Annotated in this window: 85 protein-coding genes and 1 pseudogene (1 of these 86 only partly in view); 27 read left to right on the forward strand and 59 right to left on the reverse strand. The window is 50.4% G+C overall.

Annotated features, from left to right (window positions below; translation table 11 throughout):
* Positions 1-958, reverse strand: the 5' portion of a protein-coding gene (locus P304_RS16040) for a cache domain-containing protein (protein WP_051321428.1). It extends 551 nt beyond the left edge of the window; only the first 958 of its 1,509 coding nucleotides appear in the window; the start codon lies at positions 956-958; its stop codon lies beyond the left edge, outside the window.
* A 554-nt stretch (positions 959-1,512) separates the two neighbouring features.
* On the opposite strand from P304_RS16040, the gene P304_RS0105060 reads away from it, so the two are divergent.
* Positions 1,513-1,941: a helix-turn-helix domain-containing protein gene (locus P304_RS0105060; RefSeq protein ID WP_027389646.1), complete on the forward strand. Its 429-nt coding sequence runs from the start codon at positions 1,513-1,515 to the stop codon at positions 1,939-1,941.
* 30 nt (positions 1,942-1,971) lie between these two features.
* Here the strand turns inward: P304_RS0105060 and P304_RS0105065 are convergent, their stop codons facing one another.
* The 22 genes from P304_RS0105065 to dctP all read right to left on the reverse strand — a co-directional run bounded on the left by P304_RS0105065 (position 1,972) and on the right by dctP (position 25,554).
* Positions 1,972-2,409 (reverse strand): MarR family winged helix-turn-helix transcriptional regulator, encoded by a 438-nt coding sequence (locus tag P304_RS0105065; RefSeq protein WP_027389647.1) that lies wholly within the window; start codon positions 2,407-2,409, stop codon positions 1,972-1,974.
* Positions 2,410-2,533: 124 nt separating this feature from the next.
* Positions 2,534-3,355, reverse strand: a complete 822-nt coding sequence (locus tag P304_RS0105070) for a CoA-transferase subunit beta (protein ID WP_027389648.1) — start codon at positions 3,353-3,355, stop codon at positions 2,534-2,536.
* Position 3,356: 1 nt separating this feature from the next.
* The gene (locus P304_RS0105075) at positions 3,357-4,319 is read right to left on the reverse strand and encodes a CoA transferase subunit A (protein WP_027389649.1); all 963 of its coding nucleotides are present in this window, start codon (positions 4,317-4,319) and stop codon (positions 3,357-3,359) included.
* A 15-nt stretch (positions 4,320-4,334) separates the two neighbouring features.
* Complete coding sequence (locus P304_RS0105080) at positions 4,335-5,492, reverse strand: acyl-CoA dehydrogenase family protein (RefSeq protein ID WP_027389650.1); 1,158 nt, start codon at positions 5,490-5,492, stop codon at positions 4,335-4,337.
* 46 nt (positions 5,493-5,538) lie between these two features.
* The gene (locus tag P304_RS0105085) at positions 5,539-6,408 is read right to left on the reverse strand and encodes a CoA transferase (RefSeq protein WP_051321429.1); all 870 of its coding nucleotides are present in this window, start codon (positions 6,406-6,408) and stop codon (positions 5,539-5,541) included.
* Positions 6,409-6,436: 28 nt separating this feature from the next.
* Positions 6,437-6,967, reverse strand: coding sequence for a cob(I)yrinic acid a,c-diamide adenosyltransferase (gene cobO / locus P304_RS0105090; protein WP_027389652.1), 531 nt, complete (start codon positions 6,965-6,967; stop codon positions 6,437-6,439).
* Positions 6,964-7,881, reverse strand: coding sequence for an electron transfer flavoprotein subunit alpha/FixB family protein (locus P304_RS0105095; RefSeq protein WP_027389653.1), 918 nt, complete (start codon positions 7,879-7,881; stop codon positions 6,964-6,966). The genes cobO and P304_RS0105095 overlap by 4 nt, the downstream gene beginning before the upstream one ends.
* Positions 7,882-7,890: 9 nt before the next feature.
* Entirely contained in the window at positions 7,891-8,667 is a 777-nt protein-coding gene (locus P304_RS0105100) for an electron transfer flavoprotein subunit beta/FixA family protein (RefSeq protein ID WP_027389654.1), read from the reverse strand.
* A gap of 19 nt (positions 8,668-8,686) precedes the next feature.
* Complete coding sequence (locus P304_RS0105105; RefSeq protein ID WP_027389655.1) at positions 8,687-10,687, reverse strand: heterodisulfide reductase-related iron-sulfur binding cluster; 2,001 nt, start codon at positions 10,685-10,687, stop codon at positions 8,687-8,689.
* 39 nt (positions 10,688-10,726) lie between these two features.
* A complete protein-coding gene (locus P304_RS0105110; RefSeq protein WP_027389656.1) occupies positions 10,727-11,866 on the reverse strand; it encodes an acyl-CoA dehydrogenase in 1,140 nt (379 codons plus the stop codon).
* Between the two features lie 18 nt (positions 11,867-11,884).
* Positions 11,885-12,667 carry an enoyl-CoA hydratase/isomerase family protein gene (locus P304_RS0105115; protein WP_027389657.1) on the reverse strand — a complete coding sequence of 261 codons (783 nt, stop codon included), beginning with the start codon at positions 12,665-12,667 and terminating at the stop codon, positions 11,885-11,887.
* A 15-nt stretch (positions 12,668-12,682) separates the two neighbouring features.
* On the reverse strand, positions 12,683-13,528 hold the full coding sequence (locus tag P304_RS0105120; RefSeq protein WP_027389658.1) for a 3-hydroxybutyryl-CoA dehydrogenase: 846 nt from the start codon (positions 13,526-13,528) through the stop codon (positions 12,683-12,685).
* Positions 13,529-13,539: 11 nt separating this feature from the next.
* Positions 13,540-14,718: a thiolase family protein gene (locus P304_RS0105125; protein WP_034764193.1), complete on the reverse strand. Its 1,179-nt coding sequence runs from the start codon at positions 14,716-14,718 to the stop codon at positions 13,540-13,542.
* 235 nt (positions 14,719-14,953) lie between these two features.
* Complete coding sequence (locus tag P304_RS0105130) at positions 14,954-16,123, reverse strand: M24 family metallopeptidase (protein ID WP_027389660.1); 1,170 nt, start codon at positions 16,121-16,123, stop codon at positions 14,954-14,956.
* Positions 16,120-16,671: a nitroreductase family protein gene (locus P304_RS0105135; protein ID WP_027389661.1), complete on the reverse strand. Its 552-nt coding sequence runs from the start codon at positions 16,669-16,671 to the stop codon at positions 16,120-16,122. The genes P304_RS0105130 and P304_RS0105135 overlap by 4 nt, the downstream gene beginning before the upstream one ends.
* 21 nt (positions 16,672-16,692) lie before the next feature.
* On the reverse strand, positions 16,693-19,941 hold the full coding sequence (icmF, locus tag P304_RS0105140; protein WP_027389662.1) for a fused isobutyryl-CoA mutase/GTPase IcmF: 3,249 nt from the start codon (positions 19,939-19,941) through the stop codon (positions 16,693-16,695).
* An 18-nt stretch (positions 19,942-19,959) separates the two neighbouring features.
* Positions 19,960-20,505, reverse strand: a complete 546-nt coding sequence (locus P304_RS0105145) for a DUF6125 family protein (RefSeq protein WP_027389663.1) — start codon at positions 20,503-20,505, stop codon at positions 19,960-19,962.
* Between the two features lie 59 nt (positions 20,506-20,564).
* Positions 20,565-22,124, reverse strand: coding sequence for a succinyl-CoA:acetate CoA-transferase ScpC (gene scpC / locus P304_RS0105150; RefSeq protein WP_027389664.1), 1,560 nt, complete (start codon positions 22,122-22,124; stop codon positions 20,565-20,567).
* 83 nt (positions 22,125-22,207) lie between these two features.
* Positions 22,208-22,681, reverse strand: a complete 474-nt coding sequence (locus tag P304_RS0105155) for a universal stress protein (protein ID WP_027389665.1) — start codon at positions 22,679-22,681, stop codon at positions 22,208-22,210.
* A 33-nt stretch (positions 22,682-22,714) separates the two neighbouring features.
* Positions 22,715-24,025, reverse strand: a complete 1,311-nt coding sequence (locus P304_RS0105160; protein WP_027389666.1) for a TRAP transporter large permease — start codon at positions 24,023-24,025, stop codon at positions 22,715-22,717.
* Between the two features lie 21 nt (positions 24,026-24,046).
* Complete coding sequence (locus P304_RS0105165; RefSeq protein WP_027389667.1) at positions 24,047-24,568, reverse strand: TRAP transporter small permease; 522 nt, start codon at positions 24,566-24,568, stop codon at positions 24,047-24,049.
* Positions 24,565-25,554 carry a TRAP transporter substrate-binding protein DctP gene (gene dctP / locus P304_RS0105170; protein WP_027389668.1) on the reverse strand — a complete coding sequence of 330 codons (990 nt, stop codon included), beginning with the start codon at positions 25,552-25,554 and terminating at the stop codon, positions 24,565-24,567. Before dctP ends, P304_RS0105165 begins: the two co-directional genes overlap by 4 nt.
* Before the next feature lie 569 nt (positions 25,555-26,123).
* Between dctP and P304_RS0105180 the strand changes: the two genes are divergently transcribed.
* Positions 26,124-27,311: a YbfB/YjiJ family MFS transporter gene (locus P304_RS0105180; RefSeq protein WP_027389669.1), complete on the forward strand. Its 1,188-nt coding sequence runs from the start codon at positions 26,124-26,126 to the stop codon at positions 27,309-27,311.
* 35 nt (positions 27,312-27,346) lie between these two features.
* On the opposite strand, the gene lysS is transcribed toward P304_RS0105180, so the two are convergent.
* The 13 genes from lysS to P304_RS0105245 all read right to left on the reverse strand — a co-directional run bounded on the left by lysS (position 27,347) and on the right by P304_RS0105245 (position 41,028).
* The gene (gene lysS, locus P304_RS0105185) at positions 27,347-28,834 is read right to left on the reverse strand and encodes a lysine--tRNA ligase (RefSeq protein WP_027389670.1); all 1,488 of its coding nucleotides are present in this window, start codon (positions 28,832-28,834) and stop codon (positions 27,347-27,349) included.
* Positions 28,835-28,843: 9 nt separating this feature from the next.
* Entirely contained in the window at positions 28,844-29,194 is a 351-nt protein-coding gene (locus P304_RS0105190; protein ID WP_027389671.1) for a hypothetical protein, read from the reverse strand.
* Between the two features lie 8 nt (positions 29,195-29,202).
* Positions 29,203-30,234 (reverse strand): LOG family protein, encoded by a 1,032-nt coding sequence (locus P304_RS0105195; protein ID WP_027389672.1) that lies wholly within the window; start codon positions 30,232-30,234, stop codon positions 29,203-29,205.
* A gap of 10 nt (positions 30,235-30,244) precedes the next feature.
* Complete coding sequence (locus tag P304_RS0105200) at positions 30,245-31,414, reverse strand: class I SAM-dependent rRNA methyltransferase (RefSeq protein WP_051321430.1); 1,170 nt, start codon at positions 31,412-31,414, stop codon at positions 30,245-30,247.
* Positions 31,415-31,693, reverse strand: a complete 279-nt coding sequence (locus tag P304_RS0105205; RefSeq protein WP_051321431.1) for a YciI family protein — start codon at positions 31,691-31,693, stop codon at positions 31,415-31,417.
* Positions 31,694-31,824: 131 nt separating this feature from the next.
* Positions 31,825-32,076: a helix-turn-helix domain-containing protein gene (locus tag P304_RS14180; protein WP_034764197.1), complete on the reverse strand. Its 252-nt coding sequence runs from the start codon at positions 32,074-32,076 to the stop codon at positions 31,825-31,827.
* 3 nt (positions 32,077-32,079) lie between these two features.
* Positions 32,080-33,255, reverse strand: a complete 1,176-nt coding sequence (locus tag P304_RS0105215; RefSeq protein ID WP_051321432.1) for a type II toxin-antitoxin system HipA family toxin — start codon at positions 33,253-33,255, stop codon at positions 32,080-32,082.
* 274 nt (positions 33,256-33,529) lie between these two features.
* Entirely contained in the window at positions 33,530-35,431 is a 1,902-nt protein-coding gene (locus tag P304_RS16045; RefSeq protein WP_051321433.1) for a diguanylate cyclase, read from the reverse strand.
* 59 nt (positions 35,432-35,490) lie between these two features.
* Positions 35,491-36,684 (reverse strand): M24 family metallopeptidase, encoded by a 1,194-nt coding sequence (locus P304_RS0105225; protein WP_027389676.1) that lies wholly within the window; start codon positions 36,682-36,684, stop codon positions 35,491-35,493.
* Between the two features lie 56 nt (positions 36,685-36,740).
* Entirely contained in the window at positions 36,741-37,706 is a 966-nt protein-coding gene (locus P304_RS17575) for an iron-sulfur cluster assembly scaffold protein NifU (RefSeq protein WP_027389677.1), read from the reverse strand.
* 11 nt (positions 37,707-37,717) lie between these two features.
* Positions 37,718-38,905 (reverse strand): NifS family cysteine desulfurase, encoded by a 1,188-nt coding sequence (locus tag P304_RS0105235; protein WP_027389678.1) that lies wholly within the window; start codon positions 38,903-38,905, stop codon positions 37,718-37,720.
* A gap of 172 nt (positions 38,906-39,077) precedes the next feature.
* Complete coding sequence (locus P304_RS0105240) at positions 39,078-40,331, reverse strand: inorganic phosphate transporter (protein WP_027389679.1); 1,254 nt, start codon at positions 40,329-40,331, stop codon at positions 39,078-39,080.
* 25 nt (positions 40,332-40,356) lie between these two features.
* Complete coding sequence (locus tag P304_RS0105245; RefSeq protein ID WP_027389680.1) at positions 40,357-41,028, reverse strand: DUF47 domain-containing protein; 672 nt, start codon at positions 41,026-41,028, stop codon at positions 40,357-40,359.
* Positions 41,029-41,242: 214 nt separating this feature from the next.
* Between P304_RS0105245 and P304_RS14190 the strand changes: the two genes are divergently transcribed.
* The 9 genes from P304_RS14190 (at position 41,243) to P304_RS16050 (ending at position 55,135) form a co-directional block, all read left to right on the forward strand.
* On the forward strand, positions 41,243-42,319 hold the full coding sequence (locus P304_RS14190) for a 3'-5' exoribonuclease YhaM family protein (RefSeq protein WP_051321434.1): 1,077 nt from the start codon (positions 41,243-41,245) through the stop codon (positions 42,317-42,319).
* Positions 42,312-42,458: a hypothetical protein gene (locus P304_RS17015; RefSeq protein ID WP_160165013.1), complete on the forward strand. Its 147-nt coding sequence runs from the start codon at positions 42,312-42,314 to the stop codon at positions 42,456-42,458. The genes P304_RS14190 and P304_RS17015 overlap by 8 nt, the downstream gene beginning before the upstream one ends.
* On the forward strand, positions 42,455-43,792 hold the full coding sequence (locus P304_RS0105260) for a deoxyribodipyrimidine photo-lyase (protein WP_027389681.1): 1,338 nt from the start codon (positions 42,455-42,457) through the stop codon (positions 43,790-43,792). The genes P304_RS17015 and P304_RS0105260 overlap by 4 nt, the downstream gene beginning before the upstream one ends.
* 168 nt (positions 43,793-43,960) lie before the next feature.
* A complete protein-coding gene (locus P304_RS0105265; protein ID WP_027389682.1) occupies positions 43,961-44,323 on the forward strand; it encodes a hypothetical protein in 363 nt (120 codons plus the stop codon).
* Entirely contained in the window at positions 44,310-45,131 is an 822-nt protein-coding gene (locus P304_RS0105270) for an ROK family protein (protein ID WP_027389683.1), read from the forward strand. The genes P304_RS0105265 and P304_RS0105270 overlap by 14 nt, the downstream gene beginning before the upstream one ends.
* Positions 45,128-47,158 carry an ATP-dependent DNA helicase RecG gene (gene recG / locus P304_RS14195; RefSeq protein WP_034764202.1) on the forward strand — a complete coding sequence of 677 codons (2,031 nt, stop codon included), beginning with the start codon at positions 45,128-45,130 and terminating at the stop codon, positions 47,156-47,158. The genes P304_RS0105270 and recG overlap by 4 nt, the downstream gene beginning before the upstream one ends.
* Before the next feature lie 115 nt (positions 47,159-47,273).
* Complete coding sequence (locus P304_RS0105280; protein WP_027389684.1) at positions 47,274-50,315, forward strand: ATP-binding protein; 3,042 nt, start codon at positions 47,274-47,276, stop codon at positions 50,313-50,315.
* 3 nt (positions 50,316-50,318) lie between these two features.
* A complete protein-coding gene (locus P304_RS0105285) occupies positions 50,319-52,361 on the forward strand; it encodes a methyl-accepting chemotaxis protein (RefSeq protein ID WP_027389685.1) in 2,043 nt (680 codons plus the stop codon).
* Between the two features lie 5 nt (positions 52,362-52,366).
* Positions 52,367-55,135 carry a bifunctional diguanylate cyclase/phosphodiesterase gene (locus P304_RS16050; protein WP_051321435.1) on the forward strand — a complete coding sequence of 923 codons (2,769 nt, stop codon included), beginning with the start codon at positions 52,367-52,369 and terminating at the stop codon, positions 55,133-55,135.
* A gap of 85 nt (positions 55,136-55,220) precedes the next feature.
* Here the strand turns inward: P304_RS16050 and P304_RS14205 are convergent, their stop codons facing one another.
* The 3 genes from P304_RS14205 to P304_RS0105305 all read right to left on the reverse strand — a co-directional run bounded on the left by P304_RS14205 (position 55,221) and on the right by P304_RS0105305 (position 58,948).
* Positions 55,221-56,456, reverse strand: a complete 1,236-nt coding sequence (locus tag P304_RS14205) for a GGDEF domain-containing protein (protein ID WP_051321436.1) — start codon at positions 56,454-56,456, stop codon at positions 55,221-55,223.
* Between the two features lie 200 nt (positions 56,457-56,656).
* On the reverse strand, positions 56,657-58,579 hold the full coding sequence (locus tag P304_RS0105300; protein ID WP_027389686.1) for a DUF3373 family protein: 1,923 nt from the start codon (positions 58,577-58,579) through the stop codon (positions 56,657-56,659).
* A gap of 33 nt (positions 58,580-58,612) precedes the next feature.
* The gene (locus P304_RS0105305; RefSeq protein ID WP_027389687.1) at positions 58,613-58,948 is read right to left on the reverse strand and encodes a c-type cytochrome; all 336 of its coding nucleotides are present in this window, start codon (positions 58,946-58,948) and stop codon (positions 58,613-58,615) included.
* A 618-nt stretch (positions 58,949-59,566) separates the two neighbouring features.
* Between P304_RS0105305 and P304_RS0105315 the strand changes: the two genes are divergently transcribed.
* Positions 59,567-60,205, forward strand: a complete 639-nt coding sequence (locus P304_RS0105315) for a DUF4405 domain-containing protein (RefSeq protein WP_027389688.1) — start codon at positions 59,567-59,569, stop codon at positions 60,203-60,205.
* A 24-nt stretch (positions 60,206-60,229) separates the two neighbouring features.
* A complete protein-coding gene (locus tag P304_RS0105320; RefSeq protein ID WP_027389689.1) occupies positions 60,230-61,030 on the forward strand; it encodes an alkaline phosphatase family protein in 801 nt (266 codons plus the stop codon).
* A gap of 32 nt (positions 61,031-61,062) precedes the next feature.
* Here the strand turns inward: P304_RS0105320 and cbiM are convergent, their stop codons facing one another.
* From cbiM to P304_RS17020, 3 genes are read right to left on the reverse strand one after another with little or no spacing between them, the layout of a single operon-like run.
* Positions 61,063-61,701, reverse strand: coding sequence for a cobalt transporter CbiM (gene cbiM, locus P304_RS0105325; protein ID WP_027389690.1), 639 nt, complete (start codon positions 61,699-61,701; stop codon positions 61,063-61,065).
* Positions 61,701-62,132, reverse strand: coding sequence for a hypothetical protein (locus tag P304_RS0105330; protein ID WP_027389691.1), 432 nt, complete (start codon positions 62,130-62,132; stop codon positions 61,701-61,703). The genes cbiM and P304_RS0105330 overlap by 1 nt, the downstream gene beginning before the upstream one ends.
* A complete protein-coding gene (locus tag P304_RS17020; protein ID WP_160165014.1) occupies positions 62,129-62,275 on the reverse strand; it encodes a hypothetical protein in 147 nt (48 codons plus the stop codon). The genes P304_RS0105330 and P304_RS17020 overlap by 4 nt, the downstream gene beginning before the upstream one ends.
* A 21-nt stretch (positions 62,276-62,296) precedes the next feature.
* Between P304_RS17020 and lpxK the strand changes: the two genes are divergently transcribed.
* The 7 genes from lpxK (at position 62,297) to thiD (ending at position 68,195) form a co-directional block, all read left to right on the forward strand.
* Positions 62,297-63,475 (forward strand): tetraacyldisaccharide 4'-kinase, encoded by a 1,179-nt coding sequence (gene lpxK / locus P304_RS16055; protein WP_051321437.1) that lies wholly within the window; start codon positions 62,297-62,299, stop codon positions 63,473-63,475.
* Positions 63,369-64,223 (forward strand): lysophospholipid acyltransferase family protein, encoded by an 855-nt coding sequence (locus tag P304_RS0105345; RefSeq protein WP_160165016.1) that lies wholly within the window; start codon positions 63,369-63,371, stop codon positions 64,221-64,223. Before lpxK ends, P304_RS0105345 begins: the two co-directional genes overlap by 107 nt.
* An 83-nt stretch (positions 64,224-64,306) precedes the next feature.
* The gene (locus tag P304_RS14215; protein WP_034764205.1) at positions 64,307-65,113 is read left to right on the forward strand and encodes an FRG domain-containing protein; all 807 of its coding nucleotides are present in this window, start codon (positions 64,307-64,309) and stop codon (positions 65,111-65,113) included.
* Complete coding sequence (locus P304_RS0105355) at positions 65,110-65,463, forward strand: PilZ domain-containing protein (RefSeq protein WP_027389693.1); 354 nt, start codon at positions 65,110-65,112, stop codon at positions 65,461-65,463. Before P304_RS14215 ends, P304_RS0105355 begins: the two co-directional genes overlap by 4 nt.
* 75 nt (positions 65,464-65,538) lie before the next feature.
* Entirely contained in the window at positions 65,539-66,837 is a 1,299-nt protein-coding gene (locus P304_RS0105360; RefSeq protein WP_027389694.1) for a 3-isopropylmalate dehydratase large subunit, read from the forward strand.
* A complete protein-coding gene (locus P304_RS0105365; RefSeq protein ID WP_027389695.1) occupies positions 66,837-67,364 on the forward strand; it encodes a 3-isopropylmalate dehydratase small subunit in 528 nt (175 codons plus the stop codon). The genes P304_RS0105360 and P304_RS0105365 overlap by 1 nt, the downstream gene beginning before the upstream one ends.
* Positions 67,365-67,385: 21 nt before the next feature.
* A complete protein-coding gene (gene thiD, locus P304_RS0105370; protein WP_027389696.1) occupies positions 67,386-68,195 on the forward strand; it encodes a bifunctional hydroxymethylpyrimidine kinase/phosphomethylpyrimidine kinase in 810 nt (269 codons plus the stop codon).
* Positions 68,196-68,286: 91 nt separating this feature from the next.
* On the opposite strand, the gene nifV is transcribed toward thiD, so the two are convergent.
* The gene (gene nifV / locus P304_RS0105375) at positions 68,287-69,402 is read right to left on the reverse strand and encodes a homocitrate synthase (protein ID WP_027389697.1); all 1,116 of its coding nucleotides are present in this window, start codon (positions 69,400-69,402) and stop codon (positions 68,287-68,289) included.
* A gap of 285 nt (positions 69,403-69,687) precedes the next feature.
* Between nifV and nifB the strand changes: the two genes are divergently transcribed.
* The 7 genes from nifB (at position 69,688) to P304_RS0105410 (ending at position 77,647) form a co-directional block, all read left to right on the forward strand.
* Positions 69,688-70,644, forward strand: coding sequence for a nitrogenase cofactor biosynthesis protein NifB (gene nifB / locus P304_RS14220; protein ID WP_051321438.1), 957 nt, complete (start codon positions 69,688-69,690; stop codon positions 70,642-70,644).
* 20 nt (positions 70,645-70,664) lie between these two features.
* Entirely contained in the window at positions 70,665-70,952 is a 288-nt protein-coding gene (locus P304_RS0105385) for a hypothetical protein (RefSeq protein WP_027389698.1), read from the forward strand.
* Positions 70,953-71,092: 140 nt separating this feature from the next.
* A complete protein-coding gene (gene nifA / locus P304_RS0105390; RefSeq protein ID WP_027389699.1) occupies positions 71,093-72,712 on the forward strand; it encodes a nif-specific transcriptional activator NifA in 1,620 nt (539 codons plus the stop codon).
* Positions 72,713-72,779: 67 nt separating this feature from the next.
* Positions 72,780-73,352 carry a flavodoxin family protein gene (locus P304_RS0105395; protein WP_027389700.1) on the forward strand — a complete coding sequence of 191 codons (573 nt, stop codon included), beginning with the start codon at positions 72,780-72,782 and terminating at the stop codon, positions 73,350-73,352.
* A gap of 158 nt (positions 73,353-73,510) precedes the next feature.
* The gene (locus P304_RS14225; protein ID WP_051321447.1) at positions 73,511-74,578 is read left to right on the forward strand and encodes a PDDEXK nuclease domain-containing protein; all 1,068 of its coding nucleotides are present in this window, start codon (positions 73,511-73,513) and stop codon (positions 74,576-74,578) included.
* Positions 74,579-74,668: 90 nt separating this feature from the next.
* Complete coding sequence (gene dut, locus P304_RS0105405; protein ID WP_051321439.1) at positions 74,669-75,223, forward strand: dUTP diphosphatase; 555 nt, start codon at positions 74,669-74,671, stop codon at positions 75,221-75,223.
* On the forward strand, positions 75,224-77,647 hold the full coding sequence (locus P304_RS0105410) for a heavy metal translocating P-type ATPase (RefSeq protein WP_027389702.1): 2,424 nt from the start codon (positions 75,224-75,226) through the stop codon (positions 77,645-77,647).
* 16 nt (positions 77,648-77,663) lie between these two features.
* Here the strand turns inward: P304_RS0105410 and P304_RS0105415 are convergent, their stop codons facing one another.
* The 16 genes and pseudogenes from P304_RS0105415 to P304_RS14240 form a co-directional block, all read right to left on the reverse strand.
* On the reverse strand, positions 77,664-78,110 hold the full coding sequence (locus P304_RS0105415) for a hypothetical protein (RefSeq protein WP_027389703.1): 447 nt from the start codon (positions 78,108-78,110) through the stop codon (positions 77,664-77,666).
* The gene (locus P304_RS0105420; protein ID WP_027389704.1) at positions 78,107-79,081 is read right to left on the reverse strand and encodes a hypothetical protein; all 975 of its coding nucleotides are present in this window, start codon (positions 79,079-79,081) and stop codon (positions 78,107-78,109) included. Before P304_RS0105420 ends, P304_RS0105415 begins: the two co-directional genes overlap by 4 nt.
* A 48-nt stretch (positions 79,082-79,129) precedes the next feature.
* On the reverse strand, positions 79,130-80,032 hold the full coding sequence (locus P304_RS0105425) for a type II secretion system protein GspK (protein ID WP_084417548.1): 903 nt from the start codon (positions 80,030-80,032) through the stop codon (positions 79,130-79,132).
* A complete protein-coding gene (locus P304_RS0105430; RefSeq protein ID WP_027389706.1) occupies positions 80,001-80,585 on the reverse strand; it encodes a PulJ/GspJ family protein in 585 nt (194 codons plus the stop codon). Before P304_RS0105430 ends, P304_RS0105425 begins: the two co-directional genes overlap by 32 nt.
* Positions 80,582-80,917, reverse strand: coding sequence for a type IV pilus modification PilV family protein (locus P304_RS17025; protein WP_027389707.1), 336 nt, complete (start codon positions 80,915-80,917; stop codon positions 80,582-80,584). Before P304_RS17025 ends, P304_RS0105430 begins: the two co-directional genes overlap by 4 nt.
* Positions 80,904-81,332 (reverse strand): prepilin-type N-terminal cleavage/methylation domain-containing protein, encoded by a 429-nt coding sequence (locus P304_RS0105440; protein WP_034764209.1) that lies wholly within the window; start codon positions 81,330-81,332, stop codon positions 80,904-80,906. Before P304_RS0105440 ends, P304_RS17025 begins: the two co-directional genes overlap by 14 nt.
* Before the next feature lies 1 nt (position 81,333).
* Positions 81,334-82,542, reverse strand: a complete 1,209-nt coding sequence (locus tag P304_RS0105445; protein ID WP_027389709.1) for a type II secretion system F family protein — start codon at positions 82,540-82,542, stop codon at positions 81,334-81,336.
* A 15-nt stretch (positions 82,543-82,557) separates the two neighbouring features.
* The gene (locus P304_RS14230; RefSeq protein ID WP_051321440.1) at positions 82,558-84,030 is read right to left on the reverse strand and encodes a GspE/PulE family protein; all 1,473 of its coding nucleotides are present in this window, start codon (positions 84,028-84,030) and stop codon (positions 82,558-82,560) included.
* Positions 84,027-85,919, reverse strand: a complete 1,893-nt coding sequence (locus P304_RS0105455) for a secretin N-terminal domain-containing protein (protein WP_027389710.1) — start codon at positions 85,917-85,919, stop codon at positions 84,027-84,029. Before P304_RS0105455 ends, P304_RS14230 begins: the two co-directional genes overlap by 4 nt.
* A gap of 9 nt (positions 85,920-85,928) precedes the next feature.
* Positions 85,929-86,420 (reverse strand): hypothetical protein, encoded by a 492-nt coding sequence (locus P304_RS0105460; protein WP_027389711.1) that lies wholly within the window; start codon positions 86,418-86,420, stop codon positions 85,929-85,931.
* A complete protein-coding gene (locus tag P304_RS0105465; RefSeq protein ID WP_027389712.1) occupies positions 86,417-86,704 on the reverse strand; it encodes a hypothetical protein in 288 nt (95 codons plus the stop codon). The genes P304_RS0105460 and P304_RS0105465 overlap by 4 nt, the downstream gene beginning before the upstream one ends.
* A 10-nt stretch (positions 86,705-86,714) precedes the next feature.
* Positions 86,715-87,419, reverse strand: a complete 705-nt coding sequence (locus P304_RS0105470) for a hypothetical protein (protein WP_027389713.1) — start codon at positions 87,417-87,419, stop codon at positions 86,715-86,717.
* A gap of 177 nt (positions 87,420-87,596) precedes the next feature.
* Positions 87,597-88,550 (reverse strand): Rpn family recombination-promoting nuclease/putative transposase, encoded by a 954-nt coding sequence (locus P304_RS14235; RefSeq protein WP_051321441.1) that lies wholly within the window; start codon positions 88,548-88,550, stop codon positions 87,597-87,599.
* Between the two features lie 23 nt (positions 88,551-88,573).
* Positions 88,574-88,831: a Txe/YoeB family addiction module toxin gene (locus P304_RS16580; protein ID WP_084417549.1), complete on the reverse strand. Its 258-nt coding sequence runs from the start codon at positions 88,829-88,831 to the stop codon at positions 88,574-88,576.
* Complete coding sequence (locus P304_RS17580; protein ID WP_027389714.1) at positions 88,812-89,078, reverse strand: type II toxin-antitoxin system prevent-host-death family antitoxin; 267 nt, start codon at positions 89,076-89,078, stop codon at positions 88,812-88,814. The genes P304_RS16580 and P304_RS17580 overlap by 20 nt, the downstream gene beginning before the upstream one ends.
* Before the next feature lie 234 nt (positions 89,079-89,312).
* Positions 89,313-89,598: pseudogene (locus tag P304_RS14240) on the reverse strand (type II toxin-antitoxin system RelE family toxin).
* Between the last annotated feature and the right edge of the window lie 85 nt (positions 89,599-89,683).

Genomic DNA, 89,683 nt, shown 5'->3' on the forward strand with positions numbered 1-89,683 from the left:
ACTCCAGCTCCTCTTTTGTCAGCTCACCGGAACGGTAGAGTTCTGCCAGATCAGCCGCCAGTAAATTGATGTTGTTGAGCGGCTGTTTCCACTGGTGCGCTATTGCCCCCACCATACCGCCAATTTCGGCCAGCTTGGCCTGCTGAATCATCGCCTGCTGTTCTCGATGTGCTTTTTCGATGTACTGATTCATATATTTGGCAACCTGTGCCAGTTCGTCTTCGCCACTGAGGGAAATCCGTTTCGATAAATCGGCATCACCAGCCGCTAGCTTGCGTGCTTTATCCGTAATTGCCGCCGTAGACAGGACGATCATACGCACAATCGCAATCATAGGTACTGCCGTAACGAACAGCATGATGGCAATAATTATGGCCATGCGTTGCACTTCAACCCAGAGCATCGCGTTAATGTCGTCGATATAAACGCCCGTGCCAATTACCCAACCCCACGGCTGAAAACCCATGATGTACGAAGACTTAGGCACCGGATCACCAAAGCCGGGCTTCGGCCAGTAATAATCGACATGCCCTTTTCCGTCGCGCTGCACAACAGCTAGCATTTCCATAAACAACCGTTTACCATGGGGATCAGCGTAATGTGTTAAGTCTGCGCCATCAAGTTCTGGAGTAGTCGGGTGCATGACCATTCGCGGGTGCATATCATTGACCCAAATATATTCGCCATCGCCATATCGCATTGAGTGCAGTGTACGCAAGGCACGTTGCTGTGCAACTTCGGTCGTTATTTCACCAGATTGCACCATCTGCCAATAGCTCTCAACAATGCTATACGCCGCCTGGGTCATCTCTTCCACTGCACGATTTTTAATGCTGTACATGTTGTGGTTTAACGTGAAAAGAGAAATAGCAATCAGCGCGACAGTGCCGCAAATGGCCACACCAAAAAAAGCGAGGAGTCGACCCTTAATAGTTTTTGGGGAAAACGGCAATCGCACGATTTGGCTCCTTGTATGCCACTTTAGAAAATTGGCAATTGAATAAAGATACCGAATATGCAAAGCGCACAAACGTACATCCAGCGAACATGCGTTACATAGCTGCGGAATATAATGCATTGATACTGACGACGCAAAGTAATTGTGAAAAAATATAGCGGTTGCGCTGCAAGTGACTCCGTTCGCCTACTCTTCACCTGACAAGATACTACATGGTAACATTGAGATACCACATCATCTCTGGCTCGCCATCACTCACGATATCCGTTGACCTGATAATACAAGCAAGAGATAAGAACCCATTTCAAGCGCAATAGTTTTGCCACTGTACAACATCACTATTTACATTATAATCTGTTGCAATAAAAGACTATAACCTTTCACTACACTCATTCATCTTCTCTTCACGAACCCGTGTATACATGATAAAAGCAAAAAATAAATTGACTTTAACGTCAACGAATAGCATATAGAGGGGAGTTGTTTTTCGCTATTCAACGAATAGTAAAAAGGATATAAGCAACCATATTCATAATTTTGCTCGAGGTTGGCTCATGAATAACACCCCAGAAAATCACGTTGATACGGATGAATTAACCCCCATTGGAGAACTTGCCAAACAACTGCGACTGACCACGCGAACACTACGCTATTGGGAAGAAGTAGGAATTATTGAGTCTGCCGAACGCGACAATGGCACCATTCGCGGCTATACGCCGTATATGGTGCGGAGAATTCGACTCATAATGAAACTCAAAGAGTTGGGATTAACGATCAAGGAGATGCAGGATCTTTATCGCGTCTATGGAAACGCGAAAAGAACTGACAAGCTTATTCCTGAGCTTATTAAAACCATTGATCAACATATTCGACTTGTTGACGCAAAAATGGCACGAATTGCCTCGCTGAGAGTCGACCTTGTCGAATATCGCGACCGTTTATTTGAAAAATTCGCTCGGGTGAGCGAACAGCACACCGACTGACCTCTTTTGAACGCTGATGCGCAACACTCCTCAAGAGGCCGCCGTATCTTCCTCCATAGCTTCCAATATCACTTTCAGTTGACCGATAAGTTCAGGGCTAAGTTGTTTACCGATGTAGGAATTTATCTCTTGCTGTTGCAATGGTGCAAGCTTGCGAAGGTGTCGGCTCCCTTCGCGAGTAAGCCGAACAACTATTTCTCGCTTGCTTATCGGGGATGGCGACCGATCTACCCACCCTTTTTGGGATAATTTTTCCACCAAACGGCTGGCATTGCCTGGTGTCACGTCTATCATACGCGATATTTCTTTCAGATTAAGCCCTTGCGGATGATCGCTTATTGTGTGGAGAATTCTCATTTGCGCCGGACCAACATCAAACGTTTTTAGCAGCTTTTCGTCAATGGCGCGCAAATCGCGCAACACCAGTCCCATACTCCAATACAGATCAAGCGGGGTGGAAATTTTCACAGTGCACCTCACATCGTTTTCGAATCAATGAAAAACGTGGACATGACATCCTTCGCAATGAGTCATCATGTCCACCGGAATACAAGTAAAAAACACCCGAAGAAAGAACAGCTTCTGGCGGTTGTTAGCGCTTTGTTTTTGGAATAAATATTTCGTCAGGATCAAGGACGTCATGAATCAAATGAAGCTCTTCACGCGTTGGTGGTGCCGTCAGCCCATTGACCCGAGAAATATCAAGTGGGAAATTACACAACTCCTGAATTTCCTCTGGTGTCATTCCTGGATGGCACGTATCAAGGTATATTTTCCCCGTTTCCTCATCAAAACGAAACACACCAGCGGTACTGATAATCGCAGAAGGGCCACCACGGTAGGCAGTACCATATAATTCCCGGCGGTGAACGAATTCACCTCCAGGCCATTTCTTCACTCGCCAGCCCGGGCTTGTGATGTAGCTTACATTCTTCGTGAACCTCCGCTTTTCGTGCACCATAATAAATACGGTGCGCTTGGCGAACGAATTGATATCGGGATTTCCGCCGCTGCCAGTGAGTCGCAATTCAGGTGCTAAGTAATCGCCAATAACCGTGGTATTGACGTTACCGTACTCATCCACTTCGGCTCCCCCCAAAAAACCAAGATCAACGTATCCACGCTGCGCAATACTAAAGGCATCGTAGAGCCCTGACGAGCGCGAAGCGCCCATTTCACAGCGGGCATCACCAACCGATGTGGGAATTTCCGGTGGACGTCCATCGAGTGTTCCTGCTTCAAAAATGAGTTTCAGATTTGGGGCGTGCGTTTTTTGCGCCAACATAATGGCAACCATCGGCAATCCGGTGCCAGCAAATACTATTTCATTATCTTGCACCTCGCGCGAGGCCGCGCAACAAAGTAGATCGGCCAATCCGTACTCTTCTGGCTTTGCGTAATCGTGAGTATTCATATCACGCCCCCTTCTTAGGCCGAACACTGTAGTTCAGCGCGGTATTCGCTTTTAACCCTAACATGCGCGACCAACCAAGTTTCTCGAGATAACTCATGTGGTCGTGCCCAAAAATCCACTCATCGGCAAACGCATCAAATCCTTCTTGTGTCCGCGTTTTTCCATAAAAATCTTTAAGAAAAGCGCCATCAACATCGTAACGCCCAAACATCCCTGTAGGATGAGCCCCAAACGGGCACTCCAGAATGTGATTTACTTCAAAGGTTGCTATCGTATTCTGATCGGCATTCCGACGCAGGTATTCTTCCGGGACAATTTCTTCGGCCATAACAATCGTAATATCGGCCGCACGTGCCGCTTCCGGGTCAGAGTAATACTGACCATTCACCCGTACCGTCCCCTCTTCGCCAACCTGTTGTACGCAGAGAATCGCAATATCGATTTTGGGAGCCGGCACAAGAACTTGCGACCCGGCACCAAAAAAGGGGTCTTCAACGAATTTATATTTATGTTTTGCAATCCGCTTACCGTCCCGCAATCCAGCCTTGCCAAGCATATCGTATTCAGGGTTATGGATATCGGTTCCCAGCGAGGTCTGCGTCACGCCATACGGCGCTCCTGAAGCGGCGGCGGCCATGCGGAACATCATTTCGGCATGGCTATAGTCCTCAACGATTATCTCTTTCCGCCCAACTCTGCGCGACAGATTCGCACCATACTTTCCATACAACTCATGCCCAACCCAGCAAGACTCCCAAATATCAACACACCCCGCACCAACCAAAAACTCGGTGTGCGGGCCGCCATTCACCTCGATTAAGTGCAAATGCCGTCTGTGCTGACGAATGAGTTCAAAAACAATCGCCATGGGACGACGCCAGATGGTAAACCCGGAAAAAGTTAGACTACTGCCATCCTGAATAATCTCTGCTGCTTGTTGTATGGTAATCCGTTTGCTGTTCATACGTATGCCCCCTTATTACGCAAAATTCTTCAGAATTTCGCGTGCAATAATCAGCCGTTGAATTTCGTTTGTCCCCTCATATATCGTCGTGATTCGAGCATCACGCGCATATCGCTCAACAGGAAAATCTTGCGTATATCCATATCCGCCAAGCATTTGTATCGACTTATAGCACGCCTTATTGGCCGCTTCGGTCGCAAACATTTTTGCCATCGAAGCTTCTTTCGCAAATGAACGGCCAGTTTCTTTGCGGAATGCGGCCTGCATTAACAGCAAACGTGCCGCCTCAAGCTCAGTGTATCCGTCCGCAATCATCCACTGTACGGCTTGGAATCCGGTAATTTTCTGCCCAAATTGGCTACGATCAGCCGCGTACCGCGTTGCGGCATCCATTGCCGCGAGACCAATCCCAAGACCTAATGAACCAATACCGATGCGACCACCGGCTAACTCGGCAACGGCAACCCGGAATCCATCGTTTGGCTTTCCCATAATGGCGCTTTTCGGAATGCGACAATCAGAAAAAATGACTTCATTGGTGGCCGATGCGTGTTGCCCCATTTTCTTTTCTTCTTTGCCAACAATAAGACCTGGTGTCCCTGCTTCGACCAAAAAACAACTGATCCCTTTTCCTTTTGCCGCAGCTTTATCGGTTACCGCCCATACAACAAACACGCCCGCATACGGAGCGCTCGTAATAAATATCTTTGATCCATTCAGCACCCATGAATCGCCATCATCGAACGCGGTTGAAGTCATCCCCGCGGGGTCAGATCCCGCCCCGGTTTCGGTAAGCGCAAAACTTCCTGCTGCAAATTCACCAGAACATATTTTGGGAATATAGGCTTGCTTTTGCTCAGCCGAGCCTATGGCCTGAATAACTTCGGCCACCATGTTATTGACCGAAACGGTAACTGCCGTCGAAGCACAGGCTCGTGCAATTTCGGTCATAGCAACACTAAATGAAATAACTCCTGCTTCCGATCCACCATACTCAGACGAAACATTCAGCCCCATAAAGCCAAGTTCCGCTAGCTTATTGAGATTAGCCAGCATCGGACTTCGATCATCACTTTGATCAAGCTTGGCTGCTATCGGCTCAAGCTCGGCTTTGGCAAAATCACGTGCCGTACTTTGAATCAGTTTTTGCTCTTCGCTTAACTCCAGATACATAGGGATCTCCTCATGGTACTGATGTTCGGGTTATGGTTGTCGTCAGTCAACGCCACTCTTTCACTATTTCAATCGGCACATCGTGTTCATGTGCCCACTCCTGCCAGAAAAGCGAACTCTCTGTCGCAAATATTGCCCGATAGCTCTCAGCACCGCTCAAGGAAAACGCGCCCTCAAGGCGCTCTTTAAAGTGTGGTTCAAGAGCGGCTACCGCAATCCAACCATCCTGTGTCTGGTACAGGTTATACTCAGGAATAGCTCCACCGAGACCACCATTCGGCAAGGTACTTCCGTACTTCAAAGGATCGACAAAGGGTAAAGCACATTCAACAAGCGACACTTGGCGATACGCTCCGGTACCGCTTTTTTCGCGTTGGAAAAGCAATCCAAGTACCGTCGTAACCACCTCGGCCGCACCGGAAATATCGGTCAGCAAACTCACTGGCATGTGTGGCGGAAATATCAAACCGAGCGCGGCCTGATAGGTGAGATCGTGACCCGCCACATGATCATTGGGCGCGGGGTAGCCTACGATAGAAACAACACAAAGGCGCGGATAACGGGCGCGTAACGATTCCCAGTCAAGTCCCAGCCGTTGCAGCGCTGCCGGGCGCGAAGCGGTAAGCAGCACATCGGCATTGCGTAGCAACGCATCGAGATCTGATTTCCCCGCCTCGCTTTTTAGATCAGCAGTAACAACCGTTTGCCCTGCTGCCATGTGCTGATACCAGTAGGGACAGTAGTGCTGCATCGGATCACCCGTTGGAGGCTCAACCTTAGTGACATGCGCTCCCATGTTGGCAAGTTTTTCCGCAGCGGCAGGTCCCGGCAAATTAAGCGAAACATTCACCACCTTGCACCCGTGAAGTATCGTATGGAAATTCGCATCACTCTCTGAGAGTCGCGTATGTGTCATTGATTCGCCTCCATTGCGTTATGTACTGCTATTTTTCAATGCCGACACGGGCATCGACGCCCACTTGATAGTAATGTTTGATTTCTCTCATCTCCGTGACCAAGTCAGCTTTTTCTATAACTTTTTCGTCAGCATACCGTCCCGTTAAAACAAGTTCTGTGCAGGGCGGTTTTTTCGCAATCAGGTCGACAACATCGTCCACCGGAATCAACCCAAACCAGACGGCACAATTTATTTCATCGAGTATGACAACATCGTATCCTTCAAGAAATATGGCATGTTGAGCGGTTTTGAAAGCCTGTTGAGCGATAGTAATATCTTCCGTCTCAAGGTTTCCTTTCGTAATCCAAACGTCTCTTCCAGTTTGATGAACCGTAAGCAATGGCGCAAATCTGTCCGCCGCAAAGTGCTCCCCGTAGGCTCCACCACCTTTGAGAAATTGCACCACACAGACACGCAGTCCGCGACCGACCGAGCGCAGAGCAAGACCAAAAGCCGCTGTTGTCTTCCCTTTGCCATTGCCGGTGTACACTTGCGTATATCCTTGCCGAAGCATTATGACGAAACTTTCGCTGTCAGCGCGGGGACAAATTGCATCACATCGGCAACGACCAACACGTCCGCAACCTCACCAATTGGCGCGTCGCGATCTTTATTGATCGCCACGATGAAATCAGATTTTTTCATCCCTGCCAGATGCTGAATGGCACCACTAACGCCACACGCGATATAGAGTTTAGGGCTTACCGTTTGCCCCGTAGTACCGACTTGGTGGTCATGCGGAACCCAGCCCGCATCAACGACGGGACGACTTGCGCCTAACTCCCCTTTCAGGGCTTTGGCAAGGTCGGCAATTATCGCCACATTATCTTTCTTACCAATGCCGCGACCTGCGGTGACAATAACTTCCGCACGCGACAAATCTACCCCTTTCGCTTCAGCTGCTTCGTACCCCACAAAAGTGAATGTCCCTTTTGATTCCGTCGCAACTTCAAGTGAAACAACCTTGGCGTCTTCGCTGGCTTTATGCGCCGTAAAAGCACCAGGTTGCAACGTTAACACCACTTGGGACTTCGCACTGCTCACCTTCCTTCGCATTTTTGCATTGCAGCAGGGAACCTCGTACTCGCTGCCGTCAACACCGATAACTTCGGAAATTTGTGCCACACCAAGTGCCGCCGCCACACGCGGAGCCAAATCCCATCCATACGACGAGTGCAAGAACACGATCAGGTCGGGGTTTTCTTCGGCCGCTGCTTGCAGAACAAGTCGCGTATGCAGCTCTGGGTTGTACTCATGATAGACGTTAACGTCGGCCAGATAGAGCGTTCCCGACAGTGCGACACCCTGCCCGCGACGTCCCACCAGCACCATTGAAACGTCAGCGCCAAGATGCTTTGCAAAGCCAAGTAGTTCGTACGTGCTTTCTAATAATGTATTTTCGCGATATTCACCGACTGCCAATACTTTCATGGGAACCTCCTAGCGCAACACTGATGTTTTTTCTTTAAGTAGTGACACAACACGATCGACCATGGTTGCCACATCACCTTCCAGCACAAGGCCACCCGATTTTTTCTCTGGTGGATACACTTTTCTGGTGAGTGCCAGCGGTTCAATACACGTAAGTTCAGCAACCGGAATTTCACGAATTTCCTTCTTTTTGGCCTTCATAATGTTCGGCAATGTTGGGTAGCGCGGCGAATTCAACCCCAACTGGCATGTGAAGACTGCCGGAAGCGAGAGCGTAACGACACCTTTTGTCCCACCTTCTAGCTCACGCTTAACCTCTACATTGTCACCAACAAGGGAGAAATCTACGATGGTCGTGGCGCAGGAATACCCAAGTGCGCTGGCAAGGAGTACGCCCACTTGCGCCGAGCCGCGGTCTTGTGATTGCATGCCGGTAAAAATCAGTTTAAAGTCTTTGTCTTTGCAGAATTGAGCAATAGTTGCGGCTATTTGCGCGGGATCTTTCGTGTGTACCGCCGCATCAAGAATGTGCACCGCCTTATCGCATCCCATCGCAAGAGCTTTCTTCAGTGCCTCCACCACACGAGCCGGCCCTACGGAAAGAACCGTCAGTTCAGCTTCCGCGCCAAGTTTTTCCCGAACTTGTACCGCTTGCTCAACCGCGTATTCGTCATACTCGTTCATTCTGAATGCTAAATCACTTTCATCAAACCATGTACCGTCAGCGTTCACACGAAAGCGCGACTCAAGGTCAGGCACCTGTTTCATACAAACCAGAATTTTCATTGTTTCCTCCTGAGATGAGTTATTTCGAAAGTGAGAGTTTATTAACAACAACCTCGGCGAGATCCATAACTTTCAGGTTTTCTTCAAACCCGCCCGTTTTAATGCCATCTTCAAACATCGTCAGGCAAAACGGACAGTTCGCCACCAACAGTGGCACATTCGTTTCCGCTGCCATGCGTACTCGTTCGACATTGATTCTTTTGCCAAGCGTTTCTTCAGCAAGAATTCTCCCGCCGCCAGCGCCACAGCAAAACCCATCAATGCCATGCTTTTCCATTTCCTGAATGGTACCGCCAACCTGTGCCAGAGTTTTGCGCGGTTCCTGCGTAATATCCTTATAACGACTGAGATAGCAGGAGTCGTGATAGGTCGCAGAAAACGCCTCCAGACCGCCAGCAATATCCAGTTTCCCTTCATCAATCAACGTTTGTATAAATATTGAGTGGTGTTCGACAGGAATATCGAGCCCGAAATCTTTATAGTCGCGCGATAAGGTATTAAAGCAATGCGGACAGGTCGTCACAATACGCGAAACACCATATCCTTTGATGGTTTCGACGTTTTCTGTGGCCTGCATCTGGAAAAGATATTCATTACCAAGCTTTCGCACCGGTTCGCCGCAACATTTTTCTTCTTTGCCTAGTATCCCAACACGGAGTCCAGCAGCGTTGCAGATCGCAATAAAGCTTCTGGCCACGTCGCGATTGCGCTTATCAAATGAAGCGTAACAACCTGCAAAATAAAGAATGTCGGCGGTTTCACCTTCACTCAGACGGGCAACATCAAGACCATCCGCCCAATCACCACGACTCGCATAGGCCAGCCCAAATGGGTTGCCATTGACTTCAATGTTGCCTATTGCAGTGCGAACTTCATCGCCAGGAAACTCACCTTCCATGAGTGAAAGACTCTGACGCATGCCGATGATTTTATTGACATGCTCCACATTCGCGGGACAAATATCCTGACAGGCGCGGCAGGTTGTGCATGACCAGAGTACGTCGTGCGTCACACATTCCGCGAGGCTCGTTTGCGGATTTTCGCCAACAGCCACTTCGCCAATCTGCTGAATAAGTTTCATCGGAGAGAGCGGTTTATCGGTCACATACGCGGGACAACGATCCTGACACCGCTGACAGCTAATGCAGGCATCGGTGTCAAAAATATCCTTCCAAGTGAGATCATGAATGGTAGAAACCCCGTACTGCTCGATAGTTTCATCTTCAAGCGGTATAGGAGCGAGCGTCCCTTTCGCGCGTAAATCGCCGAGAAAGTAGTTTGCCGGAATGGTAAAAATATGCCGCAGCTTCGTGAAAGGGATGGCGACAATAAAGGCCAGCACAATCAGAAAGTGGAGCCACCAAAGAGCGCTGTGCAAAGCCAGTACGGTATCGGCATGCAAAGAGGTAAACAGTTGGCCGAAGACAAGCCCTACCGGTGAATACCACATAAGCGTTGAAGCTTGTGGGATCTCTGTTGCCGCCATGCGTGCCCCTTCGACCAAAAATCCTGTGACGAGAATAGCAAAAAGCATACCGTGAATCGCGTAGTCGTCGCGAATCGATTCAATTTCCTTGGGTTGCGTAAAAAAGCGCCGAGCCATGAGAAACGCCAACATAACGATACCCACGGCTCCGGCAATATCAAGTACCAGTGAAAAAAGGAGGTAGAAGGTGCCTTTTAAAAAGACATATCCGAAAACCGGATCGGTGAGATCAGCCTGAAGCATAATCAACAGCGTTCCGATAAACAGCAACAGAAACGACCAGAAGAAAAATGCATGAAAACCGCCTCGCTTTTTCACCCGCAATACTTTTGTCTGCTGCAGCGCTAAACGGAGCATCGCGTGGATCCGCACCGCCGGTTGGTCAAAACGCTCAACATCCTTCCCTTGGCGGTAGAGTGCGATCCGGCGGTAAAAACCCCAAATACACAAAGCGATGGCAACAAAGCTCAGCAGATACATCGGCAGGATGACGCCCGAACCTATGTTCCAGTATATTTCACGAGTGAATTCCATGACGGCCTCCATATACGAAGCAATATTTATATTGACCCTTTACGAGAGAAGCATTTTTGAAATAACGATCCGTTGAACCTCGCTGGTTCCTTCGTAGATCTCCGTGATCTTCGCATCGCGGTACATCCGCTCAACTTCATAGTCACAGATAAAGCCATACCCACCGTGAATCTGAATAGCTTCCTTGGTGACATAGGTGGCTGTTTCTGACGCAAGCATTTTGCACATCGCCGATTCCATGGAATAATTCTTCTGATTATCTTTCATCCAAGCTGCCTTATAGGTCATCAGCTTGCTGGTTTCGATTCGTGCCCACATGTCGGCCAACTTAAATTGAATGGCTTGCAGGTTGCAGATGGGGGCGCCGAATTGCTTGCGTTCTTTCGAATAGTTCAGCGCTAGCGTAAAAGCTCCTTCGGCAATCCCAAGTGCTTGCGACGCAATCCCGATACGACCACCGTTAAGGGTTTCCATCGCAATTTTAAAACCTTGCCCTTCTTGTCCGAGCAAATTTTCGGCAGGCACGCGTACATCGTCGAGCCCAAAGGCCGTGGTGTAACTTCCACGAATCCCCATCTTGTTTTCATTTTTAAGGATTTCAACGCCAGGCGATTCCAAATCAACAATAAAAGCAGATACTCCTTTGTGCTTCAGCCCTTTATCGAATGTGGCAAGCACAACACCCGTGCCACGGTAGGCACCATTGGTAATGAATATCTTTGATCCGTTTATGACAAATTCATCACCTTCACGGCGATAGGTTGTCGTAATGGCTCCCGCATCGCTCCCCGCATCCGGTTCCGTCAGCAGAAAACATCCGATTTTTTCCCCTGAAGTCAGATCGGGCAACCACTGCATTTTCTGCTCTTCCGTACCAAAGCGGTAAATCGGGTCGCATGCCAACGACGTATGGGCAGAAATCAGTACTCCCGTCGAAGCGCACGCTTTGGAAACTTCTTCAACAACAATAGCGTACGAAAGCATGTCCATGCCGGCTCCGCCGTACTCTTCTGGGATATAACTCCCCAAGAAACCCATTTCCGCAATGGCGTGCACCAACTCATTCGGAATTTCATGGTTTTCATCAATTGATACCGCCAGAGGTTTAATCTCTTTAAGAACAAAATCACGAACGGCATCTTGTAAAACTTTATGATCCTGGCTCAGGTCAAAATTCATTGCATCACCTCAGAAATGTTATTTCCCGACAAAGGTTGCCGGGCGCTTTTCAATAAAAGCATTCATCCCCTCACGTTGATCGTCCGTAGCGAACAACGTTCCGAAAAGTGCCGCTTCCAAGCGATAGGCGTCATCGAGCGCCATATTTGCCCCGCTCTGCACCGCCTCTTTCGCACGCGAAACGGCCAATGGCCCTTTCGTGGCAATTTCACGTGCCACATCAAGAACCGTCGCCAGCAATGCCTCGGGTGGGCACACTTCATTCACGATTCCCCACGCCAAGGCTTTTTCTGCGCTAATAACGCGGCCAGTAAAAATAAGCTCCTTGGCACGCCCAGCTCCGATACGACGCGTAAGGTTTTGTGTACCTCCAAAGCCGGGAATTACCCCTAAACCCACTTCAGGCAGCCCAAATTTGGCTTTTGCTGAGGCATAGATAAAGTCACACGCGAGCGCCAACTCAAGCCCACCACCAAGCGCAAAGCCGTTGGCGGCGGCAATGATCGGCTTGGCTCCCTGTTGCATAAGGCTGACGGTGCGCTGACCCGCGTGGGCAAAGGCACGACTCTCAGATGCGCTCATCTGCGCCATCGCTTTAATATCAGCGCCAGCAACGAATGACTTTTCTCCCGCACCAGTCAGTATAATGACGCGCACCGCTTCATCGTTCTGCAAGGCACTGATGGCCATTTCTAACTCTGAAATCACTTCGGCATTGAGGGCATTGAGAGCCTGCGGCCGATTGATGGTAACGGTAGCAATCGAATCATCAGTCACTACCAAGAGATTCTGAAATGTCATATCGCACGCTCCTCGTTAGTATTGGTAGAAACCACGACCAGATTTGCGACCGTAGTAACCCGCATTCACCATTTTTACGAGTAAAGGGCATGGGCGATATTTGGGATCTTTAAACCCGTCATAGAGGACATTGGCAATCGCCAAAACCGTGTCGAGTCCAATAAAGTCGGCCAACGTCAACGGCCCCATTGGCTGATTGGTGCCAAGTTTCATCCCCTTGTCGATATCTTCAGCCGTCGCAATCCCTTCGTAGAGGGCAAAGGCCGCTTCGTTGATCATAGGGATCAAGATGCGGTTCACAATAAAGCCCGGATAATCCTGTGAAACCGCCATTTCTTTCCCAAGTGTGGTAATGGCCTCTGCAATGGTGGCAAAGGTTTCATCGCTGGTGGCATGGCCACGAATAACTTCAACCAACGCCATAACCGGCACTGGATTCATAAAATGCATCCCGATAACACGATCAGGACGGCTGGTAGCGGAAGCAATTTTCGTAATCGGAATGGAAGAGGTGTTGGATGCGAGGATGGCGTTTTTGTTGGTTACGGTTTCATCAAGTTGCTTGAAGATAGAAAGCTTGAGCGATTCGTTTTCCGTAACGGCTTCAATCGCCAGATCAACCCCAGCTAAATCTGCCATACTGGTAGTCGAAGATATACGACCCATAATTTCCGGAATAACAGAAGACTCAATTGCCCCTTTTTTGGCCTGACGCTCCAGATTGGCCTGAATGGTTTTCAACGCCTTGGCGAGTTGTTCTTGTGAAATATCGAAAAGAATGACGCGAAAACCTTTTTGTGCAAAAACGTGAGCAATGCCATTGCCCATTTGTCCGGCTCCGAGTACGCCAATATGTGTCATAACATCCTCCCTTATATTTTTTCTACAATGACCGCGACGGCTTCTCCGCCACCAATACACAACGTTGCCAATCCATAACGCACATTGCGCCGGTGCAGTTCACGAACAACGGTGATGGCCAGACGGGTCCCGCTCACGCCTATCGGATGACCAATGGCGCACGCGCCACCATTGACGTTCACTTTATCGATAGGTATTTTGAGCTGCTTCACCGCGAGGAGTGCTACGGAGGCAAACGCTTCGTTAATTTCGAAAAGATCAATGTCGTTGATACTGATACCTGCTTTGGCGCATACCTTTTGAATAGCGCCGACTGGCGCTTCAGGGAAGTAATTTGGCTGCATACTATTGGTGGCCATGGCGACGATCCGCGCTTTTGGCACTAGGCCGAATTGACGCACTGCCTCCGCGCTGGCAAGCAGTACGGCCGCCGCGCCATCATTGATAGTAGAAGCATTCCCCGCTGTAATCGTGCCATCTTTTTTAAAGACTGTTTTCAGCGTAGGAAGTTTTGCGATATCTCCTTTAAATGGCTCTTCATCTTCGCTAATAATGATTTCTTTCCCTTTAGCCAGTTTGACAAACGGGACAATTTCATCCTGAAAAATCCCTTCTTTGACCGCAGTTTGTGCCAACTGATACGAGCGCGCGGCAAACTCATCTTGCTCCGCACGGGTCAGCCCATTGCGCTCAGCACTCTCCTCGCCTATTTCTCCCATGTGACGACCGGAATATGGATCCTGCAGCCCATCATAAATCATCAGATCAAATATCTCGGAGTGCCCCATACGATACCCAGTGCGCCCTTTTTTGAGAATGTATGGTGCAGTAGACATACTCTCCATCCCGCCAGCAACCACCACATTGGCATCACCCAAGATGATGGAATTCGCCCCTAACATGATAGATTTCAAGCCACTACCACAGACTTTATTGATAGTTAGCGCCCCTGCGGAGTCTGGAATGCCCGCGCCGCGCATAGCTTGACGTGCCGTCGCTTGGCCACAACCACCAGCCAATACATGCCCCATAATAACTTCACCAATCGCTTCTGGGCTGATTTTGGTGGCATCGAGCACCCCTTTGATAGCGCAAGCGCCCAAGGTTGGTGCATCTTGGTCAGAAAGAGCCCCATTAAACGATCCAAACGGCGTTCTTTTCCCTTCAACAATGAATACTTCTGCGCCCATACCTTTCACTCCTTTCGACAACCCACCGCGACTGTCAGGCGATTGCCGGTTCTTGTGTTGATCAAAGAGATATACTCTGCCCTCTTATAAATACCGTTGACGTTAATGTCAACCGAAAACATAACGCATTTATATATTCATCGTGGAGCACTATTTTTTCCGCGATGTTTAGAGATACGAAATACGCTACCATGGAAAAATAAAAGCTAAAAACTACTCTTGCAACTCGCACTAATTAGGCAAGATAGACTATCTCATCAGGAATGGCGGTAATTTTCACACCACCTTTTTCGGTCACAATAAACGTGTTTTCAATGCCGATTGCGCCCCGTCCGGGTAAAACAAATTTTGGCTCAACGGCCACCACCTGATTTGCCCGCAGTGGAACTTTAAACCCTTGTGCCAAAACAGGTAACTCATCAAGTTCAAGTCCAACGCCATGCGCAACAAATTTCGCTTGCTCGCCGGGCATTCCCATAAAACTCTCACCGAGCCCCTCTTGATTTGCCATAGCGAGTGCTTCACTAAAGAGATCCTCGCAAATATTCCCCGGTATCAGCAGTTCTTGAATCCGTTTTTGTATTGCCAATGAGACGTCAAAAGCGCGCTTCAGCTCGGCATCAAGCGTGCCGATAACAAACATGCGTGTCATATCCGTAATGTAGCCGTTGAAAACACCCGTGTAGTCGATGAAAATCGGCTCATTAGCTTGAATCAAAGCAACTCCCGACCCATGCGGTGCGGCACTGGTTAAACCGCGCCCGGTAACCGCACCATCAAAAAAACCTTCGCACGCCGCTCCCGCCGAGAGTGCTAATCCCATGAATAATTCCTGATTAAAAGCACGCATGCGGATATACCCTTCATTACCCGCCTTTCTCAGGCGATACTCAAATTCTGCGGCGACATCAACTTCGCGCATACCCGCCTTCAGAAACTGCGGAACCTGCTCAAATACGGAACAAAGCGACTTCGCACTCTGTGTTAGTAATTGCAGCTCGAACGGTGTCTTTTCGGAGCGAATATCTCGATAGGGGAGGGAGATATCGCAGAACTCTTTTCCCGGAAGCAATTTGGAATAATACGCTTGTTGCTGCACTGGCAAGATGTCGTAGGAAAGTCCTATACGCATCACGCTTTCAGGAAAAGTTGCGGCAAATTCCTTACTCGGCGGAAACGGGCGGATATCCTCCAGTGGACTCTCTTGACAAGCACGCGTGTAACTTTTTTTGACGAGCAGGATCGGAACGCCTTCGGCAGGAACCCACAACACTCCATTTTGCCGTGTGCCAGAGAAATAATAGATATCAATAGGAAGCTGAAAAAGCGCCCCGTCAATCTTTTGACCCTGTAGCGCAGACTGCAATTTTGCCACGCGCACCATCGCTTCAGTACGTGTAATCATGCATCACCTCCAGTAGGCATTTCTTGGTTCCATGAATTGAGCATTGCAATCTCTTTCATCGCCTTACGCCCACGAGGCTTTGGATCTTGATCGGGATATCCCAGCGGCGTGATCCCCACCACGCGAATAGAAGGTGGGATTTGCAATACTTCGCGAATGCGTGCTTCGTCAAACCAGCCGATCCAACACGTTCCCAGCCCAAGTGCTGTTGCAGCAAGGCACAATTGCTGGAATGAAACGGCAACGTCTGCAACATAATATTCGATCCCGTTTTCAATGCCAGACTCCTGCGTATTCGCACAAACCACAATCACCACAGGCGCTTGCACAATCGCTTTGCGCCCGGGATTGTCTTCGGGAAATGCCGAGAGGATCTGCTCCTTGAGCGTTGGCATATCGATCACAATATAACGCCAGCATTGTAAGTTCTTCCAAGAAGGGGCAAGCCTCGCCGCTTCTAACACCTGCAGAATTGTTTCCTGTTGCACCGGTTGATTCGTATATTTGCGTATACTTCTCCGGTTTTTGATTACCTCGAAAATATCCATGATCTCCTCCACACAAACACGTTACATGTTTCTCCGGTAGCGTCCGCCAACTTCAAAAAGCGCGCGAGTAATCTGGCCTAAAGAGGCATACCGTACCGTTTCCATCAGTTCGGCAAAGATATTCCCACCTGACGTAGCCACTTCTTGCAAACGTCGAATAGCTATAGCGGACTGTTCCTTGTTTGCTTCTTGGAATGCGCGCAGATTATTCACTTGTTGCTCTTTCTCTTCCGGAGTAGCGCGAGCAAGTTCTCCGACAGCGCCGTATCCTTCTTCACCAGCTCGTGGATTCAAGAACGTGTTCACGCCAATAATGGGTAGCTCACCACTGTGTTTTTTGTGTTCGTAGAGCATCGACTCTTCCTGAATCTTACTCCGCTGATATTGCGTCTCCATCGCACCTAACACGCCACCACGCTGATCCAGCCTATCAAACTCACACAAAACCGCCTCTTCGACGAGGTCAGTCAATTCTTCGATAATAAAAGAACCTTGCTGCGGGTTTTCATTTTTGGCGAGACCAAACTCTTTTGTGATAATCATCTGAATGGCCATGGCACGACGAACAGATTCTTCGGTCGGTGTCGTCACCGCTTCATCGTAAGCGTTGGTATGCAAAGAGTTGCAGTTATCATAGATCGCCATCAACGCTTGAAGCGTGGTACGAATGTCATTGAAATCCATCTCTTGCGCATGGAGCGAGCGCCCAGAGGTCTGAATGTGATATTTCAGCTTTTGGCTCCGCTCATTGGCACCATATTTTTCGCGCATAGCAACCGCCCAGATTCTCCTAGCAACCCGTCCAATCACGGAGTATTCAGGGTCAAGGCCATTACTGAAAAAGAAAGAGAGACTCGGCGCAAAGTCGTCAATATGCATACCGCGCGAAAGATAATATTCAACGTACGTAAATCCATTGGCCATCGTAAAGGCGAGTTGGGTGATCGGATTCGCCCCTGCTTCCGCAATATGGTAGCCACTGATAGACACGGAATAATAGTTGCGCACTTTTTGGTCGATAAAATATTGCTGAATATCTCCCATCATCTTTAACGCAAAGTCGATAGAAAACAGGCAGGTATTCTGCCCCTGGTCTTCTTTGAGGATATCCGCCTGCACGGTTCCACGAACTGTTTGCAACGTGCAGGTACGAATAGATTCGTACTCCTTTTTATCAGGCTCACGCCCTTTTTCCTGACGAAATGCATCGACCTGCTGATCTATCGCGGCATTAAAAAACATGGCCAACATCATGGGCGCAGGGCCATTGATGGTAATGGAAACGCTGGTCGATGGGGCGCACAGGTCAAAACCGGCGTACAACTTTTTGATGTCGTTCAGGGTACAAATCGATACTCCGCTTTCGCCAACCTTGCCGTAAATATCTGGTGGATAGTCCGGATCTTCGCCATAGAGTGTTACGCTGTCAAAAGCGGTTGACAAACGTTTCGCGCCATCATCCTGGCACAGATAATGGAAACGGCGATTGGTTCGCTCTGGGCTCCCTTCGCCCGCAAATTGCCGCTTCGGGTCTTCTTCCGTCCGCTTAAAAGGGAACACGCCGGCCGTATAGGGGAAAGAGCCAGGAATATTTTCCAACATACTCCAGCGGACGATCTCGCCCCAGTCCTCATACTTCGGCACGCAGACTTTCGGGATGCGCGTGCCCGATAGGCTGGTAGTGGTGAGTTCAGTCCGGATTTCTTTGTCGCGAATTTTTGTAATTTGCACTTCCTGACGATAGGCCTCAATGAGCTTCGGCCACCCAGCAACAATTTGGCGCACTTCGGTGAGGAGGTGCCCTTCATGACTTTCAATTAACCCCTGAATATCGTCGCCCGCCACACTGCCGCTCGCTTCAAGCAAGGAACGGACACCTTGCAACTGATACAGCGCACGTGCCACTTTTACCTGCTGCGCCACCATTTTACGATAGCCACGAACGGATTGCGTAATTTCGCCCATATAGTGGATTCTATCTGGGGGAATAATCACCTTTTTCAGGCTGTCCTTCTCAATAATTTCGAGGGATGAATTCCATGCAAGGTTCTGCTTGCGATTCAATGTGTCGATGACCGCTCTATAGAGTACCGTGGTTCCCGGATCGTTAAATTGCGACGCAATCGTGCCATAGACTGGCAAGGCTTCATCTGGTGCGTCAAACAACTCTTTATTTCTACGGTACTGTTTGCGCACATTGCGCAATGCATCTTCCGCGCCTTTACGATCAAACTTATTGATAGCGACCAAATCAGCGAAATCAAGCATATCTATTTTTTCAAGCTGTGTCGGCGCGCCAAATTCGCATGTCATAACGTAAAGCGAAACGTCACACACGTTGACAATTGAGGCATCGCCCTGCCCAATCCCAGACGTTTCAACGATAATCAGGTCAAAACCTGCGGCACGTACAACATCGATAGCGTCATGTATCGCAGCAGAAAGCTCGGTATGCGAGTCGCGTGTTGCCAGCGAACGCATGTAGACGCGATTGCCAACGTTTGCAATGGAGTTCATACGGATACGGTCGCCCAGCAAAGCGCCACCTGTGCGTTGACGCGAAGGATCAACCGCGAGGATCGCCACGCTTTTATCAGGAAAATCTCGCAGAAAACGGAGCACCAGCTCATCAGTTAGTGAACTTTTTCCGGCACCACCGGTACCGGTTATACCCAGCACAGGAACATGAACCGCCATGCTATGGATTTGTTTTTGCAAATCGGTATGTTCGGCAAATTGTGCATTTTCTGCGAGCGTGATGATGGTGTTAATCGCGCGAATATCACGATCTTTGAGTTTTCCTATTTCGGCAGCCGGATCTCTTTCAATGGGAAAATCACACTGCTGTAGTTTGAAATTTACCATCCCCTGAAGTCCCATCATGCGACCATCTTCCGGCGAAAATATCTTACAAACTCCGTATGACTCTATGAGCTTAATTTCATCGGGGATAATAACGCCGCCACCGCCGCCAAACACACGTATATGCATCGCATCGCGTTCGCGGAGCAAATCCATGGTGTATTTAAAAAATTCAACATGTCCGCCTTGGTAACTGCTGATACAAATTCCGTGGACATCCTCCTGAATGGCGGCAGTAACGATTTCATCAACCGAACGATTATGCCCAAGGTGAATAACTTCGGCACCGGATGCCTGCAACAGCCGACGGATAATGTTAATGGAAACATCATGCCCGTCAAAAAGCGCTGTCGCGGTGACAAAACGCAGCTTATGTTTCGTTTTATATGGTTCTATCTTTTCATGCATAGAGTATCTCCTTTGTCTTTACTGTGGGGCATCCTGGGGGATAGTGAATTCCCATGCGCACCAATACTCGTCGGGATGTTGATCAGGAGGACATGCCACACAGGTGGTTACAATGCGAGGATCGATGGTTTTGGCAAATTCACGATATTCGACGATACCAACTGATTTACAGGGAAAATCGGCAAGCCCTTTGCGCTTTCTTGCCGACTGCACGCGGCAATCACGCATACGGAAAACAACTCGATTTTCGGTCTGCTCTATGGCATCTTGCAGGTTCAGTCTCGCGTAAAGCCGATGATATAAACAGGTCACTAACGCCGGTATTCCCCCACCGGGTTGCAAGTTCAATCGCTCCATAATTCGCTTTGCTTCGACAACCGTAAAGAGGCTCCATGCTTCGCGATCAATGTCGATTGCTCTATCAAGCCCGTAGCGCTTTTCGACTGCCTGAAACCATAGCCCGTCATGTGCTAGCCAGTTTTTGGCATCATCAATAATTATTTGGATAAGCTGCTCTTTGCTCATGTCAGCAAGAATTCTTATCCCTTCATCTCCGTGTTTCATAGCAAACTCCTTTTCTCAAACACTTTGGCCGAAGGAGATTCCCTTCGGCCAAAGTGAGATCAATCCCAGTTTGGAATTTTCATAGTGCCGTGGTTCTCCAAATACTCCTGCATCTTGAATGCTTTAAATAGCATATGCGGCTCATGACCAACCCCACGCGCAAAACACTCACGCTCCGAACGTTCATAATATTCGGTCAAGATTGGTTTGAAATCGGGATGGACACACTGCTTGATGATTTCGCGCGCTCTTTCCCGTGGGCACAACCCACGCAAATCTGCCAACCCTTGTTCGGTGACGAGAATGTCAAGATCGTGCTCCGTGTGGTCAACATGAGTGGCAAATGGCACCACACAGGTAATTCCTGTCGGATCGGTTTTCGATGGACGGGTCGATGGGGTGTGCATGATCGAAAGTTGAGCATTGCGTAAGAAGTCGCCCGAGCCTCCTATGCCGTTAATCATCCGCGTACCACCAACCAACGTCGAATTGGCATGTCCGTAAATATCGAACTCGACTGGCGTGTTCATGGCAATAACGCCAAGGCGCCGTATCGGCTCAGGATGATTGCTGATCTGCATTGGCCGGAGAACAACTTTATTGATATACGCATCCCAATTATCGTAAAACCGCTTAAATCCGGATTCTGACAGCGAAAGCGAGGTGGACGATGCAAAATTCAATTTGCCCGAATCGAAGAAGTCAAGCATGGTGTCTTGAATAACTTCCGTCCACACATTGACATTGGAGAAGGGACCTTTCACCATGCCACCAACGACAGCGTTTGCAATATTGCCAACGCCCGATTGCAGTGGCAGGAGATTTTTGGGTAAACGGCCAGCACGCACTTCGTGTCCGAAGAAATCGAGAATATACTGCGCAATCTGCTCCGAAAGCTCATCAGGAGCTGCGAGGGAGCGTCCTCTATCAGGGTTTTTCGATTCGACAATCGCGATAATCTTTTCGTGATCGCACGGAACGGTAAGGGTTCCTATCCGATCATCGACACGACTGATCAGAAATGGCTTGCGGTGCGGCGGATTCACCTGCATCACGATGTCATGAATCCCTTCAAACGAAGGAATTGCCGTGTTGATTTCAATAATCAGCTTGTCTGAATAGCGGATCGCTTCTGTGGCCGAGCCAATCGAACCAGCGAGAATAATTGAGCCATCTTCCGCAATGCCGGACGCTTCAATCAAACCTAAATCAAAGCCACCACCACGGTTTTTCGTATAAAATCCGTAGCCCAAATCTTGAGCGTACAGCGAAAGGTGCTTGTCACCCATCCGTACCTGTCCAGTGTTGACTTGCTTTTGAATAACCTTACCGGTTTGGTACGGCCAACGCTTATCAGTCATCCCAAGCGATGCCCAACGATCTTCTACTTCCGCCCCTATCGAAGCGCCAATAAAGAGATTAAAGCGCATTTTTCCTTGAAGGTTATTTTGCTCCACATAATCGGCCAACGCCAGTGGAACCACTTTCGGGTAACCGACCGGAGTAAAACCAGACCACGCCAGATCCATCCCGTTTTTGAAAAAGGGAATGGTATCTTCCGGTTGCATAATTTTGGAGTGGAGACTTTTCTTTCTAATCCGTGTTAGAAGTTCAGACATAGCAATGCTCCTTCGACATGATGACTTTAATTTTCACGTCTCGTATATGGATTATTTTGTTACATAAACATTCAGCTAGATTACTATTGCCTTTTGTCCGGTATCCTCACAACAAGTACAGGTATTTCACTTTGCTGAACAATTTTTTTAGCGGTACTACCCATCAACGTGCTGTACAGAAATCCATGCCCATGCGTTCCAGCCACAATCAGGTCAAACGCTCCAGCTTTTGCTTGCTTTACGACCTCGTCGACCGGGGAACCAGCTGCAACGTAAATATTTTCAATCAATTTTTCGTAGAGGCATTCTTCAATATTTTCTTTTTCACGGTAGATCTGCAATCGCTCTTTAATTTTATCCGTCAACAACGTTTTCGCCGTCTGAAAATCAACCGAACGCATTTCGATATTGCGATTACTGGTTAATTTTTCATACACATTGATAATAGATATCTTCGCATTGTGTGCGAGAGCCATACTCAGTGCATACCCGAATGCATAATGCGCATTGGCCGAAAGATCCGTCGCATACAGTATTTTTTCAATTTTTGGTATCATTAGTGAGCCTCCAATTATCTCTTCATCCTGTGCTCATCCAATTAAAGCCGGCAGCCATGTTATTATCCCAGGGAATACATACATAATTGCCATTCCCAGAATAAACAGTCCCACCATTGGCCACGCTCCCGCATAAACATCATCAAGTGACAAGCTCGGCATGGCACCTTTCAGCGCGAATATCGTATAGCCAAATGGAGGTGTCAGGCTTCCAAGGGTTAAGTTGATCAAAAAGAGCATCCAGAACCACACCGGATCGAAACCGTACACTTGCAGCAACGGGTCATAAATCGGAATTGCCACAAGCATGACAGCAAAGAGATCGACAAACATGCAGAGAAGAAACGGTATCAACATGAGAATAATAAATGTTCCTACCGTAGGGAGATCCATTTCCGAAGCCATCCGCACCAGCCCGCTTGAGGCTCCTGTAAAGGAGAGAAGTTGGCCGAAGAGCATGGAACTTGCCATAATAATGAGGATCATCGCACTGACGGAACACGTCCCCAAAAGTGCCTGATACATCATTTTCAGAGAGAGTTTTCTGAAAACCGCTGCAGCGACAAGTGCTCCCAGCACACCGGTTGCGGCCGATTCAGTCGGAGTGACAACGCCAAGAAGAATCAATCCCATGACCGAAAAGATGACAATCAGGAATGGAAGCGTACGGACAAAGGCCATCACAAACTCTTTCAGGTTAAACTCAGCTTTTGCCTCTTTCTGTGGAGGCTCAAGAGAAGGGTCACGCAAGATTCTGATATAGGTGTAAATAACCATCACAAAAGCCATCATTACACCAGGGATAATGCCGGCAATTAACAGCTTGGCGATAGAAACATCAACCATCGACCCTACCATGACGACCAGAAGGCTTGGTGGAATGATCGGTGCCAAACTTGCTCCGCCCAGAACGGCGCTGGTAGCAAGGCGCACGTCATAGCCACGCTGTTCCATACTCGGCAGCACGGTACGGCCAAGCATAGCGGCAACAGCCACGGCCGATCCGCTCAAGGCACCGAAAACGGTTGAAAGTGCCGTGACCAGCACATAATGCCGTCCACGGACATTTCCGACCATTTTATCAATCGAGTTCGCAAGAATATCGACCGCATTCGAGCGAAAGAGAACCTCTCCCATCAAAATAAACAAGGGAATAGCGATAAGCGATTCCTGGTTGATTGTCTGGTAAATACTGTTGGTGAACATCCCGAACCCGCTGGTTCCAAACAGCATAAACACTCCGACAACGTTGATGACCAAGAAGGCGACGAAGACCGGCATCCCCAATGTAAACAACATTAAAAGCACTGCTATCGCTATGGTTAGCGTAACGCCCCAATCCATGATATTGCTCCTTTTAAAGTGTTACTGAGTACCGGGACGTATCCCCTGTCGCAAGAAATGCACCGCCGTCAGAAAAAAGCCAACCGGGATAACCGAAGATATCCACCACTTTGGAATGGGACTCACCCAGAGAGTCGCAATCCCAAGATCATACTGCCGTATTGTTTCCAGAGACGCTATGTAACAAACCACCAAGCAAACCACGCAACCCAAGAAAGCGACACTACGGCGCATAATCATCTGCTTGCTAGAACCAAGCTTGTCAACAATCACCGTGATAGCAACATTACCGTTCGTCCGCGTGATTTCCGGCAGCGCCAGCATTATGCTGAGCGCTAGGAGCCACGTGTTCACATCAGTTGCCCAGCTCGACGGTGCGTTAAAGAAGTATCGCATGACAACTTCTTTTAAAATAATGATCACGATCAAAGCCAACGACCATGCGCTCAAGTGAAAACAAATTTTTGTAACGAGATCGAGGAGGGTGCTGGCCACCCTGCCCAAGGTGGCCAGCCAGCTAATGCGAATATCTTCGTATGTCACCGAGTCATTCCTGAGTCAACCGCGAGTTTGCGCATAGCATCGACCGCTTGGGCATTTGAAGACTGCTTTCCCATCTCCCACAGACCATCATTCCAGTATTTTTCAACATTGGCGACGTCTTCTGGGCTCAAGTGGGTCAAAGTCATTCCGCCTTCACCCAGCAAGTAGGCAATTTCCTCTTCGATCAAGTTGTTAAAGAATGCCAAGCTGTCGAGTTCGGTCTTTTTTCCCGCCTCGTCAATCCAACTTTTCTGCTCAGGAGTGAGCGAGTCATACTTCTTCAGGTTCATGATAATCATCATAGAAATCGAGCCAAAATTTGGGCTTACCAAATACTTTGCTACTTCATTCCACTTGAAATCCTTTACCCCGACCTGCGTCCATGCCGCGCCATCAATAACGCCACGTTGCAGCGAGGTGTACACTTCGCCACCTGCCATGGTTACAGGTGTGCCACCAAGTGCAATAATGGTATTCTGCAAACTTGGATTGCTGCGCATTTTAAGGCCAGCCAAGCTTGGGGTTTTACCGCTCAATGGCTGACGAGTAACAAAGTGGTACGGCGCAACAACCGGGAGAGAAACGAGCTTAATGCCAATCTTATTGTACTCTTTGTCAAGCAGGTCAAACAGACCGACTTCTCTGCGTTTCTCTGGATCCGCAATGGTCGCATCCATCCCAACGCCTATGCTGATACTTCCTGCATGGTACGTGGCATGTGTAAACGAGAGATCAAATATACCGGACTGCACCGGTTGTAATTGTTCAAATGTCGAAACAACATCCGGCCCATGGAAACTGATTTTAACCTTACCGCCTGACATCTCTTCGAGATTTTTGATCATGTTATTCGTGGCGCCAATGTTAAAAATAAAGTTTGGATGAAACGCTGACAACATCCGAAGATTCATCGCTAACACGTTCGTAGAGAAAATACAAACTACCGAGAATACTGCCAAACAAGTGATTAAGACATTTTTCTTCATGTGACTCACTCCTGTACTGGTTCGTGTGATTGTTTATAAACCCTTCGCGAGAAAGCCCCCCGAAGAGAACGCCAGAACATCATCAACAACTCCGCGCCACCGATCAGCGACTACAGCCGAGCAGACTACGTAAACGACATGTTGCACGATTCTTCCACGCGCCACACCCGCCAAACTAAACATCCATACGCTCCACCCCCTACAGACAACGGCTTTACATGCAATAATGCGTTCCTAAATCCAGTGGATTGACTCCATGCCATACACATAATCCGGACACTTCACTCATCAATTCATCTTAGACACGAACCTTCTACAACAACGTTGACGTGAATGTCAATTGATTTCATAACGAATTTTTATTATGGACAAGTGATAAATAATTAGATCATATTCACGTGCCGCCACCTTGATAATCTCAACGAATATTTCACTCAAAAGATGATCAAATTAGTAATGAATAAAGAGTATACCGATCAACAATCAACAAGGCACAACGAATCATTCCGTACAATCAATAATAAAACGCAAGTTTAGTAATACGAAAACCATAAATAGAGAGGATCAACATGCGCCCAATCTACGCAAAAAAATACCTTCCAGCGCTTGGCGGTATGCTCGCTCTGGCAGTTGCCATGGGAACTGGCCGCTTTGCCTACACACCGCTCCTGCCATTTATGCAAAGCGGCGCAGGCTTTGACGATAGCATTGCAGGAATTATTGCTTCATGGAACTATGCTGGATATTTAGCCGGCGCATTAGTATTCGGGCATATCCCGCGTCGTTTTCATAGTACCGGCTTCCGCCTAAGCCTTACTCTCATACTTATCGTAACCATTGCCATGGGAATAGCTGAGGGACTTACTACATGGTATGCTCTCCGATTTCTTGCCGGAGTGCTGAGTGCGGCCATTTTCGTTTTCGGATCACTCTTGGTTATGGAAGCGTTGGCATTGCGCGGAGCAATTCACCTTTCCGGAATCATGTATAGCGGGGTAGGCGTTGGAATAGCACTTTCGGCTATCGGAGTCGCACCACTTTGTGACTTTTTTGGCTGGAAAGAAGCATGGATTGGAATCGGAGTGCTTTCCATTTTTCCAGTCGCGTTTGCGTGGCTATGGGTGAAAAGCGAGTCATTAGCACGAACGTCCACCACGAAAGTGACGACTGGTCTCAACGCGCCACAATCAGAAAAGCCACTCCGCGGGATTTTCATCCGACTGGGAGTGGCATATTTCCTTGAAGGGTTAGGCTATGTTGTTTCGGTAACTTTTTTGGTATTAATCGTCCGCACCCTCCTTGACTCACCAGTAGCGGGGACAATCTCATGGCTTCTCGTTGGGGTTTCTGCAGCAGTATCCACCATTTTCTGGCCACAAATAGCCGCACGATACGGCGAATCCCGTTCACTCATGGCAGCATATTTTATACAGTCTATCGGTATCGCGAGCCCAGTATTCTGGCCAACAACATTCGGAGCATACCTAAGTGCGGTACTGCTTGGCGGGACATTTATGGGAATTGTCAGCCTAACAATTATGTATGGTCGTAAATTAGCACCGCATAAAGCAGGCACATCGGTCGGAATGCTGACAGCCCTCGTCGGCGCTGGACAAATTATTGCTCCGGCACTCGCCGGATATATTGCAAAAATCCAAGGAAACTTTACGGTGCCACTGTTATTTGCGGCAGGATTAGTGGCTTTGGGTGGAGTTATCCTTGCGGCAGATGCTTGGAAAGCACACAAACCGGCATGACGCGACAAATGCCATTGCCCCCCCAACAAAACCACTCACTCTGGCCGCATATGCGGGAAGAGAATCACGTCGCGGATGGATGGCGCATTGGTCATCAACATCACCAAGCGGTCAATCCCCATCCCTTCGCCAGCGGTTGGCGGCAAGCCATACTCCAGCGCCCGGATGTAGTCGCTGTCCATGTCGCAAGCTTCGTCGTCACCAGCTTTTTTTGCCTCGACTTGCTCAGCAAAGCGTTCGTACTGATCTTCGGGGTTGTTCAATTCTGTAAAGCCGTTCGCCAGTTCCCAACCGGCAACAAAGAGTTCAAAACGCTCGGTAATCATAGGGTTATCTTCGCGCGATTTTGCCAGCGGACTGACTTCTTTGGGGTAATCGATAATGAATGTAGGCTGAATCAGTTTGTGCTCCACGAGCTCTTCAAAGAGGAAAAACTGGAGTTTGCCGTCGGAAGCTTGCGCGGCGTTTTCCATCCCCAACTCACGCGCCAGCCGTTGCAGGGTGTCGCTGCTGGTCACATCTTCGTGCGTCAGCCCGCCATATTCCACCAGTGCCTGCGGAATGGTTAAGCGGCGAAACGGCGCTGTCAGCGAAATTTCGTGATCGCCATAGGTGATGGTTTCGCTGCCGGTCAGCTCAAGCGCTATACGACTGAGCAGATCTTCGGTCAGGCGCATCTGATCTTCGTAGGAAGCGTAGGCTTCGTACCATTCGATCATGGTAAATTCGGGGTTATGTTTCGGCGAAATCCCTTCGTTGCGGAAGTTACGATTGATTTCAAAGACGCGTTCAAATCCACCGGCCACAAGGCGTTTGAGGTAGAGTTCCGGCGCAATACGCAAAAAGAGATCCATATCGAGGGTGTTGTGATGCGTAACAAACGGGCGTGCCGTTGCGCCACCAACGATCGGGTGCATCATCGGAGTTTCGACTTCCAGATAGTCGCGCGCGGTGAAATAGTCGCGGATGAATTTAACAATGCGGCTCCGCATCAAAAAACGGTCGCGTGACTCTTGGTTGACAATCAGATCGACGTAGCGTTGGCGATAGCGAGTTTCCAGATCTTTCAGGCCGTGCCATTTTTCGGGCAGTGGCCGCGTGGCTTTGGTGAGCAGGGTAAAGCTGGTGGCATGCAGTGATAGTTCGTCAGTTTTAGTGCGGAATGGCCGTCCACCAACTTCAATGATGTCGCCCACTTCCATTTTTTTGAACAGCTCATACAATTCTTGGCCGATTTCGTCACGCGCGACGTAGCATTGCAGCGCGCCAGTGCGATCAACGACTTTCACAAAAGCCGCTTTGCCAAAACTGCGGAGCGCTAGAATCCGCCCGGCAATGCGATAGGTCGGCACGGTTTCCTGAGCGGCTTCCAGTTCTTCTTTGGTGCTTGCGCCGTGCGCGGTGTGAATCTGCGCGATATCGGTATCGCGGCTGCTATGGTTGCGGTAGGGGTTGTGGCCCATTTCGCGGATGGCGTTCAATTTTATCTGGCGTTGCACAATCTGTTCGTTTACTTCACTCATACTGACTCCTTAAAGTAATTCGTCGCACAGGGCATCAAAGACATCTCGTTCGCTTTCCCCATGCGTATCGACAAACAGTCCGGACACTTGGGCAAAGTGTGTTTCCCGCCACGATTCATCTACCGCATCGGCAAACATATGTTCCAGTTGGTAGTCTATCGTCATGGCAGTCACGATCTGGCGCCGGAGTTCGTCAAAACTTTTGGCCTGATAATCGAAAACCGGCTCCCCTTCATCTAGCAAGTCCACCAAACCACCTTTCCGAAAGTGTCCGCGCATTTCAAACGCGGTAGCTTCGGGTAATGGAATGTCGCGGTCGGGTTGCCCAGTCGTTGTAGTGGCGATCAGTCGCAGTATCATCGGTCACCTCAATGAAAGCCGTTGATCATATCTATCAGTAAGCGGAGCCGCCCATAACTTCTGCGGTCAAAATGGAATGCTAAGCGCGGCATGCCGCACGTGGCATCTTCGCCGTATTCGGCTTCGGTAGATTGATATTGTTCGATACTCCCGCTGGCAACAATATCGCGAAAATCCTGATTGAGATAGGCCACTTGCTCTGAACGCAGAGCGGAATTCATCCGGATAACGATGCGATCTTTCACGAAGCGATACGAGTGGAAACGACTATAGAAACTGATAATTTCGCTGATAGCGTCGTCAATGCTATTCGTCACGCGGTAGAGGTGCATATCGTCTTCGCTGATGAGCCCCGCACGATAGAGGTGTTCACGCATATAATCTTCTAGACCTTGCCAATGGTTATTGCCTAATGGGTCGATGAAAATTACTGGCACCACCACCGACTTACCAGTCTGAATCAAGGTTAGCGATTCAAAGGCTTCATCATGCGTTCCGAAGCCACCAGGAAACATCACAATCGCTTCGGCTTCTTTGACAAACAAAATCTTGCGCGAAAAGAAATATTTAAAATTGATCAGCTTGGAGTCGTTGTTAATCCACTCATTTGCTCCCTGCTCAAAAGGAAGCGTAATGTTGACACCAAAGGAATTATCTTTCCCCGCCCCTTCGTTGCCGGCCTGCATAATGCCGCCGCCCGCGCCGGTGATGACCATAAACCCTTCTTCCACCATGCGGCGAGCGAATTCGCGTGCCGACTGATAGGCGGCATCGTCATGGTGAATGCGCGCCGAGCCAAAAATACTCACTTTGCGCCGTTCCGAGTATTCGGAAAAGAGTTTAAAAGAATAACGCAGCTCTTTCATTCCGCTATTGATGATTTTCAGGTCGCCACGGTCAAGCTTGTCGGCACCCGCGCGCAGTGCGGTGATGATCATTTCGCGGATCAATTCCTGATTGTGCGCCGTTCCCGACATAGCAATGAGCGCTTCGATCAGGTCGTCAATTTGTCCATTATGATTATTGTAGTCGAGTTTCATTCATATCCTTTCACACGATCTGAAGCAGGAATCCTTTCAGGTATTCCCCTTCGCGATGGCAGATGTTGCGCGGGTGATCAAATCCCGCACCTAAACGCTGCAAGACACGCACTTGGCGTCCACTGTCAATGGCAGCCCATCGGATAACTTCTTCGAATCCAGCCATATCGATGTGACCGCTGCATGAAAACGTCAGCAGATACCCGCCACGATTGACGTGTTTCATCCCCATCAGGTTTATTTCTTTATATCCCGCCAAGGCTTGCTGCACTTTATCCGCCCGTTTCACAAACGGCGGTGGATCAAGAACCACAATATCATACGCCGATTCTTCCGCTCGGAGAAACTCAAACACGTCTTCGCGTACCATCACGTGGTGCGAACCATCAAACTTGTTCAGGCGGATATTTTCGCCCAAGGTATGCAAGGCGGGCGAACTAATTTCGACACTTTTAACCAACGATGCCTCGCCAGCCAGTGCATTCAGCGTGAAGCCGCCAGTATAACTGAAGCAGTTTAAGACTTCTTTCCCTTTCGCGAGCGAACGCACCAAAGCGCGGTTGTCGCGCTGATCAAGGAAAAATCCGGTTTTTTGCCCCTGCAACGGATCAACGTGATATTGAATACCGTTTTCCATCACTATCAACGGATCGGGGAGCGTTCCGCAAATTAACTGCGTAACCCCTTCCAGCCCCTCGGCTTTACGCGCACTGGCATCACTGCGTTCGACAATAGTGGTAAAGCCCAGCGCTTGCAGTTCTCGCACAACCATGTCGCGCCGTGCATCCATCGAAGCAGTTGTGAGCTGCATTACAGCGACCTGACCATACACATCCACCACCAATCCGGGGGTAAAGTCACCTTCGGAATTCAACAAGCGGTAGCAGTTGGAGTGACGTCCGATCAATTCGCGGCGGCGATTGCGCGCAAAAGTAAGCGTCGCGCGCAAATGGGTGCTGTTGAACTCTACTGCCTCGCGCGAAAACATCCGCACCCGGATCTGGCTTTCAGGAGAATAAAGCCCCGAACCAACGCACCGCTCGCCAACATAGACCGCAACCGTATCGACAGCCGTGATAGTGCCCTCTTCGCGTTCAATCGCGCCACTGAAAATCCACGGGTGCCCGCCAGTCGCGTGTTTGCTCGCCTTCGGTTTAATCCAGATCTTTTTCAGTGCCACTTAAAATACCCGCTTTACGCGGCGCACTTCAACGGTTTCAAATAAACCAGCTTTGGTATAAGGATCAGCATCCAGCATAGCGCGCACCGCACCGAGATCGTCGCTGGTGAACACCAACAAACTACCGATCATCGTCTCACCAGCATCGTCTTGCAGCGGGCCAGCAAACGCAATTTCGCCTGCTTCGTGCAGTTTCGTGAGATACGCCACATGGTCGGGACGAGTCGCAAGGCGGATAGACAAGGCGTCAGCTTTGTCTTTGGCATATACAGCAATCATAATTGAAACTCCTTGAGAAGAATGGGAGATATGTACCATATTCCACCGCGGAAAGTCACTCTGCTGTTCAGGGAAAACAGCGAAGAGCAGGAATAACTGCACCAGATTGCGGGAAATACATTCAGCGCAGATTACCTTCCCGCATTCGGGTATTCATCAAGCGTCGGCAGACCATGCGACGTTCTTTTTTGCGCACTCAATTCATAGCCAAATGTACGCAGAATACCATCGACCACCGCCAATGACACCGTGCCAAACTCGCCCCGTTCCACCTTGCCGAGCGTCACCCGACTGATTCCCGCTATTTGTGCCAGTTGCGTCTGTGTCATTTTGTGCTCTTTGCGTAACGCTCTGATTTGCATGCCGAGGTCATGGATAAGCATGGTTTAACCTTCCTTCATCGCACGTAATGATTGCGACCAACTTTCTGTCAATTGCTTGCCCAGAACAGCGCAGCGATCATCCTGCCGCATGTATGCGGCGACATCGCGCAGCGTTTCTGCTACAGCGTTCGCGCACTGATCAAAAATATCCTCCGCTTGCTTGCTAGAGAGAGAACAGTGCTGCACGCCGAATTTTTCGAGCTTCTTGCGACCAAACCAGATTTTTTTACCGAATAAACTCAACGCCGGGCGGTCGCGGGGAAAGTAGAGTGTCGTATTGACCACATCGTAAGCCGGAGCCAGCCAAGTTCGCGAACGATCTTCATTATAGAGAATACCGAAATTTTTCAGGTGGCCATCGCCATTTTTAAGGAGAAAGTTCATCACAATCAGAGCATACAGATGTTGCAATTCGTGTAACGAATCGCTGGTTAACGTCTTTACTACTTTGGCAATTTGCTCATAGCTACCGGAGTATTTTTCTTCCTTGTTTTTACCAAGGAGCGTTGCGATCTCTTCAAAACCGTAATAAACGCCAGTATCTTTATCGTAATTGAAACGCTCCAGCACCAGAAAACGATTATTGGCGGAAAGCTGCACCGTTGGCACCGGAATACCCGCCTTGGCCACCGCCTGCAAACAAAAGAACTCATTCAGGGCTAGTTGAGGGTATTCATCACCCCACGTTTTGATGATGTATTCCCGCGAACTCAGGGATTCTTTGTTCGTGAGCAGCGCAAGAGATTTCGGTTGCACACCGCTGATAGCGTTTTTTTCCAGAAATTGCGCCACAATATACTGGAACGTATCCGGAGTATCGTTCTGCAACACATCGTCAAGATGAAACGTGGGAAATCTTTTGACCTCGCACCAACTCTGATACGTCAGATGGCTTTGAATATTAGGGCAAAGACGCGAAAAGATAAGAAAATCATCAACATATCCATACTCTTTGGCGAGAAAATTCTTGAAAAGCTCGAAAATATACCCTTCCGGCATATTCATATCAAAAATCGGATGCAAATGTTGCTTCCACAAGTACGTTGCATTCCGGCAAGGCATAATCAACGAAATAGGCGCAGCAAAAGCCGTGTAATTGAAGCCATAGCGATGATGCTCTGCTTCGAAAAACAGCTTTCCCGCCTTTTGGCCAAACACGGAAACGTCAATCTGCGCCACGCCCACCCTCCATAAATGTAAATTTCACTTTTCATATTTGCATCATCTTCAAAAAATGAACAGCAATATTTACATTAATGGCAGATACCCGAGGCAGGCGAGCAAGGCGAAGGGGAAGCAAAAGCGCGAGGGCACTTTTCTTTGGTTCTTTCTTTTGATGCCAAAAGAAAGAACCATTGCGATTATTCACTCATTCTGCCCGTCATGCGGGAGAGTAAGACCACCCCGTCAGGCTACGCCTGACACCCCTCCACACGGAGGGGAATGATTAACATTAAAAATTATCACTTCCATCCCATAAGTCAGCCGTAAACCGCACACAACGATTACGCCCACTCTCTTTCGCTTTATACAGCGCCACGTCGGCGTACTTAATCGCCTGCCAGAACCCATCGGTATCTTTCGGAAATTCACTGACCCCAACGCTGAGGGTCTTTTTCAGTGTGCCGTCGCTTACGCGGAAGCGCGCTTCTTCGACTTTCAGTCGAATTTTTTCGGCAATTTCCAGCGCATAGCCAGGGTCAACGTCAATCAGCAGCACCATAAATTCTTCGCCACCAAAGCGGATGACGACATCCGACTCGCGTACCGAATTGCGTAGAATCAGTGATGTCTCTTTTAAGAGCACGTCGCCAACATCATGTCCGTATTGGTCGTTCACTTGTTTAAAGTAGTCCATATCGCACATCAAAAGACCAACTTGTTTTTGACGGCGCAGCACTCCGGCAATAATCTGCTTAGAATGATCTTGTAAGAACCGACGATTATAGAGTCCTGTTAAACCATCAATCAGCGCCGATTCGCGTAAGGTGTTCATCAGCCGCTTCGTTTCGATAACCGACAGCGAGTGCTTGAGGTACATTTCCGCTTTAAACATTTTCTGGTTAATTTCATCCATATCAAGGTCGTCATCATCCGAGAAAAGGAACTGCACGACGCCACCTGTGTTCCCCGATATAACCATCGGAACGCAGATATGGTGCCATCCTTCACCAGCTGAAAAATATTTACAGACACCCTCATATTCAAAAGAAGAGATGGTATGTCCTGTTTTCTGCGCACGACACAGCGAACATTCGCTGAGAATATCGGGATAGCACATTATCTGGCGGTCGTCGCCAATCATTAAGGGATAGGCGATATGCATTTCGTGCTTTGAGGTATTCACGTCAAATATGCGGTAATTCGTAATGCCCGCTTCGCGCTCAAAAATACTGCCAATCCGTTCGTAGACGCTTTCGAGCGTGGTATCTTCTTCAATCACTTTCTTAAAAACAGTCATGCCGTATACGGTGTCGATCAAACCATTAAATTTGCGCGACAAGGTGCCAATTTCATCCTGTGACTTAATGGAAACCTTTTTACTCAAATCAACTTCACCCGTGCTGATGGAGTGAATTTGGTTAATAATCAATTCGATTGGCCGTGCAAAGGCATCCGTCAGCCAGCGAGTAAAGACCCACAAGAGAAACAGCGCCATCCCGAGCACGATCACGATGGTATTGATCGAAAGTCGAACCGTATCGTTAATTTGCCCACTATACTGATGATACAGCGCTTTGGCGCGCTGGTCGAAACGCATAACGTCTTCTGAAAGCTTCCCGATTTGCATCCGCACTCGTTCCTTAATAGAGGCAGCTTGCTCCAAGCTGTATTCCCCTTCGCGATGCACCGCCAGCGTATCGCGCAACAACACCAACGTCCCTTCGATCTCTTTGACTTGTTCCAGCAGAGATTGAAGCTGATGAAGCCCCTCCGTATCTTTTTGTGCCAACGAGTAGTTCAGTGCTTCAAAAAAATTACCGCTGGCAGCCGCCTCTTTGCGCTCAATAAGCGAGTTTGAAACAATCGTGCGAATTCTCTGTAAATGTTGGGTGACAACCGGAATATTCTCTCCCGGCGTCATGCGATAGCTCTCTGATACGGCACGCGAAAGCCCCTCTATTTCAGGCGAAATGGATTGCACCAGTTGCGTATAAGGAAAGGTGATTTGTGATATTTGCGAATAGCGGAAGTGAATGAAAACCAGCGAGCCAACCGCAACCGTGCCAATCATAATAAACCAAAAGAGCGTTCCAATACCAAACACGGTAAATTTCCGTTTGATGGGCAAGTCGACAAATGTGATAAAACGCACAAAACTTCGCCAAAAACCTAACGGTTCCTCTTTTTTCATGATTCCTCCTTCATTCTCTTGCCGAAATTCCGCAGAGCTTTCGGTTCATATACCCATCTTTATGTCAGATGTTGAATTGTATCGACATAATCGGTCAGTTTTTCGGTTGCATCGCGCCCAACGAGCCACGTATTTTCTACGCCAACGACCCCTAATCCTGGGATCACTTTTTTCGGTTCTACCGCAAAAACCATACCGGCCACGATCGGTTCATCAAAGCCTTTCGCCAGAGCCGGATATTCGTCAACCGCCAACCCCACGCCATGCCCAAGGAATTTTACCGCGCGGTCACCATAGCCCATAAAGTGCTCCATCCACCCTTCGCGCGTCAGCGTGGCTGCCACGTCGGCGTAAATCGCTGATGGAATTTGACCGGGGCGGAGCCGTTCCACGATCATGTGTTGTATCTCTTCGCATTTCTTTTGCGCGTCCAATGCTGCCTGTGGCAAAGTTCCATCGCAGAAAATCCGCGTCATATCGACATGATACCCTGCAACGCCGAAGCAAAGGTCGATCAAAACCGGTTCATTTTCCTTGATAATGCGATGTGAGCCGAGTTCTGGCACGGCGGGTGTAATTCCTTGGCAACCGCCGGGGCCATCGAAAGGATGCGGAAAATAGCCATTTTCCCCAGCGCTCACGTATCCAATCAACAATCGGTTGCCCCAAGCCTGAATCACAGACGTGCCATGATGCCCCGCCAAAAGCATCGACCGTTCAATTTCAGCCGCCAGTTCCAGCTCGCTCATGCCACGGCGGTAATGCGACGGAATGGTGCGGAAATTTTCGGCTTGCTTCGCCCCTGCTTCGCGCAGCAACGCAATTTCCCATTCACTTTTAACGCTGCGTACCCGTGCCAGTAGGTTTTGCACATCGGAAAACTCAGCAACGACATATTTGGTCACACGCTGATACGCATCCATCGGGATTGAAAATTCAATCCCAATATGGCGTGGGCGGGCAATCGCAAACTGCGCCAGTGTGTCGTAGAAAGACTTAAACGATGTCATAGGAACGATATGATCAAGTGAAGATTCCATCTGCGCCCGCTCCAGCGAACGGCGCACCATAAAGATCGGCGCACCGGAAGCGGGAATGTACAAGGCTCCATTCTGCATCGTTCCCGTCAGGTAAAAGAGGTTGATTCCGCTTTGAATCAACGCCCCTTCGATTTTGCTTTGCATGAGTTGTTGCTGCACACGACCAATGCGTTCATCGAGTTCAGAGCGGGGTACATACAGATGTTGCGGCATGTGGAACCTCCTGTTGTTGAGCGTGAATAGGTCGAGAATGTGCTTTGTATGCTACACTATACCGCAATAACCAGTATATTTTCGTCCAATTTCTCTTTGAATATCCCCTCGATCATCTGCAACGTTCCGGTTTGCGAACTCGCACATCCAGCACACGCACCACGATAGCGGATAAAGATCTCCACCGCACCATCCTTGTCGCGAATATCGGCCAACTCAACGTTACCGCCATCACGCGCCAAAAGCGGACGCACATGATCGCGCAACACTTCTTCTGCCGCCTGAGTTTTACGCACCAAATTCATGGTCGCAAAAGATTCGTCTTCCAGCGACACACGCAAGGCATCTTTTTCCATTTCGGCACGGACGTCGCGCAAAATATCAACCAGATAATATTCACGCTTTTCGTGACCACCAGGACGGATGCACGACTTACAAAACGCTCCGGCTTTGGTGTAATCGGTAATCTCTTCGACCGTTTTCAGATCATTCAGACGAATGACTTCCTGTACCGTCCGCAGCGAAACCCGCGCGCATTCGCACACGATGGTTTCTTCTTCGAGCGATCCCAGATCGACCTTTTTATAGATTGACGCCGCTTTTTTGATCACATCGTACGCCATAACGCTACAGTGCATTTTCTGTGGTGGAACAGCAGGGACATCGGGGTGATCGCGCAACGCTTTTTCAACGTCCAGATTGGTAATCTTAATCGCCTCATCAACCGCTTTCCCGACACAGAGTTCCGCCATCACGTCACTCGACGCAATCGCCGTACCACAGCCAAAGCTGCGAAACTTTGAAGCGAGGATTTTGTCATTTTTCGGATCAACTACCCAATACAAACGGACAGCGTCGCCGCACGATTCAGCGCCAAAATCAGCGACGATCAATTCACCACCCAATGCAGTAGCTTCCTCTTCGCTGATTTCACCACGGTTGACGGGGTTTGCCATGCGCCGATTGACTTCTTCTGAATATTGCGCCCATAAGGAACCACCAAGTAAGGTATTCTTTGCCATGAGATTTTCCTTTATAAAATGTGTCGCGCCGCTTTGGCGGCATAGCTCATTGAAATAGCACGCAAACGGGCTACGGCTTTGGGGAACTCCGAAACAACGTAATCAATTTCATCTTCGGTCGTAAAACGCGAAAGACTCAAACGGATACCCGTATGTGCCAACTCTTTATCGGCCCCAACCGCCACCATCACCGGATTTGCTTCCAGCGATTCTGACGCGCAAGCACTGCCCGTCGAACACGCAATGCCAAAGCGGTTTAAATCCCAAATCATCGCTTCGCCCTCGACGCCACGGATACTCACCAGAATTGTGTTTGGCGTGCGCAAATCGCTATTGCCAATCACCATGACATCGTCAAGCTTTAAGATAGCCGCTTCCAACTTATCGCGTAAACGGCGTACTACCGTGAGCTCGTATTCCAAAGAATCGTTTGCCAACTCCATCGCCAACCCCATGCCGACCATTCCGGCAACGTTGACCGTTCCGGCACGCAGGCCGCCCATATGTTCACCACCGTGTAAGAGTGGCGTCATTGGGGCTTTAGCACGAATATACAAACCACCCACCCCTTTGGGGCCATGAAACTTATGCGCGCTAAAGGTCAGGTAATCAACGGGAACATCTTGCACATCAACCACAGTTTTGCCGATCGCCTGAACCGCGTCCGTGTGAAACAAAACACCACGATCACGACACACCTGTGCAATCTCCTTAACGGGAAATATCATCCCCGTCTCGTTATTTGCCCACATCACAGAAACTAAGGCGGTTTCATCGGTAATGGCAGCGGCGACATCGTCCGCGGTGACAATGCCATCTTTATTTACGGAAAGGTACGTCACGCTGACGCCCAGCGTTTCGAGGAAACGGCACGTCTCACGCACCGCAGGATGTTCTACCTGTGTTGTGATAATGTGCTTTTTAGACCCCTCACGCATCAATGAATAATACACACCGAAAAGGACAGTATTATTCCCTTCGGTCGCGCAACTGTTCACAACAATATCGTCCTCATCACGCGCATTGATGCCCGCATATAACTGATCAAGCGCCCGACTCATGTATGAGTGAACTTCCGATCCAAACTGATGTAAAGAATTCGGGTTGCCGTACATACGACACTGAAAAGGCTCCATTACTTCCGCAACTTTGGGATCAACAAGAGTCGTTGCGTTATTATCTAAATAAATCCGTTCCATAGCGTAATCCTTATTGCGAGACAAATTTTCTCAGGCCAGTGAGTTTATGGGATGGAGTATGTATGTTTCAAGGATTATTTCAACACTTCCCTACTAAATAAGTAAAGAAAACACGCGGAAGCGTTTGTTCCTGCGTGTTTCAGATTTCATGCAAATAGCGTCACTGTATAGTCTATAAGATGGCAGTAAGCACTTTAAAGACAACAATGCTCATCAAGCCCGCGGCAGGTAATGTGATAAACCAAGAGAGGAAAATTCCCTTCAAGACGTTCATATTAATGCTGCCGATACCACCTGCTAATCCGACACCGATGACGCTTCCCACAAGGGTGTGCGTTGTTGAAATCGGCAATCCCATTTTTGAGCAAATAAGCACGGTAGTCGCTGCGCCAAAAGTTGCTGCAAAGCCACGCGACGGGGTTAAGAGGGTAATTTTAGTTCCGATAGTTTCAATCACTTTGTAGCCCATAGTGGCAACGCCGAGCACAATACCCGAGCCTCCCAAAACGAGAACCCAGAAGGGAACTGCTACTTGAGTTTGCAGAATACCCGTTTGCACCGTGGTAACGATGGCAGCCAGTGGCCCGATAGCGTTGGCCACGTCATTTGCTCCGTGCGCAAAGGCGACATAACAAGCGGTCAAAATTTGCAGATAGCTAAAGATTTTTTCAACAATAGTGAATTTAACGCCAAACCCTTTGCGATTCAGGGTGTCATCGGGAATTTTATTCACCAGATTACGTGCAAATAATGCCGCTGCCAGCCCCAAAAGTGCGGCAATTACCATCGCCTGAACAAATGTCAAATACAGCCCAAGATTATTTAAGCCCTTGTAAGTAAATGATAAGCAAAGAATGACAACAACAAGGAAGGTAAGATACGGCGTAACTCGCTTCGCCTGACGCACCGGCGATTCGCTCGCAAAAACGGTGCGCTGAATAAACATAAACATCACCAAACTGATCAACAAACCAGCGATTGGCGATACAAACCAACTGGCGACAATCTGTCCAATCCGATTCCACTGAATGACATCAGGACCACCGGCAATCAGCCCAAAACCGATAACGGCGCCGATAATCGAATGGGTCGTCGAAACAGGCCATCCTACAATGGTTGCCATTTGCAACCAGAGTGCAGCTCCGAGCAAAGCCGCCAACATGCCATAAACAAAAATCTCAGGCGAGTCCGCAAAAAAATTGATATCAACAATACCACGCTGAATCGTTTGCGTCACCGAAGAACCAACCAATACCGCCCCGAGAAATTCGAAAATAGCCGCGACGATAATCACCTGTCTCAGCGTTAAAGAGCGCGATCCAACCGAAGTCCCCATCGCGTTGGCAACATCATTTGCTCCGATATTCCACGCCATATAAAAGCCAAAAGCAACCGCAAGGGAATAAATGACAACCAAAGAATCCATGAAATCACTCCGTTATGAAGGCATATTAGTTGGCAAGGATTAAGCTGAGATTTTTCGCGGTCTGCTCCGCTGAATTCGCAATCGAGCCAAGCTTTTTGGTAATCTCTGCAAGCATATAGATCGTCACCGGACTGATTTCATTCTCAAGCGCATAAAGCTGCTGCGCAAACTTATAAAGCCGTTTATCGCACTCCCATTCTTGGAACTCTATCGCGGCAATAGACTCACGGAGACTAGCCTTATGGATCTCACTAAAGCCGCTTTCAAAGAGGGACTGAACATCATCGCTCATCCCGAATGTGAGCTGTAAAATATCCCGCACACGCCCATAGAGTGCGTCGAACGAAACACGCAAACCGGAATGGAGCACCGTTTGGCGTACTGTCAGGATAAACATTAAGTCTTCCACCTGATCGGCAATGCTGTCTTGCGAGCGGATCAGCTCAAAATAATTGCTCCGTTTAATATTCAGGAAAAAAGAGGAAGGGAACGAGGTTTCGCTGGTAGTTTTAATGCGATCAGCATCATTTTCAAATTTCATCACTTTCTTGGCAACAAGCTTCAGTTGCGCAAAATCCTCATTAAGCCAATGCTCAATGGCCGGATCAAGACAATCGATACACTCCTTGACCGCACGCATGTGCTGGGCGATAAAACTCGACGGATCAGGACCCCAGAGTCCGGAAATCGAACGCATACAAGCTCCTTCAGCCCCGAAACGGGGGAGAAAAAATTATTATTCGCAACAGACTTCATGTATGATCGGCCAAGTAATGCGGCGCGACATGCGCAAGAAGTCGAGCCGTGTTTAGCATAGTTTTTACGTTTTTATAACAATTCTCTCGCATGGTGCGAAATTAATCGGCAAACCCGCAAAATTCGACAGCGAGAAGCAGATCAGGGAGGTTTTTATGTTTATCAATGAGTTGCAATCAGGAGCGGCAGTACAAAGCGACTTTATGATTGCGCAACACAGCGTAAAACTCGCCAAAAATGGCAAACAATACCAGTTCATTAAGCTGCAAGACCGTACTGGTCAAATTGATGCTTTCAACTGGAACTACCAAGATGGCCAATACCTTTTTCAGGATGGCGAAGTAGCCACCGTCAAAGGGTCGGTCGTTGAGTTTAAAGGGAACTTGCAGGTTTCGATTACCTCTATCGCCCCTTCTGGCGCCGCGTTTGATCGTGCCCGCTTTCTCCCTTCAACCAAATACAATATCGATGAACTGTTTGCGCGACTGGAAAAAGTGATCGGCAAAATCAGCGACTCCCACCTGAAGAAACTGCTTGTGACCGTCGCTTTCGATCCTGAAATTCACGCGAAATTACTCGTGGCTCCCGCCGCAAAAGGGATGCATCATGCCTATATTGGTGGCTTATTGGAACACATGGTTTCAGTCATGGAACTCGCGCACCGCGTTTGTCCGCACTATCCCCACGTCAACCAAGATATGGTACTGGCAGGAGCCTTTTTCCATGACCTCGGAAAAATTTATGAGCTCGAATACGACACCGCTTTTGGCTATTCTACCCCTGGCATGTTGCTTGGCCACCTCTACATTGGCTGTGAAATCGTCGAACGATTTATCCACAAGATCCATAACTTTCCGGAAAAGCTGGCGCTCGAACTGAAACATATCATTCTGGCACATCACGGCGAATTGGAATATGGCTCGCCCAAACGCCCCAAAACCTACGAAGCGCTCATCGTCCACCACCTTGACGACCTTGATGCCAAACTTCAGGTTATCGAAGCCTCTTTTGTCGGCATTGAAGGCGAATGGAGTGATATGCACCGCCTCATGGGTCGACGCTTTTATCGTCCCTCCACCAGTACTCCCCCGAAAGAAACTCCGCTAGCACTCAAAAACGAGCCACCCCTTCAGAAAACACCGCCTAAAGCCGATACGTATGGTAATACCCCTTTCAAACAGATAGAGGGAATACTCCCGTTTGAAACGGAAGAGGAGGTGCCTCGTGAATAAAAATATTATTAAACTCATTGTTATGCTCGCAGTCGCAGCGGGAATCCTCGCCGTACTGGTGATGGTAGAGCAAAGTACAGAAAAAAATTACGGCTACGTCCGCACCGTCAAAGAAGCTCAGGGAGTGGAGATGAAGTGACCAGACGGCTCCGCTACTGGCGCGCCACCAGCACCAGTGGCGAATATGTTTTATACTGGATGCAGGCCGCCCAGCGGGCATGGCAAAACGCAGCGCTGGAATACGCGCTGGAGAGAGCTCGCGTGGCCAAACTCCCGTTGATCGTAGCATTCGTCCTGAACCCTCATTTTCCCAACGCTAACCAACGCCATTTCAAGTTTCTCCTCGAAGGGCTGGCAGATGTCGAAACGGGACTTGGCGAGCGCGCTATCCCGTGGCACCTCGCGATAGGTGACCCTATCGAAATCATCCCGCATTTGGCACGCCGCGCCGCCCTGCTGGTTTGTGACTGTGGTTACTTGCGCCTGCAGCGCCAGTGGCGTCAAACCATCGCGAATGCACTTTCATGCGAGATAGTGGAAGTCGAAGGAGAGGTCGTCGTCCCTGTGACCACCGCGTATCCTAAAGAGGCCTACACGGCGGCTGTGCTACGACCGAAAATCCATCAGCTTCTGCCGCACTTTCTGCTCCCGCTTCACGAGCGAGAAACCCCCGCCGTGGTTGCTGGCTTCCGTCCAGACCTTCCGGTCACCACCGTGGCCGACGCACACACTCAGATTGGCAAAATAGCTTCCCTTGGCGCCATTGCCCCAATTCCCTCCATACGCGGCGGACAACGCGCGGCACGAGACAAGTTGAGCGCTTTTATCGCGACAAAACTCGACCGCTACGCCACCCAGCGCAACGACCCCAATGCTGACGCCACCTCCGGCCTCAGCCCGTACCTCCACTTCGGCCACATCTCGCCGCTTGAAATCGCATTAGCGGCACTCGATACCGGCAGCGCTGGCACCACCGTATTCCTTGAAGAACTGATCGTACGGCGCGAACTCGCCATGAATATGGCGTGGTATAACCCCAAGTATGATTCACTAGACGCCTTGCACCCATGGGTACAGGAAAACTTTGCGCGTCATACCGACGACGAACGCGAAATGATTTACACCCGTGAAGAGTGGGAGGCCGCCACAACGCACGACCCTTACTGGAATGCCGCCCAACATCAATTGATTCGCAGCGGAACCATCCACGGCATGATGCGCATGTACTGGGGGAAAAAGCTCATCGAATGGAGCACCACCTATCAAGACGCCTTCGCCACTGCCGTGCACCTCAACGACAGCTACGCCCTTGATGGGCGCGATCCCAACGGTTATGCCGGGATTCTCTGGTGCTTTGGGAAACACGACCGCCCGTGGCAACGCCGCCCAGTCTTTGGCACTATTCGCTATATGAATGCCGCCGGATTAAAGCGTAAATTTGACGCAGAGAGTTACGTTCGTCGCTATTCTTAGAGTGGCATACAATATGCATGTATTATGTGAACAAAAGCGATTTTTGTATCGTGCCGCAAGCGAGCCTGGATGGCGAGCGGTGGGCATTCGAGAACAGGATTGTGGAGTATGCCCAAAAGGGACGATACAAAAATCGCTATTCTAACCCAGAAAAGGAGGGACACCACCATGACCACCTACCACAACAAAGCCAGCTCCCTCTACAAAGAAAATAGCTTTGGCGTCCAAATGAACCTCCTAAAAACCAAAGCCATCGAACTGTGCGACAAACTCAACATCACCCAAACCATCCATCCCGATAACCTCAACGTCCAGTACGAAGAGGTGGAAACCTTTCGCCGTCTTCTGAGCCGCATGGAAGGGCTCCTGTCCGAAATCGAATCCGTGCGCGAAGATCTCCGCGAGCAACGGTTAGAATACAAACAGCTCGAAAAAGAAAAACAGGAACTCGAAGTGCGCTCAGCACACTACCACCAGCGCGCCAAGCGGTTGTCGCACCTTTTCAAGGAAACCCTGCTTGACGACGAATAACACCACCCCCGTCGGGATCGACATCGGCGCCACCACCACAAAAGTCAGCTATCGTGACGCCGATGGCGCGTGGTGCACCGCCAAAGTGCCCACAAATTACACCGATATCGCCACACTTACCGCAACACTCGGCCTCGCATCAGCCCGCGTCGGCTGCGCTATCCCAGCGCCAGTCAAAAATGGCCGCTTGGCCGCCGCCGCCCCCAACCTCGCCACCCTGCCAACCATTCCCGCCGGAACACCACTGCTGAACGATGGCAATGCCGCCGCCTTCGGCGAGTACATCGCCCGTGATTTAACGCACCAATCGCTCTTTATGGCGAGCATTGGCACCGGACTGGGCGGAGGATTTATCAGCCACGGAACCATTTTCGAAGGGGCAAATGGATTTTTTGCCGAAGCCGGACACTTTACTCTGATGAGTGGCGGCAAGCCCTGTAACTGCGGCGCCCGTGGCTGCGCCGAAGGGTACACCTCCAGCCAATTCTTTGTGCCTCACAACGATCAGGCGACTATCGCCCACCACTTTGCCGAACAAACCACCCTGTTTCAGGAATTTCTCCACCATATTGCCGCCATGCTGGGCAGCATCACCAACCTCTATGACCCCGACATCATCGTGATTGGCGGTGGCCTTGGCTCCCTACTGCGACCGCACTACAAACAGCTCTGCCACCTTACCGCACAGCAAATGTTTCGCGGTCGCCCCTTGCCCGCCATTGAGCCCAGCACACTGGGTGAATTTGCCGCCGCACGGGGCATGGTTGCCCACATCGAGCGACTGGCTCGCGATCCATTCGTGCTATGAATCCCGTTTCGTACCTGAAAAAAGTCGGCCCGCGCCGTGCGACACAGCTCGAAAAACTGGGTATCACGTCCGCGCACGACCTGCTGTGGCACATTCCACGCGACTACCGTCAATACGCCACCGACCTCCGCGCTGCCCACGAAGGGGAGCACCTGCTTGTCAGCGGCACCATCATCAACCTTGAGATGCCCCTCAAACCACCCCTGCGTGCCACGCTGCGTACAGCTCAGGGTGATGTCGGCCTCGTCTGGTTCGGCGCGCAACGCAAGTATATTCAAAACACGTTTGCGGTAGACACCACGCTCTGCGTGGAAGGGGAAGTACGCTTCTTTCAGGGTCGACCAACCATCGCCCATCCGCACGAAACCAGCCCGTCAGGCGGCGGTATTGTCCCGCTCTATCCTCTTACAGAGGGGATTACGCAACGGTTGCTCCAAGAGATTTTTCAGGCCAACTGGCCTCGATTGCGCAGTGAAATCGACGAAATACTCCCGCCAGCGCTGGTGGCGAAATACCACCTCCCTTCGCTGGCTGAAAGTTTCGAACGCATTCACTTCCCCAAAGCCGACGATCTGGAAAAACTGCGTAATGGCACCAGCCGTTATCATAAGCGGCTTATCTTTCAAGAATTTTTTTTACATCTGCTGGGAAGGCACCTTGCGGGAGCCGCACAACTCCACCGCCCTGGTATAGCCTTGGCTCGAACCACCACAGCAGAAGCCATAACATTTGCCCACTCAACACTTGGCTTTACGCTCACTGAAGGGCAACATGCCGCGATCGACGACATTCTTGATGACCTTGCCGCACCGCGACCCATGAACCGCCTTTTACAGGGCGATGTTGGTTCTGGCAAAACCGCCGTAGCAATTCTGGCCGCGTGGGCCGCACTCCGCAGCGGCGTACAAGTCGCCGTGATGGCACCAACTGAAATACTGGCGCAACAACTCTGGCGCCACCTGAGCGAAGCGCTCGAGCCAGAATATTGCGTCGCGCTCCTGTGCGGTTCGCTACGCAAAAAAACCAAAGAAACCTTGCAAAACAGCATTGCCGAAGGGATCGTGCACGTCGTCGTCGGCACGCATGCCCTTGTACAGGAAGGAGTCGCGTTTCAGCGACTCGGGCTGGCGATTATCGACGAACAGCACCGCTTTGGCGTGGAGCAGCGCACCACGCTGATGCACCACACACCGGGCATCAATCAACTCTCCATGAGTGCTACCCCTATTCCGCGCACACTAGCACTCACGCTCTATGCCGATATGCAGCTTTCGACGATCACCACCCTCCCGGCAGGGCGTCAGCCGATTAAGACTATCCTCATTGAGGGGAGCAGCGATAAGCGGATGATTGAACTCGTGCGCCAACAACTTGCCAGCGGTGCGCAAGGGTATGTTGTCACCCCGCTGATTGACGAAAGCGAAAAAATCGACCTACAAAATGCGGTCGCTACACATACTCATTTGTCACAAATGCTGCCGGAATTTTCGGTAGAACTGCTGCACGGAAAAATGAGTGCGGAACTCAAAGAAAATATTATGCAGCGCTTTATGCGGCACGAGACTGCGCTGTTAGTTTCCACCACGGTTATTGAAGTCGGTGTCAATAACCCGAACGCTACCGTCATGGTAATCTACCATCCCGAACGGTTTGGCCTGAGCCAATTGCATCAGTTGCGCGGGCGCGTCGGACGGGGCGCACAAGCGAGTATGTGCCTACTCTACGCGCCACAAAAACTGGCCGAACCAGCACGGGAACGGATAGCCGTGCTTTTACAATCGCAAGACGGCTTTGAAATCGCCCAACGCGATTTGGAACTGCGCGGCCCCGGTGAAATGTTGGGCGTACGCCAATCGGGCGTCCCCGCCTTTCGTGTCGCCCACCTCGGACGCGACCGCAAAGCCCTCGAATTTGCCCATCAGGAAGTGCGCGAACTGATGGCGCGTGACAGTGGCCTTACCCTGACGGAACACCGTGGATTACACACGTATTTTACCACCGGCAAGCTGGTCGAACGGATTCACTAATTCTTTGAGACTACGCCATATGTTTTGATTGCAAAATAGCCACTTATCGGTAATAATTCCGCCGATTTGAGAACGCCTGACAATCACACAGTCGGTCAGGGAGGCGGGAGTCTCTATGCAATTCCCCACATTTTTAGAGGGCTTTTTCTGGATTATCATTGCCAGCATTGCCTGTTCGCGTTTGGTGCATGATCGTCACCAACTTTGGCTTTGGCTGGTGGTCGTCGCCACTGCACGCTCCAGCGGAGAGTGGTTACAACTCCTTGCCCCTGGATTCGCGAGCGAATCAATGGTTTCCGTCGCCTCTAGCGCTACGATTCTCAGCTACGTTGCCACTGTAGAATTTGGTCGCCAAGCGCTTATTCGTGCGTTTCCTTCCGTAAAATCACTGCCATTACTCTTTCCACTGTTTTCTTTGTCCTTAGCCGCAGCTACCCTCACGGTTGGGGGAACATGGATCCAAAGCGCTCTTCTTGCCGGTGCGATCCCTGGGTTTGCCGCCGCTACCATTGCCTTTGGCTGTTTTTTTTGGGTGGGAACTTGTGCAAAAAAGTTCTTTTTACTTCTCACAACACTTTCCCTATTGGCTCAAGTGGGTCTTTTAATTGCACATATGTTGAATATTGCATCCAGTCCCCTTTTATCAATCATCGTCTTACTTCTCTTTACCATCGCACTTGCAGGAGCTTTCTGGGAGGCGCAACAGTGCCGCAATACTGCGCTCCAAGCAGTGGTTCTCCCCCGTTGGCTCCTCTGGGCTGCCCCAACCGGCTACATTCTGATTGCCCTCTGCTCGTGGTACGGTGCGGAGTGGATTGCAGGTCAAGCATTTCAATCGGTTGAGCGCAAAGCACACGACGAAAGCCATACCCTCGCCCGTGCGCTGAACATGCGCCAATTGCAGCACTTTCAGTACCGTGCAAATGACATGAACCTTCCACAATTTTGGCGTGCTTGCGAAATGCTCAGTAGCTACCATCGAGTCCATCTTGGGCTGCAACAAATATCAATGGTCACTCTGCGCGACGACCAGTTAGTCAGCGGCGTTGCCAGCATGAAGCGCGACCAACAACACTGTGATGCCCTACTGGGGCAGACCGCAGAAGTAGACCCCGCCGCCCGTAAAGCTTGGCAAGAATTACATTCGACGGAGGCTCTGCGTAAAGAGCAAAAGGTCTTAACCATTTATACCCCTCTACTCATCCCCAGTAGCAGGCAAGTAACCGCCCTCCTGCGAACCGACTTCGATCTCCACCAATTGCACCGACAGATATTTCGACAACAACTCTATCTACTCATACCTGCCATGGGGCTAACGCTCGTACTGGCTATTGGGACAATAATCCTTACCGTGCGCCGCTCGACGGGTAAAAATCAATACTGGATTGAGCCGACGATGGTACTCATTGCTGGCATCGCCCTCAGTTTTTTTGCTACCTTTTCGACAGCCAGTTACGATCACCAGCACCGCTCGACCCTGTTCCAGCATTGGGGATCGCAAAAATTTCGTCAGGCACAAAACCACATGTTACAATTTGCCGAGTCGGTTTCGGTAATCGAACAACTGGTGAAACTTCCACGAACAATCAACGATAATGAATTTGCGTTACTCGCCCAGTCGCTAGTTAACCGTACCGGCATTGAACTCTTAGCTTGGGCACCGGCCAGCACTCCAGAACGCAATACGACAACCTATACTATTGCGGCAACATCGAAGACGTTAGAAGGTCGCATAGAACTCGGCCATAACCCACTGCAAACGTTACCAATAGCCATCGATATCCACCAGCTTTTCCGCCAGCCACTTCCCACGATGACAAAGCCCTTTTCGTTGCCAGAACAGAAGACACCAGACGGCTGGGTGGCAATTCTGATCCCCGTGGTCGCCAGCGAACAGAGTCCAAATCATGGCGTGCTCTTGGTGCTTATGAATGTTCCCATGTTCTGGCAGCAAGCGCTTGAAAACGGTTTGCGCCGCAACCAAGATGTACTGCTCGATATTAGTATGCCGAGCGCTGACGGTGCAATGCAGCATTTCCCCGTCTTTGATAGTGAGGTGCCCGAAGGGGCTGGCAGTGCGACATTGATCAATAACGCAGGGCTTGATGATGCCGAGTTTACCACCTACTATCCGCTCTTTCGTTATGGTCAGTCGTGGCTCTTTACCGCTACACCAGGCCCCCTGTTCTATCAAGCATTTCCGAAGCGACCCGACTGGATTATAGGAGCCTTTGGCCTCGTGATTACCCTCTGCATTTCTCTGCTTGTGCTGTGGCTGACGCGGACGAATACAGTAGTGCAGTCGGAAGTTGACAAAAAAACAGCCGAACTACGCCAACTGCTCGCCGAAATGCAGCTACGCATTGATGCCGCAATTTTAGAAAACCGCCAGCAAGATGCTATTATTGAGGAGCAACGGCGGCGCCAAACATTGGCGGAACTGCTGGTGAATCTGGCTCACCAATGGCGCCAACCACTCAGTGTCTACGGCTTGGTGCTTGAAGAAATTTTAGAAGATTTCCGCGATGAGACGTTGACCATAGAGGTACTCGAAAAGCGGGTGGAAACCGCCTTGCGTCAGATTACATCGCTTTCGGAAACCATTTCACAGTTCACCGAAATTTATCAGAACCAAGATATCCCGATGCACGAATTCTACCTCAAAGCTACGTGGGATATGGCAAGCAAGATTATGAAAGCCAATCCCGTGTATTCGATTCAGGCCGAATGTATGCTTGAGGCTGATCTCTCCTTCTTTGGGAATAAAGGTGATTGTATCGAACTGTTCACCGAGCTTTTGCGCAACAGCGACGAAGTTGCTCGCGAGCGCAATCGCACTGATGTGCGGGCAACGATGCGGGCTTGGAAGGATGGAAATGGCGAACTGACCATCGTGTTCGAAGATAACGCGGGGGGAATTCTCTCCGAAATCTTTCCTGTTGTATGGGATCCTTATACCACCACGTCGTTTAAAACGCCAAATAAAGGGCTGGGGCTCTATACCCTCAAGCGGGTGGTTGAAGAACGCTACTATGGGCGGGTATACGCTGAAAATACAGATGTTGGGGCTCGTTTTACGTTCGTTTTTCCCCGTCCGAAGAAGCAAGGATTTGTGACTCCAAATCGCCTGCAAACCAAAAATATTGTTGAGGAGTAAGATATGAAGAATCTTTCAGTTGGTTATCGGATGTTAGCAGGCTTTTTGTTTGTCGCATTATTGTGTGTGGTTGTTGGTGCGACCGGCTGGTTCGCACTTGGGAAAATGGAACAAAATATTCTCGAAGTGGGTGAGGTGCGTCTTCCGAGTGTTTCAAGCTTACTGGAACTCAGTAATGCCGCAGCCAATATCCGTGTGGCACAGCGAACACTTTTGAATCAAGCCCTTTCGAACGAAGAGCGCGAACGTCAGTTTGCCTCGATTGCTGCTGAAGAAGCCAACGCCAAGCGGGCATGGGATAAGTTTGCCGCTCTTCCCCAGAGTGGCGAAGAGGAAGTGCTCTGGAATGCCTTTGTGCCGCTGTATGAGGATTATCTCAAGGAAAATGCACACTATCTGCGGCTGATTCGCGAACTGAGCAATTACGGTGTGATTAATCCGCAAGGGGTCATTGCCTCATTGCAACAGTTTCGTGGTGATCACCTGATAGTAATGGAACGACTTGATACAGCCTTACGTACAGGGACAGACTTCCCTGGCGGCGATAACCCAACCCAGTGTAACTTTGGCCGTTGGCTGGCATCGTTCCGGACTTCGAATTCGACACTTGCGGCATTAATCGCCAGCGCGTCACAAGACCATAACCGTTTCCACGAATATGCAGGGCAAATTAAAGAGTTAGCCAATCAGGGAGAAGTAGCGCGTGGGCATCAACTCCTGAGAGGTGAAATGCAACAAGCGGTTAATGGGGTATTTGCCACGTTTGCCAAAATGCTCGACGTCGTTGAAGAAGTCAATATGCTGTACCAGGAAATGGAATTTCGCGTATTGGTTCGACAGGCGGAGCGCCAACAGGAAATGTTGACGGCGTTGCAGAAGATTATCGAGCTGAACGAGTCGATTGCTGCTGATTCGGTTCGCTACTCGATGGACGATGTGCAACAGGCGAGCGTGACCATTATTATGGTCGCGTTGGTGGCGCTGGTTCTGGCGATAGTGCTTGGTATATTTCTCACACGCAATATTACACGGCCAATTCTTCAGGGTGTAGCGTTTGCCCAACGAGTAGCGGACGGAGATCTTTCGCAAAAACTCGATCTTGATCAGAAGGACGAAATGGGGAGGCTGGTCGGCGCCCTCAACGCGATGGTAGAAAGCTTACGCCATACTGTCAGCGACATTCAACTTTCAGCCGATGGGGTAGCTTCAGCCAGTGAAGAGCTTGGCAGTTCTGCCAGTCAAATGAGCGCTGGCATGGATCAGCAAGCTGAGCGGGTGGCGCTGATAGCTTCGGCGTCGTTAGAGATGGCACAAACTTCAACCGAGATTGCCCGCAACATGCACACCATTCAAGACAATGCCGCGAGTGCGCTGGAGCAATCGCGCAAAGGGGGCGATGTGGTGCAACAGTCTGCTATCGAAATGGTTGCGATAGCGGAGCAGGTGGTGAAGGCGTCGAGCTCGGCGGGAGAGTTGAAGCAAAAAGCGGATAAGGTACAGCAGGTTATCGAAGTTATTAACGGTATTGCTGATCAAACAAACCTGTTAGCACTCAATGCTGCCATCGAAGCAGCTCGTGCCGGCGAAGCTGGGCGTGGATTTGCCGTGGTAGCCGACGAGGTGCGCAAGCTGGCAGAACGAAGTGGCTCTTCGGCGCACGAAATCAGCGAAATCATCAAAAGCATCCAAGAAGGTGTTACGCATGTAGTGCGGGCGATGGAGCTGGTGACGAGCAAGGCGCAAACAGGCGAAGCCCTTTCCAAAGAGACAGATAAGGCATTTATGATAATTCTCGCTGGCATGGAAGGTCTGCAAGATTTGATTACGCAGAACGCGGCTGGTGTTGAAGAGATGTCAGCCACCGCCGATCAGATAACCGAAGATATCCAAACGATCTCATCCACGGCTGAAGAGACCGCCTCCGTCGCAAACGAAGTAGCCCATGCCGCTGAAGGGTTGGCACAACTCGCTACCAGTGTTCAGCAGAGTGTTTCTGGTTTCCGCTTAGAAAATGCGCGACCGTTGCTGTCGCCACGTCAGTCATAGGAATTATGAAAATACGCATTCCAAAACCACTTCTCTTTTTTGGCGTTGTTGCGCTTGCGATGTCGGCAGTCGTGTTTTTCCTGTTGGTGCATAACTATGATTCCCAGCAGCAACGAACTGCCGCCCAGCACGGTGCGAGCGTTGATGCGGGGTATCGGGCTACGCTCAACATGTTCCGCCTCAACGCGGACACTCATTTTCAAACGCAACTCAATACGCTACCCATTGTTGCGATATTAGAGCAGGCGATTGAAACGGAGGATCGTGCTCTGCGCGATATTTTACGTAAGCAGCTCCGTCAATTGCTCGACACGGAATATCAGATTATGTTTCAGCAGGGGCTTAAAGGGCTTCACTTTGTTTTTCAAGATGGAACCACTTTTTACCGCTTTCACAATCCAAGCCAGCATAGCGACTCCATTTTTGCGATTCGTCCTGCTATGCGTCAGGCAATCGAACAAAACACGATGGTGGTTGGCATGGAAGGGGGGCGGTCTTGGCCGGCGTACCGTCACATTTACCCACTGCAAACTCCTGAAGGAAAGCGGTTGGGAATTATCGAAATTTCACTCCCTTTTGATATTATTCAGCGCGAACTGGTCAAGATACTTCCTGGCTTCGCGATTAACCTTATCCTCCACCGCAACGAGTCGTTTGATAAGGTGTTCACCGAGCGGCAAGATCTTTTCACCCCGTCGCGCATTCACGCCGATTACTTTTGCGAAAATGAGCATGTTTCGCAGAGCACCCAAGCGTTTACTCATTCACCACTGGCAGAGCATTTAAGCTACGCGTTGGCCAATTCGCCAACCGCTCGGGCACGAATGGATCAGCAACAGAGCTTTTCCTTGCCCATTCTTGAAGCCCAAAAAGGGTATATCGCTACGTTCCTCGCTATTGAGGATCTCAATAGGACGTTTATCGGGTATGTTGTCGCGCTCAGCGAAGCTCCTATCCTGATTGAACAAAGACGCGTGGTCTGGGGGCAGTTTTTTGGTGGTTTACTCTTGGCTGTCATGAGCGCCATTGCCCTGTGGTTTGTAGGGCGTAGTTGGGAAACGCTGGAAAAAGAGCGGCAAAAGCTGGCAGTGATTACCGATACGATTCCCGATGGTCTCTGTGTTGTGGAGCATAGTCGCGGTACGGTGACCCTTTGCAACCGCGGGGCGAGCGAAATTCTGGGCTACCCGCCTGATATGATTATCGGGCAAGTGGCGCACGATCTTTTTCACCGTCATTCCCAAAATGATGTGACTCTAGAGAATTGCCCCATCTACCAAGCCACTCATCAGGGGGAGTCGTTTCGCGGTGAAGTGGAGTTGGTTAATGCCGCCGGTCACGTATTTCCCGCCGAAGTTGCGAGCCAGCCGATCTATAATACTGAGCGAAGTTCGGTCTTAGTGTTTCGCGATATTACGGCTCGTAAAGAAGCCGAAGAGAATATTCGCCATCTGGCGTTTTACGATGCTCTTACCAGCTTGCCGAACCGTCATTTACTGCTTGACCGTTTGGGGCACGCAGCGGCGGGCGCAAAACGGAATAGCCAGAACTGCGCGCTCCTGCTTTTAGACCTCGACCACTTTAAGAATCTCAACGATACCCAAGGGCATGCCATTGGTGATCAATGGCTGGTCGAAATCGCCCGTCGTTTTTTACAAACGATGCGCAAGTCCGATACGGTAGCGCGGTTGGGGGGAGATGAGTTCGCTATTCTCCTTGAAGATCTCGGCGCGGAACGGGAAGAAGCAGCCCAGCGTGCGGAACGGACGGCGGAAAAGATTCTCGATCAACTTGATATCCCTTTCACCTTTCATGGCGATGCGCAAGGAACTGATGCCGCTAAGGTTGCGGCTTACCGTGGTGCCGGAAGCATTGGCATTACCCTTTTTTCAAGTGATGATGAACAGGGTGATACCATTATTAAGCACGCCGAAATGGCGATGTATACAGCAAAAGAGTCGGGGCGGGGTACGACGCGCTTCTTTGATCCAACAATGCAGACGACGCTGGAGCTTCGCGCTGCGCTAGAACGCGATCTGCGGCGAGCCATCGATGCGCAAGAGTTTCTGCTCTATTTCCAGCCACAAGTGAACGAAAATGGGGGAGTGATAGGGGCAGAAGCCCTCGTCCGCTGGCAGCACCCCACGCGCGGGTTAATATCGCCCACGCTGTTTATTCCGATTGCAGAAGAAACGGGCTTGATTGTCCCCATCGGGCGTTGGGTGCTCGAAGCGGCGTGTCAGCAATTGCGGCGCTGGCAAGAGTGCCCCAGTACGCAACACTTGTTTCTTTCGGTGAATGTGAGCCATCGTCAATTTGGTCAGCCTGATTTTGTGGAACACCTCCAGACAGTGGTGCATCAAACTGGTATTGACCCCGCCTTCCTAAAGTTAGAGTTGACCGAAAGCATGGTGCACCGCGAACTCGAAGCAACGATTGAACGGATGTACGCGATTCAGGCGATGCAGATCAGCTTTTCGATGGACGATTTTGGCACGGGCTATTCATGCCTGAGTTCGCTCAAACGACTGCCACTCAATCAACTAAAAGTTGATAAATCGTTTGTCGATGATATTCCGCACGACCCCAACGCCGCCGCCATTGTCCGTACGATCGTCAATATGGGGCAAATTTTGGGGCTGGAAGTTATCGCCGAAGGGGTAGAAACGGAAGAGCAACGGCAGTTCTTGCAGTCCATTGGGTGCCGCGCGCATCAAGGGTATCTGTTCGGTAAGCCGCGCGCAGTGATGGAGCCAACCGATATTTTAAAATGATGCGCAACCGCTGCTGTCGCCAGTGAAGCTCATCCAGTATTACGATCCATGATTGTATTCCAAAGCGAAAAACACCCCACTCTAGCTAAAGCGCATCAACAACTTCCACTCTATTACGCCCACCGCCTTTGGCAAGGTAAAGTGCTTGGTCTGCTTTGCCCAGCGCTACCTGCATTTCCCGGTCACTCGGATTGCGCAACGCAGCCACACCGAGACTAATTGTAATGGCTAACTCGGAGTCATTCCACACAAATGGATTTTTCTCTATAATACCCCGTATACGTTCGGCAATAGCCCGTGCCGTTTCCAGCGTTGTTTCAGGCAAAACTACCAAAAACTCCTCGCCACCAAAGCGCCCGAACAAATCGCTTTCGCGCAACACAGAAGCGATCCGTGCACACACCTCTTTCAAAACAAAATCGCCTGCCTGATGTCCGCAGGTATCATTCACTTTTTTAAAATAATCAACATCTATGAGAATAAGGCTGTGGGACGCCAACGAGCAGGTACCATGCTGCCCATTACCATATAGCGAAAGCCGCTCACGCGCTTGGGTAAGCACTTCGTTACGCACAAGGACACCTGTAAGACCATCAATCGTAGCCTGTTGCTTGAGTTGACGCTGTGCAGATGCCAACCGACTTGTCAATATACGCACAACTATCATTGAAGGGGCAAAAACGAGAATAAGAACAATCCCAAGAAGCGTTACATTCTCGGCTATCAGATTTTTTCCTGCCTCCGCGTAACGGGTAACGTCCTTATATATCTCAAAGGCACCAACAACCGTACCATCTGCTGTTTGAATGGGAACATATGTTTCAACCACATCGATACCAAATACCTGCTCACCCTTTAAGTCAACCATGCTGCCCTTACGCTTCATAGAGGCATCGACTTCACCAGCCAGAGCACGCTGCAAGCGCGGGTTGTCGCTATCTAACATGCCAATAATAGCAGAGTCGGTGCTGTAAACCACCCGACCAGACTGATTGAATATCTTGATCTTATGGATCTCAAAGGGAAACAAGAAGCGACGGATGGTATAATCGAATTCCTGCGCCTGATCACTTTCAATGTAAACCCGAGTCTGATCGTTTACCTGCTGCTGCAAAATCATGTCAGAATAGGTTTCCAACAGCGCTTGCGCTACATGAGTCGCATCATCCTGAGCATCGACAGCAATTTGGTTCGTTATCGTTTTTTGCATACCATACGCTGAAAAAAACGCAATCATGCCGATAGATACTATGCCAAGTACAACAATAAGCGCAAAGAAGTGTTTGACAGAATCAGCAGGATACAACACGGCAATACGCATAAAAACCCCTTGCACGCTAACAATAGCGTTAGCACCAGCCACTCAATGGAACGAGCATAAACCTACATCACGTTCCAAAATCGCACAAGCACTCTATCACAAGTATTGTTATGAACGTCGCCGTATTGATTCCTTCATGTTCAATGAAAATCCCCGCTTACTAAATAAAGCAAGCGGGGATACAAAGCTATTGCGCTAAATTAGTAACGGAATTTCATTTGTAGATAGAAGTTCTGTGCTTTGTCGACGACTGGCATAAACGTATCGGCCACTTTCATGCTGTCGTTAATTTCGACCGGAGCGCCAAGCTGTGAGCCGGATCCAGTGTATTTGTAGTCATACAATTGAGCGCCGAGCTGTACTTCGAGATTCTTAAAGAAGGTGTGGGCGTAATAGCCTTCCCATACTTGACCGCGTGCCGCCAGTTTAGAACCAATCGTATCATCCGCTGCACCAGTGAAGCTCATCCAGTATTGCGACCCCTGATTGTATTCCAAACCGACTCGCCCTTCCCATGGCAGCGCATACGAACCACCAACATAGATGGAGTGACCGGTACGTGATTTGGTGAGTGAAGAGTAGTCGGGATTTCCCATGGCATCGAAAGCAATATCATTCAGCAGGCCAACTTTACCGGTCATCATAGCAAACGGATTGCGGCTATACTGGCCGTTAGGGCGAGTTTTAGAGTAACCGTAGTTGACAAACCACTTGAGGCCGAAGTTGTCACCCTGAAACAGTAGCGATGCCATGTCGAGATCGCCAAGGTGCTTGGTCGGCTCGATGCGTGATACGAAGCCATCCCAGTTTTGCGTTATGCCGGTAATCGTATCGCCAAAACCACGTTCTCCATCGTTATTGGTGTCCTGGAAGTTTACGATGTACGGCATCACGGTGGTGCCGCTAAAGCCATCGGTCACCTCAAAGGCACGCGCGTAACTCATGATCGCTTTGTACTGATGATCGTCGTACGCTTGCAGGATAATACCAAAGAGGTTGACGTCATTGAGTTCTGGCACAGCCGAACCATTCGTCGCGCTCATAGCATTGCCATTTTGGTTTTCAAAGCCAATACCGTAGCAGAGCTTCAGGTAGAGACCGGGAATTTCGGTTAACTCATCGAAATTCAGTTGATAACTGAAGCCGTCAAACTCCCACTGGATCATGTTTGCCAATGGCGACCCACCAAGCGGAGTCCCTTTTTTGACTTCCAATGGTGCCCCTTCCGTTGATGGGCGACGGCCAAAGCTAAACGTTGAAGGGATGGTAAACGTGTCAAAGCTGGCGGTCACAAACGCCCGCTCCACGGAAAGATCAACACCATCTGGCGACGATGATTTGACACCATCGAATCCCATAGAGCCGGGAGTTCCATTCATCCACTTCACGTTAGCGCTATCGCCAAATGCTTTGTACATGGCAAGCGTTGCGCCGAAGTGAAGGTTAGGATTTGGCTTGGCATCAACGTGCAAGCGAAGTTTATTTTTCAGGAGAGAATCGTTGTCGGCATCGAATTTGTCGAGTTGGTTAGGATTCATGCTGGCGAACATGCCATTAGCAGCCGCATTTTCAGCAGCGCTTAACGTTCCATCAACGGTATTCTGGCCAGAACGCTTCTCAATAAAATCTATGAGAAATGGATTACCAGTGCCGCCTAACATCACGGAAGTACCATTACCAAGTGCTCCACCCATTTGCGCAACCAGCGATTGAGGCTGAAAACTCTGCGACATCGCACCCATATTGGCGAATGTCATATTACCAACAACCCCTGGCATTGCCATCAACATATCCATTGCCGGTTTTTTAATCCCACGCAAATCTTTGTACTTTTGCTGCTCAACGTACGTGGTAAAGTCGACACTCCAATCCAGTTTATCGGTGATCGACTTGCGTTGCGCTTGGCGGAGTGCCCGCTCCATAGTTTTGCTTTGGTCGACTTGCTTTTCTTGTTGTACCTTTAGCTGCTCAACTTGCTGTTCTTGTTGTGTTTTCAGTTGGAGCAACTGTTGCTGTAATTCATTGATCTGTTGTTGCAATGCATCAATATTGACGGAAGCAAACGAAGGAACGCTCAGAGCAGCGACCGCGAGTGCGGCCAAAAGTACCTTTTTCTGTCTCATAATTTTCAACTCCTCAGAATAATATTTACTGTTTTACCCACAGGTCGCAGGTTGTGGCGAATCAAGAGCGCCGTCGTGCAGATAACGGTAAATATTTTTCAAATCCTGCTCTTTGACTTTCTCTTTCCACTCCGCAGCACAAGGCAACGCCATCATGTTGTCAAGGCGCTCAATCCACTGTTCCATCGTAAAGGTGTTCGGATTCATATCACTTGCTTTCGCGCCATCATGACATGTACGGCATTCTTTCTTGAACACGAATCTCCCGCGTGGCCCCTTGCCATCTTCTGGTGGCGCAGCGATAGCTGATACTGCAAAAAAAACAGCAGATGCGACAATTGCTCCAGTTAACAGTGCTTTGAGCTTCATCTTCCATCCTCCAAGTAACATTTCCCGTCGTATGACAGGGTAGCATCCCATTTTGACCTAAGATTCACATAGCAATATCCACCTATGGGATTTGAAAACAATTACTACTTGAGAATCTGTCCATCTAATTACAGGGATAATTGTGCATATAATTCAACAGAAAAATTTCAGCAAGTGATTTTTTCTACAAAACTTTTCGCATAAGAATTTACCCGTAAAACCAAACTTATTAATGGCGCTTTGGCAATATGGCAAAACCTACAATAACTGTAGTGCCAACGAATTACCAAGGGGTTATTAACGCTCGTTGCGTCCATAGAGGTGACCGCGCTATAGATAGAAACACATAAATATAATATGAATAAAAAATATCTTTATATCTTCTAGAAAAAAGATCCCATCGTGCGCAAAGTTTACCCACAGCATCACCACTTCACGCTCAACAAAACCCACGGTATACATCCCGCTGGTGCTCACATGGAATGTTTCACAAACGATTGGCTGACTTTTTGCATTTTAACCATTAAACTAAAAATAGTGAATCCTAGCGCCGCAGCTGCCCGCTTGATGCGCTTTACACGATGTACAATGTTCCAATTTTAACCTATGAGGTGCTCCATGTCGAACAGACCAGCTTCCACATTCCTTATGCGCCGTTTCACTTCGCTTTTTTTGGGCTTTTGCGCACTCGTCTCGCTCGTTTCAGGCTTTGTATTGTATGTCGTCCCTGCAGGTCGCTTGGCGGACTGGAATGGTTGGAGCTTGTTTGGTTTGAGCAAAAGCGAATGGGGAAGCTTGCATACGATCCCAAGTTTCTTCTTTTTCGTGCTGCTTCTGTTTCATCTCTTTTATAACTGGAACGTGCTTATGGCGTACCTAAAAGACCGCATTTCGCGCTCATTCACCCTGACGAAAGAGCTGGTAATTGCGGTTGTTTTGACACTGATAGTCATACATGGCTCCATCGTGCAGTATCAACCATTCGGTGCAATAATGCATTTTGGCGAATACACAAAAGGACTTTGGTATCAAGGCGAAAAGCAGAATCCCCCGTTCGGCCATGCCGAGCTTGCCTCAATGAAATCGCTTAGCCAGAAGATGGGATTTAAAACAAAATCGGTCTTACTTCTTCTACAAGAATCAGGGTTTCCTGAAGTAACACCTGACACGACGCTTGCGGATCTTGCACAGCAGTCGGGAAAGACACCCGCGCACATCTTTGACCAGATCGCCAATGATGACCGCGCGTACGAGTAACACGCACTCTACCGGGAGAACTGCATGTATCTGATTATTTTTGCCATATGCCTGAACGTGTTTTTGTCTATAAACGCACTGTCGGCTTCACCAATGCCGCCGATGCAAGTTGTTGTTGTTTCTATCGATGCGCTTCATCCCAATGCTCTTACCAAAGAGAATAGCCCGCATCTTGTGGATATTATGCAGCGCGGCCACTACACGCTACGTGGCACCAGCACGCAGCCACCAAAAACACTCATTGCGCACAGCGCCATGATAACTGGCCATGAACAGCGGCAAAACAATGACTGGAAGCCGGGCGAGCCGACTATTGCCGGATCAACGATTTTCGATTGGGCGAAAAGCAAGGGGATGGCAACCGCCTTCTATTATAGCAAGCCAAAATTAGGCTACTTGCAGAGCCGTGCTGTCGATAGTGCGGCTCTCAGCCCAGATGACGCTCAGGGTCATGCCGAGCGGTTTCTCGCAAAAAATGCACATGCCTTTGCCTTCGTGCACATCAGCGGCCTAGATTGGCAAGGGCCGGTGACCGGTTGGCTTTCACCAGGCTACAACGAAGTACTCCGCTTTATTGACAAAGAACTCAAGACACTTATTGATAGTTTGGCAGCACGAAAAAACTTTCTTTTGATTGTCACCAGCGACCATGCTGGACACGGCAAAATTCACGGCTCTGACCATCCTGAAGACGACAAGCTCCCGCTGATCGCATGGAGCGACACGTGCAACACCTCACACGTGACTGATAAAATATTTCATGTCACCATGCTCGCATCAACTATCGAAAGCCTCCTACGGCAGTGCGTGCTGCCGCCAAAATAGGCGTTCCAGCAGCTCTGGCAAGAGCTTTTCCACTATGAACCCTGCAATAACTGAGGATGCACGCGGCGCAGAAAAACGATCAAGAGTCCAGTCACGACCCCTTCGGCAATAATCAGCGGTGCATGAGCCATCATAAAAAACGTTATCGCCGTACGCTCGGTGCTGCCATGAAGTGCTGCAGGAAGAAAACCGATAACAATCCCTGCAAAAATCAGCACCGCCAATGCAGCTCCAAGCGCTCCAGCAAATCCACCAATAATCAGCGCGCACCTTTCTGACTGACATTTCGCGGTTCCTATCCGAAAGAGCATCATGGCTATGAGCGCCGGAGCACCGAGCATGATTCCGTTCACTCCCAATGTTGTAATGCCACCATGCCCGAATAGTATGGCTTGAAGAAAGAGACCGATAAGGATTGCCGGAACCGCATACACACCCAACAACACGCCAAGCATACCGCAAAGCGTCAGGTGAACGCTGGCGGGAGGGATAGGGATAGCGATGGAGCTCAAAACAAAAAAAGCGGCACTGAGCAGAGCGGCTTTTGGTATTCCGGCACGAGGATTGGAGGAACGATTGATCTGCCTGAGCGCGTACCACGTAGCAATACCTGTAGCCACAAATCCGCCAAGAACTGCGGGAAGAGGAAGAAGTCCATCAGGTATGTGCATCAGGCGCTCCGCCGCTTAAAGTAGAGCGCCGTGCCGATGGAACCCCACACAACGCACAACACCATCACCCCTTTTTGCAAGGATGAAAGCTCGTTACTTGTTACGGTTATGTTCTGCTGGGAGCCAATTTCAACGTGCACCATAGCACCATGCCCTGCTTGGCGAATCTGCACCCCCCACTGGCCGACGATGGTATGATCCGGCACGAAGCGAAATTCGCCAGAATCATTGGTAGTACCGCGCAGCCACGGTGTGCGAGGATTGTCAGGTGCGTATACGTTCACTTGCGCGTGAGCGATTGGGGTAGCGTCGTCGTAACGTGCACTCACGGTGACACCCGTACTGGTCACTACCCGTGTTACCACGCCATGAGCCTGCGCGGAGAAAACAGCAATTATCACTACCAAAAGCGTACGAAGCGCGTGTTTCATTGACATTCGACGTCACAATATCCTTCGCCAACGTCTCCAACATGCCGTCCGCGCCGTGAAACGGTTTGCATTTCATTCGTTGCGCTGACAAACGGAGTAAAACCGAGAAGGAGTGAAAAAGCGCGACGAGAACCTGTTTTCATGGAGCCTCCGAATGGTTTAGAATGTTTCTGGTTCGTATACGTGGTATTTTTATACGAACATTGCGTCCATCACAAGTCATACATACCTGCGCTGGTGCTCAGTTCTACCGATTACCGCGCAATACGAAGGATCATCAATTGCGTAATATACTCTGTCAATTCTCACTCCACCAGTATCTCTATGGTACGGGTCTGTGGCGCATTCCTCGCGTCCTACTCCTGCCGCTGGCGTGGATCTATCCTACCGTCAGTTGGCTTCGCTACCATGTAGCTCGCCCCAAGCACTTCCCCTTTTTTACCGTTGCCATTGGCAATCTCGTCGCTGGCGGCACCGGCAAAACCCCTCTGACACTTTTTTTTGCGCAACATTTGCAGGCAAAGGGGTTCAAGGTAGCGATTCTTTCGCGCGGCTACGGTGGGAAATATAAAACCCCTTTTGCCGTAATTACCCCTGAAACGACTTGGGAAGTTGGAGGCGACGAGCCACTGCTGTTGGCGCTACGCTCTGGCGCAACAGTCGTTGTGAGCCGCAACCGTTTCGATGGGGCGCGCTACCTTGCAACGCAGGAAATAGACGTGGTGATTCTTGACGACGCTTTTAGTAATCATGCACTGCACAAAGATTTTGAGTGCCTTTTGCTGGACGCAACCACACCATACGGCAATGGATGGCCGATTCCCAGCGGCACGTTGCGTGAATTCCCTTCACAACAGCAGCGTGCCGATACCGCACTCTTAACACGAGTTCCGCTGGAGTATACCGGTGCGCACCCCGCATTTCATTTCGCCTTACGCCTTGCGCTCCCAACAGGCTGCGCCATCGCGTGTGCCAGCGCACTGGGCGACAATCGGCAATTTCAGCAAGCACTGCGACAAGCAGGATTTATTATCGAAAAAACCTGGGAAGGGTTGGATCACCACCCAATTCCCGCCGCAGTTATCGAGGAACTTGCCTCACACGGGCTTCCCGTGGTAACTACCGTAAAAGATTTCGTGAAGATTCCTGCGCAGCTCCGTTCGTTGGTGCATGTCGCAGAGTTGGAGCCAATCCCTATCAATGTACACGAGGTTCTTGATTCCCTTGAAAAACGCATTGACCTATTTTTCACTCAAAATAATCGCCAGCCTCTTTCGGCTCCTTCCCGCCAAAACAGCACTTTCGCTGGGACGGATGATGGGGAAAATCGCCTACACCTGTAATCGCCGCCATCGTGCAATTGCCGAGGAGAATATTCGTTGTGCCGGATACGACACGGACTTCACTCCCGAAGTCTACGCCCATCTCGGTGGCATGCTTGCCGAATGTTTCCGCCTGCCACTGATAACACCACATAATTTCCAACATGCGGCGCGGGTCGAAGGGTGGGAACACTACCAGCAAGCGCGTCACAATGCCGGACGTGTGATTCTGGTGACGGCTCATCTGGGAAATTGGGAAAAACTCGCTCTCCTGCATTCACTCCATGCTCAGGTGGGTTTTGATATTGTCGGGCGCAAACTTGATAACGATGGCGCTGACCGTTTCGTCCGCGAAATGCGTGGCCAGGCCGGATCGGTTATTGACAAGCAAAACGGCTTACGTCAGATGCTTAAATCGCTCCGCAGCGGTCACGATCTTGGTATTTTAATCGACCAAGCCCTCCATCCTGACCAAGCCGTTCCGGTGCAGTTTTTTGGCCGCCCCGTCACAGCAGTTCCGGTCGTAACACTGCTGGCGCAGAAAACTGGCGCCGCCGTTGTATGCTGTTTTATCGGGCGCGAGCCTGATGGAACCGAACTGGTCACCTACTGCCCGCCTACTCGTATCACTGGTGACCAGCAACGCGATTCACAGGAGCTTACTACAATAATCGAAGCGTTTATTCGCCGTTATAAAGAACAATGGTTTTGGGTACACCGCCGCTGGAAACATAGTCAAGAGCTGAGCGAACAGGAAATGCAGCCGTAAAAAGTATCACTCAGCAGCGTATATTCTGATATGCTACTGCCAAATCCCTTGCACGAAAGAACTCCGAAACAAGCAGGTGTAACGTGAATGTCTACCGGGTAAGTAGTTGGAACGAGCTACAAGATCAACTCTTCGCTGACTCCTGGAGCGAGCAACTCGGTCGCTTTCGCTCGCGTTACGCCTTTCGTGGCCTTTCCGACGCCTCTTACCCATTATACACCACACTACAACGCCTCGGTGGTTCCTACGAAATCCTCGAGCAACACTTGCTACGCAACTTTCGCAAATACGCGCACCGCTCGATGGTGCAACGCGATTCGCTGTGGCACTGGCTTTCCGTTGCACAACACTACGGACTTCCCACTCGCCTGCTGGATTGGACCTATTCGCCCCTGATCGCGCTCCATTTTGCCACTGCCAATATTGAGCGATTCCATACTGATGGAGCAATATGGGCCGTCAACTACGTAAAAGTACATCAGCTTATTCCAGAATCGCTGATATCAATCCTTTCGAAAGAGGGTGCGAATGTCTTTACCGTTGAAATGCTCAGTGCCGAGTTGGGATCCATGGAGGAATTTGCTGCACTGAGCAAAAACGACTTTGCCCTGTTTTTTGAACCCCCTTCGATAGACGACAGAATCGTCAACCAATTTGCCTTCTTTTCGCTGATGTGGCGTATCGACGCAATTTTTGACGAATGGCTGGCAGACTATCCCGACATCTGGCGTAAAATTATTATTCCCGCTGAATTAAAGTGGGAAATTCGCGATAAACTCGACCAGTCAAACATTACCGAAAGAGTGCTCTTTCCGGGAATGGATGGACTCAGCTCGTGGCTGAAAAGGCATTACAGCCCGAAACACACTTTTACCGAGGTAAAAACATGAAACGAGATATCCGCAGTCAGAAACGCTGGAACCTGCTCTTTTACCTACCGGTATATGACAGCGAAACGGGCGAGCTCCACGGGCGAGTGGTCGACTTGACGACGCACGGCATTATGCTGGTTCACGACACGCAGATTCCGCGCGAAACGATTTTAGATGGCTACATTCAGGCACCACCCGAAGAAGGAAGTGACGAGCCATGGATTGTGATGGTTCGCGGCAAAGCGATGTGGTCGCGCCCCGATATCAACCCCAACCTGTGGGTAACCGGCTACCAATTAATTGACCCACCCGCCGCCGTACAGCGCGAAATCACCCGCCTTGTTGGCGTCTATCCCTTTCATAGATAACATCGGCACTCCACCGCTTGACTTGTGTACCGCGCCACCAGTAGTATTCACCCAAATTCTGTTCAGGAGTAACGCATGGGACAAACCATCGCCCAGAAAATTTTCGCCGCCCACTTGCGCGACGAGCCATTTCCCGGAACCAAAGTTCTTTCGCTTGATGCCGTATTCTGCCACGAAATTACGACCCCGATTGCTATTGACGACCTCAAAGCGCGCGGCAAAGATCGCGTGTTCGACGCTAGCAAAATCAAAGCCGTCATCGACCACGTCACCCCCGCCAAAGATTCGAAAACCGCCATGCAAGGGAAAATCCTGCGCGATTGGGCGCGTCAGCACCAGATCAAGGACTTCTTTGACATCGGCAATAACGGCGTCTGCCACGCCATCTTCCCCGAAAAAGGGTTCGTTCGCCCCGGCTACACCATTATCATGGGCGATAGCCACACCTGTACCCACGGCGCTTTCGGCGCCTTTGCCGCTGGTGTCGGCACCACCGATCTCGAAGTTGGTATCCTCAAAGGGGTGTGCGCCTTCCGCGAACCAAAAACCTTCCGCATCAACGTCAGCGGCACCCTGCCCGTCGGCGTGTATGCCAAAGACATCATCCTTGACATTATCCGCCGCATCACCGTGAATGGCGCAACCGACATGGTTGTCGAATTTGGCGGGACAGTTGTTGCAGGACTGTCGATGGAATCGCGCATGACACTCTGCAACATGGCCGTCGAAGCTGGAGCGACCAGCGGTATCTGCGCTCCTGACATGGTCACAGTAGAATACCTCTGGCCGTTCATCAAAAGCGAATATGCCTCCAAGCAAGCCGCACTCGAAGCCTTCACCAAGTGGCTTCCTGATACCGATGCGGCGTACGAAAAAACACTCGACGTCGATGCCTCTACCCTCCAGCCAATGTGTACCGACCAATTTAAGCCGGACTGCGTTGTTCCGATTGCCGAACTTGGCGACCGCCGTGTCGACCAAATCTATATCGGTTCTTGCACCAACGGACGGATCGAAGATCTGCGCCAAGCCGCATCCATCCTCAAAGGGCGCAAACTCGCCGACCACGTGCGCGGCATTGTTTCCCCAGCTACCCCTGATATCTTCAAGCAAGCCAACAAGGAAGGGATCATCGATATCTTTATGGAAGCAGGATTCTGCGTTACCAACCCCACCTGCGGAGCCTGCCTTGGGATGAGTAACGGCGTACTGGCCGAAGGCGAAGTCTGCGCTTCCACCACCAACCGCAACTTCAATGGTCGCATGGGCAAAGGGGGCATGGTGCATTTAATGAGCCCCGCCTCCGCCGCCGCTTCCGCCGTTACCGGCTACCTCACCGATCCCCGTAAACTTCTTGCAGAGAGTGTGAACTGATGAAAACATTTGGCGGCCCAGTCCTGTTCCTTGATCGGGACGACATCAACACCGACGAAATTATCCCCGCAAAATACCTGACCGAACTGACCAAAGAAGCACTGAAGCCGTACATTCTGGAAGACCTCAAACTCCCCGGCTTCGACCAAAAAGGGGAAGCTACCAAGCAGGCACGCGTCATTGTAACCCGCAAAAATTTTGGCTGCGGATCGTCGCGCGAACACGCCCCGTGGGTCTTTGAAGTGAACGACATTACGGCGGTCATTGCCGAAGGGTACGCCCGCATCTTCCGTCAGAATATGTTCAACGGCGGCATGCTGGCTATCGAACTCCCAAAAGCCGATATCGATGCCATTTTTGCCTACGCAAGCGTAGCCGGAAGCGCTCTCGCGATTGACATCGACAGCAAAAAAATGTGCGTCAGTGGCGGCGGCAAAGAAACCGTCATCGACTTCACCCTCAGCCCGTTTGACGAAGCCCTCGTCCGTGCTGGCGGTTGGGTTGAATACGCCGACGCCAAATACTAAGCGACGGACGAGACCCGCCGCGTGAATCCCATCCCCATAGCCCTTACTATCGCCGGTTCCGACCCTTCGGGGGGAGCCGGCATTCAGGCTGATCTCAAAACATTTCTGGCACTCCGCGTCTATGGCGCGGCAGTGCCAACCTGTTTAACCGTGCAAAACACCCAAGCGGTCGCTGATGCCATGATGCTCCCCGGCGAATTCGTCGCCGCACAGGCGCAGATGGTATTCGATGATCTCTCCGTTGGGGCATTGAAAACTGGTATGCTTGGTAATACTGACATTGTGGAAGCGGTCGGTCGTGTTATCGACGGAAAGCCCAACATTGTCTGCGATCCCGTCATGGTTTCCACGAGTGGCTATCCGTTGCTTAACGAAGCCGCCCGCGATGCCCTATGCCAGTGCGTGATCGCCCAGGCGACTCTCGTCACCCCGAACGCACACGAACTCAAACTCCTTGCCCCAGATATCCCCAACTCAACCGAAGCGGGCTACCGAGTGCTGCAGCGATTCCCCGAACTGCGCGGCATCCTGATTAAAGGCGGCCACTGGGACGAAACCGGTCATACCGTTACGGACACATTACTGGAACGCACCGCTGATGGGGCGATTGCCACCCATCACTTCCGCCATCCACGCTATCAAACCAAAAACACCCATGGCACCGGCTGCACACTGGCCGCCGCCATCACCGCCGGACTGGCCCGCGGGCGGCACCTGAGCGAAGCGGTGAGTGCGGCGGTAACATTCGTCGATGCCCTGCTGGGAATATCTGCCGAACACAGTGTTGGTAAAGGGCACGGGCCGTTGCTACATCATCTGCATAGGAGATAGCAACTATTCAGTATCGCATCCCGTCATTAGATTTCTCCTCGCTTCGCTCGTTCGAAATGACTGAGTGATACCCTGAAGAGTTCCCTTTGCCCTACAGCGACGCCTCATACAGTTCGCACAGCTCATCGTCGCTTAACGCCCGCTTGCGTTCATTTGCCAAGCGGCGGATCTGCGGCATAATTCCATTCACCGAATGGCGATCCGCAACAACCCCCCGCTGATGCAGTCGATGAATCACTCCCTGCGTTCCGCTGTGCGATCCCACCACAATATGGCGCTGCATCCCGAGCACTTCCGGTGGAAATGGCTCATAGTTCGCTGGATTTTTCAGGACGCCATCGGCGTGGATACCTGATTCGTGCGTAAACATCAGTTCGCCAATCACCGGGCGATACGGCTCTATCGTCCGGCCAGAAGCCGCCGCCACATACTGTGCTAACGAGCGCAGATCAGCAGTATTGTACGTTACGGGCTGCTGATACACGTAGCGAAGCGCCATAATAATCTCTTCGAGTGGCGCATTTCCCGCCCGTTCACCCAAGCCAATAACAGTGGTATTGATGTGCGTCGCTCCGGCTTTCACTGCCGCCAGCGCATTGGCTCCCGCCAAACCAAAGTCGTTATGCGTGTGAATTTCGACCGCCAGCCCTGATTCGGCAATCAAACTCTTCACCGCATCATAGGTAGAGAACGGATCGAGAATACCGACGGTATCGCAATAGCGAAAGCGCGCTGCACCGTGCTCCTTGGCGGCCTTAGCATACGCAATGACAAAGTCAAGCGGTGCCCGAGACGCATCCTCTCCGCCAACGGAAACATACAGATTTTTCGTCGCACAAAAATCGAGTACGCGCCGCAGTTGGTCAATCACCCACGGCGGTGTTTTCCCAAGTTTCGACGATATTTGAATTTCTGAAAGCGGCAGGGATATCTCCACCGAGGTCGCGCCAGCATCGAGTGACGCTCGAATATCACTGATAACCGCGCGATTCCATGCGAGCAGTCTCGCTTTCAACCCCAAATCAGTCAACGCGCGAAAGGCTTCCTGCTCATCATCACCCATCACGGGAATACCTGCTTCGATCTCTTCCACGCCAATCGCATCAAGGCGACGCGCAATTTCAAGTTTATCGGCAAGGCTGAAAGCTACGCCTGGGGTTTGTGCCCCATCGCGGAGCGTTGTATCGTCGATAGTGACCGGACCCATACCATCTCTCCTTGGTGAACGAGTTCTTATGGAAAGACAATACAATCCCCATGCCACGAGCTATCCTACCTAGATAGACTACGTTACAGGAAATTCAATTACGACATATCCAACATGTCATGTCAATAAACTGACAATGCTGACACGAACAACGCCATTGTCAGCCTCGCGTCCACGACAGAGATCCATCCAGCGACCAGCAAACTACGATAATAAAAAGGCGTAAGCCAGATGGCATTGCCGTTGCTCTACTGCTTCGCATCCTGTTACCCATTGGAGGTTTCCATGCAGCCAGTTCTCCCACAAGATGCCGCCGCGATTGCCGAGCACCAGCGGATTCGCGCTCAGATAGAAAAACACCCCTGTTACTGTAAATCAGCGCACACCAAATTTGCGCGCATCCACCTGCCGGTAGCGCCGCGCTGCAATATTCAGTGCAACTACTGCAATCATAAGTACGACTGCTCCAACGAATCGCGCCCCGGCGTCACCAGCTCCATTCTCTCGCCACAAGCCGCCATCGAACGTCTGAAAATGACGATGGAGCAAGTACCAAACCTCAGCGTTGTCGGCTTTGCCGGCCCCGGTGATGCCCTCGCCAACCCCGAAGAGGTCTTTGCCACCGCCAGCATGGTACGAAGCCTGAACCCGGATCTCATCCTTTGCCTGAGCACCAACGGCCTCGCTCTGCCAGAGCTGGCGGATGAAGTCATTGCCCAGAAGTTCGGCCACGTTACCGTTACCATGAATACCATCAATCCAGCGATTGGTGCTGACATCTACCGTTGGGTCAAAGATGGCACTATCACCTTGCACGGCGAAGAAGGCGCAGCGCTCTTACACGAACGGCAACTCGCTGGCATTCGCCGCCTCACCGCCGCTGGAGTACTCGTCAAAGTCAACACGGTTATGATTCCTGGCATTAACGACACCGATATCCCCAACGTCGCCAGCACGATTAAAGCCGCTGGCGTCTTCATCCACAATATCATCCCACTGATTTGTCAACCGGAACACGGAACCGTTTTTGGCGAAATGGGGATTCGCGAACCGCAACATCAAGAGATTGTGGCCGTCCGCAAAGCCTGCGGGGTTATTATGGGCGGGGCGGATCGCGTGATGAGCCACTGCAAACAGTGCCGTGCCGATGCCATCGGCATGCTGGGAAAAGATATTACGCTCAACCAACCCGCCGCCCATGGTGGCTGCAAAAAACAAGGCGATCAGAAGATCGCCGGATAATCACAAAGGGAGAAATGACCATGAAAATGCACAACCATCACCTTATTCGCGGCACCGTTGAAGATTTAAGCGTAGGCCATGCCATGGCGAGCGTTACTGTCCGTTCAGGCAAACGACTGATCCACATGATGCTCACCACAGGCGAAGCCTTCCGCGCCGGCGTCGAGTTAAACCGCGACATTTACTGCCTGATTGAAGGGAAAAGCGTCACCCTTTTTCGCGATGCCAGCGAGTACTTTCGCCTCTTTGCGCGCAACCACCAAGTGCTGGAATGCTCCGTCGCTCACGACAAAGTGCACAGTTTCTAAGCGAATTGTCACAATAGCGACACCACCACTGTCACAGAGCGAACAATCATGTACGTAACTATCTCATGAATAATACGATGCGAGTTTCGGTTCACTCATTGCAGTTTCGTAACGACACGGCACTTCAGAAAGGTGAAACCATGGAAACACGCAGTAATTACTACAAGCTGGCACTCGAAACAGTGTATGAAGTCAGCAAAGTGCTCTCATCGAATTACCAATGCTCAACAACTATGCAAGGCGTTCTCAGCATTGTCTGCAATAACCTGAATATGCGACGCGCCATGATTATGCTTTACGACGATGAAACGCGTGAACTTACGCTGAAAGCTTCCGTTGGCCTTTCAACGAATATGATCGGCGCGCTACGCTACCGCTTGAACGAAGGGGTGGTCGGTAAAGCATTCCGCCACGGCATGTCGATTCTTGTTCCCGATATTTCCGACGAACCAGGCTTTTTAAACCGCGTCGAACGCGAAATGAGCGACGAAAAACTCAGCTTCTTGGCAGTTCCAATCAAAGAAGGCTCCAATGAGTACGGCGTTTTGACTGTCGACAAACCAACTGCCGAAATTTTCAGCTATTCAACAGAGTTTGACATGCTAAAAATGATCGCAACGTTGATTGCCTCGTTTTTACGCAAGTCAAATTTTATCACCCATGAATGGCAACAAATCGGCGCCGAGCGCGACCGCCTCAGTCAGGAAGTACTCGGGCGCTTCCGTATGAGCGGACTCATTGGGCGCGGCAAAAACATGCGCAAAGTGTTCGAGCAGATTCAACTCATGTCGCGCAGCCGCTCCAACTGCCTGATACGCGGCGAATCAGGCACCGGCAAAGAGGTGGTCGCAAAAACTATTCATTATAACTCTGCCCGCTCCCACAAACCGTTTGTTGCCATTAACTGCGCGGCTATCCCCAAAGAACTCTTGGAAGCGGAATTATTCGGGCATGAAAAAGGGGCGTTTACGGGAGCCTTAGCGCGTCGCAAAGGGAAGTTTGAACTCGCTGACGGCGGCACACTTTTTCTCGACGAAATCGGGGATATGCCGCTCGATGCGCAAAGCAAGCTGCTGCGCGTCCTTCAGGAAAAATCACTGGAACGCGTCGGTGGTAACGAAGTGATCCCCGTTGATGTCCGCGTCATCGCTGCCACCCATAAGCCACTGGAAACCATGGTGCAAGAAAAAACCTTCCGGCTCGACCTCTACTATCGCCTCAACGTCCTGATCATCGAACTCCCCCCACTGCGCGAACGGCGCGAAGATATTCCCCTACTTGCCCAACATATCGTCGATAAAATTAACAACACCTACGAAATGCAGCTCAAGATCGCGCCACAACTCTTTGCACCGCTGAGCCGCTGCTGCTGGCCGGGCAATATTCGCGAACTGGAAAACTGCTTGGAGCGCGCTGCTCTCAATGCTACCGATAACATCATCCGCACTGCCGACCTGCTCTGTGGCCGACACGAACCATGCCCTTCGCAGATTATCGGCCATGCCACGAATGATGCCATCGCGCCGCAGGTGGCAACTCTAAAGCACAGTAATGCCATCAGTGCTGCTAAAAAAGTTGATCATAGCGAGCCAAACCATGAGCGGATGCGCTTTGAACAAGGTGACGAAATAGAAGCGGTCAGCCTCGCCCTGCGCCGCTCAGGGTACGTGCAAGCCAAAGCCGCCCGCACCCTAGGTATAACCGTCCGCCAACTGCGATACCGGATTCAAAAATACTCCATCGAAGTGAAACGCTTCTAAAGACTGGCGATTGCCTCCTCGTACTATTGGTGCTATTTTTGTCGCATACCAACGCAAGGAGAGCAGCATGAAAGTAGTCGCGTTCAATGGAAGTCCGCGCCAAGGCGGGAACACCGAAATACTGCTTCAGGCCGTATTGACACCCATCAAAGCCGCCGGCATTGAAACAGAACTCGTTCAAATCGGCGGCCAAGCCTTACGTGGCTGCGTGGCCTGCATGCACTGCCGCACCAAGCACCCCGGACGCTGCGGCATCACCAACGATCAAATGAACAGCTATATCGAAAAAATGCGCGAAGCCGATGGCATCCTGCTCGGTTCGCCGACTTACTTTGCCGATGTGACCAGCGAAATGAAAGCATTGATCGACCGTGGCGGCTACGTCACCCGCGGCCATAACGCCGAGCTGAAACGCAAAATCGGTGCTGCCGTCGTAGCCGTGCGCCGCGGCGGTGCCACACATGCCTTTGACACCATGAACCACTTCTTCCAAATCTCACAAATGATTATCCCCGGATCAACCTACTGGAATATGGGCTACGGATTGCACCCCGGCGATGTCCTCGGCGACAGCGAAGCGCTCAAGAACATGCAGGATCTTGGTGAAACTATGGCGTGGCTGCTGAAAGCTACCCGGTAAGCGGTAAAATGTAATGGGCAATGACCGCTACCTGAAGCGAGGGAGGTGGATTGATGCCAAAGAAGCTACAGAATGATATTGATGGGCACAGGCAAAATAAAACCACGCAAGGCCAAGGGCGGAAGCGGCGGGATAATAGCAAACACCAAGGGGTGATTATGCCGGTTCCTGTTGGTTCTGTGGAGTTGCCGGATGACTATATCGACCTCTTGAAACAAGTTAAGCAACGGGTAAAGACCGAACGGCTGAAAGCTGTTTTGTCTGCTAATACTGCTCAGATACTCATGTATTGGGATATCGGACATGATATTCTGCGCAAGCAGGATCAGGCGGGTTGGGGAACGAAGGTTGTTGACCGGCTTGCGTGTGACTTGAAAGACGCTTTTCCGGAGATGAATGGATTTTCTGCTCGCAACCTCAAATATATGCGGAAATTTGCAGAGGAATGGCCGGATCGTGCAATAGTGCAACGCACCGTTGCACAAATACCCTGGCGCAGCAATTTAACCCTTTTGGAAAAAATTAAGGATTCGAAATTACGGCTTTGGTATGCTGAGCAAACCATTACAAATGGCTGGAGCAAAAATATTTTGGCTGTGCAGATAGAAACAAAGCTGCATAAACGAACCGGACAGACAGCTAATAATTTTCAAGCAACTTTGCCGCCAGATGATTCCGATATGGCGAACCAGATATTTAAAGATCCGTATCTGTTTGATTTTCTGGGAACTGCGGAGGTACGCAAAGAGGCCGAGCTGGAAAATAAGCTTATCGAACATCTGGAAAAATTTCTACTGGAGCTTGGTCAGGGATTCGCTTTCGTTGGGAGACAAGTCCATATGGAAGTGGGTGGCGACGATTTTTATATCGACTTGCTTTTTTATCACTTAAAGCTGCGCTGTTATGTGGTGGTAGAACTAAAAGCCGGAAAGTTCTGCCCTGGCCATGTGAGCCAATTAACTATGTATATGAATATTGTCGATGACTTGCTTCGCCATCCGGATGATAAGCCCACCATCGGCCTGCTACTGGTCAAAGAGAAAAATCATACCGTTGCTAAATATGCACTTACAGGCAATACCAAGCCTATTGGTGTCGCCGAGTGGGAGCAACACATCACCGAATCTTTACCGGAAGACCTTCAGCCGAGCCTGCCATCCATTGAGGAAATTGAGAAAGAATTGGACAGGGAGACAGAAGGCGGAGAAGGAGATGACCAAGTCTAAATCTCGACACCAAAATGCTCATTTTCATCTCACATCACGAACACAATATGATATATCAACACTCAAATTAACGCCCCACAGGAGCTTCGCATGTCACATCCTGTCGCCGATCCTTTCCGCCACAAACTCGAAGTAAAAATCCAACTGATGGCGGGCGGCCTGCTCCCCTGCTATGCCTACGAAGGCGATGCTGGGATGGACTGCTACGCTCGCCTGGACCGCGACCTGATTCTGACACCACTCCCTTGGGCAGCCAGCGCCGACCAAGGTGTTGCGCAAGTACGGCAATGGTGCATCGAAAGCAACATCAATCCCGACGAAATACAAATCGCGCTGAAATTCCCCATCCCACTCGGCTTTGCCGTTGAGCTTCCCGAGGGCTTTGAGGCACAAATCCGCCCGCGTAGCGGCCTCAGCCTGCAAGGGCTTTTCTGCCTCAACTCTCCCGCCACTATTGATAGCGGTTACCGTGGCGAAGTACACTTTATTGCCGCCAATATGGATACGCAACCGTTCTACATTGGTCAAGGAGCACGCATCTGCCAAATGCTCATCCTCCCCGTACCGCGCATCAATCTTGTTCTCTCCGATTCCCTTTCCGCCTCGCAACGCGGCACCAAGCGTTTTGGTTCCAGCGGCATATAAATGGCACAGAGCGCGTGTCACCACTGCCTCCTTCCTGTCACCACGGAAGCCGCTATTCACGAAACCGTTGATGGCGAAGAGCGGCTTTTCTGCTGCAAAGGGTGTCAAGGTGTATACCACGTTATTCACGATGCTGGGTTTCAGGCTTTCTACGCGAAGCGGAACGACTGGCAACCCGGCCCGCCGGAAGAGGCTGGTGATATCGCCGCCGAGCTCGTCGCCCCTTTTATCCGCACCACCGAAGATGGCGAGCAGGAAATTGATCTGAGCATCGGCGGCATCCGCTGTGCCTCGTGCATTTGGCTGGTAGAACATTTCGTTGGAAAAACCGCTGGCGTTACTACCATTCGTGTCAACTACGCCACCCACCGCGCGCGCCTGCGCTGGAATCCCGCACTCACCGATATTCGCACCTTGCTACGGCAGATTTTTTCGATCGGCTATCATCCCGTCCCCTTCACGCAGTCTGATTACGAAGCGCGCTTACAACACGAAAAGCGCGACCTGCTGATCCGCTTCGCTTCTGCTGGACTCTTGACCATGCAACTCATGCTCTACACTTTTGCGCTCTACGCCGGATATTTTCAGGGAATGGAGCCTCTTTATCGCACGGCTATGGAAGTTATCGCGTGGGGACTGACCACACCAGTGCTGTTCTATTCCGGCGCGCCATTTTGGCAGAGCGCGTGGTCTGGCATGAAAAATCGCACCCTGAACATGGACTTCCTGATCGTCCTCGGCTCGGCCAGCGCCTACTTCTACAGTATCATCGCCGTGTTTGTTGGTCGTGAAATCTACTTTGATGTTACGTGCATGATCATCTCGCTCATTCTGCTGGGGCGCTTAATTGAAGCGGGAGCCAAAGGGAGCGCCTGCGACGCTGTGGCCTCGCTGTTTCGCCTGCAACCAAAAGATGCGCGCCGTTGGGAAAACGGTCAGGCAACACTCGTACCGCTGGAATCGTTGCGCGCCGGCGATCTGGTCGAAATTCTCCCAGGAAGTTCGATACCGCTCGACGCACACGTGGTCGAAGGGATTTCAGAAGTGGATGAATCAATGCTAACGGGCGAATCGATGCCCGTTACCAAACAACAGGGCGACGAACTGATTGGCGGCACCATGAACCGCTATGGCCGCTTGGTCGCGCAGGTGGTACGCACTGGCGAGGCCACCGTACTGGCGCAGATCATCCGTACCGTCGAAGAGGCACAAAACCGTAAAGCGCCTATCGAAACCGTGGCCGAGCGGGTCGTTACGTGGTTTACACCTGCCATTGTTGCCCTCGCCGTGCTGACTTTTGTGGGATGGTATTGGAGTGGCGGCGAATTTATCCCCGCCCTGATGACCGGCGTTGCCGTATTGGTTATTTCCTGCCCCTGCGCGCTGGGACTCGCTACGCCGCTCGCAATCCTTGTTTCGACCACTTCGCTGTCGCGCCGCGGCATCATGGTTAAAGGGGGCGATGTCATGGAAAGTGCCGCGCGCGTGCGCCACATCTTTTTTGATAAAACTGGCACACTGACCGAAGGGAAACCCCAACTGGTAGCGGCGCTCAGCACATCGGCCACACTCAGCCGCGAAGCGCTCATCACCCTTGCAGCCGCCGTTGAACGCTCGTCGGAACACGTTTTGGCGCAAGCTATCGTGCAAGCGGTTCCCGCAGGAAGATCATTCCCGCAAACCGAAGGCTTTCAGGCACATCCCGGCCAAGGGGTTAGCGCTACCGTGGAGGGAGCACAAGTACTGGTTGGCAAACGGGGGTTTTTGCAAATGTCAGGCATTGTTATCACGCAGGAACAGGCAGAAGAATGGAACGCTTTCGCCGCCACAGGGAAAACCACCGTTGGCGTCGCACGTTCTGGGATATTGCTGGGACTTTTAGCCATTGCCGATACGGTTCGCGCTGAAGCCGCCAGTGCCATCAGCCGCCTGCAGCAGCAAGGCAATCAAGTGGTCATGCTGACTGGTGATAGCGCACTGGTCGCTTTGCACGTAGGGGAATCGCTCGGTATCGCACCGGAAAACTGCCGCGCCGAACTGAGCCCACTAGATAAATCGACTCACATTCGCACCGCCAAAGAACGTGGCGAATACGTCGCGATGGTCGGCGACGGCATTAACGACGCCCCTGCGCTGATCGAAGCGCACGTTGGGATTGCTGTCGGCAAAGCGACGGATATTGCACTGGAAAGCGCCGATGTCATTTTCATGCGCCCAGATATTGCCCTGCTCCCACCTTTTTTGCGGCAATCGCGCCGCACACTCTCGATCATCCGGCAAAACCTTTTCTGGGCGTTTTCGTACAATGTCGTAGCGATACCGCTGGCCGTCACTGGATTTATCCATCCGGTTATCTCAGCCGCTATGATGGCCATCAGCTCGCTGATCGTGGTGGGGAACTCGCTGCGACTAAAAAGGAGCTGAAAACGCATCCTGACGATCAACGCAGCTGCAATTGAAGCGAAAGAGTGACGAAAGTTCGTGCACTATCGTCATCAACTCGCTCTAACGTTCCATCCATCAGCAACCACGGCAATGCCGCCAACTCCTCTAAGAACCGATACAGCGCCTCGGGATTCTGCACGTTGCGCAGTACCAGCACTAGCCCACCATTCTCCTGCCGCTCAATGTTTTCCAAAAACGGTTGCAGTCGGTGGTTCTGCACACGATGATTAACCTCATCCAACAATGACCGTGACTCCAACACGCCTTGCTGCCTTAATTCCAGATAACGCTGTGCTAGCCTCTCGACCTGCGTAACCTGACTGCGAAACTCAGCGCGTTCGGCATTTAGCTGCGCCGCCTGCCACGCAAAGCCACCAGAAACGACTACCGCAACGGCCAACAAAACAAAAGCGATACGCACTGGAAATGATACCTTACTCATCGCACACCCCCACTGCGTATAACCGTGCTTCTCGGCAGTGTGTCAGCCTCAAAACGCCATATCAAGCCTGTCTTCTCTTGTATTTCGTCAAGCAATTCATCGTGGACGCGTTCCGACGCAACGACGATTTCCCCCACGGCATTCTGATAGGCAATGCGCTGCGCCATTGGGAAATCGGAAAACTCCGCAAGGTTTTGCAGCAATGTCCCAAAATCATATTGCTTTGGCGGATAGCTCTCCAATGCCTGCTCGATGGTAGCCAAAGTTTGCAATGGTTCTTTTTTCTGCCCCGTCAGCGCTTCTGCCATCAACGCAAAACCAACCTGTTCCCGCTCAAACAAAACGCGCGATTCGTACCAGTAGCTCCCTTGCCACAACAGCAAACTTGCCGCTAATGCCACCAAACCAGCGGCGAGCAATTGGTCGTAATGCTGCTCTACCTTCCACTGCAAATGGCGACGCATCACGCCAGCCAAATTTGCCCCAGCAGGTACTTTCCGAACACGCGCCACATATTCCGCACGACTCGAAACCTTATGATCAAGAAATTGCTGACGAAGCTCCTCAAGTGTTTTCTGATGGCGTTGCCACAGCAAAAACACTCGCCCATCTTCCTGAAACAGGCGCGCGTACATTTTTTCTGAGATGTAGGCACAAGGAGAACTATTCGCCCCTTGCATTATCGGGAGCACCTCCCACAGCCAACATAAAGCCGGAACGGTTACTTTTGCGGGCAAAGGCGTCTCGCCACCAAGCTCTTCGCACAATTCCGCCACAGAGAAATTCACCCCGACTTCGTAGTCGCCACGGAAGCCAATCGAAATCAGGCCACTATCCAGATCGTCCGCTGGATACAAGCAACCAATTTCACGCAAAGCCGAAACATGCAGCCTTTGCCAAAACGGCGGCGCGCTCACAACACTCAACAAAACAAGGTGGTCAGGAAGAAAAAATATCGGTGATTCGTGCATACGGTATCGCCCTCGTAGGTGTCATACAAAATATTTTCAAAATATCCTTCAACTCATTGCCGCAAGATGCTCGTACCAGAAATGGAGCTTCCCGTCCGGATACATCAACCCTTCGTACCGGTACGTCCGCCCAGAAGGACGGTGCTGCACCGTAATATCAAGTCGGTACCATGTCACCCGTGTAGTAAAGATCCGCTCCAAATACTGGAACTGATGAATATCTAAGATTCCGATAGTATAGATTTCGCCCATTTCAAGATAGTGACGACGCGCGCGATTCGACACAATAACTTCTGCCACCTGCTGATTAAGCGCACCCGCCGTCGCAAGCACCAATGACGAAGGTGCCGTATTGATGTATACGCGCGACTCAGTTTCCGGCAATGCCGTAAAAAGCGTATAAACTCGCTCCCGTTGCGCTACGGGCAAAGAGCGAAAAGTAGGCGAAACGAGATCAAGCTGCGCCATTCGATCCAACGGAATCAAATCACCACGAGCGGAGCGGAGCACCTCCTTGACCTCCGCAAGCCAGCTATCATCAATCTTGTTCAACTTGCACCATTCGCGAAAAAGATCTTCCCAAAACATCTGCGTCAGATTGTTGATATTCCACAGACCATTTGCAGGAAGCAAGCTCCCCTTAACTGAAAATTCTTCATAACGATTTTCCCGCTCCCAATGATGTGGCCACTGTTGCCACGGAAGCGGCTCGAAAGCACTCAAATGGCGCAATAAAGTGGCCGAAGCCTGCTGTTGCGTCGCTTTGGCCAGCAAAAGCGCCTGCTGTTCCTGCGCTTCAAAATATAACTCATCCAAACCTTGTTGACGTTGTAAATAGAAAATATGCACGACACTCAGCAGCGCCGCACCAAGCACTAATACGTAAATCAAAACCGATCCCCGCTCAGCGCGGGATGACTTATGGCTTTTGGGGCGTAAGGGCAAGGACATACGGTGTTTCCAAAGTTTGGTAAATAGTTTGTGGTCGCAAAGCAGGTGAGACAGCTATTTGTAAAAATTCCGGGGGGGAATCACGACGCACATTCTCCGTTCGAGCCTGGTTCGCTACGGCAACAACCGAAAGATGCACCTCGCGAATAGGGAGTAACCACGTTGAAAGTTGTGCCGAATGACTCCCTTTTTCATGACGCACATACCAAAATTCCCCTGGCACCTGCGGATGCTCCTCAACACGGTAGGCCACACTGACCGTTTGCCCCGGAACAACTTGTGAATGAGTTGTTCCGAACGTCACCAAGAGCAATTTCCCCTGATCAGTCGTAAGGGCGAACGGAACATGCGATACCGCCATGCGAAAATCTCGCGCCAACCAGCGCACCATTCGATGCCCTTCAAGCAAACGATCCTGCTCACGACCCCGCTCGACAGAACTCATCAGCGATTGCGTCATACTCGCGCCCAGAGCATACAGAATAGAACTAATCGCCAGCGCAACCAGTATCTCGACTAACGTAAAACCACGTCCCGCCGTATGCCGTTTCATCGTTTTACCTCTACCGGCCAGAACGGATACGCAAGCATCACCCGATCACCACGGCGCACTTCCAAGAGCGGCATCCTCGGTGCAACTTCTCGCCCCGCTTTGCGCTGCAATCCCGCCGTATCGACCGTCCATTGCTCACCACCAATCACCAAGCTATACGCCGCAAGCTGCTGGCGCAACCGTTCATCATGCGAGAGAGCAATCGAAAGCCCATGGCTCTGCAACTGTGCCACAGCCAAAAAAAGTAATGCGCCAACGGCCAAAGCAATCAATACTTCGAGCAAACTAAATCCCTTCGCCGAGTGCCACAAAAGTCGCTTATTCCGCCGCATACAGCACCACCTCGGCGCGTAACGGGTAAAAATATGCGTAGTAGGCCTTCCGCGCCGGGGTACGAAAGGCAAAGGCGGCACTTTGCACCATACCAGAGGGATAGACCACTGTTTCCGCCGTATCACGCACAGCAGCCACGATCTGCCACCCGAGCGGTAATGGCACTTTACCTTCACCAAGCACGGCAACGATGCTAACTTCTTTCGAATCATACCGTAAAGGAACCGGACGATCCTGCTGACGAGCCGTCGCCTGCGCCTGCAACAGCAACTCAGTCAGCTGCTGCTCAAAACGCTCTTCCACACTGAGCGACTCCGGCGTATTGGCAAACATCAAACCTATCCCACCGATCGAAACCCCAACGAGCGCCAGCACCACCAACAGCTCAATCAAGCTAAAGCCCCGTCTTGCCATATCAGAAAACCTGATTCATTTCGAACACGGGCAACAAAACCGCCAGCACAATAGCTCCCACAACTACGCCCAAAAAAACAATCATCAACGGCTCAAGCATGCCCAGCAAAGAGCGCAGTCGTGTATTCACCTGATCGCCGTAATATTCTTCTACCCAAGCAGCCATCTGCGTAAGAGTGCCCGCTTTATATCCCATCGCCAACATATCACTGAACAGTGGCGGGAAAATCGTTTGCTGACGCAGCAACTGCCCAAGATCGGCCCCCTCTTCCACCTGCGCCGCAATCTGCAAAACCGTTTGACGGTACAGCGGGCTTCCCACCGTTTGACACGCTAAACGGAGCGCATCGACGACCGGAATACTCCCTTGCAACAACAAATGAAACGTAAAGGAAAAACGGGCAATCGTAATCTGCTGCCACAACTGACCCGCCAATGGGAAATTCAATAATCGCCGTTCAACCCGTATGCGCCGCTCTTCGCGCTTCAACCAAAAAGATCCTACCACCACCATCAAGGCACCACACAGCAGCACCAACAATCCCCAATGTTGCAAAAAATGAGAAATGCCCATAACTATCCGCGTGGGGGCAGGCAATACCGTTCCAGCCTTTACAAGGACATCGACAATGGTAGGGACAATAGAGGTCATCAAAAACAACACAATCGCCATACCAACCGCCAGCACCACCAACGGATAAGAAAGGCTTGCCAAAAGTTGAGAACGAAACATCAGTCGCTTCTGATAATACTGCGACAAAGAGTTACAGGCCAAGGGAAGCTGCCCGACCGCTTCGGCAGCGCGTATCGTCCGGTTAACCACGCTGGGAAAGAATGCGTGACGCTCTAACGCCTGCGAAAAGCTTTCGCCGCCTTCCATCCCCATACGCACTTTGCGCAAGGTTTCCGCTAATGACGGATGCGACGTATTCGCTTCAAGTGCTACCAGCGCTTCGCTCAAACTGATACCACTACTTAACAAGAGCCCAAGCTGCTTAAATGTTTGATAAATCAACGCTAAACCAAAAGTCTTGCGTCGCATACCGTAGCGTGGCCGCGTCAGACGCGATTTCCGCTCCTCTTTTACACGCGTAATGCGAATCCCACGCCCTTGCAGCAACAGCACGGCCTGCCGCTGACTTTCTGCCTCAACGACTTCCTGTATCGGCTCGCCTTGGCGATCGACTCCAACAACACTAAAACGCGGCATAAGAGACACCCTGCGTCATGACGACGACACTCGCAAAACCTCTTCAAGCGATGTTACTCCGGCCGCCACCCGATCAAGACCATTTTCCAGCAAGCTGCGCATACCCGCATCACGTGCCGCTTGCCGCAAGCTCAAATGATCCGCGCCCTGCGCAATTAGCTTTTTCTGCGTCTCATCAGGAACATAAAACTCATAGATCGCACTCCGCCCGCGATAGCCCGTTTGCAAACAATGCGGACAGCCAGGAGCAAAAAACACTTCCTGACAAGCAACTCGATGCGTTTCAAAAAGATCAACTTCCTTCGGACTTAGCGGACGCGACTGACGGCACTGCGGACACAACCGGCGCACCAAACGCTGCGCCACCGCCCCCACCAAAGTACCTGAAATTAAAAATGGCTCAACACCCATATCCGCAAGACGGGTAACCGCACTGCACGCATCATTCGTATGCAGCGTAGAAAGCACCAAGTGACCAGTCAATGCCGCCTGCGTTGCAATTGTTGCCGTTTCGGCATCGCGGGTTTCACCAACCATGATTACGTCAGGGTCTTGACGGAGGAACGAACGGAGCCCCGACGCAAACGTTAGGCCAATCTGCGGATTAACCTGTGTTTGCGCAATTCCCTCTATCTGATACTCGACCGGATCTTCAATAGTCATAATATTGCGTTCGGCATCATGCAACTGCAACAGAAAGGAGTACAGCGTCGTCGTCTTCCCACTACCCGTTGGCCCCGTGACAAATAAAATACCGTGTGGCACCGCTAACAGCGTGCGCGCCAACGCTTGTTGTTGCTCATCCAACCCAATCGTATCAAGCGAACGAACCTCAGAGCTGGCATCCAACAAACGCATGACGACCCGTTCGCCAAACACCGTTGGCGCCGTTGAAACCCGAATATCGGCATTTTGCCCGGCAATACGAATTTTCAAACGACCATCCTGCGGCAAACGAGTCTGCGCGATATCCAGACCAGCAATAACTTTAATTCGGGTAACGACCGCCGCATGTGCACCACGCGGGAGCGTAAACATCGGATGCAACGCTCCATCAAGGCGCAAACGGATAATACTCTTTTCGCGGTACGGCTCGATGTGAATATCACTGGCCTGCTGATCGAGCGCCCGTTGCAGCAGCTTGCCAACGAACTGAATAACCGGCGCATCATTGGCCGAAGCGGCCAATAAATCTTCGACGCGAAAGTCATCCGAAGCGCCACCAACACCGCCAAGAGACGCTTCGCCTTCGCCAATTTCAGAACCATCCTGACGTAACAACTGTGCTTCGCGTTCCGCCAACTCCGCCGCGCTCACCGGAAAAACAACGACCTCTGCAGCGCAACGATATGAAAGATAATTAACGTGTTGCTGGAGCGCTGAGTGATCCATCGAGTCAAGCGCAAAGACCTTTAAACGCGAATCTTCACCAACCTCCCACGGCAAAAACATCCCAGGGAGGCGGAATTGAGCATCAAATGGACTCATTGGGACTCCAACACCCGTTCAATAACGGTTCGCTGCCCACCAAGCTCTTCGCGCCATTCATCTAAACTTTGCTCATGGAGCTTCTGCTGCTCACGCGAGAAGTCACTGGCTCGTTCCGGATTTTCCAGCACTTTCACCCGAATAAAAATCATCAAATTGGTTTTATCCGTCGTCGAACCATAACCACGGAACGCCTGCCCAAGAATCGGCAGACCCATTAAGCACGGAACACCAGAGACAGAATTACTCTGATTATCCTTTAAGAGGCCACTCAGTACCATAATACCGCCATCCGGCACCGTTACCGTTGTTTTCGTATTCCGCTTCCGCGTAATAGGCCGATCGGCAACCTGCGCTACATCAGCAACCTCCGTTATTTCCTGAGCAATATCGAGCGTAATATCATTTTTTTCGTTAATCAGCGGCTTAATTTTTAGGCTTATCCCCACATCACGATACTCGTACGTGCTAACAGGTCTTGCATCATTTTCATAGTATTTTTCCGAAGTCATAAACGGACGGTTTTCGCCCACCATCACTTCCGCTTCGGTATTGTCACTCGTCAAAATCTGAGGGTTCATTAAAATATTCGTGTGACCCTCTTTACGCAACGCATTGACTAAACCACCAATCGTAGCAAACGCATTCCCCTGATAGGAAATTGTGCGACCTAATACCCCAAGACTAAACGTTCCGGCCAGAGGACTACTCGTTTGCAACGCTCCGCTCGGCAAAAAAGCACCAGAAACAACCTTTTGTCCTTGATCGTAGGCATCAGCCACTTGCCAATTTACTCCTAAATCAAAACGATCCGTCACTGACGTTTCCATAATCAAGGCTTCTACAAGAACTTGCTTTTTCGGAAGATCCAGCCGTTCCACAATGCGCTTTACCTCGTGCGACAACTCTGGCGCTCCACTAAAAAGCAAGTTATTCGTCTCAGCATCAGCGATGATCGTAAAACTCGGAGCCTGCTCGCCACCCGCCGTACTCTTCAGTGCTTCCGTAAGGATCGTCGCCACCCCTTCGGCTTTTGCATATTGCAGGGTAAAAATCTGCGTATTTTCGCGCGCTGTTGTGCGCGGCGTATCCAGCACCTGAATAATTTCCTGCGCGTATTCCACACTGGCTCGGTGCCCAGCAACGATGACAGAATTATTTTGTGGGTTGTCTAAAATAACCGGCTTATCCTGAGGGCGAAACGCCACCAGCAACGTACCCAGCTTTTTCACCACATCTTCCAGCGGAGCGTGCAAAATTTCAATACTCCGCAACACGACTGACTGACTCTTTCGGTCTATCGCTTCTAACAGACGGCGCACCGTTAAAACACTCCGCTCCGTATCCGTGATAACCAGCAGTTCCATCTCCTTCAGAGCGGTTACAATCCCCGATGGCGAAAGAAACGGGCGAATAACATTCACGGTTTGCGTTGCATCTAAGTAGTCCAGCGGCAAAATAAACGTCCGTACCGTCGCATCAAGCGACAATTTAGCTTCACCCTTCAAAGGCGGATTACGCCGGATAACATCTTTGTTGGGAATAACGTGATATACACCCTGCTCCTCAACCAAACTCATCCCATTTTGATCAAGAATCGATGTAAACAAGGGGAAAAGATTCTCGCGCGGCAACGGATTACGCGAATACAGCGAAAGGGTTTTGCGTAATCCCGCCGGATCGTACACAAAGTTTTTCCCCGTTACATCGCTGACAAGCGACAATAATTCTTCAATACTGACACTATCAAAATTGAGGACAATATCACCACTCGCTTGCTGCGACCCTCCGGAAGACTCATTCGCCAACGTCGGCGCAATCCATATTGACAGCGAACAAAGCAATACCAGCGCCAACCGAACCACCGAGCCATACCAGTTTATAGACATATATCCCCCTTACTCTTCTTCATCATGATTTTTTTGCGGTGCCTCGCCACGGCGTACAAACGGCGCCGGTTCCGCAACCGGACGCGACTCAACCGCTACCCGCGACATATCTAAACGCACCAAGCGTCCACCATGCCGGAAAAATGCACTCTGATTACTCACACTTTCCAGCTCATACCCCTCCAACACATCGCCCACCGAGTACATTTTTGCCCGGCCAGCCAACTCCAATAATGCCGCCGTTGGTGCCGCCGTACCACGGAGTGTGAAAGGAATTTCTGAAGCAACCAGCACCGTTTCAGACGTTTCTGCTTGAGCAATAACACCTAAGAGATCAACCATTTGAAACGATACTGACGCAGACGAAACGGCTGGCAACGTCACCGACACAACCGGCGACAACCCGCTCACGTATGACCACCGTTCCCACGCAAACGAGCCAAGCAGCACCGCCAGCGCCACCAAGACAATCCCCGCCAGTCCTTGGACTTGCTGTTTCATGGCTTCAACGTCGCCCCAGCCGCCTTTTCTGCGCGCAGCATTTCGATAACATCATTACGGAAGTTTTTGAAAAAATTCTTTTTGTACACAACCTGCTCCGACGTATCCATCATCGGCGGCAACGCCGCCTCTAACTCTTTCCATTCACGCTCTAAGCGCTGCTGAATGCGTTCTTCAGAAATCTCCTCTGACGCAAACGAAACACCACCAAGCAACAACGAGGCAGCGAAAATACCTATGAAAAACCTACGCAACATATGTATCCCTTTCAAATCAACTTTCATATTCACACCATCAACGACGGCGAATGACCCAGAAAATACCACCTGCCAGCACGACAAGTGCCAAAACCCATCCTACAGGGAAAGACGATTTAGCCGCATCAGGCTGAGAAGAAGCGCTACGCTCAACAGGTGGCGCAGAAGCAGCAGGCGTGCTGGCTGAAGATGACTGCGGAGCTTCAACTGCCGCCGGAGTAGGCACTACCGCATTAACCGTTGCTGGTTGCGAAGCAAGTGCCGCATCTGTACCAGAGCGCGCCGTAGATTCGCCACCACTCGTCGTACTGTACACCGCAGCATCACCGCCAGAAGTCGTCGTCACCGTTGTAGCAGCTCCACCATCACCAGAACCCGCTGCGCCGTACGGTGATCCGCCAGCAGCTACACCACTAGCACTTACCGCACCACCAGCCTCTGGAATAAAAGCATTCCCCTGCCCCTCAACCCGTTGAGTACCGGTGGAAGTCTGTTCCGAAAAAACAGGAACGACCCCACCCTTCCGCAAAGCATCCGCCGGATTCGGTGGAAATTCAATCGCAGCATCGCCCGGAGTAGGAGGCGCAGAAACACTTCCACCATCACTCCCAGCAGAAGCAGAAGGGATCGCCGGAGTCGGAGGAACTTCAATAGTAACTTGCTCCTGCTGAGCAGCAACCACGGGAATAAAACACAAACCAAGCGAAACCGCGACACCAAGCGAACACAAAACTTTACGCATACCCTGACACCTCTTTAGTTAGTCGTCCACATTGTACTCAATATAACAAACATTTGTCTACCATTGCAGCTCGCATTATAGACCAATGCCATCTAAGCGCCATACCATTAGCCCAATCCCAGCAAGAAATCTCAGCGATTCTTCCTCGCTGAAGCTCGCCCGAGACGCAATTCTCTTTCATAGCAAACTCTCGTCTATTTCAATGAAGTCTATGCCAGCATCACCGGCTTCGATGATTTGCCTGACGTTGTCGACAGGCAAATCAACCACGTCTGCAATTGTCTCAAGCGGTGAATTACGACCTACGAGCTTGCGGATGGTTTGGAATATAGCAAGGCGTCGGCCAAGGAGCATACCCTCATGCCTACCCTCCTCACGACCAATGCCGATTCCTTCCTCACGACCTTCCTGCAACCCCTCGTCCCTCGCTGTATCCACCACGTTCTTGATATCGCGGTAATACTTTAAGCTATCCTCATACGACTGCCGCTCGGCAGGGTTCATCCGTGCGATTTGCGCCTTTTCAAAGATGCTTTCGTAGATACGTGAACGTAGGCGCGGTGGAATTTCGTCAAGTTCATGCAGATAGCGAAATAGAAAGAACCACTTTTCTTGGTCGCTTTCAAGCTCGTTCTCTGTTTTAGTAAAGTTCGGCAATGTAAGGTAGATAAACGTCAGTTTATCGTAGAAAATTTCGTTATTTTGATTCTTGAGTTTGACGGTGTGCACCACTTCGCCATTGCCATCGTCTTCGTCAAATAGAAAGTCGAGGATGCCAATGGTATACACAGCAGCGAGTTTAAAGTTCCATTCTCCCCGCTCGGCTTGTTGTTGGATAGGGAAAGTGGCATAGAACACACTGCGGTCTTTGAAGTAATTTTGCTTGGCTTTCTGCAACTCGACAATAAAATACTCTCCGCTTTGGCTCGTGCAATGCAAGTCAAAAATTGCACGGCGGTCTACCGTACTCACACCAAGCTGTTCGTTTTTCGCAAACTGAAGCGTTTCGATCTTGTGCCGCTCTGGCAATAAGGTATTCAGAAACGCAATCAAGTGCTCTTTATTCGCCTCTTCTCCAAAGATCTTCTTGAAGCCAAAGTCAGTAAAGAGGTTGATGTATTTTTCCTTCATAGATTTACCTGCATTTTTATCGTTTATCCATAATGATAGCGGCAGGAGACAACGGCAATAACCCCTTCCCGAACCTCATACACCAAGCGATGCTCGTCAGTAATGCGCCTTGACCAGCACCCCGATAACTCATATCGCAACGGCTCAGGTTTGCCGACACCCTCAAACGGACTCCTTCTGATATCGGAGATAAGCCCATTGATCCGTTTCAGTATTTTGCGATCCGTTGCTTGCCAATAAAGATACTCCTCCCAACTCTCATCAGTCCAAAGCAGATTCATTCACTACATCCCGCTCAAAACCCTTGCCACAACGAACCTTTTCCAAGGAAACCAAAAGGCGCTCTCGATTTTTTGTACCAGAAAGAAGGTATTGCGTCTCCTTCATAGAGCGATACTCATCAAAAGGGATTATCACAACATTTTCCTTCCCTTTGCGATGAATAATAACCTCATCGTGATCGCAGTACACCGCATCAAAAATGCTCTTTAAATTATTCCGCGCCTCCGTAAAGCTTACCACCTGCATAACAGCACCTCTTCGTACAGAATCATGGGAAGATTATAGCCATTATTCTGTACATATCAAGCTAAAGAGAACCAAAATACTCTTATCATATAAATGAAACGCAGCAAAAAACAGCTTTTAGCCAAAACAATAACGTGAGCCTCAAGCTCACCGACTTTGCAACACGGAATTACCAACTACGCCGAAATCCAGATTCTCGTCCATCGCACATCTGCTATTGGATGATTCTCGCCATCACAATCGAGAGTTAAGACTCTCATACACTTTATGATTCTCTCTTCTTCCAATACTTACCACGTACACAACAAGCCGATCATCAATCACTTTATAAACCAAACGGTAACCTATCGTTTTAAGCTTGATTTTATAGACATTTTCAAATCCGCTGAGCTTATCTTTGGGCACTTTAGGATTTTGAAGTCTTTCAGTAAGTTTTTTGTGCAACTGCAACTTGATAGCGTGATTCACGCGCCAGCCACTCTTTCAGAGCCTTCGGGTGAAACTCAAGCGAGTAAGTCATCAACATCTACTTTGATAGGCTTTACATCATCGTTGATTCTTCGTTCCGCTTCCTTCGCCAAATAATAATCATCAATAATATCCAT

It is taken from the genome of Chrysiogenes arsenatis DSM 11915 (genome assembly GCF_000469585.1).
GTDB lineage: Bacteria > Chrysiogenota > Chrysiogenetes > Chrysiogenales > Chrysiogenaceae > Chrysiogenes > Chrysiogenes arsenatis.

Excerpts from the sequence above, each read along its gene's own strand:
- P304_RS0105060 (WP_027389646.1), top strand. The coding sequence starts at position 1,513 with ATGAATAACACCCCAGAAAATCACGTTGATACGGATGAATTAACCCCC.
- P304_RS0105070 (WP_027389648.1), bottom strand. The coding sequence starts at position 3,355 with ATGAATACTCACGATTACGCAAAGCCAGAAGAGTACGGATTGGCCGAT.
- P304_RS0105075 (WP_027389649.1), bottom strand. The coding sequence starts at position 4,319 with ATGAACAGCAAACGGATTACCATACAACAAGCAGCAGAGATTATTCAG.
- P304_RS0105080 (WP_027389650.1), bottom strand. The coding sequence starts at position 5,492 with ATGTATCTGGAGTTAAGCGAAGAGCAAAAACTGATTCAAAGTACGGCA.
- P304_RS0105085 (WP_051321429.1), bottom strand. The coding sequence starts at position 6,408 with ATGACACATACGCGACTCTCAGAGAGTGATGCGAATTTCCATACGATA.
- P304_RS0105095 (WP_027389653.1), bottom strand. The coding sequence starts at position 7,881 with ATGAAAGTATTGGCAGTCGGTGAATATCGCGAAAATACATTATTAGAA.
- P304_RS0105100 (WP_027389654.1), bottom strand. The coding sequence starts at position 8,667 with ATGAAAATTCTGGTTTGTATGAAACAGGTGCCTGACCTTGAGTCGCGC.
- P304_RS0105105 (WP_027389655.1), bottom strand. The coding sequence starts at position 10,687 with ATGGAATTCACTCGTGAAATATACTGGAACATAGGTTCGGGCGTCATC.
- P304_RS0105110 (WP_027389656.1), bottom strand. The coding sequence starts at position 11,866 with ATGAATTTTGACCTGAGCCAGGATCATAAAGTTTTACAAGATGCCGTT.
- P304_RS0105115 (WP_027389657.1), bottom strand. The coding sequence starts at position 12,667 with ATGACATTTCAGAATCTCTTGGTAGTGACTGATGATTCGATTGCTACC.
- P304_RS0105120 (WP_027389658.1), bottom strand. The coding sequence starts at position 13,528 with ATGACACATATTGGCGTACTCGGAGCCGGACAAATGGGCAATGGCATT.
- P304_RS0105125 (WP_034764193.1), bottom strand. The coding sequence starts at position 14,718 with ATGGGCGCAGAAGTATTCATTGTTGAAGGGAAAAGAACGCCGTTTGGA.
- P304_RS0105130 (WP_027389660.1), bottom strand. The coding sequence starts at position 16,123 with ATGATTACACGTACTGAAGCGATGGTGCGCGTGGCAAAATTGCAGTCT.
- P304_RS0105135 (WP_027389661.1), bottom strand. The coding sequence starts at position 16,671 with ATGGATATTTTCGAGGTAATCAAAAACCGGAGAAGTATACGCAAATAT.
- icmF (WP_027389662.1), bottom strand. The coding sequence starts at position 19,941 with ATGCATGAAAAGATAGAACCATATAAAACGAAACATAAGCTGCGTTTT.
- P304_RS0105145 (WP_027389663.1), bottom strand. The coding sequence starts at position 20,505 with ATGAAACACGGAGATGAAGGGATAAGAATTCTTGCTGACATGAGCAAA.
- scpC (WP_027389664.1), bottom strand. The coding sequence starts at position 22,124 with ATGTCTGAACTTCTAACACGGATTAGAAAGAAAAGTCTCCACTCCAAA.
- P304_RS0105155 (WP_027389665.1), bottom strand. The coding sequence starts at position 22,681 with ATGATACCAAAAATTGAAAAAATACTGTATGCGACGGATCTTTCGGCC.
- P304_RS0105160 (WP_027389666.1), bottom strand. The coding sequence starts at position 24,025 with ATGGATTGGGGCGTTACGCTAACCATAGCGATAGCAGTGCTTTTAATG.
- dctP (WP_027389668.1), bottom strand. The coding sequence starts at position 25,554 with ATGAAGAAAAATGTCTTAATCACTTGTTTGGCAGTATTCTCGGTAGTT.
- P304_RS0105180 (WP_027389669.1), top strand. The coding sequence starts at position 26,124 with ATGCGCCCAATCTACGCAAAAAAATACCTTCCAGCGCTTGGCGGTATG.
- lysS (WP_027389670.1), bottom strand. The coding sequence starts at position 28,834 with ATGAGTGAAGTAAACGAACAGATTGTGCAACGCCAGATAAAATTGAAC.
- P304_RS0105190 (WP_027389671.1), bottom strand. The coding sequence starts at position 29,194 with ATGATACTGCGACTGATCGCCACTACAACGACTGGGCAACCCGACCGC.
- P304_RS0105195 (WP_027389672.1), bottom strand. The coding sequence starts at position 30,234 with ATGAAACTCGACTACAATAATCATAATGGACAAATTGACGACCTGATC.
- P304_RS0105205 (WP_051321431.1), bottom strand. The coding sequence starts at position 31,693 with ATGATTGCTGTATATGCCAAAGACAAAGCTGACGCCTTGTCTATCCGC.
- P304_RS14180 (WP_034764197.1), bottom strand. The coding sequence starts at position 32,076 with ATGCTTATCCATGACCTCGGCATGCAAATCAGAGCGTTACGCAAAGAG.
- P304_RS16045 (WP_051321433.1), bottom strand. The coding sequence starts at position 35,431 with ATGAAAAAAGAGGAACCGTTAGGTTTTTGGCGAAGTTTTGTGCGTTTT.
- P304_RS0105225 (WP_027389676.1), bottom strand. The coding sequence starts at position 36,684 with ATGCCGCAACATCTGTATGTACCCCGCTCTGAACTCGATGAACGCATT.
- P304_RS17575 (WP_027389677.1), bottom strand. The coding sequence starts at position 37,706 with ATGGCAAAGAATACCTTACTTGGTGGTTCCTTATGGGCGCAATATTCA.
- P304_RS0105235 (WP_027389678.1), bottom strand. The coding sequence starts at position 38,905 with ATGGAACGGATTTATTTAGATAATAACGCAACGACTCTTGTTGATCCC.
- P304_RS0105240 (WP_027389679.1), bottom strand. The coding sequence starts at position 40,331 with ATGGATTCTTTGGTTGTCATTTATTCCCTTGCGGTTGCTTTTGGCTTT.
- P304_RS0105245 (WP_027389680.1), bottom strand. The coding sequence starts at position 41,028 with ATGCGTTCGATTTCCGGACTCTGGGGTCCTGATCCGTCGAGTTTTATC.
- P304_RS14190 (WP_051321434.1), top strand. The coding sequence starts at position 41,243 with ATGTTTATCAATGAGTTGCAATCAGGAGCGGCAGTACAAAGCGACTTT.
- P304_RS0105265 (WP_027389682.1), top strand. The coding sequence starts at position 43,961 with ATGACCACCTACCACAACAAAGCCAGCTCCCTCTACAAAGAAAATAGC.
- recG (WP_034764202.1), top strand. The coding sequence starts at position 45,128 with ATGAATCCCGTTTCGTACCTGAAAAAAGTCGGCCCGCGCCGTGCGACA.
- P304_RS0105280 (WP_027389684.1), top strand. The coding sequence starts at position 47,274 with ATGCAATTCCCCACATTTTTAGAGGGCTTTTTCTGGATTATCATTGCC.
- P304_RS0105285 (WP_027389685.1), top strand. The coding sequence starts at position 50,319 with ATGAAGAATCTTTCAGTTGGTTATCGGATGTTAGCAGGCTTTTTGTTT.
- P304_RS16050 (WP_051321435.1), top strand. The coding sequence starts at position 52,367 with ATGAAAATACGCATTCCAAAACCACTTCTCTTTTTTGGCGTTGTTGCG.
- P304_RS14205 (WP_051321436.1), bottom strand. The coding sequence starts at position 56,456 with ATGCGTATTGCCGTGTTGTATCCTGCTGATTCTGTCAAACACTTCTTT.
- P304_RS0105300 (WP_027389686.1), bottom strand. The coding sequence starts at position 58,579 with ATGAGACAGAAAAAGGTACTTTTGGCCGCACTCGCGGTCGCTGCTCTG.
- P304_RS0105305 (WP_027389687.1), bottom strand. The coding sequence starts at position 58,948 with ATGAAGCTCAAAGCACTGTTAACTGGAGCAATTGTCGCATCTGCTGTT.
- P304_RS0105315 (WP_027389688.1), top strand. The coding sequence starts at position 59,567 with ATGTCGAACAGACCAGCTTCCACATTCCTTATGCGCCGTTTCACTTCG.
- P304_RS0105320 (WP_027389689.1), top strand. The coding sequence starts at position 60,230 with ATGTATCTGATTATTTTTGCCATATGCCTGAACGTGTTTTTGTCTATA.
- cbiM (WP_027389690.1), bottom strand. The coding sequence starts at position 61,701 with ATGCACATACCTGATGGACTTCTTCCTCTTCCCGCAGTTCTTGGCGGA.
- P304_RS0105330 (WP_027389691.1), bottom strand. The coding sequence starts at position 62,132 with ATGAAACACGCGCTTCGTACGCTTTTGGTAGTGATAATTGCTGTTTTC.
- P304_RS17020 (WP_160165014.1), bottom strand. The coding sequence starts at position 62,275 with ATGAAAACAGGTTCTCGTCGCGCTTTTTCACTCCTTCTCGGTTTTACT.
- lpxK (WP_051321437.1), top strand. The coding sequence starts at position 62,297 with ATGTTTCTGGTTCGTATACGTGGTATTTTTATACGAACATTGCGTCCA.
- P304_RS0105355 (WP_027389693.1), top strand. The coding sequence starts at position 65,110 with ATGAAACGAGATATCCGCAGTCAGAAACGCTGGAACCTGCTCTTTTAC.
- P304_RS0105360 (WP_027389694.1), top strand. The coding sequence starts at position 65,539 with ATGGGACAAACCATCGCCCAGAAAATTTTCGCCGCCCACTTGCGCGAC.
- P304_RS0105365 (WP_027389695.1), top strand. The coding sequence starts at position 66,837 with ATGAAAACATTTGGCGGCCCAGTCCTGTTCCTTGATCGGGACGACATC.
- nifV (WP_027389697.1), bottom strand. The coding sequence starts at position 69,402 with ATGGGTCCGGTCACTATCGACGATACAACGCTCCGCGATGGGGCACAA.
- nifB (WP_051321438.1), top strand. The coding sequence starts at position 69,688 with ATGCAGCCAGTTCTCCCACAAGATGCCGCCGCGATTGCCGAGCACCAG.
- P304_RS0105385 (WP_027389698.1), top strand. The coding sequence starts at position 70,665 with ATGAAAATGCACAACCATCACCTTATTCGCGGCACCGTTGAAGATTTA.
- nifA (WP_027389699.1), top strand. The coding sequence starts at position 71,093 with ATGGAAACACGCAGTAATTACTACAAGCTGGCACTCGAAACAGTGTAT.
- P304_RS0105395 (WP_027389700.1), top strand. The coding sequence starts at position 72,780 with ATGAAAGTAGTCGCGTTCAATGGAAGTCCGCGCCAAGGCGGGAACACC.
- P304_RS14225 (WP_051321447.1), top strand. The coding sequence starts at position 73,511 with ATGCCGGTTCCTGTTGGTTCTGTGGAGTTGCCGGATGACTATATCGAC.
- dut (WP_051321439.1), top strand. The coding sequence starts at position 74,669 with ATGTCACATCCTGTCGCCGATCCTTTCCGCCACAAACTCGAAGTAAAA.
- P304_RS0105410 (WP_027389702.1), top strand. The coding sequence starts at position 75,224 with ATGGCACAGAGCGCGTGTCACCACTGCCTCCTTCCTGTCACCACGGAA.
- P304_RS0105415 (WP_027389703.1), bottom strand. The coding sequence starts at position 78,110 with ATGAGTAAGGTATCATTTCCAGTGCGTATCGCTTTTGTTTTGTTGGCC.
- P304_RS0105420 (WP_027389704.1), bottom strand. The coding sequence starts at position 79,081 with ATGCACGAATCACCGATATTTTTTCTTCCTGACCACCTTGTTTTGTTG.
- P304_RS0105425 (WP_084417548.1), bottom strand. The coding sequence starts at position 80,032 with ATGTCCTTGCCCTTACGCCCCAAAAGCCATAAGTCATCCCGCGCTGAG.
- P304_RS0105430 (WP_027389706.1), bottom strand. The coding sequence starts at position 80,585 with ATGAAACGGCATACGGCGGGACGTGGTTTTACGTTAGTCGAGATACTG.
- P304_RS17025 (WP_027389707.1), bottom strand. The coding sequence starts at position 80,917 with ATGCGGCGGAATAAGCGACTTTTGTGGCACTCGGCGAAGGGATTTAGT.
- P304_RS0105440 (WP_034764209.1), bottom strand. The coding sequence starts at position 81,332 with ATGGCAAGACGGGGCTTTAGCTTGATTGAGCTGTTGGTGGTGCTGGCG.
- P304_RS0105445 (WP_027389709.1), bottom strand. The coding sequence starts at position 82,542 with ATGCCGCGTTTTAGTGTTGTTGGAGTCGATCGCCAAGGCGAGCCGATA.
- P304_RS14230 (WP_051321440.1), bottom strand. The coding sequence starts at position 84,030 with ATGAGTCCATTTGATGCTCAATTCCGCCTCCCTGGGATGTTTTTGCCG.
- P304_RS0105455 (WP_027389710.1), bottom strand. The coding sequence starts at position 85,919 with ATGTCTATAAACTGGTATGGCTCGGTGGTTCGGTTGGCGCTGGTATTG.
- P304_RS0105460 (WP_027389711.1), bottom strand. The coding sequence starts at position 86,420 with ATGAAACAGCAAGTCCAAGGACTGGCGGGGATTGTCTTGGTGGCGCTG.
- P304_RS0105465 (WP_027389712.1), bottom strand. The coding sequence starts at position 86,704 with ATGAAAGTTGATTTGAAAGGGATACATATGTTGCGTAGGTTTTTCATA.
- P304_RS0105470 (WP_027389713.1), bottom strand. The coding sequence starts at position 87,419 with ATGCGTAAAGTTTTGTGTTCGCTTGGTGTCGCGGTTTCGCTTGGTTTG.
- P304_RS14235 (WP_051321441.1), bottom strand. The coding sequence starts at position 88,550 with ATGAAGGAAAAATACATCAACCTCTTTACTGACTTTGGCTTCAAGAAG.
- P304_RS16580 (WP_084417549.1), bottom strand. The coding sequence starts at position 88,831 with ATGAATCTGCTTTGGACTGATGAGAGTTGGGAGGAGTATCTTTATTGG.
- P304_RS17580 (WP_027389714.1), bottom strand. The coding sequence starts at position 89,078 with ATGCAGGTGGTAAGCTTTACGGAGGCGCGGAATAATTTAAAGAGCATT.